A 113,506-nucleotide genomic window follows, 5' to 3' on the forward strand; every position below is an offset into this window, starting at 1 on the left:
AGACCTTGCTGATCAGATTGGCTTCCTTGACCATCCCAAGCCCTGACCGGCTCACGGCCTGCGAGAAATAGGTCCAGGGCACGATCGCCGCGAACGCCATCAGCGAATAGGGGACGCCTCCGGTTGGAATTCGCGCGATCCGGCCGAATATGAATATGAACACGATCATTGTCAGTACGGGCTGGATGACGGCCCAGGCTATGCCGAGAACGGTTTGCTTGTACCGCGCGGAAACATCCCGCCAGACCATGAAGAACACGAGCTCACGGAAATCCCACAGATCCCCCCAGGCCATGCTGAACAAACCGCGATCAGCGTCGATAATCGTCTTTTGGGATTCGCTAAGCGGGGCAGCGCTGATATCTTTGGGAAGTCTCTCGTCAGTCACTATTTTCATCCCGAACGGGTTTCAATATTGCGGCGCTGAGTCGGTCTTGAGGTGCGTCGGCACGGAGTGCGCCGCAGGGAATGCGTCGGTCCCACACATTCCTCTCAAGCAAGTCTCAGGCCAAATAGCAAGCCGCCTCACCTGTGCCGCCCACGTATCGCCCAGGGGGCATGGGCGGAGGGAGGCAAGTCCGCGCCGTGATGGTAATCGAACCTGTCAGAATGGAAGACTGTCGCGGTTCCGAAGACTTCCGACAGCTGGTATGGCCTTTGCAATCGTATCGGTGTTTACGTAAGTGTTCCAAGGTCGCACGCTGGTATTGTCGTTCGCACCTTTGGGAGAGGTGGCTCATAAAATGAAACTCGCAGTTCCTTTTGGATTCTATTGCGCCGGTAATGTCGGAGACGAATCCACTCTCCTCGGTTTCGGACGCCTGATCAGGCAGTTCGGTGATGGCGTTGAGGTTGATGTGGCAACCAGCTGTGTCAACCAGGCGCGCAAGGTCGAGCCGTTCTTCCGCTATTACCAATATACCGACGGGATCATGGGCTTTGAGCCCAAGTTGCGGGCGCACATGGCCAGCGGCTATGTCTTCGCTGGCGGCACGCCGATTTCCGACAGCCTCGGGGATTGGCCACTGCGTACGGTGGGCGGCATCCTGGAGCATGCGCACAATTGGGGGAAACCGACAGCCTTCGTGGGTATCGGCGTCGAACACCTGTTTGAAGAGATTTCTCAGCAGAGGATGAAGGAACAGATCATTCCGAACGCACTGGGCTGGAGCGTGCGAAGCGCGAAGGACCGTGACCGCCTGCTGGATCTCGGCGCTGCCGAAGACGACGTGGCTGTGGCCGCAGACATGGCGTGGCTGCTGGATCCGGTAGACCCGGCTTATGGCCGCGAAGTCTTCGAAAGCCTGGGGCTGGAGGATGGCCCGGTTGTGGGTGTGAACATCAATGCCGAGCCGCATCTTATTGCAAAGTCCCCGCAGCTGTTTCGTGAGACCGCTGCAGCATTGGACCACCTTGTCGAACACCATGGCGTCAAGGTCCTGTTCCTGTTTGCTGAAACTCGCGAAGGCGAGACCTTTGACAAGGCGGCTTCAGAAAAGGTTCGGGAGCTGATGGTTCACAAGGACGCAGCGATCATGGGGCCGGACGAGTACCTCATCCCACAACAGATGATGTCGATCATTTCGCAATGCACCACGACAATCAGCACGCGTTATCATTTCTGCCTTTTCTCGGTGCTGCAGAGCGTGCCGTTCGTTGCCATCTCCCGGTCAGACAAGGTCACGGATTTCTGCCAGGACATTGACTGGAAGGCGGACATCGACCCGGCGAAGGTGAGCCGCGAGTTGATCATTGCGCAAGTCGAGCGCCAGCTTGCCGGTATTCCAGAGGAAATGGCTCTGCTTCCGGCAAAGATCGAAGTCATGCGCCGCCGGGCGGAGCAAAACAGTTTTGTTCTCGACAAGCTCCGTGCAGCGGCAGGGGGTGTGGGAGCACAGACCTGGTTGCTCCACGCGGCAGGGCGCGTTGGCAAGAAGCTCGGGGCCTGAATCAGATGAAATCGAATAAGACGAGAGTCCTTGTCATCACGGGCGTGTTTCCACCCATGGCGATTGCTGAAGGCGACCATATTGCCCGTCTCAGCGAGGGGCTGGCTGAGCGCGGTTACGAGGTTGATGTACTGGCAGGCAAGGGCGCCAACGGTGCCAGCGTGAAGGGATGCCGTGTGCATCCCGTCATGGCGAACTGGAACTGGTCTTCGCAGGCGAAGATCCTGCGCTTCGCAGAAGACATGAAGCCGGACATCATCTTCTTCTGGTTTATCGGCATGGCTTTCGAATTCCATCCGATGATCTCGCACGTGGCGACGCGGTTGAAGGCGGTGCTGCCGCAGACCCGGATCGTTACGCAGATTACCGCACCGGTGGGCGTGCGCCCGAAGGAGCATCCATTCCTCACGCGCGCCGGCCTGAAACTTTCCGCGGTCAAGCTCGGCGGCGGAAACATCAGTTATGAATATGGTACACTGCTGCGCGACAGCGACCGTATAATCGCCATGGCTGAACCTCATCTCCAGCGCTTCGCCGAACAGATGCCAGGCCTTGAATCCAAGGCCGTCGTCATTCCGCCGCCGCCGCTCATTCCGATGAGCGCGCCGGGGGAAACCTCGCGCATGAAGGGGCGGGAGATGCTGGGTGTTCCAGCTGAAGCGCCGCTGTTTGCCTATTTTGGCCGCCTGTATGTGGGCAAGGGGCTGGAGTATCTGATTCAGGCTTTCAGCAAGGTACGCAAACAGGTGCCGGATGCGCGGCTCGCGATTATCGGTGGAGCCGCCCCCGACTATTTCAAATCAGGCTGGAGTGTCGACGCACTGCATGAACTCGCCCGCGAAGAAGGTGTGGCAGATGCGATCAGCTGGACTGGAGAATTTCCGTTCGAGACGGATGACGGCTCGCTGTATCTGCGCGCGGCCGACTATGCTGTCTTGCCGTTCACGGAAGGTGCAGCGTTGAACAACAGTTCCATTGCCGCCTGTGCGGCCCACGATTTGCCTGTCATCACGACTACGGGCGATCGCCGCGAGCCTGAATTCATGGATGGACAAAACGTACTGCTCTGCCAGCCGAAGGACGCAGACGCGCTTGCGGACGGCATGCTGCGCGTTCTGAGCGACAAGGATCTCACGAGCCGCCTCAAGGCAGGCTCCGCCGACCTTACGGGGCGTTACTTCAGCTGGAAGGCGACGCTGGACAGTACGGTCAAGGTGTTCGAGGACGCACTTCAGGGTGCCGCAGCGCGGGAAACGGCATGACCCGTGTAAAGCAAGCCCTGTTCCTGGTTGGTGGGAGGGGAACACGGCTCGGTGCCTTGTCGGCGAATACGCCGAAACCGATGCAGGAAATTGCACCCGGCGTGCGCTTCCTGGATATCCTGCTGGAAAACGCCGCGCGGATGGGCTTCTCGGACATTGTCCTGCTTGCCGGGCATCTGGGAGAACAGGTTGAGAGCGCGTACAATGGCCGGACCATTGGCGAAGCAACAATCCGGGTTGTTCGTGAAAGCGAACCCATGGGTACGGGTGGCGCGTTGGCCCAGGCTGCTCATGTGCTGGACGAGACGTTCGTGCTGCTGAATGGAGATTCATTCTTCGACATCAATCTGCGTGCGCTGACCGCCGCGCCGCTGCCAGCGGGCGGGGGGCGGCTTGCCCTTCGCATGGTGGACGACACATCCCGTTACGGTTCCGTGAAACTGGACGGCATGAACGTTGCCGCCTTTATCGAAAAGAACCCGGATGTTTCTGGTCCGGGCCTCATCAATGGCGGCATCTACTATCTGGGGCGCGATCTCGTGGACCGCATTGCGGCACCTTCCTCGATCGAAACCGACGTGTTTCCGGACCTGGTGCGCGAGGGGCGCCTGGAGGGGGTGCCTTTCGATGGCTACTTCCTGGATATCGGCCTGCCTGAAACGCTGGCGCAGGCGCAGCGTGAGACAGCGGCCCTCCGGATGCGTCCAGCGGCTTTTCTTGATCGGGATGGCGTGCTCAACGAGGACAGGGGCTATACGCACCGCGTCGCCGATCTTGCCTGGATGCCGGGCGCGAAATCAGCGATCCGCTTGTTGAACGACCGCGGTTACAGGGTGATTGTCGTGACCAACCAGGCTGGTGTCGCGCGCGGCTATTATGATGAACCTGCGGTGTTGGACTTTCATGCCGCCATGCAGGAACAACTGGCGCCCGATGGCGCCTACATCGATGCGTTCTATCATTGCCCGTATCATGCAGACGGTTGCGTGCCTGCGTTCACAGTTGATAATCACCCGGACAGGAAACCCAATCCGGGCATGCTTTTGCAGGCCATGACAGATTGGTCGGTCGACAAGGCCGGTAGTTTTCTGATCGGAGATAGTACCACCGACATCGAGGCGGCAACCCGGGCAGGGATTCCAGGACACCTTTTTGAATCGGGCGAGCTTGATGTAATCGTGTCAGGAATAATCGACCACCCTTCAGACAAGCCTGCGGATTGATTGCGGGAGGAAGCAAAATGCATCGGGCCATTCCGTTTGACGAAATTCACCGCTGGATGTTCGATACCGCTCTCCCGCTTTGGGCCGATGTCGGGTTCGACGGTCAAACCGGAACGTTTGCCGAGAAGCTCGCCTTCTCCGGCAAGCCGATCGACACGGGCTTCCACCGAACACGTGTGACCGGACGCCAGACGTACGTCTTCGCCCATGCTGCTTTGATGGGCTGGGAGCGTGGCCAGGACCTGGCCGCCGCGGGCGCCAGGAAACTGAACGCCATTTACCAGGGGCCGGAACACGGCTGGCCGCGTACGACAAATACAGCTGGCGACGTGATAGATGGTACACCCGATCTCTATGATCTCGCCTTCACACTGTTCGGATTTGCCTGGCACTATCGGGCGTCCCAAGATCCAGAGTCGTTGGCGTCAGCGCATCGTGCGCTGGATTTCATTGAATTGCACATGCGCGCACCGGTCGGCTTCTGGCATGAACTGCCGCCCAGCGGTTGGCGACTGCAAAACCCCCACATGCATCTGCTTGAGGCATCGCTCGTTGCGTTTGAAGCAAGTGGCGATGAACGGTTCCTCAAAACAGCGAAACAGATTGTAACCCTGTTTCGTGCCCATCTTTTCGACGGCCGCACGCTCGCCGAGTATTTTGACGCTGACTGGAATCGCGCACCCGGTGACGAAGGGCAGCTGGCGGAACCCGGGCACCAGCTGGAATGGGCCTGGATTCTCATTCAGTACGGACGTCTTGCGGGAGAGGACACCTTGGCGCTCGCCGAAGCGCTTGTCGGCTTTGCTGAGGCCCATGGCTTCGATGATCGCACGGGACGCGTCCTGCAAGTCGTGCGTTCCGACGGGACGATCGTCGATGGCGGGTCGCGAACCTGGCCGAACACCGAACGGATAAAGGGGCACCTCGCCCTGTTTGAAGCGACAGGCAGGGATCCGCGACAGGCGGTCGCGACGAGCGCGCGCGTTCTGCTGGATACATATCTTGCGACCGAGGTTCCCGGCCTGTGGATCGACAGGTTCAATGCTGACGGCTTGCCGGAAGCGAGTGATGCGCCAGCGTCGACGCTCTACCATGTTTTTCTGGCCTTCGCCGAAATCCTGAGGTTGCGCGACGCAATCGAGGCGATTGCTGACTAAGCCCGGCAGGGCGTGAAGCACGCCGGCTGAGCGTGGCAAGCCGTCTGTATTTCTGAAATAAATTCATACCCGCTGCCGCGGTGCCTGCCGTCGCAGTTCATTTCGCTTGCCCCGGGAGCGCCAGCACTCTGGCGCTCCCGGAATGGTGCGTGACCTGGTCAACAAAAGCCGACGCGTAAAGCGTTGCTATTGCTCAGGCGCAGGTTCGTCAGTGCCTTCGGGGGCATCAGAACTTGCGGAAAGCCCCATGTTGATGCGTCCGTTCAGGTCGAGCTCCTTCAAGCCCTTGCTGATGGCGTCTGCGATGAGCCTGTGGCCAGCCTCGTTCGGATGGGTGTCGAAGCGTGAGATGCGGTAATCATCCCGGTTGGGCAGGCCATCGAACAGGTTTGCCAGATTGATGGTTTCGAAACCCGCATCCCTGGCATATTGCTCCAGGACCGGCGGCGGCGCTTCGTGTTCGCGGATATCATCGTCCACGCTCGGGACGTAGATCCATACACCGCGAATACCGTCAGCCTCTAGGTCTTTACCGAGCATCTTGTAGACGTTCTGGACAAACTCGAGCCGATAGGGTGCCAGTCGGCGGGAGATTTCTGTATCAGTCATCGAGCTGTTGAGACCCGCCCGAGCATTGATGTCGTCAAGGAACGGCCAGGGCATCGGGACGCCTTGTCGAATCATGCGGGCATGGTGATCGAAGATGGAATCCCTGATTCCCGCGACAAAGAAGACAATGTCAGGACGGAACTTGCGGACCTTCGATTCATATTCCATCACACGTTGGGCCGCGACTTGGCCATCGAACGAGAAGTTCATCATCTCGTATTTTGCGTTAGGGCGAGCCGACTCGTTTTCGAAGTCCTGACGCAGCAGGGATGTAAAGCGCTTGTCACGTTCCACCCCGCGTCCACGGGTCCGGGATGCGCCGAGGATGGCGACGCGATAGGCGCCTTCTGGCTTCGTCAACGGATAGTCGTAGTCATCCATGCCCCACTGGTTGGTGGGCGTGGTGACTCCGGCAGCCGAATACGTAGCGTTCGGAACATATTCGCGTTCCATGTAGGAATCGACGAAGTGGACGCCTTCGTAATCTTCCTGCATCTTGTGCGCCTGACCGGGGTTCTGCATGAAGAATTCCCAGAGTTCGCCATTGAACCGTTGGCTGGAAATCAGGCCTTCATAATAGCCACGCTCCAGCATGATCTGGTCCTGCGCATTCAGCTTCGATGCACCGATATCTTCTGCCAGCTGCCGGGCACCGATGGTGTCGTGCACCTTGGGATTCTGTAGGGCGACAAGGCCGACGGCGATCGCGCCACAGAGAACGATTGCGCCATAGAAATCCTTTTTCTTCTTGGCGAGGTTGCGTTTGACGCGCGGAGCCGGCTTCGCCAGGCCGAAATGGATGCCCAACGTGATCACGCAGAGAAGGATGCCGATCGCAGCGGAGGCGAGCGTGACGCCCCAGTCGGCCGGGGTTGCGGCACTAATATCCGTGAATGCCGGGGCAAGACCCGCCCGGGCGACCATGTCCACCCAGTCATGCGCCGTCGGACTCGTCCAGAACGACCACAGGATACAGATGAACAGGAAGGTTGAGACCGTGCGGATCACCAGCGTCACCTTCGGTGGAATGAAGGCGATCGGCGATGGCTGCTTGCTCTTGGGACGGGCCTCAAGCCAGGTTTGCCCGATCAGCAACGCGCCAAGGATCAACCAGAACAGCACGTCCGGGAGGGTTAAGAGGACCGTACCGGTCAACCAGTACCATTGATAGGCATGCAGTGCCCATGTCGCTATGAACACCGTCGCGATCGCCAGCATGACGCCGGTCATGTGAGGCACGCCCATCTTCTTGAACACCATGTAGGATGGGTTGAAGACCATCTTCTGCATGAAGTCTTTCCAGTAGATGTTGATACGGCGCCAGAAGTCGATGAAGCTGGTCGAGAAGTAGAAGCGCGAGTGCGTTTCAGGCAGATTGTAGCCGAACAGAACGATCAGGCCGACGATCAGGTGGAAGAGGCCCGAAACCTTGAGGTAGAGGCCGAAATTCGAAACCACGTATTGCAGGAAACCAAGTGCGCTGGTGACCTCATTCATGCCGAGGACGTACTCGACGTGGATCAGTCGATAGAGCAGCAGGTGGACGAAGCCGCGCAGGATATAGGTGGCACCGTGACGGTAAATGCGGGTCGCTTCATCATTATAATAGGTGCGCCCATAGGTGGAGTAATCCACAGCGGGAAAGAACGGGAACACGATGTTCGGGAACAGGAAGAAATAGCTCAACCGGTCCCAGATGTTCTTCGGCCCTTTGCCGTTGGAAATGTCGTAAAGATAGATCGCCAGGCGGAACATGAATATCGCAGCGAGAACCGGCAAGATGGCCATCACCCAGCCGGTATAGACGAAGCCGGATCGGAACGCAGCAAGGCCTGCCGTGCAGGCGAGCAGCAGCGCGAGCCGAATCCAGATCGAGACGGGCAGGTGGCATATGCCGATCAGCACGAGGCTGGCGCCGATCAGGCCGACCGCAGCGGGGATGCTGACAACACCGAATACGCCGATGATGGCGACGAGGCCGAGGCCGAGGAAGAATGGGCGGCGCAGGCTGGTCGGCAGATAATGGTTGATGATGAAGCCGGACAAGGTGAGCGGCGCAATGAACTTGTAGAAGGCCGTGCTCTCGATCTCGTAGATACGGATCGCCCAGGTGGTGATGCCGACCAGAAGAACAACTGACCAGAAGCGCATGGTTTCGGCGAAGGTCCGTTGCCCGCTGGCGATTTCCCAAAGGATGCCAAGACCCATGACGCCGCCGAATCCGGCGACGATCAATTTCCCCTGCAGCGAGAAGTTCTCGGCCGCAGACAAGTGGTTTTCTGCGAACACCGCAAAGATCGCGATCGCGGCGATAATGATCAGGACGGAAGGGCCCCATTTGTTTGGAACCGAACGCTCGGCCGTTTCTACGGAATCCGAACTTGATTGTGTCGAGACTTCCATCTCTCTCCCCTTAGGCTACTGTACTGGGCTCCCGACCCCCGGAGCATGTGGCTGGCAACAAAGCAAGTTCCTTGCCGACCGCGGCCCAGCATATGCGACATCCGGTTGATGGAATGCAATGTTTGATCCCAAATATTAATGCTTCGCCTTAAGCGAAGACATCTGCAGGCGAATTTTCGAGTGCTTGGCTAATTTGAGATGAAGCAGGGCTTTCCGGGATGAAGCAATTTTGTGATTAAAAATGCGGCCTTCATCGGAAATTCCGTGAAGGCCGCATTTGTCGACTACGAATCGGACCTGAGCAGGCCCTTGTCGGTCAGTCAGCCACCCTTGGCGACGACCATCTGGGCGATCAGCTCGAGCGTGTCGAGGTGCTCAACGTCCACTTCATGCGCATCGACCGATATTCCGAAAGTCTCTTCCAGGAAGGCGACGAGCTTGAGGCTGCCCAGCGAGTCCAGCACACCATCTGTCACCAGAAGCGTGTCGTCCGTTAGGCTTTCAGGATCTTCTCCTGGCAGGAACTGCGCGACGATAAAGTCCCGAACCGCTTCCTTGATCTTATTCTTGTCCACTATTTTCTCCTATGATAGGCGCGCAATGTGCCGGATTGACCCGAACGTGTAACATGGTGACGTCCGCAGGCAACAACGGGGCCAATCTGCCCTGTGCGAACTTGCCGGGGTGGGAGTAGACCAGCAACGAGGCTTGCCTGTGGCGCCTCGGGAGTGCTGGTACGATTCATGCTTTAGGATAGGTTTCGAATATACGGTAGAGTGGGGACAATCATGCGTCTGGAAGAACTTGTGTCAAATTCGGCCCGCCGGACACCCGGGGCCGTCGCAGCAATATCTTCGGCGGGGCAAACCATTACCTATGCGGGATTGGACGATCACTCTGATCGTGTGAGCGCGGCGTTGCGGGCCTTGAATGTACAAGCCGGCGACCGGGTGGGCCTGTGCCTCCGTAAAACGATCAATGCGCTGGGCGCGGTGTTCGGAGTCCTGAAGGCAGGGGCTGCTTACGTTCCGGTGGACTACAGTGCGCCTGCCGAACGGAATGGCTATATTTTTTCCAATTGCGCGGCAATGGCGATCATTGTCGAACGCGCGGTCGCGGATGAATTGCAGGCGAAGCTTGAAGGTGGTCCCTGGGCCATGCATGAGTTTCCCATGGCGGGCGAAGAGCCGGTGGACTTTGTTGTCCTGGCCCGTGACCGGGCGCCTGAAGACCAATCCGGGCTTGTCGAAGGCCTTGCCTACATCCTCTACACATCCGGTTCGACAGGGCAGCCGAAAGGCGTGATGCATTCGCACAAAACCGCACTCGCTTTTGTGGATTGGGTCTCGGACGAGTTTCAGCCGGTCGCGAGCGATCGATTCAGCTCCCACGCTCCGTTCCATTTCGACCTGTCAATCCTGGACATCTATGTCCCGCTGAAGCATGGCGCCTCCGTCGTGCTCATCAACTCGGAAACCGGCAAGCAACCTGCGCGCCTGCCGGAGCTGATAGAAAAGCATCGGATCACGATCTGGTATTCGACGCCGTCAATACTTCGTCTGATCGTTGACTTTGGCAAACCCGAGACGCGGGATTGCTCATCGCTACGCATCGTGAATTTCGCAGGCGAGGTTTTTCCGACCAAACATCTGCGCGGATTGATGGGGATCTGGCCCAAGCCGGTCTATTACAACCTCTACGGCCCGACCGAGACAAACGTCTGCACCTTTTTCAAGGTCCCAAGCCAGATACCGGATGACGCCGATTACGTGTTGCCCATCGGCAAGGCTTGCTCAGGGGACACGCTCCTCGTTGCCGAGCCGGACAACACGCCTGTCTCGCCAGGGTCACAAGGTGAGTTGCTGGTAAGCGGCAGTTCGGTGATGTTGAACTACTGGAAACTGCCGGAGCACAATTCAGCGGCCTTCACGGACGTGGACGGCATTAAGTGGTATCGCACCGGCGACATCGTGATGGAACTGGCATCCGGCGACATCAAGTTCGTCGGGCGGCGCGACCGCATGGTGAAGCGCCGCGGGTTCCGGGTTGAACTCGGCGAAATTGAAGCAGCGCTACACAAGCATCCTTCCATTCCCGAAGCGGCCGTTCTGGCTGCCGACATGGGGGAAGCCGGGCTCGAGATCCGCGCTTACTATGTTTGGTCGGATGAAGCCCCGCCATCGCTCCTCAAACTGAAAAAGTTCTGTTCGCAGAACCTGCCTTACTACATGGCGCCAGACAAATTCGTCTGCCTGCCCGAACTACCCAAGACGTCGACCGACAAGGTCGACTATCAGCGTTTAAAGGAAATTGCATAATGGACTTCAGCTTCAATGCCGACCAGCGCGCATTGCGCGATCAGATCATCAAGTTTGCGCGAAAGGAATTGAATCATGACGTCGTGGAACGTGACGCGGCGAAGACGTTCCCACGTGATCTCTGGCTGAAGTGCGGGGATATGGGCCTGCAAGGCCTCACTGTACCTGAAGAATTCGGCGGCGCGAATCTCGACTCCCTGACGACGGCAATTGCGATTGAGGCGTTGGGCTACGGATGCGAAGACTCCGGTCTCGTATTCGCAGTCTGTGCGCACCTGCTGGCATGTGTGACTCCCATCTGGAAGTACGGGACGCAGGAGCAGAAGGAGCGTTACCTGCCGGATCTTTGCAGCGGTCGCCGTATCGCGGTGAACGCGATGACCGAACCGGAAAGCGGCTCGGACGCTTTCAATATGCGCACCCGTGCCCGGCGAGACGGCGATGATTACATCATCAACGGCGTCAAGACTTTCAGCTCGAATGGTCCGATCGCAGATGTCGCCGTCGTCTATGCCCGTACCGACGACACAAAGGGATATCTCGGCGGCATCACAGGTTTCCTCGTCGACAAAGGCACGCCGGGTTTCATGCCGGGACAGGCCTTCGACAAGTCTGCCCTTCGCACTTGCCCAATCGGAGAGCTGGTGTTCGAGGACGTCAGAGTGCCGGAGAGCGCCATAATCGGGAAGGTGGGCGCGGGTGGACCCATCTTCAATCAATCGATGGAATGGGAGCGGACATGCCTCGTCGCGGCGCATCTTGGCAAGATGGAGCGCCTTCTTGAGAAGTCGATCGACTATGCCAAGACGCGCTCTTCCTTCGGTAAACTGATCGGCCAGAACCAGGCAGTGTCACACAGGATCGTGGACATGAAGGTGCGCCTGGAAGCGGCTCGCCTGTTGACCTACCGGGCCGCCATGCGCCTTGAGACATCGAAGGCTGTGGGCCTCGATGCATCCATGGCCAAGCTCTTCACGAGCGAAGCCCTGTTGGAAACGGCCATTGATACTGTGCGGGTTCTGGGCGGCTACGGCCTGATGACCGAGTATGGTGCTGAACGGGCGCTACGGGATGCAATGGCTGGTACCATCTATTCCGGCACCAACGACATGCAGCGCAACATCATTGCCGGCTGGCTCGGCCTGTCCAGCATGTAGCGCGCGCCCCCTCGTTACCGGTTCCGGCCAGACGGTCGTGAACCGGTGCGATCGGGATGGCTCATGCGAGCCTAGACTTTACGACTGTCCCAATTGGCCGTCTGGGCGGCCTGCTGGTTGCCCAGACGCGTTCCCATCGCCTTGATCGCGGGAAGCAATGCAATAGTGGCCAGGCTCTGGACCTTGTGGCTGTGCCCGATCAGCGGCAGCTTTCGAACCAGAGGGCGCACGACCCCGTCGCGGTAACGCCAGGTCATCAGCTTCTCATATTTCTTGAAGTATGGATCGGACTCCAGCCCCCATTTCGTCCGGAAATGGTCGAGGCTTTTGCGCTGCCACGCTGGCGACCAGCGAAGAATGAACAGCTTGCGATCCATGGGCTCCACAGGGTGTGTGCGATCTGGATGGCAGAATGTGACAATGGACGAAGGCTCGAGCATGATGCGGCCGCCGTTTGCCCAGACCGTGACGCTGAAATCCACATGGTCCTTGGAGCACGGCATGTTCTCGTCGAAGTCGCCGAAGCGTTCGAATACGTCACGCCGAACGAGAATGCAGTGGACCTCGCAGACCTGGGTTTCGGTGCGCGACAATTCCACTTCGTCGACTCGTTTACCCTGATGGTTCAGGTGCTTGTCGGTGAGGCGGTGAGCTTCGGCCGGACCATTGAAGAAAGCATCGAGGTCGTCCGTAAAGTTCCCGCCAGCCTGGTGAATTTCGGTGTGGAGTGGAACGCCCTGGCAAAGCAGTGGCTGGACGACCTCAGCACCCGTCTCATCCGCACATTTAATGAGGGCTTCCAGCCAGCCTTCCGACGCCATCACGTCATTTTCAATGAAAGCGACATACTTAGTCTGCGCGAGATGGTGTCCCCGGTTGCGTGATTGGCAAGGGCTGAGGAAGTGCTCGAACCGCTCGTAACGAAAGCTGTTTTCCGCGCAGATGCGTTCCAATTCGGATGCGACTCTGGTCGGGCTGCCCGCGTCGATATAGATCAGTTCGAAAGGCGGCTTCGTGACAGCGACAAGATTTTCCAGCGCCCGCACCGCCAGGCTGAAACGGTCGCGGGCAGTCACGATGATGGTGACATTGGGCTGGCTCGGTGTTGAATCGGTCATGTTGCGATCATCCTCAAGGCGTTGTTGTTAACAGGTTCGGCGTTGTCGTTGGCGCGCGCCAGGCATTTCTCATAGTGGCTGACAAGCTTGTCGGTACACTTGTCGAGGCCGTACATGTCTTCGACCTTGCGCCGGGCACGCTTGACGATTGCCGGCCAGGCTGACGGGGCAGCGGTCAGGCGCTCGATTGCGGCACACAGGCTTGAGACGTCGGCCTCATCGGCCATCGCCCCGGTCTCTCCCTCGATGACGAGTTCCGGGATGCCACCATGGTACGTCGCGATGACGGGGCGTCCAATTGCCATGGCTTCCTTGAGCGTATTGACGGGTGCGTCCTGGCCGCCTGTTGCGCTCGTCATGGAGGGTGCAAGGAAGACGTCTGTGCGCCGGATGAAATCTGCGATTTCGGAGTGTGTGCGGGCGCCGTGAAACCTGACGGATTGGCCAAGCCCGAGCGCGTGTGCGAGGGCTTCCAGTTCCGCACGCATGGCGCCGTCCCCTACGATGTCGACGTGTATGCGCGCCGACGACTGCGCCGAGAAGCTGGCGAGTGCGCGCAGGGCTACATGAAAGCCTTTCCGTTCAATCAGACGTCCGACCATGAGAAATCGCAATGCGTTCCCGGCAGGTGGCGACGCAGGCTCAAACGGGAAATTCTCCAACCGGATTCCGGAACCGATCACTTCGATACGGTCACTCGGGCATCCGATCGCCACAGCACGGTCTTTGAAATAGTCACAGTTGGCGATGAAGCTCGCCGCTTCGTCCCAGACGTGGTCATAGACCTGCGGGCCTACTGCATCGACGGTTTCCGTAATGTCATAGCCCCGGAAATTGACGACGATGTTTCCCGACAGGAATCCCGCCTTTCGATGCTTGATTACGTCTTCCGCCAATGTCGCAAACTGGCAATGGAGGATGTCATAAGCACCCGGCCCCTCGATCGCGCTTGCCTGATAGACTGCAGAAAGGTCGGCGAATGTCCGCCGGTAAATGGCCGGGCGAAGGCGCCGAAGTGAGGAAAGTCCCCCATTCTTTGATATTTTGCTTAGCGCCGAAGGGAGTTCGGCGAGCCGTCCGGCACGCGAGCGCGGCCAGCGGGCATTAAAGGTGTGGGCGTCCATTTCATCAATTGCTGCCGCTTCGACGGAGCAGCCCGTCGGCTGAACGTTTCCAAGCCCGAATATGTCGACAGAATGTCCTGCGTCCATCAACGCAGCGGCACTGTTGGCGATGAACGCCTCGGACATCATCGGAAAGGCATTGACGAAGAACGCGATTTTCATTTTCGACCGGCGCTGTGTTTAATGAGAGGTTTATATCGTTGCATAATGTTCTGGATCCCGACTTGGCGCGCTAATTGCTTCTGTCAGACAGAGCAATTCTGGTGCCATGCTCCGGCGCGGCGATCTGGCCGAATCGGCACTGACAGACTGAAACATCAGGGGGACGCATGCCAAATAACGACGTGACTGTCCTGATTCCGACCTTTAACCGATCGGCATTGCTCGTCGAGAGCCTTGAGTCCGTGCTCGCACAGACCCGGCCAGCACATGAAATCATCGTTATAAATGACGGCTCCACCGACGACACGCTTGACGTTTTGAAGCCCTATCAGGGGAAGATCCGCGTTATTTCTAAGTCAAATGGTGGCAAGGCATCGGCCTTGAACCTTGGCATGCGACACGTGAGCGGTGGCCTGGTCTGGATATTCGATGATGATGATATTGCTTCGCCGAACGCCCTTGAGGTTCTAGTTGGCATGCTTGAGGCGAAACCAGGCGCGGATTTGGCCTATGGAAGACATGATCGCTTCAGAATAGACGGTTTCGGAAGGACTCGCAGTTTCGGGACCGGCTACTGGCGGACCTGCGGATCCGACGAATTCCTGGCAGAAACACTGGACGACATGTTTGCGCACCAACAGGGCATGATCGCCCGCAAGGAACTCTATGACCGGGTCGGAGCGTTCAACGAGGAGCTCATCAGGTCGCAGGACTATGACATGTTGATCCGTCTTGCCCGGGTGGCCACAACGGTGGCGACCAACGAGGTCGTGTTCCACCAGCGGCTTCACGATGGTATCCGAGGAACAGATTCAAAACCCGTTCCAGCCTCCAGCCGGGATTCGGCCTGGTCCAGTTTTGACAAGATCATTTTTCAGAAATGCTACCCGCAACTAAGGCTGCACGAGTACCTCAAGAAGGGGCGTTCGGACATGAATCCCGTCATGCACCGGCAGGCTCTGCTTCGCCGAGCGTCGGTCATGGCACGCAAGAAGCTTTGGAATCTGACACTGGCAGATCTGCGTTCGGCCGTCGCAACCAGTCAGGAACCATTGACGAAGGCAGAAATTGCCATACTCCGCGGCGCTTTCTCCTCAAAATACGGGTGCGAAGAAATCCTTCGGGATCCGAAGCTCATTGATGAACTCTGCAAGTTGGCGGCGACGTCGCCCGCAGCGGCGGAAGTCGTCGCCCCGTTGGCACGCGGCCTGAGATGGAAAGTGCGATCCGAGCTATTTGGAATGAAAATTTGGCGATCCGTCAGCTATTTCCTGATAATGAACAAATTGCGGAAGGCCGCCTCGAAGGCTTCCCGTGATTTCAACCCTGAGCCTGCCTCACTGGGGCGGTCCATTCGACGATTTGGGTCCTTGTAATGTCACAATCCTTGCTTCGACGCGCTGGCAAAGCCGTCATCCTCAACGCTCTGGGTAACTGGATCGGATTGATCGGTGGCATGCTGTCGCTCGTATTCATTGCTCGAATCCTGTCGCCGATGGATTTTGGCATCTACGGCATGACGCTGGTCGTATTTGCGATTCCGGAGATTTTCGCCTCGGACAGCCTGAATGACTCGCTCATCCAGCGCCCGGACCTGCGAGACGGGCACGTCAACTCGATTTTCATCCAATCCCTGGTTCTCGCCTTCATTTTCTGGGGCGGTGTCAATCTGCTTGCGCCACTCATTGCCCAAGGGTTCGATGAGCCGGCGCTGGCGCCGATGATCCGGATGTTTTCCATTGTCCTCTTCCTCGGTGCGCTGACTTCGGTTCCCTCCGCACTTCTGCAGCGAGATCTCCGCTATCGAGAGATCACCATCGTGGACGTTATCGGCACGATATCTGCGGCCGTGATCGGTGTGACCCTCGCAATATTGTTGAAAAGCGCCTGGGCACTGGTCTTCATGGAAATATCGCGCCGGGTCATTCGCCTGGTCGCTTTTGCGATACTCGCCAGGTGGCGGCCTTCGTTTCAATCGACCTGGGTCGAGACACGCGAATTGACCCAGTTCAATTCCAGGAACGTTCTTTCCAAACTCGTACTTGCGGTGGACCAGGCACTGCCGCGGGTATTCATCGGTGGTGCATTGGGGCCGGCTGCTTTGGGTATGTACAACATGTCGGTGCGGATGCTGGACCAGGCACGCGCCGCGCTTGTCACGCCGTTCGCCGCCGTCTCGCTGCCGGTTGCATCGCAAGCCCAGAACGACTTGCCAACGCTGCATCGTGCGATGGAGGGCGCAATGCGCCTCGCCGCACTCGTTGTCTATCCGGCATTCATTGGCGCTGCAGTGATCGCGCCGATCGCTGTGCCTTTCGTGTTTGGCGGGCAGTGGGTACCTGCCGTAACCGTGATCCAGATTTCCCTGCTCAGCGGCATCCGCGCGCCTACGTCAGCCTTCAATACAGGCGTGCTGAACGGTGTGGGCAGGGTCGACTGGACGCTCAAGATGTTCACCACAGGTCTCGCCCTTTCGGTCGTGTTTGTCCTGGCGACGATCCAGTTCGGCCTTGAGGCTGTTGCTCTGGCGCTGCTGGTGAAGACATTCCTGATCTGGGCGCTCGGTGCATACGCCGTCAAATCGGTGATCGGATTCCCGATGCACCGCCAAGTCGTTGCAGGTTGGCAGGCATTGGTCGCATCCTTCGCCATGGGGGCAATTGTATGGCTCTGCATGCATCAGCTGCCAGTGGCGATGGAGCCGCTGGTCAAGTTGGCGATTCTGGTTCCCCTCGGGGCGCTGGCCTATATCGGCATTCTGGCAATCCTGATGCCGAGGTTGGCCCTGCGTGCCGTTCAGGCATCGACGATGATCGTGCAGGGGCGCAGGCAGGAAGCCATCAGTCTGGTGAAGAGTGCGGTCTATGCAGGCTCGCAACCGCCTGTTGCTGCAAGCAACGCGGCTACGCCCTGATCCAGGGCGTGTTCTCCGCCGGCTGAACTCGGCACCGGTTCCAGGCCAGCCAGGTGACGGGCCGTGCGCAGTATGAGCGCGCCCATGACTTGCGGAGGCACGGCAATAACAGCGAGTGCGCCAGTGAGGTTACGGTCCCGCTTCATTTCGATCAGGTGCATCCAGGCCCATTGCTTGTGGGCAAGCGTTTTGTGTTCGGCAACGGCCTTGCGTGCATCCGGACTTAGGTCGGGATGGCGCAACAGCTCGATGTCCCGATCCAGGATTTTCCTGAGGTCACTGGCCGCATATTCTTTCGACAGGGAATTGGGGTAGTCCACGGAGAAATATCCGCAGGGATCCACGACGCCGAACCTGGCCCCGGCCACAAGGGCGCGGGCATACAGGTCGTAATCTTCCGACAGGCGCATGCTCTCATTGTAGGAAATGGAGTTCGAACGGAGGAAGCCTGTCCGCATGATCGGCTTCAGATATCCAAGTTCCCGGCGGCTTCCGGTGTATTTGTCGATGTTCTCGCGTGCGAACCGCGCGAGATCGAGCTCTACGAGACCGATCGGCTGATCTGACCAGAGGCGTGAACCTCGTTTCGGGTCGGGGCCTGGATCGACCCGTATCAGGTCATCTGCCAGGAAGTCGAAATGCTTGTCTTCGGCAATCTCCAGCAAGCGTCGCAGCCGATCCTCATGCATGAAATCATCGCCATCAAGGATTGCGATCCACTCCGTCTCGACCATTGATATCGCCCGATTGCGGGCGGCTGACGGTCCGCGGTTCTGAGGTTGGATCAGCAGGGCAAGATTGGGCTCGCTGGCCGCCAGGACCTGCACCTTTGGTACGGTTTCATCGGACGAGCCGTCATCGACGACGATGACCTGTGTCGGCACGGTCTGGCGCAGCGCACTGAGAATTGCTGCCTCAATGGTCGCCGCATTGTTGTAGCAGGGTATGACGACTGTGATTTCAATCATGACTTGCCCACTACATGCCGTTTGCCAACCGTGGCCGTGGAGATTGCAAAATTCGCGCCCGTTACGCCATCATCGCCCCATCCACGACGTGTTCCTGCCCGGTAATGTAGCTTGAGGCATCACTCGCCAGGAACACGATCAGATTCGCAACTTCGTCAGGTCGTCCTGCGCGCCCCATCGGTGTCGATGCCAGTGCAATCGCTTCAGCGCTGATGGCATTGGCTCCCGCCTGCAATTGCATCGCTTCCACTTGTTCTGCCGGCAAGCCGTCCATCATGCCGGTGATGGACTTCTGCCAGATCGGCGTATCGATGATGCCGGGATGGACAGAGTTTACCCGGATCGGAAGGCCCAAACGGGCACATTCGACAGCCGCGGCCTTCGTGAACAGCCGGACGCCGCCCTTGCTCGCGCAATATGCGCCGAGGTTCGCCGAGCCGCGTAGCCCCGCGACCGACGAAATGTTGATGATGGACCCGCCGGTCTTCTGCATTTCGCGCATGGCTGCACGCGTACCAAGGAATACGCTGTCCAGATTGACCGACATCTGCTTTTTCCAGTCAGCGAGGCTGAATTCCATGATCGCGCCGCCGATCGCGATGCCGGCATTGTTCACAAGGATTGACGCAGCTCCCAATTCAGTCCGGCAGAGGCCCATTATGGCGTCCCAGCGCGCTTCGTCGGTAACGTCCTGAACGGCCGCGTGGGCGGTGCCGCCTGAGCCGGTGATCAGCGTTGCAGTGTCCTTGGCGCCAGCTTCGTCCAAATCAGTCGCAAGGACTGACGCGCCTTCTGCCGCCAGGCTGACCGCGGCCGCCCGGCCAATGCCGCTCGCAGCGCCGGTAACGATCGCGACGCGCCCCTCAAGTGATGCCATGTTGTGCTCCCGTGAATATTATCTGCAGCCTCGCTGCTGCTGCAACAGGGGCACGGCTTGACGCTGCCGTCAATTTGGTGTTTTACCCGCCCCTTATCTACGGGGTGGTGCGGAGCCGCCGTTGAAATCGTGGGCGTGATCGAACATCGCCCACCGGCCCGCGCTGAAAACGAGGTACTACCATGTCACGTCGCCACAGCGCGAAGTACAAGATCGACCGTCGGGTCGGCGAAAATATCTGGGGCCGTCCGAAGTCTCCCGTCAACAAGCGTAACTACAAGCCTGGACAGCACGGCCAGAACCGCCGCAGCAAAGTGTCCGACTTTGGTATGCAGCTCATGGCGAAGCAGAAGCTGAAGGGCTATTACGGCGATATCACCGAGAAGCAGTTCTCACGTGTGTACGTCGAAGCCAGCCGGATGAAGGGCAACGCAGCCGAGAACCTGATCGGCCTGCTCGAATCACGCCTTGAAGCGTTCGTGTATCGCGCGAAGTTTGTTCCGACGATCTTTGCCGCCCGCCAGTTCGTCAACCATGGCCATGTCACGGTCAATGGTCGTCGTTGCAATATTGGATCGGCTCGCCTGAAACCGGGTGATGTGGTCCAGATTCGCGAAAAGTCGCGCAACATTGCCCTCGTACTCGAAGCGCTCGGCAGCCCGGAACGCGACCTCCCGGAATACGTGGACGTTGACCCCAAGGCGATGTCGGCGACGTTCGTCCGCGTGCCGGAACTGGCCGACGTGCCCTATCCGGTCCAGATGGAACCGGCGCAGGTGGTCGAATTCTACTCGTCCTGATGCACTTGTTTTTCTTGTAGTTTTAGAAAGGCCGCGCCAGACTGGAGCGGCCTTTTTGTATTTGGAGCCTCCCACATGCCGATACCCAGCATCAGCCAGGTGCGCCGCACACTTATCGTCCCGCATGGGAAGCCGTTCGACCTGGCCGCGCGGGACACAGGTGACCGGTCCCTGTTCGAAGACAAGGAAAATGCGAAAACCAGCCTGAAAAAGGACGCGGCGGTCATCAATGAATTGAAGGACAGGCTGTACGCCGGGAAGAAGCGGTCGGTCCTCGTGGTGCTGCAGGGAATGGACACTGCCGGCAAGTCCGGGACGATCAAGGGCGTGTTCGCCGACACGACGCCCCTCGGCATGGAAGTCAAGGCGTTCAAGGCGCCAAGTACGAACGAACTCGCCCGCGATTATCTCTGGCGCGTCCATGATGCAGTGCCGCGGAAAGGCCATATCGGCATTTTTGACCGGTCCCACTACGAGGACGTCCTGGTCGTCAAGGTGCGGGGGTTCGCTCCACCTGAAGCGATTGCCGAGCGCTACGCCCAAATCAATGCCTTCGAAAAGCACCTCACCGAAAATGGTGTTGTCATCGTCAAATGCATGCTGAACGTTGGCTATGCAGAGCAGGGCATCCGGCTCCAGGAGCGCCTGATCGAACCGCACAAGCGGTGGAAATTCAATCCGGCCGATCTGGAAGATCGTGCTTTGTGGTCAGACTTCATGGCTGCCTATGAGACGGCCTTGTCACGGTGTTCCACACGCCATGCCCCCTGGTACGTGATTCCGTCCGACAGCCGTTCCCGGCGAAACGCCATGATCGCGCGGCTGGTACGCGGCGCGCTGGAAGACATGGACCTTGAATGGCCGGACCCGGGTCACGATGCCGGCGACTTCACGATCGTCTAGTGGAAATTCGTCGAGCCGCCTGAAACCGGGTTGTTGGCTTCCCGGTCAGCCGGATTGCCATAGATGTCGACCGAACCGCCGCTGGATGTATGGCTGTGGGCTGCTTCACTGGCATAGGCGCTGGCTGACCCACCGCTGCTCGCATTCGCGGCAACTTTCCGGCATTCGACCTTTCGAGCCTGTGCATTGCCGCCGGAATTGGCAACAATCTTCATCGACCCGCATTCGCCATCTGCAATGATCGAGGCGCCACTGGATGCATCAATGGTCAACAGCTCCGCCGCCAGTCCGCTTGCCTTGATGCTGGATCCGGAGCTCGCTTCGATTTCCCGAAGCGTCGGCGCCGAGATGCGGACTTTGGCTTTAACGTCATGGCGCCAGTTTCTCATCGTCTTCTGGGATACGAAAAGGCGCTTGCCGTCCTGGCGGAGCTTCATGTCGTCCGGACCGCCTTGTTCGAACTCGATCTCGACCGAATATTCAGGCGCGGCAACGAACGTGACGTCGACCCCTGCCGAGATGTCGAGCTCGTCAAAACCGGAATAGTTGTAGGTTTCCGTTGTGCCCGCGAGGGCATGCAGGGGGGCGAGGAGGGCGAGGGTGAGGGCCGCTAGGAGTGGCTTGCGCATGCTGGACGTCCTTGTCTTGGGTTAGCCGTTGAAGTCGATATCGCCGCCGCTGGATTCCTGGACATCGCGAGAGGCCGGGTTGCCGTGCACGGAAATATCCGCGCCACTTGATGCGCGGGCCTTGACGGAACCTGAAAGCGACGTGGAGATATCGGCGCCGCTGCTGGCCTGGATGTCACCCGAGACGCAGTCGAGATCATCCGCTTCGACGTCGGCGCTCGAGGACGCCGAGATATTGATGTCCTTGCACGTGCCGCTGATGATGACGTCAGCGCTGGACGATGCATCGATCACGACTTGCGCGGTGTTCGCGGCGGTCACCTCGACATCCGTGCTGGATGAGGCCTCAAGGTCCAGTGATCCACCGCCGACGGCGGCCCTTATGTCCGAGCTGGACGACGCATCCAGCGTCAGGGACTCCGCAAGAAAGGCGCTGGCGTCGAGGTCGCCGCTGGACGATCCGCGCAGGTCTGCCGACGCGGCAGTTCCCGAAAGCGAGAGGTCGGCACTGGATGAGACAGACCCCGAAAAAGCGTTGCTGGCGATCCCCGTCGCGTCGAGGCGGGCGGACTGGGACGCAGCCGCGCCGTCCAGCGCCGGCGCGGTGACGCGCACGGTGTAGGTCGGGACCCGCTTGCCGTTGATCTTGATGATTTTCCGGCCGTTCTTGACGTTGACCGAGACGTTTCGTGCCCAGCCTTTCTTGTCGCGGAGGCTGTTGCGGCCGAGGTTTAGCTCGGAGCCCTCCTGCTCGATGTAGATATCGCTGAAGTCGCCGTCGTCCTGTTCGACGATAATCGAGGGCACCGGGCCGGTCTGGAATTCGACATCAATCGGACCACGGGCATTGATGGATGAAAAATCACCCGCAGGGAATGACTTGGTTTCGGCGAGGGCCAGCGGTGCCAGGAGGGCGGTCGTGGCCAGCAGGGTCAGGACAGGTTTCATCATGATGAGGCTCCAGTTCGATCTGGCGCCACTAAATATATCGAATTACGATATGTCAACATATTGTTTTTCAATATGTCAAAAATCGAAATGAAACAGGGCCCTGAAATCAGGCGGGCGCGCCGTAGAGGTCGTAGGCGTCGGAATCCGTGATTCTGACTGAAACGATATCGCCGGCTTTGAAGTTGGCGGCGCCGGTCAGGTGAACAATGCCATCAACTTCCGGGGCGTCTGCCTTGGTGCGGCCGATCATTTCGCCCGGTTCGTCACCGGGGCCGTCCAGGATGACGTCCTGGAGGGTGCCGACCTGGCGCTTTGCGCGGTCGGCGGAGACCTCGGCCTGCGTTTCCATGAAGCGCTCCCAGCGGGATTGCTTGACCTCGTCCGGAACGTGCCCAGGCAGGGCGCGACTGTCGGCGTGGGCGACGTTTTCATAACGGAAACAACCGGCGCGGTCGATTTTGGCCTCGCGGACAAAGTCGAGCAAAATTTCGAAATCCTCTTCGGTTTCGCCCGGGAACCCGACAATGAAGGTCGACCTGATGGCAAGATCCGGCACATCCCGACGCCATTGCTGGATGCGTTCAAGGACGCGGTCCTGTTTGGCGGGGCGCTTCATGGCCTTGAGGACATTTGCCGAGGCGTGCTGAAACGGGATGTCGAGATAGGGGGTGATCAGGCCTTCGGCCATCAGGGGGATGACCTGATCGACGTGGGGGTAGGGGTAGACGTAGTGCAGGCGTGTCCACACGCCGAGGCTGCCGAGGCCCTTCGCAAGATCAAGGAAGCGAGTCTCATAGGCGCTGCCTCGCCATGTTTCAGGCTTGTAGCGCACATCGAGGCCGTAGGCCGACGTATCCTGGCTGATCACCAGGAGTTCCTTTACACCGGCGCGGACGAGTTGCTCTGCTTCGGTGAGAACATGGTGGATGGGGCGGGAAACCAGGTCGCCGCGGAGTTTCGGGATGATGCAGAAACTGCAGCGATTGTTACAGCCTTCGGATATTTTGAGGTAGGCATAGTGGCGCGGCGTGAGGCGCAGGCCAGCTTCCGGAACGAGGTCCATGTGGGGGTTGTGTGGGGGTGTCAGGTGCGTGTGGACCGCCGCCATGACGTCTTCGTACTGATGCGGCCCGGTAATGGCGAGCACCTTGGGATGGGCCTGCTCGATCACATCGGGTTCAGCGCCGAGGCAGCCGGTGACAATCACCTTGCCATTCGCCTCGATGGCTTCACCGATCGCTTCCAGGCTTTCGGTGCGCGCACTGTCGAGGAACCCGCACGTGTTGACCAGAACCAGGTCTGCCCCGGCATAGTCGGGCGCAATCTGGTACCCTTCGGCGCGCAGGCGGGTAATGATCCGCTCGGAATCCACAAGCGCCTTCGGGCAACCTAGCGAGACGATGCCGACTTTCGGCGCGGAAGTGCGAGTTGTGGTGATGGTCATGGCGCGCGCTTTAGCACATCGGAACGGGTTTGCGAGCGGCTTGTATCAGCCGCCATGCCTGTTCGAACGGCTAACCGGACGTAAACAGGCGCGCTGAAATTCTGTCGACCTGCTTTTTCTAACCAAAACCCAAGCCGTGTAGGGTGATGGCTGGAGGCGGCAGGAGGAATTCATGGCTTGGTTCGGCACAGGCATTCTGTATTGGCTGGCTTCGGCCGTGGGCCTGTATCTGGTGGTCTACGTGCTGCGCCAGTGGCGCAAGTCGGCGCGGGCCTGCTATCCCATGCCGTTCCGCCGGCGCAAAGGATACCTGATGGGCCTGTTGTTCAGTGTCAGCGTGATGATGGTGCCGCTCGGCCTGAGGCCGGACTCTTGCGCTGGATGCATCGACAGTGCATACGCAGTCCCGGACGGGATATCCCGGAACTGAAGCGCGTGGCCCGCCGGCTGCGAAACCCCGTCGAATCTGGTAAGGTGTGCGCCTGACTGCGGGGGGACACGCCAATGACGGACAAACCTGATTTCAGGAAATTGAGGCGCCTGCAGTTGATCGCCCTGTTGGCGGGCCTGGTTGTTTTCGGCGTGTCACTTTGGCTGATGGGGCAATTGCACCGGCCGGAATTGGCACCATTCGTCATGTGCTTTGCGTTCGCGAGCATCACATTCAGCGGCCTGTTCTATTTCGGCGCGCTGCTGACAGAGGGCTCGCTGCAGAAATACATCCTGTCCGACGATACGGTCATCAAGGGCGAGTCCGTGGAAATGGTCACGCGAACCGAGACGACCGGCGATCCGCGGATCGACAAGTGGATCGGTACCTACGCCTTCGCGCGCAACCTGTTTGGTATGTCGATTATCCCGCTTGTCCTGCTCGCGGGCCTGTTTCTGTTCGGGTGAAGTCAGGCGGCTTCGATTGCGACGCCCTGTTCGGTAAAGAAATCGCGGAGTTCGCCGCTTTCGAACATTTCCTTGACGATGTCACACCCGCCGACAAATTCACCCTTCACATACAGCTGGGGAATGGTCGGCCATTGCGAGTAGACCTTGATGCCTTCACGCACGGCGGCGTCTTCCAGCACATTGGTCGATACGTATTCGACGCCGAGATAATCGAGCATCTGAACGACGACCGACGAGAATCCGCATTGCGGGAAGGTGGGCGTGCCCTTCATGAAAAGCACGACATCGTTTGATTTGACGGCTGTTTCGATAGCATCGAGCGTGGTCTGGTCAGTCATGTTGAGGTCCTGGATAGCGCATTAGCCAGACATGTGTGGTGCGGAGCGGCCCGCGTCAAGCAGGCCGCCCCGCTGTGCGACTATTCGACTGCAGGTGCATCCCACCCGCAGGTCTGGTCCTTGGTCTCTTCCTTCAGGTAGGTCATCAGCGGATCGAAATACTCGACAATTGCGCTGCCATCCATCTCGCGTGTGCCCGTGAACGATTCCAGAGCATCAGGCCAAGGCTTCGATGCGCCCATTTCCATCATCGCGTTGAAGCGCTGGCCGACTTCCTTGTTGTTGTAGATCGAACAGCGGTGAAGCGGGCCTTCCCAGCCAGCCTGCTCGCAGGCTGCTTTGTGGAACTGGAACTGCATCACGTATGACAGGAAGTAGCGCAGGTAAGGCGTGTTGCCTGGAATGTGGTACTTCGCGCCCGGGTCGAATGCGCCGGCGGGGCGTTCGCCTGGGGGCACGATGCCCTGCAGTTCGAGGCGTTTCGCCCACCATGCGTCATTGTAGTCTTCCGGTGCGGTCTTGCCCGACAGTACATCCCAGCGCCAGCCGTCGACTGTGAGCGCAAATGGCAGGAAGGCGACCTTCTTGAGGGCGACGTTGAGAAGGAGCGCCGTGTCAGCGTCTGCTGGCGGCATTTCGCTCTCATCGATCAAGCCGATCTGCTTAAGGTATTCAGGGGTGATCGACAGCCCGATGAAATCGCCAATGGCTTCGTGGAAGCCGTCATGGGCTCCGTCCTTATAGAGGAAGTCCTGATCCTTGTAGGCGCGCTGGTAGAAATTGTGTCCGAGTTCATGATGGACCGTGTCGAAGTCTTCCTCATTGACCTCGGTGCACATCTTGATCCGCACGTCGTCCATGTTGTCGACATCCCAGGCCGAGGCGTGGCAGACCACTTCGCGATCCTCGGGCCGGGTGATCATCGAACGCTCCCAGAAGGTTTCTGGCAGCGGCGCAAAGCCGAGTGACGTGAAAAACGCCTCGCCGGTTTTCACCATCCGGATCGCGTCATAGCCCTTTTCGCCGAGACGCGTGGTGAGATTGTAGCTTGGACCGGGTGTGTCCGTCTTCACGACGTCATAGATCGCGGCCCAGTCCTGGGCCCACATGTTTCCGAGCAGGTCGGCCCGGATCGGCCCTGTAGCAGGCTGGACATCGTCGCCGTATTTTTCATTGAGCTTCATGCGCGTGTAGCAGTGCAGCTCTTCATAGAGTGGTTCGACCTGGCTCCAGAGCCGGTCAACTTCCTGTTCCATCTGTTCCGGTGCCATGTCGTAGTTCGACAGCCACATCTGGTCGAGGCTTGGATAGCCGAGTTCCTGCGCCCCTTCATTGGCAATCTCGACCATGCGGGCATAAGGCGCCTTCATCGGCGGCGAAACCGTTCGCCAGCCTTCCCAGACGGCCTTGAGCTCTTCCGGATCGCGCGACGTTTCAATGATCGTCGACAATTCATCAAGCGTCAGGTCCTTGCCCTTGTAGTTGAACTTGCCGGTGCCATACGTGGCGTCCAGGTCGGTGGTGATCTTTGACAATTCGTCGGCCGCTCCGGGTGTCGAGGGCGCGGGGATCGTGATGCCGCTGCGCAAGCGCTGCATCTTGCGCGCGAGTTCCGGCGGCAGCGTGTCGATGTCGAACTGCTTGGACTCGTTGGCCAGGGAAACGGCCAGTTTCGTCGCTTTGGCGCCGGCTTCGGCTGCCGCAGCGTTGGTCTCATCCGTGATGTTCGTGGCCTGGGCCCAGAAGACCAGGCTCGCTTCGTCAGACATGTCCGACAGTTCCTGCTCCGCGCGCGCCATGAAGGCGGTGGCGTCAGCAACCTGATCCGCTTCAGGCGGTGCTTCCGTAAGTGTGGTCGTTGTGACGTCGACTGCTTCCTTGGGGGCGGCGCAACTGGCGAGCGCGATGGTCAGCGCAATGGCGCTCGTGGCGAGTGAAAGACGCAACATGGGTTCCTGTCTCCTTGAATTTGCTTTGTCCTTTCGTGGCAGTTTCCGGCGGCAGGCGTCAATCTCTGAACGGAGAAAAGAATGATTGGTTCTTTCAGGGTTCAGGCTCTATGTATGCGCCATCGAATGGAGTCTCCCGACATGAACGATACGCTGTCCTACGTCCTGAAAACATCGACGAACCAGATGCTTGGCGCAATGCGCGCCAATCTCAAGAAAGCGGAAGCGCATGCCCGCGCCACGGATGTCGAAGACGCTGTGTTCCTCGCCGCCAGGCTCTATCCCGACATGCTGCCGATGGGCCGTCAGGTTCAGATTGCCTGTGACAATGCCGCGCGCGGGGCAGCGCGCCTGTCTGGTGTGGACCTTCCGGAGTTTCCCGACACGGAAACGACCTTTGCAGAGCTGATGGCGCGGTGCGATGCGGCGCTTGCATTCGTCAACTCGACGGATGACGCGAAGATCAATGCAAGCGAAAGAGAGACTCTCCAGATCCCGCTTGGCCCGCAAACCGTGCCGATGGAGGGGCGCCAGTACCTCACATCGTTCGTCCTTGCGAACATGTTCTTCCATGTATCAATGGCGTACGGCCTGTTGCGTCATCAAGGCGTTGTACTTGGCAAACGGGACTTCCTCGTCGCCAGTTAAGGCGCAGACGGCGCCCTCGTCTTCAGGGCGAGGGCGTGCAGTTCGCCGCCCATCGTGCCCTTGAGCGCGGCATAGACCAGCTGGTGTTGTTTCACCCGCGTCAGGCCGGAGAACTTCTGGCTGACGATTTCGGCCTGCCAGTGATTGTCGTCGCCGGCGAGATCAGTCAGCGTGATCTCGGCATCCGGAAAGGCGTCAGTCAGGTATCCGAGCAGATTGTCGCGGGTCATCGCCATGGCAGCGTCTCCTCAATTGAGCTAGGCAAATGGGCGCAGGCTCGTTCAGGGTCAAGCTCGGAGAACGGACACCGCGGCAATGAACAGCAGGAAATCGTGGATCGTTACAGCATTCCTCGGTCTTGCCGCCGTGCTTATCGGCGGGGTCCTGTTGTCGCTCGACCACGAGAGCGAAGCGCCAAGCCTCGTCCAGTACCAGGCGCATTATATCGACGCCGGGGCCATGCTGCGCCTGACCGAGACGCTGTCCAGCGACGCGCTGGAGGGCCGGGCAACGGGCACGCGCGGCAATGAAGCGGCGCGCGATTTCATTCAGAAGCGCTTCGAGACCCTGGGCCTGAATCGGTACGGCACCAGTTTCATTCACCCGTTCACGGCAATGCCCGACGCAGATGACGCAATGCCTGTGAATGGTGCCAATGTCGTCGGATGGATCGAGGGCGACAGTGATGGCCCGGCGCTGCTCATCACGGCGCACTATGATCATCTCGGAATCATCGATGGCGAAATCTACAATGGTGCAGACGACAACGCGTCCGGGACGGCAGCGCTTGTCGCCCTGGCGCACTATTTCTCGCACCACAAACCGGTGCACGACATTGTCTTCGTAGCACTCGACGGAGAGGAGGTCGGGCTGCTCGGAGCCCATGCTCTCGTGGCAGATTCAAGCGTGCCGATGGGGCGCGTCGCGCTGAATCTGAACTTCGACATGGTCAGCCGGTCGGACGCTGGCGAGCTTTATGTCGCAGGGCCGTTCCATTATCCGTTCCTGTTGCCCCTGGTCGAGCGTGTCGCGGCAGAGGCACCAGTGATGGTGATTCCCGGCCATGACGACCCTGCGCTTGGCGTGCAGGACGACTGGACGACGCAATCAGACCAGTCGGTCTTCCGTGACATCGGGATTCCATTCCTGTTCTTCAGCGTGGAAAACCACGCCGGCTACCATCAGCCGAGCGATGACTACGTGAACATCACGCCAGATTTTTTTGCGCGGGTGGGCGATACGCTTGTGATGGCGGCGCTGGCAGCAGATGCCGAACTTGATGTGATTGCCGGTGAGACGGCCGGCGACTAGTCGACCTTGTTCATGTAGCCCGGAAGCCAGCCTTCGTGCGCGCTGCGTAGTTGTGCGAGCGAAACGCGGATTGCCTCTCCGGCACGCACGTTGGTCGAGAACGTGATCTGGCCGTTGGCGCCATCGGTCTCGACGCTGCCGATCATCAGGACGGGCACGTCGGCCCGTTCATCCGCCATTTCGTGAAACCGGTTCTCCTGACCCGCTTTCACGGCGAGCAGGTAGCGGCCCTGGTCCTCTCCGAACAGGAACGGGATCAGGTTGCCCCCGGTGCGGCCGAGACGCTCCATGCCGACATCGAGAGTCAGGCCATGACCCGAACCAAGCGCAAGCTCGGCGGCGGCGCATGCAAGCCCCCCATCGCTGAGATCGTGAACGGCGCTCACGACACCACTCTGGATCAGCGAGCGCACGAACGCGCTGTGACGAATCTCGGCTGCCAGGTCAACCGGCGGCGGTGCGCCGAGTGCCTCGCCGGTGAGGCCGAGTTGCTCGCGCGCGTAGAGGCTCGCGCCCATATGCCCCTCGGTGCTGCCCACGAGCACGAGAATGTCGCCGGGCTGTGCGCCGCGCAAAGTTGCAACATGGTCAAGATCTTCGATGAGGCCGACACCGCCGACGACGGGCGTTGGTGGAATGGCGACGCCATCAGTCTCGTTGTAGAGTGAGACGTTGCCGGACACGACAGGGAAGTCGAGCACGCGGCAGGCTTCCGCCATGCCTTCGATCGCTTTCACGATATAGCCCATTGTCGCGGGCTTTTCGGGATTGCCGAAATTCAGGTTGTCGGTGATCGCAATGGGCGTTGCGCCAACTGACGAGAGATTGCGATAGGCTTCCGCCACCACCTGCTTGCCGCCTTCATACGGATCGGCCGCAACGTAATGCGGGTTGCAGTCGGAACAGATGGCGAGCGCCTTGTTCGTGCCGTGAATGCGGACGATGGCCGCATTTCCCATGCTCTGGCTGCTGTCGATCGTGTCGGCCATCACGTGGCGGTCATACTGTTCCCAGATCCAGCGTTTGGAGGCCATGTCAGGGCAGGACATGAGTTTCTCAAGGATGGCGCCAGGGTCTTCCGGTGCCAGGTATTTCGAGATGTCGAGCGCCGCACGCCTGGGTGGCTCAACCCATGGCCGGTCGTAATTGGGCGCATCTTCGGCGAGCGGCGCGACCGGGATATCGCAGACGACCTGGCCAAATTGCGTGAGCACGAGGTGGCCGGTATCGGTGGTTTCGCCGATGACTTCGGCCGAAAGATCGTACTTGTCGAAGATGGCCTTCGCCATGTCGATCTTGTCCGGGAAAAGCACCATGAGCATGCGCTCCTGGCTTTCCGACAGCATGATTTCGTAGGCGGTCATGCCCTCTTCACGTTGAGGTACCTTGTCGAGGTCCATGACCACGCCAATGCCTTCGCCGTTGACGCCGCCGCTGGCTGCCATTTCGACGGACGATGATGTGAGGCCAGCCGCACCCATGTCCTGAATGGCCTGGATGGCATCGGTTGCCATCAGCTCGAGGCAGGCTTCGATCAGAAGCTTCTCCGTAAACGGATCGCCGACCTGCACGGTCGGGCGCTTCTCTTCGTCACCCTCGGAGAATTCGGCAGACGCCATGGTCGCACCGTGGATTCCATCCCGACCGGTCTTGGAGCCGACATAGAAGATGGGGTTCCCGGCGGTGGCACCGCGCGCATAGAAAATCTTGTCCTGGTCGGCGATGCCAACGGCCATCGCGTTGACCAGGATGTTGCCATTGTAGCCCGCATCGAACTGGGTTTCGCCCGCGACCGTAGGTACGCCGACGCAATTGCCATAGCCACCAATGCCCGCGACAACGCCCGCAACGAGGCTGCGGGTCTTGGGGTGGCTCGGGTCGCCGAAACGCAGGGCGTTGACCAGCGCAATCGGCCGTGCGCCCATCGTGAACACGTCGCGCAGGATGCCGCCGACACCGGTCGCTGCGCCCTGGTAGGGCTCGATGTAGGACGGGTGGTTGTGACTCTCCATCTTGAAGATGGCGGCCTGACCATCGCCGATGTCGATCACGCCGGCATTTTCGCCGGGCCCCTGGATGACGCGGGCGTTTTTGGTCGGGAATTTCGACAGGTGCCGCCGGGACGACTTGTACGAGCAATGTTCCGACCACATGACGGAATAAATGCCGAGTTCAACGAGGTTCGGCTTGCGCTCAAGGCGCGTGACGAGGCGTTCCCACTCGTCGGCCTTGATGCCGTGTTCGAGGCCCTGAGGCTCGTCCTGGGTCGCTGTCAGGTGGGCGAGTATCGTGGATTTATCTGGCATTCGGGCGCTTTAGCCGCAAAGCGCCCGAGTCGCCAGCCCGATTGTGCTTACTCGGCCGTTTGGGCGGCCTGCCACGCGGCACCTTCAGATTTGGCCAGGTCGACGAGATTTCCCATCGCCAGGTTCATGTCGACGAGATGGAGGCCCCAGTCAGCGACAACTTTGCCATCGAACACGAGATCGCCGGGAATGTCGTCGGCGCGCGGGTCAGCGGGGTCGGCATTGATCGATACCGCCAGCCAATCATGTGTGTCGTTGGATTGGCATTCGGCCGTGAGGAGGCCGGGCAGCGTAACAAAGGGCGTATCGACGGCGACGCCATAATCGTTGGGCATCATACGTCCGAAGCTTTGGCGGGGCATGAAGGCCCTCAAACTACCCTTACCGGCACCGAGGCCGGCTGGATTGGTACAAACGGCGCGTTTGCCGTCCTGGGCCTTGCCAAAAAAGGAATCAACCGACGGCGGCGTGGGTTCGCGGAAACTGGCAAAGCTGACGAGGCAGCCAGTTTGCGCCTCAGACGTGCAGACCGGCAAGCCGGATGCCAGGCCGGTGGCGGGATCGACGACTGTTTCGTAGCCGATGGCGTGGACCGCGACGAGCTTGTCCATGGCGGGAGACCCGACAATATCCTTTTCCAGCATTTGGTAGATCATGCTGGCACCCTGGGAGTGGCCGACCAGCAAGACACCGCGCCCCTTGTTCTCGTTGGCGAGATAGGTGTTCCAGCTGGTGATGACGTCTGAATAGCGCATCTCGTCATTCGCAGCTGTCTGGCCGGTCATCATCTGCTTCTGCAATTCGAGCAGCGTGGTTTGCCGGTACATCGGCGCGAATAGACGGCACGCTTCACCGTAGCGGGCGAACTGGTTGGCCACGACGTTGAGCTCTTCCGGCCCGGCATTCGTGTCACTGTTGGGTGTCGTATCGAATGAGACGGTAGGATAGATGTAAAAGCAGTCAAATGCGGGTTCGACGGCTGGTGTGAACGCAATGGGTGTGGTCGTACCATCGGCCGCAACGGCCGTCGCGGAGAGATCTATCGCACAGGCGTCATTTGCCTTGTCCGGGTGGCACAGCCAGTTTGCCATGTCGGCATAATCAGTGTGTTCGAAATCCGGAGCTTCAGCGGCTGCCGGTTCAGGCGCGGGCGCGTCTTCAACCGTCACCGCATCTCTGGAACAGGATGACAGGACGAGTACGGCAGCGCCGAACATCAGCGTTCTCAACATGGGCAGTTCCTTGAGTTTTCTGTTTGGCGAGGAGTGCTGTCAGATTCCGAGTGCCTTGTCGATTTCTGAAAGGTGGCGGGCCTTGTCTGCGTCGTTGAGGAAGGCGCCGGTGAAGCTGTTGCGGGCCAGTTGCACCAATTGATCGTCAGACAGGTCAAGGGCGTCCGCTATGGCCTGGTAATTCTGGTTCACGTAGCCGCCGAAATAGGCCGGATCGTCGGAATTGACGGTCACCAGCAAGCCGGCCTCAAGCTGGGCCTTGAGGGGGCTCTCCTTCAGGTCGCCAATGACGCAAAGCGAGAGATTGGAAAGGGGGCAATTCGTGAGGGGGATCTGCGTGTCACGCAGCGCGGCAACAAGGGCAGGGTCTTCCATCGAGCGGTTGCCATGATCGAGACGGTCGATGCCGATGTCCAGCAGAGCCTCACGCACGTAATCTGGCGGGCCCTCCTCTCCAGCATGCATGCACAACTTGAAGCCCAGTCGGCGGCATTCGGCGAAGAGGCGCTCGAATTTCAACGGCGGATGGCCGACTTCGGAACTGTCGAGGCCGACACCGACAAACCTGTTGTGCCACGGCCTGGATTCTTCCAGCAAGGCGAAACCGTCCTCTTCGGAGAGGTGGCGCAGGAAGCTCATGATCAGTTTCGACGTGATACCGAGTTCCTTTTCGCCGCGCTCCAATGCGCTGAGGATGCCGTCGGTGACGGTTCCGAAGGCAACGCCGCGTTCCGTGTGGGCCTGCGGGTCGTAGAACATCTCGACATGGCGCACATTGTCGGCTTTGGCGCGGTTGAGGTAGGCCCAGGTGAGGTCGTGGAAGTCCTGCTCGACGCGCAACACGTTCATGCCCTGATAGTAAAGGTCCAGAAATTCCTGCAAGTTCGCAAAATTGTAGGCCGCCTTTGCCTGTGCCAGCGTCTTGAAGGGAATGTCGACCCGGTTGCGCTCGGCGATTGCCAGCATCATTTCCGGCTCGAAACTCCCCTCGATGTGCAGGTGAAGCTCGGCTTTGGGCAGCTTGGCGATAAGTGCGGCACGATCAGTCATTCAGGGCCTCCAGGAGCGGTCCGATGTGGGGTTGGTAGTTTCTCCAGCGACCGGAAGACCGGGTGTAGAGCGGCTCCCGGACTTGCCAGACACTTGCGGTCTTAACGGGAGCGCGACTGTTTTGGAAATCGAGACAGGCCGGGTCATAGGGCAGGCCAAGAAAATCGAGGACCTTGCGCACTTCGGACTCGGGTGCCGCCACCAGGGCGTCATAGTCGACATCGTGGATATTGTCCGGCGCGATGCGTTTCCAATGGCGCATGAGGCGCTGGTATGCGCGGTATTGATGCCCGAGATGTGCAAGGTCCGTCGCGTGGGCCTGGTCATGGCTGAGATGAAGGAAATAGTTCGACAGGCACGTGTCGCGCGCGTCGCGCACCGTGTGCAGGATGCGGGCGTCCGGAAACAGGCGGAGTATCAGTCCGATATGGACGTAATTGTCAGGGCGCTTGTCGGTGACGAGGCCGCTGGCCGCTGGCAGGCGCTGCCGCAGGCCGTCCAGGTATCTGGATCGCAGCGTCGTCGCTTGCGGCTCCGTGAGATCAGCAAGGCGGGCCGGGTAGGGCGCAAGATCGTGCCGCGCCATGCTGGACAGGAGTGGCAATTCCCCGGCGGTCGTAACGTCCGGATGGGCCGAGAGCACTTGTTCCAGCAAGGTAGAGCCTGACCGGAACTGGCCGAGAATGAAGACCGGCCTGATCGTATCAACCGGCCCGGTTCGACGACGCTCCGGTGGCGGCTGTTCGATAAGTTCGGCGACGTAGTCGTCGTGTTGTGATGGGATGTAGGCCGGGATGCCGTCAGGCCGCCCGGCGCTGCTGAGTCGGTTGGCACTGGCGTAGACTTCGAACGCCCGATCGTATTCGGCGGCCTGGTCAAGCAGGCGGCCGAGGGCGAACCCGACCGTGGCGCGCGTTTGGGGTGGCAGGTCCTGCCGCGAAAACGCCCTTTGCAGGCGGGCAATCAGCGGGTCATCGGCTGTTGCCATGCGAGTCGCGTTGGCGAGACGGGCGAGCGTTTCCGGTTCGTCAGGGTATTGCGCCAGGATTCCGGAATATTGCGCGATCGCTGCGTCGCGTTGCCCGAGGTCTTCCAGAGTATTGGCGAGGTTGAAGCGAGCCTGCACGTAACGCGGATTGGCAGCGAGCGCCGCGGCATAGCTGGCCTGCGCGCGTTCGGGATCCAGCAGGTCATCGGCATGGATGACACCCATGTTGAGGTGCACTTCCTCGGGCTGCCGGATGCCCCGCTTCAGTGCGCGGTCATAGGCCTCCAGTGCGCCCAGCGGATCACCGACACGGCGCAGCAACCAACCGAGGTTGTACCAGCTGTCGGGCAGGTCCGGCGCCCTCTTCAGCACCCAGCGATAGCCAGCGATGGCATCGTCGAACCGGCCCGCCTGCCTGGCCGCCGACGCGTCCGCGAGGCGCTTGGCGATTTTCGGGGGAAGGGAAGGGGCTGTCATTATTGACGCTGTCTTAGCGCCCGCTGCGGCTGCTGGCCAGTAAGGTCAGGCGGCGCTCATCAGGCTCTCGAACACACCCAGGCCGTCGTTACCACCCTCATGGCCACCCACTGCCCGTTCCGGGTGGGGCATCATGCCCAGCACGCGGCCATTTTCGCTGAGAATTCCGGCGATATCGCGGGCGGCACCGTTCGGGTTCTCGCCGGAGGCATAGCGGAAGGCGATGCGGCCTTCGCTCTCGATCTCGTCCAGCGTCTCATCAGAGGCAAAATAGTTGCCCTCATGGTGCGCGATCGGGAACGACACGGTGGGTGTTCCTGCATATGCGCTGGTGAAGGCCGTATTCGTACTTTCGATGGTCAGTGTCTGTGGGCGGCAGACGAAGTGGAGCGATGCATTCCGCATCAGCGCGCCCGGCAGCAGGCCCGTCTCGCAGAGGATCTGGAAGCCATTGCAGATGCCCAGAACGTAGCCGCCACGCTGCGCGTGCGCGACCAGCTGTTCGACCACAGGGGAGTTCGCTGCCATGGCACCGCACCGAAGATAATCGCCGTACGAAAAGCCGCCGGGAACCATCACGAGATCGGTTCCGGGCGGGATCGTTCCGTCCTTGTGCCAGACCATTGCGGGAGCCTGCCCGGTGACCCGCGCAAGCGCATCATGTGCGTCCCGGTCGCAGTTCGAACCCGGAAAGACGATAACAGCTGATTTCATGGCGCTCCTTTAGCAGGGAGTCGGTAAAAAAGGGAATAGTTAGTATGTGCGGCAGGTGAAAATCAGCCCGAATCCGACCGATCCGGATTGTCGCCCCTGATGAACGCCATATCGATGCGCCGTTTCAGGGCCCAAAACCCGGGGAGCTTGAGGGCCAGTCCCCACTTTTCCGCAATGGCGGCACGCCGCCCGAGACTGACAAGTTTGAGATAGTCTTTCTGGGGGACATAAGTCGCCAGGTCGCTGCCTTCAGCCAGCCGGCGAACCTGCTCTGCCAGGACCTTGCCCTGGCGAACGGCGAAGACACCAGCTTTTGGCAGGGCTGCGTGCGCGAGGTGGGCCGTGTCTCCACAGGCAAACACGACCGGGTGACTGACGGAGCGAAGCGTCGCGTCGACTTCCACAAAACCATGCTGCAGCGCGAGCCCGGACCCGGCGATCCAGGCGTGGGCGGTTGCGCCGGTGGCCAGCGCGACAAAATCCGCATCGACGACCTGCCTTGATGTCAGGGTCAGTTTCCCCTGTTCCGCCTTGACGACGCCTTGTGACACACACGTCCGGATACCGGCGCGTTTCAGTTCAGTCCGGAGGGCCGACCGAAGGGAAAGGTTCGCTCCTGGCAGGATGTCTTCTGCCTGGTCGATTATCGTTACTTGCGGGGCGATATCGGCAGGAATGCTACCGAGCCTATGGTGCATCGACAATGCGAGTTCTACACCGGCAAGGCCGGACCCGATCACGGCGCAGGTCGGAGCGCGCCGCCCTGACTCGACTTCGGCGACAAATTCGAGCCAGGCGTCGGCAAACGCGCCCAGCGGTTTGGCCGGCACTCCCAGGCGGCGCAGGCTCTCGGGCGACTGGACAGCGGCAATTGCGCCGACGTCCAGTGATGCAAAATCGAAATCGAGCACAGCGCCCGTGTTGGTGACCGCCTGTTGCCGAATGGGGTCGAGCTGGGTGACCGCCGCCTCCAGGAGCGTGGCGCCGGCTGCGCGGCAGAGGGGCGACAGGGGCACCGAGAGGGCGTCGCGGGCCCAATGGCCTGCCACCATGCCCGGCAACATGCCGCTATAGGCCGATGTGTCGTCCGGATTGACCAGGCACAGTTCAACGCCTTCGGCGGGGTGTCTTGCGAGGTGCCTGAGCGCGACAACGTGGGCGTGTCCTCCACCGATCAGGAGGATGCGGATCATGTCGCGCGATTGCCGAAGGCTGCGGGCCACCAGGATTGCAGGCTCGCAGCGATGGCGTGGCACGTGTCGGCGGCGGCGGGCGGTGCACGGAACGCGACGATGGCGGAGCCTTCGAGCGCGCTTTCGTCTTCGGGGTCGATGGGCCAGCGGGCGCCGGCGATGATGCACTCTTCGAGACCGCCGAGGTATTCCCCGAATTCCGCCTCCCGGCCGTCGCGGAAAAGCGGCAGCCAGAGAATGAGGATGCCTTGGGGCCAACGCTTGAGCGCGCGCGGGGTCCACAGGGCCAGCGCGTCAATATCGCGGGTTGTCTCGTAGCTCGGGTCGACGAAGCAGACCATCTGTTCGCCGGCACGGGGAGAAAGCTTCAATGCCCCCGAATACCCGTCGGCCTGCTTGACCTGGACGCGCTCGTCCGCGCCAACGGATTTCGCCAGAGCGGCAAATTCCGCTGGATGCTTTTCGAAGAACACCATCCTGGCAGACGGCGGCAGCAATGCCTGGGCGAGGGCGGGTGAGCCGGGATAATCGGTCTTGCCGCGCCGGTCGACTTCCGCGAGCCAGGGTCTCATGGCCTTGGGAGCCTTGGCCGCCTGCAGCAGCTGGACACCCGTAACGGCTTCTCCGCCCTTGCGGGCCTGTTCGCCGGTCAGGTCGTAGCGTCCGCGGCCGGAATGGGTCTCGACATAGAGAACCGGCTTTGGGCCGGCGCCGATCTCGGTGAGCAGCGCGTGCAGTACGGCATGCTTCAGGACGTCGGCCCGGTTTCCCGCGTGATACCCGTGTTGATAGGAGAGCATGTCCTCGGCTTTCGGTGCTGGATATGACTAGTCCCGAACGGCGCATGGCGCCATCCGGGACCAGTTCAGGCGTTCGGTTTGCTAGTTGGACGCGAGGGAGTCCTTGCGCACTGCTTCAAACTCGTTTCCGGGGTACCAAGTCGGCCAATCGGTGGAGTCGGCAATGCCTTCTCCGACAGCGAACAGGGACTGGATGTCCTGCGTGAAGCCGGCGAGGTCCCAGCTGTCGGAATATTCATCCATCGGCTTGTGGTAGCGCTCTGCGGTATAGGCCGCCGCTGCGGCCTTGCCGGCTGCGATGCCACCCTCGACCTTGTCTTCGCCGCCATCAGCATAAAGCATTGGCACCCCGCGCTTGGCGAGAGAGACGTGATCTGAGCGGTAGAAGTATCCCGCTTCCGGCTTGCCGTCCGGCTTGATGACGCGGCCCTGTGCATCAAGCACGGCTTTCAGACGGTCCTCAAGTTCCGATGCGCCGTAGCCGATGACCACCATGTCCTTGGTCAGGCCGATCGGCAGGGCGCCGTCCATGTTGATACCGGCGACGATCTTGTTGAGCGGAACGGTCGGGTGCTCAGCGAAGTATTCCGAGCCCAGCAGCCCGGATTCCTCGAGCGTGACAGACACGAACAGCAAGGACCGGTCATGGGGTTGTGCCTTGAAGGCTTCTGCCATTTCCAGCAATGCGGACACGCCGGTCGCATTGTCGACGGCACCATTGTAGATCTGGTCCTGATAGAAGTCTTCGCCAGGGGCCCCCGTCTTCTTGCCGGTTTTCTTGCCGAGGTGATCCCAGTGAGCAGTATAGAGAACGTATTCATCCGGCGCAGTCGTGCCGGGCAGAACGCCGATCACGTTCCGGCTGTCCAGGTTCTCGATCGTCTGTTCGATTTCTCCGGTGGCTTTCAGGCCAGTCATCGGCACTGCCTGGAAGCCGCGTGTCTTCGCGGCAGTCTTCATGTCGTCGAAGTTCAGGCCAGCCGAGGCAAACAGCTTCTGAGCCATGTCACGGGTAACCCAACCTTCCATCAGCGCCCGATCGGCACCGCCGTCCGCGCGAACGAGATCGGACTGCGCGCCTGACCAGGAATTCTTCACGACATCCCAGCCATACGCAGCCGGCTCTGTCTCATGCACGATGATGGCGGCGGCAGCACCGCGGCGTGCCGCTTCTTCGAACTTGTAGGTCCAGCGGCCGTAATAGGTCATCGCGTTCCCTTTGAAGAGATCGGGATCGCCGGTGGCAAAGCCGGGGTCATTCACGAGGATGATCACAGTCTTGCCGGTGTAGTCCTGGTCACCGTAATCGTTCCACTGGTATTCCGGTGCGTCGATGCCGTAGCCGACAAAGACAACGTCAGATGGGGCGAAATTGATGGTGTCGGAATCCTGGTGCTTGGTCCAGATGACCACATCTTCTTTCAGGACGGTCGGCATCTCGGTGCCGTCCGGAGCGGTGAATGTCAGAAACGACTGGTCCGGGTCGATGGTCTGGTTGACCATGGCGACCTTCTGGAAATAGGTGCCGTCGTCGCCGCCGGGCTGCAGCCCGACCCGCGCCATTTCTGCGCCAACCCAGGCGGCGGCCGCCTCGCCGACAGGGGTGCCCGGCCCGCGTCCTTCGAATGTGTCGTCCGCGAGTGTCTTGATCCGCACTGCGAGGTCTGAAGCGGTGATGTCTGCAGTCGTGTCAGTGGGCAGGGGCAGGAGCAGGGCTTCCGACGTCGCGGGCGGCGTGGCGGCCTCGGGCGGTGTATCGGCTGGGGCGTCCGCTTTCGGGCCACCACAGGCGGCCAGTGCCAGGATTGAAACGGCAAGAGCGATTTGTTTCATGGATCAGCCCCTCCAACGGGCAAGTCGTTTGGTTTGTGTCAGGGTCTGGCACGGCAGGCGATGGGCTTCAAGACTGTGACATCCCGCTACTCAAGCAATAAAGGCGGACCCTGCTTCCAGGGCCCGCCTTCATGTCGTGTATTGAAATGCGCGTTATTCGCTGGCTTCGGCGGCCTCTACAGCAGCTTCTGTCGCGTCTTCAGCAGCTTCCTGAGCGGCTTCAGCCGCGTCCTCTGCAGCGTCGGCAGCCGCTTCGGCGGCGTCTTCAGCCGCGGCGACAGCATCTTCGGCAACGTCAGCAGCAGCCTCGGCGGTTACGACGACCTCTTCCGCTTCAGCGACGTCAGCTTCGGCCGCATCGTCTGCAGCTTCGGCAACGTCAGCCGCAGCTTCAGCCTCGGCAGCGGTGTCGGCAGCAGCCTCAGCCTCTACAGCAGCAACGGCAGCCTCTTCTGCGGCCGGCGCGGCTTCGGCAGATTCGTCAGCCGCAGCTTCAGCGACCTCGGCGGATGCCTCAGCAGCGGTAGCGTCAAGGCTGGCAGCCGTCGCAGATTCGTCTGCAGTCGGCGTCTGGCAAGCGGCGAGAATAGCAACCGAAGCAGCAGCCCCGGCGAGTAGTTTGAAGTTCATGGATACACCCTCTCTTTGACATTATCGTCATGTGTGCGGCGAGCCCCCATCCCGGAATTCGCCTATCCGGGGGGTGTCTTTCAAATGTGGCAATTTCAGGGCAGCGGGATCCACTCGGCGTCATCTCCGGGCACGGTCGGAAACAGTTCGGTCCCACCCGCCTGCGTGGCGCGCGTCCATTCCTGTTTGGCGGCCTCGATGCGCGCCTTGTCGGAAGAGACGAAGTTCCAGTCGATGTTCCGTGGGCCATCCATAGGCGCTCCGCCGCAGACGACGGCCTTGGTGCCCTCGCGGAGCGAAACCGGCACGTCTGCGCCGGGTTCGAGCACAAACATGAAGCCTTCACTGACCTCCTCGCCGTCGACCATGGCGGCCCCGGATACCAGGTAGAAGGCCCGCTCGGTTGCGAGGCTCGCGGGCAGGACGATGTCCGCGCCCGTTTGCGTTTCGACGGCGACGTACAGAATTCCCCAGGGAAATTCGACAGGCGACGAATGGCCCCAGGCCTCACCGGCCAGGACCCGGATGTCCGCACCATCCAACTCGAACTGCGGCAACGAGTCGGCAGCATGGTGGACGAAGGCCGGCGCAGTTTCTTCATGGCTGTGGGGCAGGGCGACCCAGGTTTGCAGGCCATGCATGCGCTGGCCAGCGGCCCGTTCCGCCGTGGGCGTGCGTTCGGAGTGGACGATGCCGCGGCCAGCGGTCATCCAGTTCACAGCGCGGGGGCGGATGACTGTGTCACTGCCGAGGCTATCCTGGTGGCGGATCGCGCCTTCGAACAGGTAGGTCACCGTGGCCAGGCCGATATGCGGATGGGGCCGCACGTCGAACCCTTCGCCGGGCGCATAGTCCACCGGACCGAAATGGTCGAAGAAGATGAATGGTCCAACCATCTTGTGGGCATGATGGGGAAGCACCCGGCGCACGCGAAACCCACCACCAAGATCGTGGGCGCGCGGTTCGATCTTGCGAAGTATTGACTGGCTCATGTGATTTGGGTCCTTTCCTGTGCGGTATCCAGCACCAGATATGACATCATGGCCAGCGATCTCCAGTCTCATCTTGCCCGAATACGGGCCTGCACGCTTTGCGCGGCAGAAATGACACGGGCACCGAATCCGATCGTGCAGGCCAGTGCGACAGCGCGGGTGCTGGTCGCAGGTCAGGCACCGGGAAACCTGGCGGACGTGACAAGAAAACCGTTCAATGATCCGTCCGGCGTCAGGCTGCGGGACTGGATGGGCGTCACGGAGACGGAGTTTTATGATCCAGCCCGCGTCGCGCTGGTGCCGATGGGCTTCTGCTTTCCCGGCTATGACGCCAAAGGCGGTGACCGCCCGCCGATGAAACGCTGCGCCGAAACCTGGCGGGCGGGCCTGCTGGAGCGCCTGTCAGGGGTTCAGGTGATGATCCTCGTCGGCAGCCATGCGCAGAAGTGGCATCTCGGCCGCCGGGCAGGGAAGTCCCTGACTGAAACGGTCAGCAACTGGCAGGCATTTACAAGTGAGCGAATATTCACTACACCACATCCAAGCTGGAGAAACACTTCATGGTTGAAGCGCAATCCCTGGTTCGAAGCCGACGTTATCCCGGCCCTGCGGCACGCCGTTCGGGACGCCTTGGACTCCTGACGCTTTTTCTTGCGGCGCTCTTGCTGGCAAGCTGTGCTCACCCCGTGACCCAGGGACCGCAAATGACGATCGAACCCGTGAACCCGCATTTTGATACCGATCAGAATGTGTTCATCGCTGCGGATGGTGCGCGGCTGGGCCTCACTGTCTGGCCCGCCGAGGGTGTTGATGCGCCGGATCATGTGGTGGTCGGCGTCCACGGCATGAACGATTATGCAAACGCGTTCCACATGGCGGCACCTTATTGGGCAGCGCACGGGGTGACCACTTACGCTTACGACCAGCGCGGATTCGGGCGTTCGCCGGGCCGGGGCATCTGGCCGGACGAAGAACTGATGCGCGAGGACCTGCGCACGGCCGTCAGCGTTGCACGCGCGCGCCATCCGGACGCGGTGATCACGGTGGTGGGAATTTCGATGGGTGGGGCCGTCGCAATCAGCGCCTTCGGGTCTGACGAGCCACCGGCGGCCGACCGGCTGATTGCGTCCGGGCCGGGGCTGCGTGGCTGGGGGGCGATGAATCCGGTCTACCGGGCAAGCCTCTGGGCTTCGACACACACGCGACCGGGATGGGTGGTTCGTCCGCCCCGCAAACTCGTCAGGATCGAGCCGTCAGACAATGACGAGATGCTGCGACGCACCTGGTCTGACCCATTGATGATGCCGCATAACCGGATCGATCAGGTCTATGGCGTGGTCAGCCTGATGGAGACGGCCCATGCCAGCGCTGCCCGGTTGCCTGCCAGCGTGCCGACCCTGCTGTCCTATGGCGCGAACGACTATGTCATTCCGCCAGCCGGCGTGAAGCGGACAGCAAGGGTGCTGCCGCCTAGCGTGCGCACGGTGTACTATGCCAACGGCTACCACATGTTGCTGCGAGACCTTCAGGCAGAGACCGTGCAAGCGGACTATCTCGCCTTCATGCGCGATCCGTCCCAGCCGCCACCCAGCGGCGCCCCGAAATGGCCATGGCGCTGAAGCGCGCATTCCACAGCCCAAAGCCTCTTGCGGACAGTCGTGCGTGGACAAATATAGGGCGTTCTGCCAGTTCTTTCAGAACAGAGAATCCCGATACTGACCCCCGAGGCCTGATTTCATGACGAATTCGTACCAGACTGCCCTGAACCTTGTTCCCATGGTGGTGGAACAGACTAGCCGGGGAGAGCGGGCGTTCGACATTTTCTCGCGCCTCCTGAAGGAGCGAATCATCTTCGTTACGGGTGGAATTGACGACAGCATGGCCGCGCTGATCACGTCACAACTGCTTTTCCTTGAGTCGGAGAACCCGAAAAAAGACATCGCGATGTATATTAACAGCCCGGGCGGATACGTCTCTTCGGGGCTCGCGATTTACGACACGATGCAATATATCCGGTGTCCCATTTCGACCGTTTGCTTCGGCCAGGCCGCCAGCATGGGGTCCCTGCTGCTCGCTGCGGGCGAACACGGCATGCGGACCTGCCTGCCGAATGCGCGCGTGATGCTGCACCAGCCATCGGGCGGATACTCAGGCGTTGCTACAGATATCGAGCGTCACGCCGAAGAAATCATCGATCTCAAGCGGCGTCTCAACAATATCTACGTCAAGCATACCGGCCAGGACTATGACGTGATTGAGCGCAAGCTCGACCGGGACACGTTCCTGACCGCGGAAGAGGCCGTCGAATTCGGCATCGTCGACAAGGTATTCGAACGGCGCGCCAATGAGGATGAAAAGTAGGCCTGCAGGCCCCCATCAATTGCGGTCTGCCTCTTGCAGGGTGGGCCATGGCCCTTATTGTCATATTAAGAAACCGGGTGAGGGCGCTTAAAGGCCACGTTAAGCCTTACCCGGCATTGAGGACAGCATGACCAAACAAACCGGCTCAGGCGATTCAAAGAACACCCTCTACTGCTCTTTCTGTGGAAAGAGCCAGCATGAAGTGAAAAAGCTGATTGCGGGACCGACGGTATTCATCTGTGACGAGTGCGTCGAACTCTGCATGGACATCATTCGCGAAGAGAACAAGACCGCCATGGTCCGTTCACGCGAAGGCGTGCCGACCCCGCAGGAAATCTGTGACGTGCTGGACGATTATGTCATCGGCCAGCGCCACGCGAAGCGCATTCTCTCGGTCGCCGTGCACAATCACTACAAGCGTCTGTCGCACGCCGGCAAGACGGATGGCGTCGAACTGTCGAAGTCCAACATCATGCTGGTCGGCCCCACGGGCTGCGGCAAGACACTGTTGGCGCAGACACTGGCGCGCATCCTGGATGTGCCATTCACCATGGCCGATGCGACGACACTCACCGAAGCCGGCTATGTCGGCGAGGATGTCGAGAATATCGTCCTCAAGCTGCTGCAATCGGCTGACTACAATGTCGAGCGCGCCCAGCGCGGTATCGTTTACATCGATGAAATCGACAAGATTTCGCGCAAATCGGATAATCCTTCGATCACCCGCGACGTGTCGGGCGAGGGTGTCCAGCAGGCGCTGCTCAAGATCATGGAGGGTACGGTTGCGGCCGTGCCACCACAGGGCGGCCGCAAGCATCCGCAGCAGGAGTTCCTGCAGGTCGACACGACGAACATCCTGTTCATCGTTGGGGGTGCCTTTGCGGGCCTCGACAAGATCATCACCTCGCGCGGCGAAAATGCCTCGATCGGCTTCGGCGCCGCACTGAAGGATCCGGAAGCGCGTGGCGTCGGCGAGATCCTGCGCAACACCGAGCCGGAAGATCTTCAGCGTTTCGGCCTGATCCCGGAATTCATCGGGCGCCTGCCCGTGATTGCAACCCTGGAAGACCTCGATGAGAAAGCCCTGATCGAGATCCTGACCCAGCCGAAAAATGCCCTGCTCAAACAGTACCAGAAACTGTTCGACATGGAGAATGTGCAGCTGACCTTCACGCCCGAGGCGCTGACCGGCGTTGCGCGCAAGGCCATCGGTCGCAAGACCGGCGCACGCGGCCTTCGCTCGATCATGGAGTCGATCCTGCTCGATACGATGTTCGAACTTCCGAACCTTCGCGGTGTGGAAGAAGTCGTCATCAATGGCGAAGTCGTTGAAGGCAATGCCGAGCCCCTCTACGTCCACGCGAAGAAGAGCCAGCCCGAAGCCGGCTGAGCCGAGCATTCCAATTCAGACTGATGAAGCCCCGGACCCGCCGTCCGGGGCTTTTCATTTTTGAGCGAACCGTCTTCAGAAAAAGAAGAGGCCGGCACCCGTGATGGTGCCGGCCTCCTGATCACGTGTCCAAAAGGTGAGACAGCTCAGACCTTGTAGTACATTTCGAATTCCACCGGGTGAGGGTGCAGTTCGTAGCGCATGTTCTCTTCCATCTTGAGCTCGATGTAAGCGTCGATCTGGTCGTCATCGAAGACGCCGCCCTTGGTCAGGAACTTGCGATCTGCGTCGAGCGCGGCAAGCGCTTCACGCAGCGAGCCGCACACCTGGGGAATCGATTTGGCTTCTGCAGGCGGCAGGTCGTAGAGATCCTTGTCCATGGCATCGCCGGGATGGATCTTGTTCTCGATCCCGTCGAGGCCCGCCATCAGCAGGGCTGCGAAGGCAAGGTAGGGGTTTGCCGCCGGGTCCGGGAAGCGCGTTTCGATCCGCTTGGCTTTTGGATTCGAGCCGAACGGAATGCGGATCGACGCCGACCGGTTACGCGACGAATAGGCCAGCATGACTGGCGCTTCGTATCCGGGGACCAGGCGCTTGTAGCTATTGGTCGACGGGTTGGTGATCGCGTTCAGCGCCTTGGCGTGCTTGATGATGCCGCCGATGTAGTAAAGGCACATGTCGGAGAGGCCGGCGTATTTTTCGCCGGCAAACAGCGGCTTGCCACCGCCCCAGATCGACTGGTGAACGTGCATGCCGGATCCGTTGTCCTTGAACATCGGTTTCGGCATGAAGGTCGCCGTCTTGCCATACGATGCCGCCACATTGTGGATGACATATTTGTAGAGCTGCAGGCGGTCGGCCATCACGGTCAGGGTCGAGAATTTCAAGCCAAGCTCATGCTGGGCCGGCGCCACTTCGTGGTGGTGCTTTTCGGGGTCGAGGCCGATGTCGAACATGACCGACAGCATTTCGCTGCGCATGTCCTGTTCGGAATCGACCGGCGGAACCGGGAAGTAGCCGCCCTTGGGGCCTGGCCGATGGCCCATGTTGCCCATCGGGTATTCTTTGCTTGTGTTGATCGGCAGTTCTGTCGAATCGAAACTGTAGCCGGTGCTGTGCGGTTCAACGGACCAGCGGACGTCATCGAAGACAAAGAACTCGGCTTCGGGACCAAAGAACACGGTGTCGCCGACGCCGGCTGCCTTGACGTAGGCCTCGGCCTTCTTGGCGGTCGTGCGCGGGTCGCGGTTATAGGCCTGGCCGGAGACCGGATCGAGCACGTCGCACATGACTGCCAGCGTGGTCTGCTGGAAGAACGGGTCGATCATGGCCGAGTCCTGGTCAGGCATCAGCAGCATGTCGGACTCATTGATGGCTTTCCAGCCAGCGACCGACGAACCGTCAAACATCTGGCCTTCGGAGAAGAAGTCGTCGCCGACCATGTTCTTGTGAAACGTCACATGCTGCATCTTGCCGCGCGGGTCGGTGAAGCGAAGGTCGACGTATTGAACGTCCTCGTCCTTCATCAATTTGATAAGCTTGTCAGCCATTGGAATTTGCCCTTCAGGAATTGTGTAAGCAGTTTCGCGAACTGGAGTGATACAGGATTAAAGTGCTGCGTCACCTGTCTCGCCGGTACGAATGCGGACGGCCTCGAGAATCGCCGACACGAAGATCTTGCCGTCGCCGATCTTGTCGGTGTGTGCGGCCTTCTTGATTGCTTCGACGGCTCCATCAACGGCGCTGTCTGCAAGCACAATCTCGATTTTCAGTTTGGGAAGGAAATCCACCACATACTCTGCTCCCCGGTAGAGTTCCGTATGGCCCCGCTGGCGGCCGAAGCCCTTGGCTTCAAGTACGGTCATGCCCTGCAGACCGATCTCCTGGAGGGCCTCTTTGACATCGTCGAGCTTGAACGGTTTGATGATTGCTTCGATTTTCTTCATGGTTCATGTCTCCAGCCGCTGAATGGGTATTGGCTTTCGGTAAGCGCACTCACGGCCCTAGGCGAGTGCAACCTGTGTAATGTGGCATGCGATCAGAACCGGTGGTCAATTTTTGGACACCTCTGCCTGTTTTATGAGCGGTGCGCGCAACGCTTGCGCTGGAAATAAATGACGCTTGCGTCACTTTTCTGGTGAGCGGCGATGTGGTATTGATCGGTAAACAGCAGAAAGAGTGTGGCCACTCATGATTGAACCATTTGTCCATCCGGCTCGCAAACCGGCAAAATTCCGGCCGATCAGGGCATGGAAGCACATGCAGAACCTGATCGCCGACAAGGAAGACACCGAACAGGTCTTTCACATTATCGAAGCGCTGAACGGGAAGTCCCTGCAGAAGAATTTCAGGGAATTCGCGGAAAGCAAGGAAGGCCAGGCGCTTCTGGCTGAAAAGATTCACCTGCCGCCACGCCTCGACGACCACGCCTGGATTCGGGAACTGCCCGCCGGCACGGTCGGGCGCGCCTACGTGGATTTCATGGAACGCGAAGGCCTGACTGCGCAGGGACTTGTCGACGAGAGCGAAAAGTTCTCCAGCGCGCTGCGGGATTTCGACGATGACCTCAACTGGTTTGGCAACCGCCTTCGGGACACGCACGACCTGTTCCATGTCCTGTCCGGCTATGGCCGGGACGCGCTTGGCGAAGCGAGCCTCCTGGCCTTCTCCCACAGCCAGCAGCCCGGCCTGGGCATCATTTTCATTTCCTTCATGGGCACGCGCCAATTGCTCAAGCACCTGCCCAAGGAAGCGCGCGTGATGGATTGCTTCTGGGAAGGCAAGCGCAATGGCGCGGCGGCGTCGAAGATCATCCGCGAGGACATCATCGCTCTCCTGCACGAACCGCTGGACAGCGCCCGTGAACGGCTCGGCATCGCCAGGCCCGACGCGTACTACCGGGCCCTCGACATCTGCGCTGACATGGGAATCGCGGCCAGCGAAATTCAGGTCGCCGCGTGATCTTTCTGGTCAGGCACGGAGAAGCCGCCGCGGGCTGGGGAGACCATCCGGACCCCGGTCTGAGTGATTTGGGACAAAAGCAGGCGTCTGCTGTTGCCGGTGAACTGGCACGGCTGGGCGCCACGCAGGCCGTCACGAGCCCCATGCAGCGCTGTCGCGAGACGGCGAGGCCGTTCGAGCAGGCGCAACAGGTCGTCGCGACCGTGTCGCCTGCTGTCTCTGAGATCGTTACGCCAGAAGGTGTTGGAGATCGTGTCACGTGGCTGAGAAACCTGATGGCCGGAACCTGGGATGCCGGGGCTGACGATTTCACGGCATGGCGCAGCACCATGGTGGATTTCATCGGAGGGCTGCCGGACAACACGGTCGTGTTCAGCCACTTCGTTGCAATCAACGCGATTGCCGGCATGGTCGCCCAGGATCCGCGCGTGGTGATCTTCCGTCCGGGGCATTGTTCGGTCACTCGGCTTGAGCGCCGGAACAATGTGCTTTCCGTCGCTGAATATGGGAGCGAATCCGCAACCCGCGTGTTATGAGATCGCCCCATGGGCAGACCAATCATTACGCCAGCGGAGATGACGGCGGCTGAACAGGCCGTATTCGACGCCGGCACCGACAGTTTCGATATCATGACCCGCGCGGGAATTGCCGCAGCGGAGTTCCTTCATGCGAGATGGCCTGAGGGAACAATCCAGGTGCTGTGCGGCCCGGGCGGCAATGGCGGTGACGGTTTCATCGCCGCTGCGCGGCTCGCCAAGCTCTGGCGGACGGTCGAGGTTTTCTGCCTGGTGGATCCATCCGCGCTGACGGGCGACGCTGCGAAAGCGGCGGCGCAATGGCAGGGGGGTGTTCGCCCGCTGGAGGCGGCGCTTTCGGCACCCCACGACCTTGTGCTCGATGCCCTGTTTGGTGGTGGCTTGTCCCGTCCGCTGGACGGTGTCCCGGCGGCGCTTGCGACCCGGGGCGGGCGTGTCATCTCGATCGACGTGCCATCCGGGATTGACGGCCTGACCGCGAAACCGCTCGGTGCCTGCTTCCGGGCAGATGGAACGATCACGTTTTCGGGCCTGCGTCCGGCGCATGTCCTGCAGCCCGGCGCGGCCCTTTGTGGCGTGGTGTTCGCTGCGGACATCGGCGTTCCGGCCCAGACCCAGGCCGTAGAAAACAGCCCGCTGATCTGGGGCCCGGCCATGCCGCGGCCAGGCCCGGAAGGTTACAAGCACAAGCGCGGACACCTCAAAGTTGTCAGTGGCCCAGCCGCGTCGACCGGAGCGGCCCGCATGGCTGCACGGGCGGGCCTGCGTGTTGGCGCCGGGCTGGTGACGGTCGTGTCCGGTCATGGGGCCATGTCGGTGAACGCCGGGCACCTGACCGCCGTGATGCTGGAGGAAGCCAACAGTGCGGACGACCTCGCCGCGGCAATCCAGAACGCCCAGGTCGTGATCGCCGGCCCGGCCGCCGGAATCACGCCCTCTACCCGTGCGAATGTCGAAGTCCTTCTCAAGGGTGCCGCGCGGGCCGTGCTCGACGCTGACGCCCTGACCGTTTTCGACAGCCACCCGGCAGAATTGTTCAAGCGCCTGCGCCCCGACGACGTCCTCACGCCGCACGTGGGTGAGTTCCGGCGGCTGTTCGGCGACCTTCTCGACACCGAGGCCAACAAGATCGAAGCTACCCGCAAGGCTGCCGCAAAGGCGGGCTGTGTGGTGCTGCTCAAGGGGGCCGACACCGTTATCGCGGCCCCTGACGGGCAAGCAGTCGTCAATACGCACGCCACGCCATGGCTTGCCACGGCCGGGTCTGGCGATGTGCTGGCGGGTTTCATTGCCGGCCTGATGGCACAGGGCATGGCGACGCTTCCGGCCGCCGCAATGGGCGCGTGGCTGCACGGGGAGGCCGGGCTGCGCGTCGGCGCCGGCCTGATTTCCGAGGATCTTGAAGCGCAGGTGCCGAATATTCTGAGTGCGCTGCATGGCGAACGCCGGTGAATCGCAGGGGCCTGGTGCTTTCCGGTTGATGCGGCCGGGCCGCTCGCGTAGGAACCTGCCAGCGCGGATGTGGCGGAACTGGTAGACGCACTGGATTTAGGTTCCAGCGCCGCAAGGCGTGGAGGTTCGAGTCCTCTCATCCGCACCATGGTCAATTGGACGCTGCATCTGTCGCATAGTCTGCGTGGACAGGCGCTTTGTGCTATGACATAAGCCGCGCCTTCAGACAGGTATCAATAGCCTACCGCGTGCGTTTTTGCCTCGCGACCCCAGAAAAACGGATGACACACCCATGGAAGTTACCCAGACCAAGGCAGAAGGTCTTAGCCGCACGTTCGAAGTGAAGGTCTCGGCAACCGAGCTGAAGGCGAAGCTGGACGCCCGGATTGAGGAAATCCGGCCGCAAATGAAGCTCAAGGGGTTCCGTCCGGGCAAGGTGCCGGCCGCCCATGTGCGCAAGATGTTCGGCCGCGACCTGATGGGCGAACTGGTCAACAAGCTGGTCGATGAGACCAACCAGAAAGCCCTTGAAGAAAACGAACTTCGGCCCGCTGGCCAGCCCAATGTCCACCTCGAAACGGACATTGAATCGATCGTGAAGGGCGAGGCAGACCTCTCCTACCACATGCATGTCGACGTGATGCCGGAATTCACCCCGGTGAACATTGAAGAGATTGAAGTCACCCGGCCGGTCGCTGAGATCGAAGATGCGCAGGTGGAAGACGCTCTTGCCCGCATCGCCGAGCAGAACCTGAAATACGAGCCACGTGGCAAGACGGCGAAAGCCAAGGATGGCGACGCGGTTGTCGTCGATTTCGTCGGCAAGGTCGACGGCGTGCCATTTGAAGGCGGCGCAGCCGAACAGCAGTCCATCGTACTCGGGTCGAACCGGTTCATCCCGGGCTTCGAAGAACAGCTCGTTGGCGTGAAGACAGGCGAAGAGAAAGAACTCGTCGTGACCTTCCCGGAAGATTACCCGTCCGCTGACCTGGCCGGCAAGGAAGCCGTGTTCGACGTCACGGTCCACGAAGTGCGCGCCCCGAAGACGCCCGAGATCGACGATGAATTCGCCAAGGGGCTCGGCCTTGACGACCTCGAACAGCTGAACGGCCTCGTGCGCGACCAGTTGAAAGCCGAATTCGCCAGTGCCTCACGTGCCAAGGCCAAGCGCGACCTGCTGGACAAGCTGGACGATGCGCATGACTTTGACCTGCCACCCAACATGGTGGAGCAGGAGTTCGGCCAGATCTGGCAGCAGCTGCAGACCGAAATGGATGCCGGCCGTGTGTCCGATGAAGACAAGGCGAAGTCGGAAGACGAGCTGAAGGACGAGTACCGCAAGATCTCCGAGCGCCGTGTGCGTCTGGGACTGGTTCTCGCGGAAATCGGCCGCACAGCCGATGTCCGGATCACCGAGCAGGAAGTGAACCAGGCGCTGATCGCAGAGGCCCGCCAGTATCCGGGCCAGGAGCGGCAGGTTGTTGAATTCTTCCAGAAGAATCCCGAAGCCCTGGCGCAGCTGCGTGCGCCGATCTACGAGGAAAAGGTCGTCGACTACATCCTCGGGATCGCAAAAGTGACCGACAAGACCGTCTCCCGGGAAGAACTTCTCAAGGAAGACGACGAATAGGGCCTGACAGCCCATTCCAAACGGTTTCGCGCCGGGCCTCAAACCGAGGTCCGGCGCCTTTCGTTTCAGCTGGCCGCTGCCCTTCTGGTAAACGCTGTGTTAACCGGGCTCGGCGAAGTTGATCAAAACGAATCTCCAAGGAACCGATTCAATGAGCGTGCAGAGCATCCGTCCGCAATTGACCGAACAGGACATCGAGCGCCTGATGCGGGGCGACACGCCGGAGCAGCGCGCGTCCGTTGCGCACCGGGTGTGCCGGCGCATAGCGCTCGATGTGCTGAGCGACCGCGAGAAAGCGTTTGCTGATGAAATCATGGCGATCCTCGCCGAAGACTCGGCAGACCTGGTTCGGCGCACCCTTGCGGTCACGCTGCGCAATTCCCCTGTGTTGCCCCGCGAAATTGCCCTCAAGCTTGCCCAGGACATCGAAGCAGTCGCAATCCCGGTGCTCCAGGATTCACCTGTCTTCACGGACGAGGACCTGATTGAACTGGTTCTCGCTGTCACGGCCGCCAAGCAGGCTGCCATCGCCAATCGCGAGTCTCTTTCGATCACGCTGACCGAGGTGATTTCGGAGCATGGCGCGATCGAGGCTGTCCAGGTGCTGTCGGCCAATGAGGGCGCAGAATTCAGCGACAAGGCCTTCGACGACACGCTGCGGCGCTTCGGCAGCGACGAAGTGGTCCAGTCGGGCCTCATCAAGCGGGAATATATACCGACCCATATCGCCGAGAAGATGGTCTCGCTGGTATCCGGGCAATTGTTCGACCTCCTGGTCAACCGCCATGAGCTGCCCGCCCAGATGGCGATCGACCTGGCAGGCAGTGCGCGAGAGCGGGCGACCATCGACCTGGTGGAACAATCCGGGCGCACGCACGACCTGCCGCGCTTTGTCTCTCAGTTGAACCTCAACGGCCGGCTCAGCCATTCGCTTATCATGCGGGCCCTGTGCTGCGGGCAGATGCCGTTCGTGGAACATGCGCTGGCGGAACTGTCAGGTGTCGGGCACCAACGGGTCTGGCTGATGATTCACGATGCCGGCCCACTGGGGCTGCAAGCCGTGTTCGACCGGGCCGGCCTGCCGCGCAAAATGCTGCCGGCGTTCCGTGCCGCCGTGAATGTATTCCACGAAACCAGCCACGATGGTGGCCCGAACGACCGCGCCCGCTTCCGGGCGCGCATGATCGAGCGTGTGTTGACGCAGTTCCAGGCTATCCCGAAAGAAGACCTCGAGTACTTGCTCGACAAGCTCGACTATTATTCCGAGATCGCGAGCAAGGAAGACCGCGACGAGGCGTTCGACGCCGCTTAGGCGTCTGCCTTGGGCCGACTCGCTGCATGGATGCCGAGGTCTGCGAGGTATTCGCCGTCGCGCCAGTGCGCATGTTCCGCGACGATCAGGATGCCCGAAGCATCAGCGACTTCCACAATTTCCACCAGGTCCGGATTGGTGTCGATCGCACGCGCGTCGATCCGAATCGTGTCGACCAGCAGGCGCAGGGCGTCATTCATCGGTGTTTGCCAAGACCGGCGCATGTCGATCGCGATCCGGAAACCGTGGCGGCGCAGCAAACCGACGCGGCTGACATAGTCGGTCACGCCGCCGGCAAAGGCTGCGTCAGCGAATTCAAGACAGATTTCCTGCTGGCAGAGCGAAGTGCGCCGGATGGCAGCATCACACGCGACCGCCGTGTTGGAGTGCGCCAGGGCTGCCAGTGGCGCCGGTACGAGGATCGGACGATGGCCAATCGACTGGCCGTGAGTGGCCGAGGCCACGCGGACCAGCTGGTCGGACAGCCATTTGGCAGGGTTCGAATCCGGCAGGTTGCCTGTGACAGGGCCGAATGCCGCGCGTTCCTCGAACTGGACAGGCGATTCGCAGATCTGGCCGAGCGGATCGCCGCTGAGCAGGTGCACGACCTGGTGGAAGCGGAAAGCCGGGGCAGGGGACAGGCGGCTTTGATGGTCGAGCGGTGAGTGAACCTGGCGCATACGGGTCCGGTGTCCTTTCAGCAGTGATATGTCTTGCCTTCCCTAACGGCCACAGTTGAAGATCACGCGCAGACAGTCAGACCTATTTTTCTGAAATTTGATCAATCGAGGTTACCAAGATGACCAATGCCCCCTCCGAACCGCGCCTGTCGGCGACCGTTCTGATCATCCGGGATGGTCAGGCGGCGCCCCAGGTCCTGATGGTCAAGCGGCATTACGAGATCGATTTTGCGGCCGGGGCGCTCGTCTTTCCGGGTGGCAAGGCCAGCGAGGAAGATTCAGAGTCGGGCTGGGATGCTTTCACAGACGGGGATTTCGGCCCGGTCCAGCAGGATGCGCGCATCGCAGCCGTCAGGGAAGCCTTTGAGGAATCGGGTTTGTTGCTGGCCCGCCATGTTGCCAATCGCGGCCCCGGTGCACCGCTGGTCGGCCCGGACATTTCCTCCCGGTTGGCACCTCACCGGGGCCCTGTTGATCGCCGCGAAGAGAGTTTCCTGGAACTGATCCGGCAGCACGAACTCGTCCTTGCGCTCGACAGCCTCGTCCATTTTGGCCACTGGATCACGCCGGAAATGATGCCGAAGCGTTTCGATACACACTTCTATCTCGCGCCAGCGCCGCCTGAGCAGATCGCTGCGCACGACGGACGCGAGACAACCGATGCCGTGTGGCTCGGTGCGGACGAGGCGCTGGATTTGGAACTGGAAGGCAAGGCCACGATCATCTTCCCGACGCGCATGAACTTGCGAAAGCTGGCACGGGCGACGTCAGTCGCCGATGCGGCAAGCCGCTATGCCAGAGAGCCCGTCGTCAGCGTCCTGCCCAGGGTGGGCAAGGACGAGACGGGGCAGGCCTGCCTCATCATCCCTGAGGAAGCCGGGTACGGGCAGACGATCGAGCTCCTGTCGCGCGTGAACGTCTAGGTCAGTTGCCTGCGGCGTTTGCGGCAACCGCGACCCGGCGCTCGAGCGCGTCGCACACCGCGTCGGCAACCGATTGCGCAGACTCACCGCGCCCGACGGACCCGAATGCGGCCCGGCAGGCCTCGATATGCAGGTTTATCAGCGCGGAATTCTCGCCCGGGCGTGTGTCTTCAAGCAGGGTGCAAAGCGATCCGCAGAGCCGGGATATTGCCGGATAGCCGTAGGACGGCGCCGCGCCCCGAATATTGTGGGCGGCCGTGAAAAGCGCGCGATAGCATTCCGGATCGCTTTCGGATTCCTGCGCTGCCTGCCAGGCCGCGATCAGGCGCCCAAGGTCCATGGACATCCAGGTCTCGAACTGTCCGGCGAGCGAATCCATCGCTGCTTCCGCCTTTGAGGCAAGCGCATCGGCGTCGAGCACCGTTTCTGCCTCGTCTTCAACAGGGGCGACAGGCTTGTGGATCTTGATCACCCGCGAGATATCGGGCGTCTGGGCCTGGTTGGCATTGCTGTCGACCGAACGGCCGTCGGGCAGGATCTTGCCAAGGAGTTTCCTGAACATCGGTCGTCCCTTTGTTTACAGGGACTTCCTAAATCGTAAGCCTTAAAATTCTGCTGACAAACGGCTTTGGCCCTCAGAAAGCGAACTGTTCCCGCAGGATGCGTTCATCGAGCGCATGGCCCGGATCGAACAGCATCGTCAGGCGCTGCGCGCTGTCTTCCTGTACTCGCACGCTGACGATGTCGCGGACCTCTTGGTTGTCGGCGGCCGCCGCGACAGGCCGTCGGTCGGGCGCAATGACGTCAATGTCCACGACGGCATCGTGGCGCAGCAGCGCCCCCTTCCAGCGCCGTGGACGAAACGCGCTGACGGGAGTCAGGGCCAGCAGGTTGGCCCCGATCGGCAGGATTGGCCCGTGCGCCGACAGGTTATACGCCGTCGAACCGGCAGGCGTCGCCACCATCACGCCGTCGCAGGTCAGCTCCTCCATCCGGACGCGGCCGTCCACCGTGATCTTCAGGCGTGCCGACTGGGCAGTCTGCCGGATCAGGGATACTTCATTGATGGCCAGGCCCTTGTGCACCTTGCCCTTGATGTCCCTGGCTTCCATGCTGAGCGGCACGAGCGTGGCCTTCGTCGCGGTATCGATGCGTTCGATCAGGTCATCTTCGCTGTAGTCATTCATCAGGAAGCCGACCGTGCCGCGGTGCATGCCGTAGACCGGCTTGTTGTCGTCGAACCGCCGGCGCAGCGTGTCGAGCATGGCGCCGTCGCCGCCGATTGCGACGATCACGTCAGCATCCTGTTCGGGCACCTGGCCATAGCGACGCCGCAGGTCCGGAAGCGCGGCCTGGGCTTCCGGGCGCTTCGAGGCATAGAATGAAAGGCGGGGCAGTGTCATCACGCCCACATGTCGACGGCGTTGGACGCGCCGTCAAGGATTTCCCCTCCGTTACACCGCGGGCTGTCGCGTGAATCAGCGGTTTGGTGACGCGGGTGTCAAGTTTGACTGGCATCGCGGGCCGTAATCCGTTAGTTTTGGTGAACCAATGGAGGATAGACAGATGGCAGACGGCGCACAGGACATTCAGGTTCGCAATTCGGTTTCCGCGGAAGAGTGGCAGGCGCGCGTTGATCTGGCAGCGATGTACCGGCTCGTCGCGCTGTACGGGTGGGACGACATGATCTTCACCCATATTTCCCATCGTGTGCCCGGCCCGGAACATCACTTCCTGATCAATCCCTATGGCATGCTGTTCGAGGAGATTACCGCGTCGTCCCTCGTCAAGGTCGATCTTGAAGGTAACGTGATCCAGGAAACCGAGTATTTCATCAATCCGGCCGGCTTCACGATCCACTCGGCCGTGCACGCGGCGCGCGACGATGCACATGTGGTGATGCATCTCCACACCGATGATGGCGTCGCTGTCTCGTGCCAGAAGGAAGGCCTGATGCCGCTCAGCCAGACGTCCATGCTGGTGCGCCATGACCTCGCCTACCACGACTATGAAGGCGTCGCGCTGGACCTCGGCGAACGCGAACGCCTTGTGGCGGATCTCGGCAAGAAGAGCACGATGCTGCTCTACAATCACGGCACCATGTCCGTCGGTGGCACGGCAGCCGAAACCTTCCTGCGGATGTTCTTCCTCGAGCGGGCGTGCACGATGCAGGTCCGGGCGCTTTCGGCCGGACGGGATGGCGTGATTGTCGCGCCACAGGACGTTCAGGATGTCGTCAAGGGCCAAAGCAACCCGGAAGGCACGAAAGTGCTGGCCAACCGCCTGGCCTGGCCTGCGCTGCTGCGCCGGCTGGATCGCCAGTCGCCCGGTTATGATTCCTAGGGTGTCTGTCAGGATGCGACAAAATCATCCTGTGGGCGGGTTGGAGGTTACCTTTTTGCGCCCGCGGGCTTAACTAGACGCCAGATATTGTAAAGGCAGTCGTCAGTCATGAAACATCTTAAGGCATTTGAAGACGCGCTCGGCGAGATTCACGGCGAAGGTCGCTATCGCGTCTTCATCGACCTTCACCGGCACCGCGGACGTTTCCCGAAAGCGACTGCGCGCTTTGAAGACGGCGAACGCGAGGTCACGATCTGGTGTTCCAACGATTATCTGGGCATGGGGCAGGACGATGACGTCGCCAACGCCATGCACGAAGCCATCGACAGTTTTGGGGCCGGGTCCGGCGGCACGCGCAACATCTCGGGCACGACGCGGTATCATGTCGAGCTGGAAAAGGAATTGGCGGACCTGCACGGTAAAGAGGGCGCCCTGTTGTTCACATCGGGCTACGTCTCCAATGAAGCGACGCTTTCGACGCTTGGACGTATCCTGCCTGACGTGATCATCTATTCCGACTCCCTCAATCATGCGTCGATGATTGAAGGCATCCGGCGCTCCGGCGCTGAGCGGCGGATATTCAAGCACAATGACATCGATCACCTGCGAGCGCTCCTCGAGCTGGATGACCCGGCGCGTCCAAAGTTGATCGCATTCGAAAGCGTCTATTCAATGGATGGCGATTTCGGACGCATGGAAGAGATTTGCGATCTGGCCGATGAATTCAACGCGCTGACCTATCTCGACGAAGTCCACGCCGTGGGCCTCTATGGCAAGAACGGGGCGGGCGTGGCGGAAATGCTCGGCCTGGCAGACCGGATCGACATTATCGAAGGCACGCTCGGCAAGGCATACGGCGTGATGGGCGGCTACATCGCCAGCCATACGACAGTCATTGATTCCATCCGGTCGATGGCGTCCGGTTTCATATTCACGACGTCGACATGTCCGGTCATGGCCGCCGGTGCGCTGGCCAGCGTGGCCAAGTTGCGCACCGACGAGGGCAGGCGCCTTCGCGCAGACCATCAGTCGAAAGCGGCGCTCCTGAAGCAGAAATTCATGGACGCGGGCCTGCCGGTCATGCCTTCGCCATCCCATATTGTTCCGCTTCTCGTGGGCGACCCGGAGCGCTGCAAGGCGTTGTCCGATACCCTGCTTTTCGATTTCGGTATCTATGTCCAGCCGATCAACTATCCGACCGTCCCGCGCGGCACGGAGCGTCTGCGGTTCACGCCGAGCCCGGTACATGACGAAGTGATGATGGATGAGCTCGTCGCCGCCATTCTCGCGGTCTGGAAACAACTCGGGCTGGAGCAGGCGGCCTGAGTCGGGTCTGTTTCACCGGACTGCTTTGAATACTTTACCGGTTTCTACTTTTTCTTGCCGAGTCCAATGTCCTTGGCGTGCTGGGACCGCAGTTTTGCGTAGTTGGGCGCGACCATGGGATATTCCGCCGGCAAGCCCCAGCGCGTGCGATATTCTTCCGGTGTCAGGTCGTAGCGTGACCTGAGATAGCGCTTGAGCATCTTCAGCTTGCGACCGTCTTCCAGGCAGATCAGGTATTCAGGCGTGACAGATTTTGCAATGGATACAGCGGGTTCCGGCTTTTCAACTGCCGCGGGCGCGCCGCCTGACAGTTCTGCAATTGTGAGATGAACCGACTTGATGAGGTCCGCCAGCCCGTCAGCTGCAACTGTATTGTTTGCAACGAAAGACGACACGATCTCCGCAGTCATTTGCAATACGTCCGTGTCGTCTATCTCGCTCATTTCATACCGCGCATGTTTGCTGTAACCGAAGTGTCTCTACCAAGAAAACAGAACTCGACAAATCGAGTTACCATATAAATCCAAGTAATTCCCCGCAATATTTGATACAGGACTGCAAGATTGAGGCAAGTGATTCATTGGAAGAAGAACCGATGGTCGTGGTTGCGGGCCGACCGTGGGCGGCGTAAAGACCTAATTACCCTGACATTAGGAGATTCTCATGGCGGATACGGCAATTCCGGCGCAGTTCGATACGGGCGGCTTTTTCACGCAGTCATTGGCCGATCGGGATCCGGAACTGTTCGCAGCCATTGAAAAGGAAGGCTCGCGCCAGCAGCAACAGATCGAGCTGATTGCCTCCGAGAATATCGTCTCACGCGCAGTGCTGGAAGCGCAGGGATCGATCCTGACGAACAAGTATGCAGAAGGCTATCCGGGCCGGCGTTACTACGGTGGCTGCGAGTTCGTTGATATTGCGGAAAACCTGGCAATCGAGCGTGCGAAGGCGCTGTTCAATTGTGGTTTTGCCAACGTGCAGCCGAATTCGGGCAGCCAGGCCAACCAGGGCGTGTTCCAGGCAATGATCAAGCCGGGCGACACGATCCTCGGCATGAGCCTCGATGCAGGTGGTCACCTCACACATGGCGCCAAGCCCAACCAGTCCGGAAAATGGTTCAATGCGGTTCAGTATGGCGTGCGCCGCGAAGACGACCGGATTGATTTCGTCGAAGTCGAACGACTCGCCAAGGCGCATCGTCCGCAGATGATCATTGCAGGGGGATCGGCTTACCCGCGCCAGATCGACTTCAAGAAGTTTCGCGATATCGCTGACGAAGTCGGCGCGATCTTCCTCGTCGACATGGCTCACTTCGCAGGTCTCGTCGCAGGCGGCGCCCACCCGAACCCGCTGGACCATGCGCACATCGCCACGACCACGACGCACAAGACCCTGCGCGGGCCACGCGGTGGCATGATCCTGACCAATGACGAAGCGATCGCCAAGAAGATCAACTCGGCCATCTTCCCGGGCATCCAGGGCGGCCCGCTGATGCATGTGATCGCCGCCAAGGCTGTTGCATTCGGTGAAGCCCTGACGCCTGAGTTCAAGACCTACGCCGCACGGGTCATTGCCAACGCGCAAGCCCTCGCAGCGGCCTGCAAGGCGGGCGGGCTCGATGTCGTCTCCGGCGGCACGGATACGCACCTGGCCCTGATCGACCTGCGGCCGAAGAACGTCACGGGGCGCGATGCAGAGCAGGCGCTGGAACGCGCCTACATCACCTGCAACAAGAATGGCGTGCCGTTCGATCCGCAAAAGCCGACCATCACCAGCGGCATCCGTGTCGGCTCGCCGGCGGCCACGACACGCGGCTTTGGCGAAGCGGAATTCACCCAGGTCGGCCAGTGGATCTGCGAGATCATGGACGCGGTGGCCGGCGGCGAAAGTTCATCCACCGAGGACAAGGTCCGCGCGGAAGTGAAGGCGCTGACGGCGCAGTTCCCAATCTATAACGGTCTTGGAGCCTGATCCATCTTGCGTTGTCCATTCTGCGGCTCCGAAAACACAGCAGTCAAAGACAGCCGGTCCGCCGAGGACGATACGGTCGTCCGGCGCCGCCGCGTGTGCGAAAGTTGCGGTGCCCGCTTCACAACCTTCGAGCGCGTGCAGTTGCGCGAGATCGTCGTAATCAAGCGCGACGGCAAGCGGTCCGTGTTCGAGCGTGACAAGCTGTCCCGCTCGATATCCATCGCCGTCAGGAAGCGGCCGGTTGATCGTGACCGGATCGACCAGATGGTTTCGGGAATCGTGCGCAAGCTGGAAAGCGGTGGCGAACCGGAAGTGCAATCGTCGGAAGTCGGCGAACTCGTGATGGAGGCGCTCAAGCGTGTCGATCCGGTCGGGTACGTCCGCTACGCAAGCGTCTACCGTGACTTCAAGGACCCGAGTGACTTCGCGCAGTTCATCGAGAAGACGGCCCTCGAAGAAGAAGATTTCGAGGACACATGAGTGGCGTGAGGATTACCCTCAAGATCGCTACGTCGCTTGATGCGCGCATCGCCCTGTCGGATGGCACCAGCCAATGGATCACCTCCAGCGGTTCGCGTGCACGCGCCCACGAATTGCGGGCGGCCCACGACGCTGTCCTTGTCGGCATAGGGACAGTCCTGGCTGACGACCCGCTGCTGACCGCCCGCACCGTGCCGATGCCCAAGACCCAACCCATCCGAATCGTGGCCGATTCCTCTGGCCGCACACCGAAGAATTCGCGGCTGGTCCAGTCCCTGTCGGCGGGCCCGGTCGTCGTGGTCACGGCAGGCCAGCCGCAGGACATCCTTGCAGCGAGCGGTGTCGCCATCTGGAAATGCGGCAACGGTATCCGGGTCGACGCCAATGCGTTCGTGCAACGGGCCGAGGTGGAGGGCATAAGCACCATTCTCCTTGAAGGCGGTGGTACGCTCGCGGCGTCGTTTGTCCGGGCGGGTCTCGTCGATGAAATTGCCTGGTTCCGCGCCCCGATCCTGATCGGGGGAGACGGCCTGCCAGCCCTCGGGAGCCTCGGCCTGTCCGATCTTGCCGGTGCGTCACGCTGGCGCCCTGTCGCAACGGAACGGATTGGAGATGACGTTCTGGATACTTATGTTCGAAATTAGCATAAGTCCCAGCAGGAAAGCCTAGCCGGATGTTCACAGGTCTCGTCACGGATGTCGGAACGGTCCGCCGCGCGGAAGTCCGCAATGGTCTGACACGGTTCGAAGTCGAAAGCGGCTACCCGCTGGACGCCATCGCGATGGGGGCGTCAATCCTCCACGCAGGCGTCTGCCTGACGGTTGTCGACAGGGGGCCAGGGGATCGCGGCGCATGGTTCGCCGTCGAGGCCGTTCCGGAAACCCTGTCGAAGACCGTCCTCGGTGAATGGACCGTCGGCTCGCGCGTCAACCTCGAACAAAGCCTGAAGCTGGGCGACGAGCTGGGTGGCCACTTCGTGTTTGGCCATGTCGACGGTGTGGGCGAGGTGGTCTCGATCGAGCCGGAGGGCCAGAGCTGGCGTCTCACCATTCGTCCGCCCGCTGCCATCGCACGCTATTTCGCAACCAAGGGCTCGGCCGCGATCAACGGCGTTTCGCTGACCGTCGCTGCCGCTCTTCCGAATGGTGATTTCCAGCTGGCGATCATTCCCCACACGTGGAACGTCACGACCCTTTCGGAATTGTCAGCCGGTTCCCGCGTCAACCTTGAGATCGACATGCTGGCACGCTATGTGGCGCGCATGATGGGCGCCGACGCGCCGGAAGGGCCCTCCCACAATGTCTGACGAATTCCAGCACGCGATTTCTTCTATCGACGAAATCATCGAAGAGGCCCGCAACGGCCGCATGTTCATACTTGTCGACGCCGACGACCGCGAGAACGAGGGAGACCTGATCATCCCGGCAAATTTTGCGACGCCGGAGCATGTCAATTTCATGGCCCGTCATGGGCGCGGCCTGATCTGCCTCGCAATGACCCCGGAGCGTGCCCGTACGCTCAACCTGGATCCGATGACCCGCAACAACCGGGAGAGCATGCAGACTGCCTTCACCGTCTCGATCGAGGCAAAAGAGGGTGTCACCACCGGTATTTCCGCGCATGATCGCGCCCGCACTATCGCAGTCGCCATCGATCCCACTGCTGACCACGATGACATTGTCTCTCCGGGGCACGTCTTCCCGCTGATCGCGAAGGAAGGCGGCACGCTCGTGCGCGCCGGGCACACTGAAGCGGCGGTCGATATCTCGCGCATGGCGGGCCTCTACCCGGCCGGCGTGATCTGCGAGGTCATGAAAGATGACGGTTCCATGGCCCGCTTGCCGGACCTCGTTGCATTCTCGCAGTTCCACAACCTGAAGATCGGCACGATTGCGGACCTGATCCATTGGCGCCGCGAGAACGACCGCTTCCTTGAGCGCCGCGTCGAGTCTGTCCTGAATTCGACCTATGGGGACGGCTTCAAGACGGTCTGCTTCCGAAATGCGCTCGACAATTCCGAGTACCTCGCGGTCGTTCACGGTGAAATCAAACCGGATTCGACGACGATCGTGCGGGTGCATCAACCCGATGTGCTGTCGGATATCCTTGGAGAGACCGGTCCACGCCAGGGACTCGTTGAAAAGGCGATGCGCATCATTGCCGAGGCCGAAGCGCCAGGTGTCATCGTCTTCGTCAATACCATGCACCCCAACGCGCTGGCCCAACGCCTCGGGCTGAAGTCCGAAACCCCCCGCGATCCCTCGGCGCCCCTGCGCGAATACGGTATCGGTGCTCAGATTTTGCGCGAACTCGGCGTCCGCAAGATGATCTTCCTGTCCGATACGCAGCCCACCCGCGTTGCAGGGCTTGACGGATACGGCCTGACCATAGAGGGCTGGCGCCGTTTGAACGAGGAGACCAACTGATGGCGGACCGCGTACTCATCGCTATTTCGCGATACTACAAGCATATCAGCGACGAGTTGGAGCTTGGCGCAATGGAAGCGCTGAAAGCCGCCGGCGCCAAGGTAACGGTCATGGAAGTGCCCGGCGCTTTCGAATTGCCCGGCCTCATCGCCATGGCGGCCGATAGTGGCCGATTTGACGGCGCTGTGGCACTCGGCTGCGTCATCCGCGGTGAGACATCCCACTATGACTATGTCTGCGGCGAAAGCGCTCGCGGCCTGATGGACCTCATCGTGCAGCGTCGCCAGGCGATCGGTTACGGTATCCTGACGGTCGAGAACGAGGACCAGGCCTGGGTGCGCGCCGACCGCAAGCAGAAGAACAAGGGCAAGGATGCGGCAGAAGCCTGCCTTGCCATGATCAAGTTCCGCAAGGAACTCATCGGTTGAGCCAGCAGAAAATACCTTTCGAAGTCATCCGTGCCCGCAGGGCAGGCGCACGGCTGGCCGCTGTGCAGGCTCTCTATGAAATGGAACAGACGGAAAAGTCTGCCAAGGCGACGATCCGCGCCTTCATGGAAGATCGCCTCGGCATCGGCCCGGACGAACAGCCAGTCGAAGAAGCCGATCCCGACCTGTTCAAGGCCATCCTGAATGCCGTCATCGAACATCAGGCCGCCATTGATACCGCGATCCTCGCCCGGCTGGCTGACGGGTGGAAACTCACCCGCCTCGACGCGACAACGCGCGCCATTCTTCGCGCCGGCGCGGCCGAATTCATTGCGCATCAGGAATTGTCGAACGCGGTCATTCTCGATGAATATGTCTCACTGGCATACGATTTCTTTGACGAGACCGAGGCCAAGTTCGTCAATGCCGTGCTGCAGAATGTCGGCAACGACCTGCGCGCCGGCTCAACTGCCTAACCGGCTTCTCGGGCCCAGGCCCGCACGTCTTCCACAAACAGGTCCGGCGCTTCCATCGCAGCGAAATGACCGCCGCGCGGCATGTCTGTCCACCGGGTGATATTATAGGCGCGGTCGCACCATGTGCGCGGCGGCGCCGCATAAATCTCCTCGCCCGGAAAGTTGGCAAATGCCGTCGGCGTCTCGCAACGGACACCCTCCGGCAATTCGAGTCCGCCCTCCTGCAGGAAGGCATTGTAGTACCAGACGCTAGTCGCGATCGCGTCATTGACCAGATAGATCATCACGTTCGTCAACAGTTGGTCCTTGCTGTAGACACTGAACAGGTCGCCGTCCTTGAGGTCTGACCAGCCATGGAATTTCTCGATGATCCAGGCGGCTGTTCCCATCGGCGAATCCATCAGGGCCATGGCCAGCGTCTGCGGCTTTGTCGCCTGTTCCATGAAGTAGGCACCACCGGTTTGCATCGCGGCCTGCCGCTCTGTCAGCCAGTTGACCTCTTCCTTGTTTGGTGGAGTCGCGGCCGATGGCCGGAAGCCGATCATGTTCAGGTGGATGGCCTTGCAGCCTCCCTTGCCGTCGACCGTGCCATGATCGAGTCCAATCCAGGACGTGACCAGCCCGCCCCAATCGCCGCCCTGGGCCAGGTAGGTCTCATAGCCGAGCACGTCCTGCATCAGCGTGTTCCACAGCTTCGCTGTCGCCCGCTGGCCGAGGGGAGATGCCGGCTTTTCGGAAAAACCGTAACCGGGAAGTGAGGGGATAACGAGATCGAACGCATCTTCCGCCTTGCCGCCATGCTTGCTCGGAAAGGCGAGGGGGCCGACCGCTTCCCAGAATTCGTAGAACGATCCGGGCCAGCCATGAGTCAGCAACAGGGGCCGCGACCCGCCGGCCTCTCCCACGACGTGGATGAAATGGATTTCCAGGCCGTCGACGTCGGCCTTGTAGCTGGGATAGCGGTTCAGGTCGGTCTCGGCAGTGCGCCAGTCATAGCCGCTAAGCCAGTAGCGCTGCAGGTCCTTCATCACCGGCGTGGACATGCCATAGGCAAAGCCCTGCTCATTGGCGGGCGCCGGAAACCACGTGTAGTTTTCGACGCGTTCCCGGATCGCCTCGATCTTGGCGTCAGGAACCTCGATCCGGAACGGTTTCGCTTTAGGCATGGGGCGTCCTCCTCGGAAGACACCCTAAGCCCGAGCCGGGAAACATGCGAGATCGACGTTACGTCAGGTCAGACCGAAAAGCTGGTTCCGCAACCGCACCCGGCCGTTGCGTTCGGGTTGTTGATCCTGAAGGCCGCTCCGATCAGTTCGGTCGAGAAATCGATCTCCGCGCCGTGCAGGAATTCGAGGCTCATTTCGTCAATCAGGACGTTTGCGCCATCGCGTTCGATCACCACGTCGTCAGGGTTGGCGGCGTCGGCAAAGTCGAACTTGTAGGAAAAGCCGGAACATCCGCCGCCCTCAACCGCCACGCGCAGGAAGGCTGCGCCGCCTTCTTTCGCCAGAATCGCGTTAATCCGCTTGGCAGCGGAGGCCGACAGGGTCACATCAGGGGCTGTAAGGGTACTCATACCACACAAGATAGGGACTAATTGGCCAATGGAAAAGAGAGCAGTGTTTGCGACGCGCTTCGAAGACAGTCGGGGCCGTTTCTTTTCCGAGGCGCCATCGGCCACGCGCACGCCGTTTCAGCGTGACCGCGACAGGATCGTTCACTCCACCGCTTTCCGCAGGCTGAAGCAGAAAACACAGGTGTTTGTGGCCCACGAGGGCGATCATTACCGCACAAGGCTGACCCATTCTCTGGAAGTGGCGCAGATTGCCCGCAGCGTCGCACGCACCCTGCACCTGGACGAAGACCTAGCCGAAGCGCTGGCGCTTGCCCACGACCTCGGCCATCCCCCGTTCGGCCATGCCGGCGAAGACCAGCTCGACGCCTGCATGAAGGGCTATGACGGCTTCGACCATAACGCCCAGACGCTGCGAATCGTCACCAAGCTGGAAGTGCGCTACCCGAACTTCGAAGGGCTCAATCTCAGCTGGGAAATGCTCGAGGGCCTCGTGAAGCACAATGGCCCCGTGACCGGCCCGGACACGCCCATATCCAGCCTTCCTGCCGCTTTCCGCGACTTTCCCTACCTGGCGGACCTCGAGCCGGACCAGTTCGCCGGACCCGAGGCCCAGGTCGCCGCGCTGGCTGACGACATTGCGTACAACAACCATGACATCGATGACGGAATCGCGTCCGGCTTGTTCGTCATCGAGGACCTGATGGGCATCCCGGTGGTCGGCGACGCATTTCGCGGCGTGCAGCTTGAATACCCTCACCTCACCGACCGGATGGTGACCTACGAGGCCGTCCGGCGCCTGATCGGCATCTGGATCAATGACCTGATTGGCGAGACAACGCGCCGGATCCAGCTGCAACGGCCTGCCAGTGCCGCAGAGGTGCGCGCATTGACCGAGCCGCTGGTGGCCTTCTCGCCGGAACTTGAGGCCCGCCAGCGCCCGCTCAGGGCATTCCTGCACGAGCGCATGTACAAGCATTACAAGGTCAACCGGATGCGCAGCCAGGCCAAGCGGATCCTCGCGGACCTGTTCGACATCTTCCTGGCTGAGCCGGAAACCCTGCCGGATCCCTGGCGCCAGGACGCGACACAGGTGATCGGTGCCCGCAGGGCCCGCATCGTGTGCGATTACATCGCGGGAATGACCGATTCGTTCGCCATCGAAGAACATCGCCGCCTGTTCGACCCGTCAGGACTCCATTGAAACCCGCCCGATGCTTGGCAGTTGTTAAGCAACGGCGCCTGCTGCGCACTGCAAAACGGCTGTAATCTTCAAGCGTCATTAACGAAACGCCCTCTAATATTAACCTCACGACATAATTCTGAGGGAAATATTCCATGGGCAAATCTCGCACAGGAAGCGGCAACTACGCTCCATTTGACGATGATTACCGGGGATTCGAGATCCGCGACGATGAAACGGCGCGCGGACCGCTCATCCTGGCCCTGGCGATTGGCGTCCTGCTGGTGTTCGGCGCAGTCGTCTGGAACACCTATCGCCAGGGTGTCCGGAGCAGTAGCGCAGGCATCCCCAGCGTGATCGCCGACGCCCAGCCCTACAAGCGGACACCCGAAGACCGGGGCGGCGTCGCGGTTCCTGATACCGACAAGCGGTTCTACGACCAGATGGACGCATCGAACCGGCCTGCCAGCGACACCTCCGATATTGCAGGCGGACCGAGCGATATGCTGCAGGGTGGGCCGCCAATAGAGCTGCGCCCGGGCCTGGATTCGTCCGCGGCTGCCGGCACCGACCCCGATAACGGCATGCCGCTTGATGTGGCCGACCAGGTGCGTGAACTGGCTGATCTCGACCGCCGGCCCGCCGAATCGGATGAGGACATTGCAATTGCGGCGGCATCGACCGTGCCGACGCCAACGCGCACCTTGAACATGACGCCCACGATCACTGACCAGCAGTTTGCGTTTAGCGCAGACGGGGCGTTCCTCGTGCAGATCGCGGCGTTCCGCTCCGAAGAGGCCGCCGAATCGGCCTGGCGCAAGGCTGCCAGCGAACGACCGGACCTGTATCGCGGGTCCGGAAAACATATCCAGCGTGCTGATCTTGGTGCGAAGGGTGTCTTTTACCGCTTGCGCGTCGGCTCATTTGCCGAGAGATCAGAGGCAACAGCCTTCTGCGATGCCCTGAAGGCTTCCGGCGAAAATTGCATTGTGGTGACCGGATAGTGATCAAAGCCTGTATCCTCAGCGTCTCCGGACCGGAGCTCACACCCGACGAGCGGGCGCTATTGTCAGCGCACACGCCCTGGGGCGTGATCCTCATGGGCCGGTCTTGCGTGTCCAGGGTGCAGGTCCGCCAGCTCGTTGATTCGATCTGGGACGCCGTCGGTCGACCCTGTCTCGTCTTCATCGATCAGGAAGGTGGCCGTGTGGCCCGCCTCAAGGCGCCGGAATGGCCACTGTTTCCTCGCGGCGAAGACTATTCCATCCTCTACCGGCAGGATCGCGAACGCGGTCTGGAAGCGGCTTGGCTGGGGCATCGCCTGATCGCTGCCGAACTCAGTGCCATGGCGATCCATGCCGATTGTGCGCCTGTCGTCGACCTGCCGGTCCCGGGCGCGCACGACATCATTGGCGACCGGGCATTCGGCAACGATCCCGAGACCGTTGCCGCGCTCGCGGGCGCGGCCCTGAACGGCCTCGCCGACGGCGGTGTTGCGGGCGTAATCAAGCACATACCCGGGCATGGCCGGTCCATGGCGGACAGCCACCTCGAATTGCCGCGGGTCACCGCAGGCGAGGCCGAACTGGCGAAGGATTTCGACGCCTTTGCCCGGCTCGCTGACGCGCCGATGGCGATGACGGCCCATATTTCCTATGACGCAATTGACGCCGGTGTGGCGGCAACACTGTCGCCAAAGCTGATTCAGGGGGTCATTCGCGAGCGAATCGGATTTGATGGCCTGCTGATGACGGATGACCTGGGGATGAAAGCACTCGGCGGAAGCCTGACCGACCGCGCGCATGGCGCGATTGCGGCCGGCTGTGACGTGCTGCTGCATTGCTCGGGCTTCCTGAAAGCGCCGGACGACATCCTCTCCGAAATGCGCGAAGTCGCTGAGGCGGCGCCGGTCCTGGCCGGAAAGCCGCTGGCACGCGCTGAGCGCGCAGAAGCAATGGCGGCCAGCGAGAAGCCCTTCGATGTCGCGGCCGGGTGGGCCCGTTTCGACGAGCTGTTTCCAAACTTCCGGGCGGTCGCATGACGCCCGAGGTCATCTCCATCGACGCGCTGTCGGCTGACGCGCAGGACGCCGAAGCGGAAGACATCTTCCGCGTCGACGTCGACGGCTATGAAGGGCCGTTGCACCTGCTGCTTGAACTGGCCCGGCGCCAGAAAGTGGACTTGCTCCATCTCTCGATCCTCGATCTGGCGGTCCAGTACCTGGGGTTTATCGAGGACGCCAAGTCAAAGCGGATCGATCTCGCGGCCGACTACCTGCTGATGGCGTCCTGGCTGGCTTTCATGAAATCCCGCCTGTTGCTGCCCAAACCTGAAAAGGCGGGTGATGACGAGCCAAGCGGCGAAAAAATGGCAGAGCGGCTGGCGTTCCGCCTCAAACGCCTCGAGGCGATGCGAGTCGCGGTGAAAGAGCTTGAGGCCGGACCCATTCTGAACAATGTCATTTTTCTCCGCGGCCGGCCCGAACAGCCGCGGATTGTCAAACATACCGAATTCAAGGCCTCGCTATACGATCTGACGCAGGCGTTCGGCGGGATCCGTGACCGCAAGGAAAAGGCAGCGCCGCACCGGATCGAGCAGCAGTTCGTTCTGCCGCTGGAGCTTGCCCGTACCAACCTGCGTGCGTTACGCGCGCAGTTGAACCAATGGTCCAGCCTTGACGACATCCGCACCTGCATGACGGATATCGATGCCGATTTGCCGCCGCGGTCAGTCACTGCCAGCGTGTTTTCTGCTGTGCTGGAGCTGACACGCGACGGAGAGATGGATGTCCGCCAGGACGCCCACTTTGCGCCACTTTACCTGCGTAACGCAGGAACCACCTCGGGGGAGGTCACAGATGCAACCGCTTGAGAAGTACCAGATGACGGATGAACCACTTGAAGAGACGCGGGACCCGATTGCCCAGCTGTCCTTCGCCTACAAGCGTTCGGAAGCGGCCCTTGCGGGCAGCGCGGACGAAGCCTTGTCGGAAGGTATCCGGCGCGCCGAAGCTGTCCTGTTTGCGGCAGGCGAGCCCCTCTCTGCGGAACAGATTTCCGAAATTCTGCCACACGGCGTTGAGTCAGGTGAAGTATTGATGGCCCTGCGCGCCAGTTATGCGCAACGAGGCGTCAATCTGATCGAGGTCGCCGGGAAATGGCGGTTCCAGACAGCGCAGGACCTTTCCTATCTCTTCGTCGAGGAACGCCAGGTGCAAAAGCGCCTCGGCCAGGCCGCGCTCGAAACACTCGCCATCATCGCCTACGGCCAGCCCGTGACACGCGCCGAGATCGAAGCTGTTCGTGGTGTCGCTGTCGCCAAGACGACCATCGACACGCTGATGGAAGCCGGCTGGGTCAAGATCAAGGGGCGGCGCAAGACCCCGGGCCAGCCAATGACCTATGGCACGACTGACGCATTCCTCGAGCATTTCGGACTCGAAAGCCTCGACACGCTGCCCGGCAAGGCAGACCTTGAAGCCGAAGGGCTCCTGTCGGACGTCATTCCATCCGGTTTCCAGATGCCGGACGAGGAGGCGCTGAACGAAGAGCACACCTTGATCGAGGATTCTGCTGACGTCGAATCCGTCGACTCCTTTGTCACCGACTACATGGACGAGGCTGACGAGACCGTTGCCGAGCCGGAAGCTGAAGAAAACGCGATCACAGAGGGCGAAGCAGGGCAGGTGCCTGAACCCGAAGTGGCTTCCGAAGCGCTCGACGAGGCTGACGATCAGGACGATGAGGGAACCGTCAGCGCATTCACTTACCTGCGTGCGCCTGAAAGAGCCGCTGAAGAGGAAGACGACTTCGACCGTGCATCGGTCAAGGCGGCGGTGATCCGGCTCGCAGCCCAGCCGCGGACGCCTGATCGCCCAATGGACGACTGGGACGACGAGGACTAGGCCCCAGCACCCGGCGGCTTCAGGCGGAAACACCGTTCATTGTCATACAGCCCCAGCACGTCATCTTCGGACGTGCCGCGTCCGATATTGTGGATGATGTAAGGGTGGCCCATCGGGGTCAGCAGGTCTGACACGATGCCGATATGGGGCAGGTTCCCGCCCAGGCGCATCGTGTACAGGTCTCCTGCGCGCCAGTCGGCCAGCCGGGCAGGGACGGGCAACTCGGTTCCATGCCGGCGGAAATAGGTTTCAAGATTGGGAACCCGCCGGTGATCGATGTTCCGGTCCGGCCGACTGAGCCCCCACGTCTTCGGATAAACAGCAAACGCAGCGGCCATGTCCCTGTGCACCAGGCTCTGCAGGTCGAGGTCGAAGGCATCCCGATAGGCACGGACGATGACATCCGTGCACACGCCTCGCTCGCGGGGGACGTCCCCGTCCGGATAGGCAAGGCTCACATAGGCGGGGTCGTAATAGCGCGTCACGCCGATCTGGCTGCGCGCTGCCCGGATCAGCCGTGTCTGCCATGGCAGGACAGTCTGATCGAACCCGCTCGGGACGAGCGGAAGCGCGAGAAGGCCGGAAAGAGCAGCGCGGCGCGTGATCATGAAACCAGCAGACCATCGCGATGCGGCAGCAATTGGACGAAAATACAGCAGGCCCGGCCCGAAGGCGCCCACGGCACGCCCTTGCCACGCCCACGGGCGCTGGCGAGTTGGCCCGGGCGCACACGCCCCCCACCCTTGACGCCCCCTCAGAACCCCCGCAGGTCCGCGATTTCGTCCACGCTCGCACGCTCCGCCCGAAGCGTGTTGACCGGATGCGACCGGTCTGGATGGCCGACAGCCATTCCGCACCACACCATTTCTGTTTCGCCGAGCTCGAAATGGGCCTTCAGCATGGGCCTCAGCACACCCCAGCACTCCTGCATGCAGGTGCCCCAGCCGCGTTCTTCCGCCAGCAGGGCCAACGTTTGCAGGTACATGCCCGCGTGGCCCCACTGGCCGTGTCCCATCCGCTCGTCGATCACCAGGAACAGGCCGACAGGCGCACCGAAGAACTTGAAATTATTGGAAAACCAGGCAATCCGGGCCGGACGGTCGCTCTTCGGGATGCCCAGGGCTTCATACATCATTTCGCCCACGCGCCGCCGGCGCGCCTCATGCGGTTCCCACAGGTCTTTCGGGTAAATCGGGCGGTCCGTTGGCTGGCCTGCATGGTTCTCCCGCAGGATCGGCGCGGCCTTGGCGATCACCTCGTCACGCGCGTCTCCGGTCACCACGATCACCCGCCAGGGCTGAGTGTTTCCTCCGGATGGCGCGCGCTGGGCCTTGGCTAGCCAGTCGCGGACCTCCGCCTCGTCCAATGCATCAGGCGTGAAGGCCCGGGTCGATATCCGTTGTTCTACGGCCTTGGAAACATCCATGAAAAAACCTCCCGTCTGGGTTCGACGGGAGGTCTATCAGGCTTTGCGCTAGGACAGCAAAGGCGCATTACTTCGGATGGCAGATCACCGGCATCCATGTGTAGCCCTTCACGAATGCACCCGAGGTGAGCGAAGGTTCGTCCAGCACTTCGATATGGCTGAAGCGCTCCATGATCTCCTGCCACAGGATCTGCAGCTGCAACTCGGCGAGGCGATTGCCGACACAGCGGTGGATGCCGAAGCCGAACGAAATGTGGCGGCGGGCATCCTTGCGATCGATGATATAGTCGTTCGGACGGTCCCAGAAGCGCTCGTCGCGGTTGCCGGAGACATACCACATGGCGATCTGGTCGCCTTTCTTGATCGTCTTGCCGTGCATTTCCACGTCTTCGGTCGCCGTACGGCGCATGAAGGCCAGCGGTGTCTGCCAGCGGATCGTTTCGGACACCATGTTGGGGATCAGGGACGGATCAGCCTTCAGCTTCTCATACTCGCTCGGGAACTTGTTCAGGGCATAGACCGACCCGGTCATGGAATTCCGCGTCGTGTCGTTACCGCCGACAATCAGCAGGATCACGTTTCCGAGCAGTTCCATCGGTGTCATGTTGCGGGTCTTCTCACCATGCGCGAGCAGGCTGATAAGATCGTTCTTTTCCGGCATCGCGCCGCGTTCCTGGAACAGGCCCATGAACGTGGTGAGACATTCCATCATTTCCCTTTTCCACTGTTCCTCACCACCGGGACAGATGTCGGGATTGTTCATGTTGGTTGCGACGTCCGACCAGCGGGTAAGGTCGCGCCGGCGCTCGAACGGATAATCGAACAGGGTCGCCAGCATCATCGTGGTCAGCTCGATCGAGACACGGTCGACCCAATCAAAGGGCTCACCGACAGGGATCGAGTCGAGCAGGCCCTGCGTGCGCGACCGGATCAGGGATTCGTATTCCTTGAGCATGTTCGGCGCGACAGCAGGCTGGACAGTCCGGCGCTGCTCGGCGTGACGCGGTTCATCCATGGCGATGAACATTGGCATTTCGAAGTCTTCGAGAGGTTGGCCAAGCGTGATGCCGCCGTGTTCCCAGCTCGACGAGAAGCGGGCATGGTCAATATCGATCGCCATGATGTCTTCATAGCGGGTCACCGACCAGTAAGGTCCGGCGAAGCTGTCAGGCGTGAAGTGAAGCGGGTCTTCATTGCGCAACCGCTCAAGGCGATCCCAATACTTGCCCTGGCGCCAGATCTCCGGATCGATGAAGTCAAAAGTCTCGATATCCAGCGACGACGCAGGCGGGACGGGATCCCCGACCCGGAGGTAGCCCGGGTGGAGCGGCTCGCGGTCCGACACCTTCGGACGTTTGAGTGCGGGATGTTCGATGGACTGTGCTGTATCGGCAGCCATGGTTTTTCCTCCGATACTGCCCACTGCGGGGCAGCCAAGTTGAATTGCAAACTACAATTACCATAGCCGGATTTAAAAAACCATGACGCCTGCGTCATTATTTATCAGTTAGGATGGATAGCGTTCCGATCTGGCGTTGATGAGGGCGGCTCTCAGCGCCTGAGCAAGCGATTTCCGCTCCGGAAGCGTGAGAAATCGGCCGATGACATAGGCGGTGCGTCCATGTTCGATGCGAAGCCAGCTGGACGGGAGCAGGGGCTCATCAAGCGCCACCCGCGCGAATGCAGAGGGAATCTCGGCGCGCTTGGTCGTGCCGTCCGCCTTGTGGTGCTCGAGTGTCAGGGTGCGTGCCGACACGGTGACGCGTGTTTCTTCCCGCTGGCGGCGGAATGACCAGCGAAAAGCGACATAGATCGCCAGTGCGTCCAGTCCGTAGAAGCCGACGACAGGCAACGCGCCCATCGACGCGAAGAGCATTCCGTTGATGAAACTGACGCAACCCACAACCAGCATCACGATCGTGAAGGCCCTTTGGCTCATCGACCGGTTGGGTGTCAGAACGGCATCAAAATAGATGATATCGCCTTGTTCGGCCATCGTGGAAATCCTGGTACAGTCTTGCGTTGTGCACAGTCGGACTTAGACAGTCCGGGCATGGTCTCAACAACACCTCCCGTCCGCAAGAAGAAACGCGCGAATCGCACCTTTGGACGGCAAAAGGCCGCGGAACTGTACGAGGCGCTGGCGCAAGACCGCCCCGACCCGAAGACGGAACTGAGGTTCAGCAACCCGTTTACGCTGGTTGTCGCGGTCGCGCTGTCAGCTCAGGCAACCGACGTCGGTGTAAACCGGGCAACCGAAAAACTGTTCGCGGTCGCCGACACGCCTGACAAGATGATCGCACTCGGCGAAGAGGGCGTAGCGCAATACATCAAGACGATCGGCCTGTGGCGCAACAAGGCAAAAAACGTCATAGCCCTCAGCCGGATGCTGAACGAGACATTCGGTGGCGAGGTGCCGCGATCGCGCGAAGCGCTGATGCAGCTACCGGGCGTCGGTCGCAAGACGGCAAATGTTGTTCTCAACGAGGCATTTGGTGAACCGACGATCGCCGTCGATACGCATATTTTCAGGGTGGCTAACCGGACAGGACTTGCGCCCGGAAAAACCCCGGACGAAGTCGAACAGGGCCTGGAGCGGACAACTCCGGACGCCTACAGGAAAGGTGCCCACCACTGGCTGATCCTGCACGGGCGCTATGTCTGCAAGGCGCGCAAACCGGAATGCTGGCGGTGTGTGATTTCGCCCCTCTGCAAATTTACTCCCAAGACGCCCGATCCTGCATCCGTCTCCGGGCTGGGCCCGAAGGCGCCGAACTGACGCTGCCCGGCGCAGGGCGAAACCCCTGAGCAAACGCCGCAAAAAGCAGCGGCAGGGTTGTCTGCTGGCTGCGACGCCTATTGTGTCCCCCATCAATTTACCGAGGGAGAATCAGACCATGGGACAGTTCACACGATGGTTGCCATCAATCGCTCTGGCCGCGGCGTGTGCGGCCATGCCATTTTCGGCGGCAGCGGAGGAAGTTGACGGCTGGAGCGGCGAGGCGTCGCTTTCAGCAGGCTACACAAGCGGAAACAGTGAAGCCACCGACGTCGGCGCAAGCATGGACCTTGCGAACAAGAACGGGCTCTGGACGTACAATATCGAAGCGAACTTCGACTATGGCGAACAGGACAGCATTGAAAGCCGCAATCGGGTATTCGTGGCCGGCAGCGTCGACAGGCAGGTGAGTGACAAGGCGTTTGCGTTCACACGCGCGTCTTACGAAGTGGACCAGTTCACGGGTTTCGACAGCCGCTCGTTCCTCGGCCTCGGACTCGGCTACCACGTCTTTGATTCCGAAAGGCTTACCTGGACTGTCCGCGGTGGGCCCGGCGTGAAAATTGACGAAGTAAAGCGTGTGATTACCACGGATGCGGTCGGCGCCGCCCTCATCATTCCTGCAGAGACTGAAACATCCTTCGGTGCAGTCGGACGTTCGGAGTTCAGCTATGCATTCAATGACAACGTCAAACTGAGCGATGCGACCGACATCATCTACAGCGGAGAGTCGACGCAGATGAGAAACATCATCGCGCTAACGGCCGCCCTGTCGGAGAAGATATCGGCCCGGATGTCGTTTGACGTCCGCTACGATACCAACCCGCCGGACGGCTTCGAGAGCACCGACACGGCGACAAAGATCGCGCTGGTCTACGGATTCTAGGACACAGCCGGAGGCGAACGGACTCGGCGCTATCTCAAGCGCCGGGCCATCGCCTCGGCCAGCCGGTCGCCGAGCTCAGGACCTTCGACCGGGTAGAGGTAGGGCTCGATCAGTTCAAGCTCCATCAGAAGCAACGCGCCGTCATTGCCGCGCAGCATGTCGACCCGGGCGTAGAGGGGCGGTGATTCCAGCTTTCCGAGTACGTCGCGGGCCGCGCCGAGGTCTGCTTCGGTTGGCGTGATCGCCGTTTCGATTCCGCCATAGGCCGACTGGATCCGATAGTCCCCGGATGCCGCACGCTTGACCAGCGCGTGACTGAACACGCCATCAACAAAGATGAAGCTGAGTTCGCCTTCATCCTGGATCGTGCTGAGGAATGGCTGCACCATCATCGGGTGCGGCATGTCCGGCACCGGCGCGCCGCGCGCCAGGCGGTGCTGGTCCTTTGCGCCTGCGCCAATCTGGCGCTTGAATACCAGATCGTCGCTGCCGAACGTGTCGAAAGCCCCAGCTGCGACATCGGGTGACATCCGGTCGACCCACAAAGTCGGGATCAGTCGTACGCCGCGCGCTTCGAGTTCGCGAAGATAGGTCTTACGGCTGTTCCAGCGGACCAGCGAAGGCGAGTTGAGCAGTCGGGTCAGGCCTTCGATCCGTTCCAGCGTGTCGAGGAATTCCGCTGAGCGATCCCAGTAGTCCCACGTCGTTCCGATGATGGCGGCAGCATAATCTTCCCACCGTGCGCCTGGATCATCCCACGATACGTCCGTCACCGTCATGCCGAGACGGGCGAAAGCCGGCACAAGCGCCGTCATCATGTGGTCGTGCTCGAATGCATCGGTGCGCCGGGTCGGAGAGCCGGGCAACGTGTCTGAGCAGGCCAGATAAGCAATCTTCATGGCGGCTCCTTTAGCATGCGCGCCTGTTGCGTCCAGAGCGTCAGTCTGGCAATCGACGGCCTTCGCAAATCTAGGGGCCAGAAGAATGAACCCAACTCGCTTTGACGTCGTCGGGCTTGGCAATGCAATTGTCGACGTACTGTCCAGTACAGATGACGCATTTCTTGCCAAATGGGGCATTCAGAAGAATGCAATGAACCTCATCGACGAGCCGAGGGCCGAGGCCCTGACGGCCGCAGCGGTCGACCCTATCCTCACATCAGGTGGAAGTGGTGCCAATACGATCGCAGGCGTAGCGAGCTTTGGCGGTGCGGCTGCCTATATCGGCAAGACGGCGGACGACGAGCTTGGCCGTCAGTTTCGCGCGGAAATGACAGGCGCAGGTGTCCCGTTCGCAACCCACCCCCTCGTCGGCGGCCCGGCCACGGCTCGCAGCATCATTTTCGTGAATGATGACGGTGCGCGCAGCATGAATACATTCCTCGGCGCCTCGGTTCTGTTTTCCAAGACAGACGTGGACGAGGATATCGTTCGGGCCGGACGGATTCTTTATCTGGAAGGCTACCTCTTCGACAAGGACGACGCCAAGACCGCCTTTGTCTACGCGTCCGAAATCGCGAAGGCGGCGGATCGCCTGGTGTCGCTGACTCTGTCGGACAGTTTTTGCGTAGACCGCCACCGCGAAAGCTTTCTCCATCTCGTGCAGGGACACGTCGACATCCTGTTCGCGAATGAAGAAGAGTTGCTGTCGCTTTACGAGACCCGCGATTTCGACGAGGCAATCGCGCGCTTGCGCGCCGATACGTCCATTGCTGCGGTCACGCGCAGCGAGAAGGGGTCCGTCGTCATCGGAGACGGCGAACCTATCGCCATTCCGGCCGAGCCAGTGTCGAAAGTGGTCGATACGACCGGCGCCGGTGACCAGTACGCTGCAGGGTTTCTTTTCGGTTATGCCAGGGGGTTGCCGCTCGCGACATGTGCCCGCCTCGGGCATATCGCGGCAGCTGAAGTCATCAGCCATTTCGGTCCGCGCCCCGAAGTTTCGCTGGCAGACCTGGCGCTCGCGGCAGGTATTGAAGCCTGATCGAAACGGTGCGCCAGGGCAATTGCGCATGCCGCTTTGGAACTTCCAGAAAATCAGTCTATCGTCTGCCGCATGAAATGGTCTGATCTATCGAGCAATTGGTGTCCCGTCGCCCGCACGCTGTCGGTGCTGGGGGACCGCTGGACATTGTTGATCCTGCGCGACTGCTTTCTGGGCATGTCGCGTTTCGAGCAGTTCGTTGAATCGAGCGGAATGACCCGGCACATTCTGGCAGACAGGCTGAAGCGCCTTGTGGAGGCAGGAATCCTCGAACGGAAAGCTTATTCCGACAGCCCGCGCCGGTATGACTATGTCCTTACCGAAAAAGGCCAGGAAATAGGGCCGGCCCTGATGACATTGCGCGACTGGGGCAAGAAGCACATGCCGGTGCGACGCGCCACATCATCCTGAAAGCGCCTGAACGCTCAGAGAATGAATTTTGACAGGTCAGCGTTCCCGGCAAGGCTGGCAACCCGCTCGTTGACATAATCGGCGGTGATCCTGACCGTCTCGCCGGCACGGTCCGGCGCGTCAAAGCTGATCTCGTCCAGCAGCCTTTCCAGCACCGTCTGCAGCCGCCGTGCGCCGATGTTTTCGACGGAATTGTTCACTGCTTCAGCAAGGTCCGCCAGCCGGTCGATCGCGTCCTCGTCAAACTCCAGCTTGACGTTCTCGGCGTGCATGAGGGCTTCGTATTGCCGGATCAGGCTAGCCTCCGGCTCGACCAGAATCCGGCGCAGGTCATCGCGTGACAGCGGTTCAAGTTCGACGCGAATCGGCAACCGGCCCTGAAGCTCCGGCAGCAGGTCCGATGGCTTCGAGACGTGAAAGGCGCCGGATGCAATGAAGAGGATATGGTCTGTCTTCACGGCGCCTCGTTTTGTCGACACTGTCGTGCCTTCGATCAATGGCAGCAGGTCGCGCTGAACGCCTTCACGGCTGACATCGGCGCCGCCTCGGTCCTTCCGCGCTGCCACCTTGTCGATCTCGTCGAGGAACACAATACCGTCCTCTTCAACCGCCGATACGGCCTCACGCACGATGGTATCCTCGTCGAGCAAACGGTCGGCTTCTTCCTCCAGCAGGGGACGATAGGCGTCCTGAACCGTCGTGCGGACACGCTTTGTGCGCCCCCCCATCGCCTTGCCGAGGATTTCCGACAGGTTGATCATCCCCATCGACCCGCCTTGTCCGGGGATGTCCATCATCTGCATAGGATTGGATGATTCGGAGAAATCGATATCGATCGGCTTGTCGTCCAGTTCGCCGGTGCGGAGCTTCTTGCGGAAGCTCTCTCGTGTCGAAGGCTGGGCGCTTTCGCCCACCAATGCGTCCAGCAGCCGTTCTTCGGCCGCATCGCGCGCCTGGTCTTCGACCCCGGCCCGCTTCTGCTCTCTGACCATCCCGACTGCGGCTTCGACGAGGTCCCGAATGATCTGTTCCACGTCCCGCCCGACATAGCCGACTTCCGTGAATTTCGTCGCCTCGACCTTCAGGAACGGCGCGTTGGCAAGCTTGGCGAGGCGGCGGGACACTTCCGTCTTGCCGACCCCGGTTGGTCCGATCATCAGGATATTCTTGGGTGTGATCTCGCCGCGGATGCCTTCAGGCGCCTGCTTGCGGCGCCAACGATTGCGCAGGGCGATTGCCACGGCACGCTTCGCGCCGACCTGCCCGACAATATGGCGGTCCAGTTCGGCGACGATTTCTCGGGGTGTGAGGTTCTTCATAAGCTACTTCCAGGCGGGCGCAGTCCGCAGGGCCGAAACCGCGCGGACCCGGCGCGGTCAGGTGTCGAGGGTTTCAATCGTGAAATTCGCGTTGGTGTAGACGCAAATGTCGGCCGCAATCTGCATGGCCTTCCGGCCGATCACTTCGGCGGCGTCTTCATAGTCGTACAATGCCCGTGCGGCGGCGAGCGCATAGTTTCCGCCCGACCCCACCGCGACAACTTCGTGTTCCGGTTCAAGCACGTCTCCGGCCCCCGTAATGACCAGCGTCATGTCCTTGTCGGCCACGATCAGGAGGGCCTCCAGTTTCTGGAGGTATTTTTCGGTACGCCAGTCCTTTGCAAGTTCAACAGCGGCACGCTGCAACTGTCCCGGGTGGCGCTCAAGTTTGGCCTCGAGCCGCTCGAACAGAGTAAAGGCATCTGCCGTTGCCCCCGCAAACCCGGCCAATATATCGCCACCGGCGATCCTGCGGACCTTGCGTGCATTACCCTTCATGATGGTTTGGCCCATCGAGACCTGGCCGTCGCTCAACATGGCCAGCTTGCCTGCTTTGCGTACCGCGAGAATGGTCGTCCCGTGCCAGATTGCTTCTGAATTCGTGGATATTGTCATGGTGTCAGATGTGGCCGATCCGCATCGCTGGCGCAAGGTTTCGCAGGCCATATGTCTTGCTTTGGAAAACTGTCACAGAAGTGTCGCGCACCATCATTAAGGGGAGGACACGAACAAGGGGTATGAGACGAGATGGTGCAACAGCTTGGCCACTTGCCCATGGGCTGGTTGATGCTGGCCCTGCTGGCGATGATGGCATCGGGCGCCTTCTTCGTCGGCCGGGTCCAGGCAGAGCGTTTCAGCGCGGCGGGATCCGGGCGTTTCCACTCCCGTCCGAACTATCATGGCTATTATGTCGCAATGTGGACCGTCGTGCCTGCGTTGGTCATGGCGATGGCCTATGGCCTTCTTGGAGACGACATCGTCCGGGCACTCCTGCGCCGTGAACTGCCCGCCAGTTTTTCGGCCATGCCGCCGATCGAACTCAGCGTATATCTCGACTCGATTTCCCGCGCGGCCTCACAGGGCGGTTTCTCGGGCTCAGATCGGATTTTCTCCGCGATCACCAACCGTTTCCTTGAACTGCAGGGCGTGATCAAGACTGTCACCATCGGACTGACGACGCTGTGCGCCGGGTCGGGATTCCTACTCGCCCGTCGCCGGGTCGCGCCGGGCTTTCGTGCCCGCAACAAGGTCGAAGGCGGCATGGAAGCCTTCCTGTTCCTGTGCGCCGCGGTTGCGATTGCGACCACGGTCGGGATCGTGGCGTCGCTCCTCTATGAAAGCCTGAGGTTCTTCGCCCAGGTGCCGATCTGGGATTTCCTTCTCGGCACGCGCTGGAATGCACAGACCAGTGCAGAGTTCGGCGCACTACCCTTGTTCTTCGGCACGTTCATGATTGCGCTGATTGCTATGCTGATTGCCGCACCAGTAGGCCTCTTCGCCGCGATCTATCTTTCCGAATATGCGGGCCCGCGCGTGCGCGGATCAGTCAAGCCTATCCTGGAGGTCCTGGCGGGTATTCCGACTGTTGTGTACGGATTCTTTGCACTCCTGGTCGTTGCCCCGACGATCCGCACCATCGCGGTCTGGATCAATATGACACTCATCAATGCTGGCGTGACGTCGGAACCTTTCCTCGCCGCTCAACCGACGAGTGCCCTGGCCGCCGGGCTGGTCATGGGAATCATGGTCATCCCATTCGTGTCATCCCTGTCGGATGACGTGATCAATGCTGTGCCGCAGACGCTGCGGGACGCGGCCTACGCCATGGGCGCGACGAAATCGGAAACGGTCAAGCATGTTGTCCTGCCTGCCGCGCTGCCGGGCATCATCGCTTCGCTGTTGCTGGCAGTTTCACGCGCCATCGGTGAAACCATGATCGTGGTGATGGCTGCAGGGCAACGGGCCCGGATATCGGCCGACCCGACAGCTGACCTTACCACCATAACGGTCCAGATCGTGGCATTGTTGACCGGCGAGACCGAGTTCGACAGCCCGAAGACCCTTTCGGCCTTTGCATTGGGCCTGGTGCTGTTCGTGATCACACTGATCTTCAACCTCATCGCGTTGCGTGTCGTGCAAAAGTATCGGGAAAAGTATGACTAATCTCAGCGCCGGCCCCTTTCGCAATGAAAAAGCGCTGGCACGCCTGCGCAAGCGGCGCGCCGCAGATACGCGATTCCGCCTGTACGGGCTGTCGGCGATCGGCTTTGCCCTGGCGGCTCTTTCGCTGCTGGTGTTTTCGATCGGCGCCCAGGCCCTTTCAGCCGCGACATACCATGTCGTGAAGTACGATGTGGTGCTTGACGCGGCAGTCATCGCACCGAAAGGCAAGGACACGCCTGACCAGATATCCCGGAATGTCGATGGGTTCTATTCGCTGGTGCGGGAAAACCTGAAGGATACGTTTCCTGACGCGCGTGACGATCGCCGATCATCCAGGGAACTCGGTGAACTCATGACACGCTTGGCCGTGCTGCCCACCGCTCGGAAAGTTGCAGACAATCCGACGCTCATGGGCCAGAAAATCACGATCACGGCGCCGCTCAATGATGACCTGGACCTGTATCTCAAGGGCGCCGCTTCGCCGCAGAAGAAAGTGAAGCTGGGGAAGGTCGTATCCGTCGAGGCCGAAACGGGGAGGACCTATCGGCTGGCCGGCCCCGCCGCTTTCAAGGTGATCGAATCGCTGGTTTCCGCAGAACGGTTTGAAGTCGGCGACGCGGTAGACCGGCAGTCCATCCTGCTTACGACAGGGGCCACGACCGGCAAGATCAGCGACGTGACAACCGACAGCGCAGTCATAGACCTCCTGACCGGCAATGCAGACGACTTCAAGGGCGCGACGCCGGTTGCCCGGTTGATCGGCATCCCGCAATCGGAACGCAACGTGACCGACCAGCAGATTGCCTGGACACTTGCGTTGAAGGACATGGGCCGCATTTCGCGCGTCCCGCACCTGAGCCTGCTGACGCATACAGACAGCACCTATCCTGAACTGGCAGGCGCGCTGGCTGCAATTGTCGGCTCGCTTTTGACGATGTTCGTCACCGCGTTCATCGCCGTTCCGATTGGCATTTTCGCGTCCGTGTACCTTGAGGAGTTCGCGCCTCGTAATCGGGTGACCGAAATCATCGAAGTGAATATCAACAACCTTGCCGCGGTGCCTTCCATTGTCTTCGGCCTGTTGGGCGCCGCCGTCTTCCTGGGCTTTTTCGGGTTGCCGAGATCGGCCCCTCTCGTTGGCGGCCTGGTGCTGGCCCTGCTGACGCTGCCGACGATCATCATCGCATCGCGCGCCGCCCTGAAATCCGTGCCTCCCTCGATTCGGGCTGCGGCACTGGGCGTCGGCGCATCGAAGATGCAGTCGGTCTTCCATCATGTTCTGCCTTTGGCAGGCCCCGGGATATTCACGGGAGCAATTCTCGGAATGGCGCGCGCGCTTGGCGAAACGGCCCCCCTGTTGCTGATCGGGATGGTCGCGTTCGTGGCTGACGTGCCTTCGGGCCCAACCGACGAGGCTACGGCCCTGCCGGTCCTTATCTACAGCTGGTCAACGAACGCCGAGCGGGCGTGGGAGCCGATGACAGCGGCCGTGATCGTGATCCTCCTGATGTTCCTGATTGTCATGAATGGTATAGTCGTGCTGTTGCGACGCCGATTTGAGCGGAGATGGTAATGGAAAGTACAGTGACGAGCGCACCGCCTGCGACGAGTCCAGGCACACAAGCCAACGAGCCTGAACGCCTGACCTTTCCGCGGATCGAATGCCGGGACATCAATGTGTTCTATGGTGACAAGCAGGCGATCTTCGACATCTCCCTTCCGATCCCGGACAGATCGGTCACGGCGCTGATCGGTCCGTCAGGATGCGGAAAATCCACCTTCCTCCGCTGCCTCAACCGGATGAACGACACGATTGAATCGTGCCGTGTCGAAGGCCAGATCATCATGGACGGCGAGAACATAAACGACGCAGCCATCGACCCGGTCCTGCTGCGCTCACGGGTCGGCATGGTCTTCCAGAAGCCGAACCCTTTCCCGAAATCGATTTACGACAACATCTCTTACGGTCCGCGCATTCACGGATTGGCGGCCAGCCGGGAAGATCTTGATGGAATGGTCGAAAAGAGCCTGCGCAGGGCGGGGCTGTGGGAGGAGGTCAAGGACCGTCTCACGGCACCAGCCAACAGCCTGTCCGGTGGCCAGCAGCAGCGCCTTTGCATCGCCCGGGCGATCGCGGTCCAGCCCGAAGTCATCCTGATGGACGAACCCTGCTCGGCACTCGACCCGGTTGCAACGGCGCGGATCGAGGAACTCATAGATGAACTTCGAAAGCGCTATTGCATCGTCATCGTGACCCACTCGATGCAGCAGGCCGCCCGCGTATCGCAACGCACGGCATTCTTCCATCTCGGAATTCTCGTTGAAATGGGCGAGACCGACCAGATTTTCACCAATCCCCGCGAGCGCCGGACGGAGGATTACATCACAGGTAGATTCGGCTAAGGGTTTTCCATGTCAGATCACATCGTATCCGCCTTCACCGACGAGCTGGACAAGCTCGCTGCCGACATCCTTCGGATGGGCGGCATCGTTGAAACAATGATCCTGGACGCCTCTGCTGCGGTCGACGGGAATGACCTGGATCTCGCACGCGAAGTGGTCGCGCGTGATCCGGAAGTCGACCAACTTGAAGCCGAGATCGAGCGCCAGATCGTCAGCCTGATTGCACGGCGGCAACCCATGGCGCACGACCTGCGCGCGGTATTCGCGGCCCTCAAGGTGGTCGGGGAACTCGAACGGATCGGAGACCTCTCGAAGAACATCGCCAAGCGCACGCAGCGTCTCGACAAGATCGTCGGCCCGGCCATGCGCCGCGGTATCGTCCGGATGGCGAGCCCGGTATCGCGCCAGCTGAACATGGTGCTCGACGCCTATGCGACAGGCAACGCCGCCGCAGCGAAAGCCGTGTGGGAAGGCGACGATGACATCGACCAGCACTACAATTCGCTCTTCCGCGAAATGCTGACCTACATGATTGAAGATCCGCGCACGATCGGGGCAGGGGCCCACATGTTGTTCATCGCCAAGAACCTGGAACGGATCGGCGATCACTGCACGAACATTGCCGAATTCGTTTACTTTCAGGCCACCGGCGACAACCTGCTGTCTACCGAGCGGCCCAAGACCCCCCAGATTGACGGCTGAATGCCGCTCGTGAGGAAGACAACATGAAACCATTTGTGCTCATCGCGGAAGACGAAAGTGCCGTCTCCGAGCTGCTCCTCTACAACCTCCAGAAGGAGGATTATGAAGTTGCCATTGCCGCTGACGGCGAAGAGGCGCTGATGATGATCGACGAGCGCGCGCCCGATCTCATCCTGCTGGACTGGATGCTGCCCAAGGTCAGCGGCATCGAAGTGTGCCGGCGCATTCGCAATGGCGGCGCCAATCCCAACGTGCCGATCATCATGCTTACCGCACGTGGTGAGGAAAGCGACCGCATCCGCGGTCTCGATACCGGCGCGGACGATTATGTCACCAAGCCGTTTTCGACCACTGAGTTGATGGCGCGGGTCCGCGCCGTGCTGCGGCGCATCAGGCCCGGCCTGAAGGAAGACAAGATCACGGTCGGGGACATTGTCATCGACCGGGTTGCCCACCGCGTGATGCGCAACGAAGGCGAAATCCATCTCGGTCCTACAGAGTTCCGCCTGCTCGACTATTTCATGCAGCATCCGGGGCGCGTGTTCTCGCGTGAACAACTCCTCGATACGGTCTGGGGCTCTGACGTCTATGTCGAGGCCCGCACCGTCGACGTGCATGTCGGGCGTCTGCGCAAGGCGCTCCGCCAGGGCGGCGGCGAGGATCCCATCCGCACCGTCCGCTCTGCGGGCTATGCCCTGCGCGGCGCCTAGAAGAGTTCCTTCAGGAAAGTCCTGAGCGAAGCAAAGCTGCGGCGGTCTGCATCAGCATTGTAGACTACGCCCATATTGGCATCGTTTGCACCCAGCGTGGTGAATGCATGCATGGATTGTCCGTGGGCGTGCAACTGCCAGTCTGCACCTGCCGCGTCCATTTCCTTCGCGATTGCCAGCACGTCCTGCGGCGTCGCCATCGGGTCCTGCCAACCGTGCTCCATCAGGACCTTGGCGGTGATCTTCGGTGATGGCAGGTTATCTGCTGGCATGAACAAGCCGTGGAACGAGCAAACGCCCAGGATATCCATCCCCGCGCGCGCCATGTCGAGGACACTCAGCCCACCAAAGCAGTATCCGACGGCGGCCGCCTTGCCAGCGTCAATGCCCGGCTGCGCCTTGGCAGCCGCCAGGCCGCCCGCCAGGCGCTTCTGGAGTTCAGCGCGATCGCCAACGAGGGGGTTCATCAGCGCCTGGTTTTCTTCAATTGTCGTGCCGCGCTTGCCCTTGCCGTACACATCCATGGCGAACGCGGCATAGCCGAGTTCATCCGCAATCAGGTGGGCCTTCTGGCGTTCATTCTCGTCGAGACCGGCCCAGGCGTGCGCGATCACGACCACAGGTACGTTCGTCTTGTTCTTCGGCATGACAAGGAAACCCTCATAGGGCTTGCCGTCCACACTGTAATCAACTGTGCTCATCGCGATTTCCTCTCTCTTGCTGGTTTCGATACACGACATTCGACGGCCGGATTCAAGCCTGGCACCGATTAGTATGCGCTTTCTAGACTTTCTCCCTATTCCTGTCCCCATAGAGGCAATCAAACAGGAGAATTCCGATGGCCAAGAACAAGGCGAAAGCCAAAACCAAGACCCGTGCCAAGGCCGAAAAAGTCGGCAAGGCGATCGAAACAAATTCCGCCGACATGGCGCACAAGATCTGGCTTGCTGGCGTTGGCGCCTATGGCCGGGCCTATGACAGCGCGCTCGCCGGTGCGAACGTCCTGAACCACCAGTCTGCCGAAGTCTTCGAAGACCTCGTCAAGCGCGGTGCAGAAATCGAGACCGATGTTCGCGCCCGCCTCAGCGGTGATGACCGCGTCCTCAAGGCTGGCCAGCAAATGGCCAAAGCTGCGGCGACGGCCCGTGGCTTCCAGACTCAGGCCCGCGATCAGTTCGAGGCCCGTATGGAACGCATGCGCGACCTGCTCGGCGTCAAAGGCCTCGGCACCAAGGGCGAGAAGCTCTACAAGAAGCTCGACAAGCTTGAAGACGAAGTGTCCGACCTTACGGCGAAGGCCAAGTCGTTTGCAGGTGACGTGAACCTGAAGGCGCGCCTGGCTCGTCTGACGGCTGAAATCGAAGCTGTCGCCGGGGAGACTGGTACAGAAGTCGCCAAGACAGCCAAGAAAGCTGCGAAAAAGACATCTGCGGCTGTCAAACAGGCCGTCGCTGCCAAGACCGAACCCAAGGCAAAGGCGAAGACTGCCGCCGCTGACGATCTGTCCAAGATCACGGGCGTTGGTCCGGCCATGGTGAAAAAGCTCGCAGCTGAAGGCATCACCACCTACGCGCAAATCGCTGCGCTGAAGAAGGCAGAGATCGCTGCTCTCGATGACAAGATCGTCGCGCGTGGTCGCATCACCCGGAACAACTGGGTGAAGCAGGCGAAAGCCCTGATGAAGTAAGGCTGCCGGAACGTGACGGGTGGCTTCAGAAAGAAGCCGCCCGTTTCCTCAGGCCCCGGTCGACTCGTAGTGAGCGATCATCCGGGTCAGGGCCCCGAACCCGGCCTCACCCATATAGGGAACAATGAGGCACATCACCTGGAACACGGTTTTGTGGATCAGGGCAGGGCCATCGTGAACCGCGTTGCCTATGCTGTCATTGGCGAGCCAGAAAGTGATTGTCATCATGATCTGGTCTGTCAGCGCGGATTGCAGGCGAGGGTCCATGCGCAGGATTTCGTCTCGTGCCAGGTCCCCGAGGACGCGCTCCAGCGTGTTTCGCTTCTCGGACATCAATGCGCGAAAGCGGACAGCAAGGTCGGGATAGCGATCAAGCAGAATCCCGAGGTCGCGATAGAAGAACCGGAAGTCGTAGATTTCCTCAAGGATGATGTAGAGATAGATCCAGTTGTCCTCGATCGACGTGACGCCGCCCTTGGACCCTCTGAGGATCACACGCATTTCGTCCTCGAACTGGTCGTACAAGGCTCGGATGATCGCGTCCTTGCCCTTGAAGTGATAGTAAAGGTTGCCGGGACTGATTTCGAGCGCGTTTGAAATATCGACAGCCGTTTGCTGTGCTTCGCCTTCATCATTGAAGAGAAGCAAGCTGACTTGAAGGATACGATCACGTGTTTTCATGTTCCGACTTGCAGTTTGACACGCAATTATCACTATGGAACGAATTTTGTTTCAAAGTTTGAACGTCTGTCTTTCCGGAATGGAAAGAGAATATAGTTAAGCCGGCACCGTGGATCCTTCTGTTTGCGGAAGACCGGCACACAAAGGGATGATCGAAATGCCTACACCCCAAGAAGAGATTGCGCAGAACGCCGCTCAGAATACGACCGCCCTGAATCCCTTGCTCGGGGGGATCAATCGGCAGGAACTGGTAGGCGCCGTGGCGATGATGCTCCGGTCGACGATGACCAATCCCGTCACGACCGCCAAGACGGCCGGCAAGATCACTGCCGAGAATGCGAAAATCCTGCTCGGCAAGAGCGATCGGGAGGCTGACCGCAAGGATCGGCGTTTCAAGGATCCCGCCTGGCAGCACAATCCCTTCTACAAGCGCGGCATGCAGGCCTATCTGGCGACGCAGGACCACCTCAATGACTGGGTCAGCGAGCTCAAGATGACCGAGTTGGAGCACGCCCGGGCAAAATTCGTGATGGGCATGATTACCGACGCGCTCGCGCCCACCAACACTTTGCTCGGCAATCCCGCCGCGACGAAACGGCTTGTCGACTCCGGTGGCATGTCCCTCCTCAAGGGGCTGCAAAATCTCTACACAGACATCACCAAGAATGGTGGCATGCCATCCCAGGTCGACAAGCGCCCGTTCAAGGTCGGCGAAAACCTCGCGACATCCAAGGGGGCGGTCGTCTGGAAGAACGAGCTGCTGGAACTCATCCAGTACGCACCGATCACAGAAAAGGTGCACAAGACACCGATCCTGATCATTCCGCCGCAAATCAACAAGTTCTACGCAAACGACCTGACGCCGATGACCTCGATCATCCAGTTCCTCCTGGCGATGGAACTGCAGCCCTTCATCGTTTCCTGGCGCAATCCGACGCGAGAGAACGCGGAATGGGGCCTGTCTGATTATGTCGACAGCCTTGTCCAGGCGAGCGAGGTGATCCGGAAGATCACCAAGTCGTCGAAAATCAACGTCGGTGGCGCCTGCTCCGGCGGCATCACGACCGCGACGTTCGCCAGCCTCCTCGCCGCCGCCGATGACAAGCGCATCAATTCCCTGACATTCATGGTTTGCGTTCTCAATCCAGAGCGTGACGACAGCGACCTTGGCCAGATTGTCTCGGACGGCAGCCTCGAAATTGCCCGCAAGTATTCGCGCCGGAAAGGCATCCTGAAAGGCGACGATCTCGCCCGGATGTTTGCCTGGATGCGCCCGAACGACCTGATCTGGAACTATGTCGTCAACAACTATCTGATGGGCGAAGATCCGCCTCCCTACGACGTCTTGTTCTGGAATAATGACACGACCAACCTGCCGGCCCAGCTGCACTCCGACTATCTTGACCTCGGAATGACACAGCCATTTGCCAATCCCGGCACAGTCGAGGTTGCCGGCCACATGGCAGACCTGACAAAGGTCACGTGTGACGCGTTTGTCGTGGCCGGGCTGACCGACCACATCACGCCGTGGAAGGCCTGCTACCGCACGCCGGCACTGCTGGGATCCAAGAATGTCGAGTTTGTCCTGTCGTCCAGTGGCCATCTCCAGTCGCTGATCAATCCGCCCGGAAACCCCAAGGCCAAGTATTTCCGCAGCTCCGACATCAAGCCGACTGCAGATGAATGGGCCGCGACAGCCGAAGAACAAGCCGGATCCTGGTGGCCGCGCTGGGGCGAATGGCTCAAAGAGCGTTCCGGTGCACTGAAGGCTGCGCCGAAAGCTTGCGGCACCGAGGCATTCCCCCCACTTTATCCGGCACCAGGCCGATATGTGTTCGACGAATAGGGCAGTCCCGTCCTCCCTGAATCGCAAGGAAATGTTCAATGGCTGCAACTGAGCCGCGCCCAAGGATCACCATGCAGGACGTCGAAGGCGTTCAGCTGCGCACCGCGTTCTGGCCGGCAAAGGTCGACGCGGGCAATCGCGCGCTGCTGTTCTTCAACGGCATCGGCGCAAATCTCGAGCTGACGAACGCGCTCGGCGACATGTTTCCTGACCGCGACATCATCACGTTCGATGTGCCCGGTGTCGGCAAGAGCCCGGTGACGCAATGGCCTTATCGGCCATGGATGCTCGCCCGCTGGGCCCGCAAGCTGCTCGACCAGTTCCACATCGACGAGGTTGATGTGATGGGTGTTTCGTGGGGCGGGGCCCTGGCCCAGCAATTCGCCTTCCAGTACCGCAACCGCGTCGGAAAGCTGATCCTGTGTGCCACCACGGCCGGCATGACGATGATCCCGGGCAAGCCGGCATCTCTGTCGAAAATGGTCGATGCCCGCCGGTACACTGATCCGAACTACATGCGCGACAATTTCGCGACGCTCTATGGCGACGAGGCGGACGCCCAGGCTGGCAACCATATCGACAACCTGATGGCGCCGGACCCGAAAGGCTATGTCTACCAGCTGCTGGCCTTCCTGGGCTGGTCGAGCCTGCCGTTCATCCGCTTTCTCAAGATGCCGACCCTGGTCATGATGGGTGACAAGGATTCCATCGTCCCGCTCGCCAACGGGCGCATCCTCAAGGTCGCATTGCCGAATTCACGCCTGCATGTCGTCGAGGGCGGCGGGCACCTCTTCCTGGTCACCCGCGCTGCAGAGACGGCCGCTGTCATCAAGGCCTTCCTCAACGAACCGGTTGAAGCCGAAGCTCGCGCGGCCGCCTAGATCGCCATCAGGTCTTCGGCCTGCTTCTGGACGGCGGCATAGTCGATCTTGCCAGTGCCGAGCACGGCGATGGCGGCGACATGGAACACACGCCGCGGCACGGCCAGCTCCGGCACACCGTGATTCTGCGCCCAGGCGAGAATGTCCTCACGGTTGCAGGCATCGGTATCGCTTAACAGGATGACCTGTTCACCCTTGCGCGGGTCCGGCAGCGTCACCGCCGCGTGCAGGTTGTCCGGCCATACCGCGCTCGCACAATTCTCCACCACCGCCAGCGAAACCATCTCGCCGCCAATCTTGGCGAACCGCTTCACCCGGCCCATGATCCGAATGAATCCCTCATCATCGATCGCAACGATGTCGCCGGTATCGTGCCATCCGCCCTCGGGCCGCTCGAGCACGCCGGGCCGGGAAGGCCGCAGGTATCCCAGCATGATGTTCGGCCCGCGAATTTGCAGCTTTCCGCCTTCGGGAATGCCGTCAACCGGGATCAGCTTTGACTCCATGTCCGACATCAGCAGGCCGACCGTTCCTGGCTTGTTGCGCTCCCACTGGTTTGCCGCGACCACGGGCGACGCTTCAGTCGCGCCATAGCCTTCAAGGATTTCAATCTCGAACTTGCGGCGCACCAGCGCCCGTGTCTCGTCCTTCACGCGCTCTGCGCCACACACGGCAAGCCGTACGGAGTCCATATCGCCTTCCGCGCCGGTCCGCGCGTACTGGGAAATGAACGTATCCGTCGCGAGCAATATGGTCGATCCGGTACTGCGTATACGTTTCACGATCTCGCGCGGCTGCAGCGGCGTCGGATGGAACATCACCTGGATGCCCGCGACCAGAGGCAGAATCGCCCCGACCGTCAGCCCGAAACAATGGAAGGTCGGCAGCGGATTGAACAATCTGTCCGTATCCGGGCTCAGGCCGATATGCGCCCGCACCTGCTCGACATTCGCCATCACGTTTTCATGGCTGAGAACGACACCCTTGGGCTCGCCTTCGGTGCCGGACGTGAAAAGGACCACCGCGGGCGATTTGTAGCGCGCCTGTTTCCGGAACAGCCCCGGCATGACGGGGCCGAGCGCGGCCGCGATCTTGTTGCCGACAGTCAGGCTTTCGCGGACGTCCTCAAGGTAGACGATTTCGACAACCCGCCCGAGTTCCTCGATCAGGGTCTCCAGGCCGCCCAGTTCCACGAACTTCCGGGCGGTGACGATCCGCTTTACTTCAGCCGCTTCCATCGCGGCCTTGAGGTTCCGCGAGCCTGCGGTGAAGTTCAGCATCGCCGGAACACGCCCAAAAGCGCTGATGGCATAAAACGCGATCACGGCGCCGGCGCCGGTTGGCAGCATCACACCGACCGCTTCGCCGGCTTTCGTGCCCTTCTTGAGGGCAGACCCCAGGCCGAAGGATGCCCGGATGATTTCCTTGTAAGTCAGCTCCCGCTCATCGCCATCGACGACAATCACCTTGTTCGCACCAAATTCCCGTTTGGCGCGCATGAGGGCCGCAAAAAGGTCTGTTCGGGTGCGTGATGGGCGGTAGGGGATAGGGGATGGTATTGCGACGTTAATCATCAAGGGCCCTTGTGACGGCGAAGCCTCCGCTTCAAATCTTGTAACATTTTGTCACGTACGGGCCCCGGCGCAACACTTATTGCAAGTTTGCATATGCACTCTGCACTGCATTCTCCTTGATGAATCAGCAGCGGACGTCCATCTTCCCGGAATGACAACGATCATCGACCTCAGCCCATCGGGCCGCAAGCATCGCCACCCGGAAAAGCAGGCGCGTCCGGATACTCCCCTCATGCGCAAGCCGGACTGGATCCGCGTGAAGGCGCCGACATCGGCTGGTTATGCCGAAACGCGGGAAATCGTGAAATCGAAAGGCCTGATCACCGTGTGTGAGGAGGCCGGATGCCCGAATATCGGCGAATGCTGGGAGAAGAAGCACGCGACCATGATGATTCTGGGCGACGTGTGCACACGGGCCTGCTCCTTCTGCAACGTGTCCACCGGCAAGCCGATGGCAGGAGTCGACGCCGACGAACCCCGGCGCGTCGGTGACGCTGTCGCCGAAATGGGGCTTGAGCACGTCGTCATCACCTCCGTTGACCGCGACGACCTGGAAGACGGCGGCGCAATGCATTTTGTTCAGGTCATCGCCGCAATCCGGGCCGCATCGCCCGGCACCACGGTCGAGATCCTGACTCCCGACTTCCTGCGCAAGGACGGCTGGGAAAACCACGTGATCGACGCCCGCCCGGACGTGTTCAACCACAATCTCGAAACCGTGCCGCGCCTCTACCACAGCATTCGTCCCGGTGCCCGCTACTTCCACTCCCTGCGCCTGCTGCAAAAGGTCAAGGATCGTGACCCCTCGCAGTTCACCAAATCCGGCCTGATGGTTGGTCTCGGCGAAACCAAGGAAGAGGTTTTGCAGGTGATGGACGACATGCGCTCGGCCGACGTCGATTTCCTGACCATCGGCCAATACCTGCAGCCCACGCGAAAGCATGCGGCGATCGACCGTTTCGTCACGCCTGAAGAGTTCAAGGCGCTGGAAGAAATCGCGCGCGCCAAGGGGTTCCTCATGGTGTCCGCCACGCCTTTGACGCGCTCCAGTTACCATGCCGGCGAAGACTTCGCCCAGATGCGTGCAGCGCGCGAAGCCAAGCTAGCGGCCCTCTCGGCTTAGCATGCCTCGCTTTTCGAAATCGATGCGCGTGCCTTACTCGCCCGCGCAGGCATTCGATCTTGTCTCCGACATTGCCAGTTATCCGGACTTCATAAAATGGATAACGGCGATGCGGGTGTCGGGGGAGCAAGTTGACGAATCCGGCGTCCGCCACATGCGCGGCGATGCAGTTGTCGGTTTCAAGGGATTTGTAGAGCGTTTTTCGACCGCCGTGTCAGCCGACAGGGAGCAGGGTACGGTTGTCGCGTCGCTGATACAGGGGCCGTTCCGGAGGCTGAAGGCACAATGGCGCATCGAACCCCGCGCCCAGGGCGGCGCGGATATCGCGCTGGAAATAGACTATGAATTCAAGAATGTACTGATTGCCGTGCTTGCCGCGGCCAACCATGACACGGCCGTCAATCGCATCATGTCTGCTTTCCTTGATGAGGCGAAACGGCGTTACGCGGTCACGCCTAGCGCATCTGCACCTGAATGAGGCCGAGCGCAGATTCCACTGCTGCCATCCGCACTTCAGACCGGCCGATCTCGCCCACCTGGATCATTTCGTGAACCACCGCCCGGTTCTCTCTGGCACACGCGACATGAACCGTACCGACCGGCTTCATCCGCGTCCCCCCACCCGGCCCGGCAACGCCCGTGATAGCCACGGCAATGTTGGCGCGGCTGGCTTCCAGCGCCCCCTCAGCCATCATCCGCGCCACGGGCTCTGACACGGCACCATAATCGGCGAGAACGTCGCCGGCGATGCCAAGGATCTCTTCCTTCGAGCGATTGGAATAAGTCACGAACCCGCGCTCGAAGACCGTCGATGAGCCGGGAATGTCGGTGAACAGGGCGGCGAGCAGGCCGCCGGTACAACTTTCGGCCGTGCATATCCTGAGACGCGCGCGTTCGGCATCGTCAAGGATCAGCATTGCGAGATTTCGGATACGATCTGGAAACATCATTGCAGCCTAGCGCGGCCCGGGTTTCGGCACCAGCACCGCAATTGCTTCTGCGGCAATACCTTCACGTCGGCCAGTAAATCCCAGGCCTTCCGTTGTCGTGGCCTTCACGCTTACGGCCGTCAGCGGCAGGCTCAGCAGGGCGGCAGTCCGCGCTCGCATGGCCTCTCGGTGAGGCTTCACCTTGGGACTCTCGCAGATGATCGTGATGTCGCAACTCGTCAGCACATACCCTTCGGCTTCTGCCAGCCTCACGGCCTCGGCAAGGAATACGGCGCTGTCAGCGTCCTTCCATCGCCCGTCCGATGGCGGGAAATGGTCGCCGATATCTCCCAGGGCAACCGCACCGAAGATCGCGTCCGTCAGGGCATGCCATCCCGCATCCGCATCCGAATGCCCTTTCAGCTGCGCAGTGTGCGCAATCTGGACACCGCAGAGGGTGACATGGTCGCCAGGCTCGAACGCATGAACGTCGAAACCCTTGCCGACACGTGGCACGGATGCCGCCGGGGTCATCAGCCGTGCAACCATTTCGAAATCCTCCGGATAGGTGATCTTGTGGAGCAGGGGGTCACCGGGAATCAGCTTGATACGGCCACCTGCCGCCTCCATCGCGGCAAGATCGTCGACCAGGTCGTCGCCCGCAGCCGCCAGCGCATCCCGGATTGCACCCAGCCTGAACGCCTGCGGGGTCTGGACCCGGAACAGGCCATCCCGGGCCACGGTGACAGTGGTTTCGCCCTTCACCATCTTGAGCGCGTCGGGCACCGGCAGGGCTGGTGCGACACCGTCCGCGTCCGCCAGGGCTTCGAGCAGGGCCGTGATCATTGCCTGGCTGATGCCGGGCCGGGCTGCGTCGTGGATCAGGACCGGGCTAAGCGCGCCTGAATCGATGCCGGCCAGGCCGTTCCGCACCGACTGGGTCCGGCTGTCCCCGCCATCCACCCGCTTCACACCCATGCCGCCCCCATGGGGCATCACCGCTTCGTCCCCCACAACCACCACCTGACCAATGCCGGGGTGTGTCAAAAGAGCCTCAATTGACCAGTCGATGATGCGGCGACCCAACAGGGTTTCCAGCTGCTTCGGGCTGGCGCGGCCGCTGCGTTTCCCACGCCCGCCCGCAACAATGACTGCAGTTGCCAATTCCATGTCCAGCCTTGTAAGCGGGGCCGCGAAGTCTGGCCATAGGCTTTCGGAGCCATGCCTTTTTGTGCAAGTGCGCGTCTTTTGTGCACTTGCGAAGCGATCAAAAGTCAGAACAATAGAGATATGACTGTTTTTGAGGCACCCAAAGTCTGGCTCGCGCCCATGTCCGGCGCGACCGACGCCCCCATGAGACGCCAGGCCGTACGCTTCGGCGCGCCAGCTGTCGTGTCCGAGATGGTCGCCTCGGAGTCCCTTGCTGCTGAGCGCCCGGATGTCGTGCGGCGCACCTGCCGGCACGATGGGGCAGGATACTGGATCGTCCAGCTGGCTGCCCGGCGCCCAACCGACATGCTCGCCGGAGCGCACCTGATGCGGGACGCCGGCGTCGACGTGATTGACATCAACATGGGCTGTCCATCGAAGCAGGTGACCGGCGGTCAGTCAGGCTCGGCGCTGATGCAGGATATTCCGTTGGCCACACAGATCATCGAAGCAGCGCTTGAGGGCGCTGGAGCGACGCCTGTGACCCTCAAGATGCGGCTCGGCTGGGATGAGCAGAGCCACAACGCACCGGAGCTCGCACGCGTCGCTGAATCACTGGGCGTCAAGATGATAACGGTGCACGGTCGCACCCGCTGCCAATTCTACAAGGGCGCAGCCGACTGGGCGGCCGTGCGGGCCACCGTTGATGCCGTCTCGGTTCCGGTCATCGTCAATGGCGACATCACCAGTTCCGAAGACGCGCACGCAGCACTTGCTGCGTCAGGCGCGCATGGCGTGATGGTCGGTCGCGCCGCGATGGGGCGCCCATGGATCGCCGGAGAGGTCGCCGCGAGCCTGGCAGGCCAGGCATACGAGCAACCTGATCTCGCCACCCAGGCCGACAGCCTCGAAGCGCAGGTCCGGGATTCAGTCGCTCTTTATGGTTCGTCATTGGGCGTCCGGATCGTTCGCAAGCACGTGTCAGCGGCCATCGACACAGCTGCCCTGCCTCTCGACGATTCCCACCGCCGCCAGTTGCGCGCCCAGCTGTGCCGGATCACGGATCCAGACGAATTGATACGGGCGCTCAACACGACATTCCTCAAACCCCAATTGTTCGAGGCGGCATGACGATGACTTCCTTGACCGCCTTGAGACCTTCCATGCTAGGTGATCTGTCCCCTGTGGCGCTTGTGCTGATTGATGCGCGCCGGCGCATTCTCGAAGCGAACCCGGCTGCCGAATCCCTGCTGAAAATGTCGCGCCGGGCGCTTGCAGGGCGGCCGATGAGCGAAGTCATCTACCATGACTCACCTATCTTCGAACTGATCGACCGGGCAGATCGACAATCGGGGGACATCATGGCGCCGGGTACGCCGATTGCCGGCCCGGGCATGCATAATGGCATCATTTGCGACATCCGGATCAGGAGCGCCGACGATGGCACGTTCGTATTGGCGCTTGCCGAGACGCCGTCCCGCGAATCCAGCGATTCTGTCGCTGGTGCCGCCGGCTTTGGCCGGATCCTGGGGCACGAGGTCAAGAACCCGCTGGCGGGAATCATCGGGGCGGCACAACTCCTCGAACGTCAGGGCCAGGCGGACCAGAGTGAGTTGCTCGACATCATTAAGGACGAGGCCCGCCGCATTGAGCGCCTGGTGAACCGGTTGTCCGCGTTCGAACTGTTCTCCGCACCGCGCATGCAGGCCTTCAATATCCACGCCCTGCTGGACAAGATCATTGCTGCGGAGCGCGCGGCGATCGGCGCCAATGTCTCCTTCAACCGTGAATTCGACCCGTCACTGCCAGATGTTATCGGCGACGCCGATCACCTCCAGCAGGCCTTCCAGAATATCGTGCGCAATGCGGCTGAAGCGGCGATCGACAACGGGTCACATGGCTCGGTCACCATCAGGACGTCCTATGCGGCCGGTCTCTCCATGAAGCAGGCGCGCCGCGGCGCCGGCCTGCGCAAAGCGATGATGGTGTCGATCGAGGACGATGGTCAGGGCATTTCGAGAGAGCGCCAGGCGACGATCTTCGACGTATTCCAGAGTTCCAAATCAGGAGCACGAGGGCTGGGTTTGTCCATCGTTAGCGAAGTTGTCGCCGCTCATGGCGGGCAAATCAGAGTGGACAGCGAGCCGGGCGCGACCCGGTTCACAGTATTACTGCCCTTGGGCGATGGAGTAGATCATGGCTGAAAAAACCGTCTTGTTGGCGGAGGATGATGCGAGCATCAGGCTCATCGTGAACCAAACGCTGGTTGCGGCAGGCTATGACGTTCGCGCCACGAGTTCGACCGACGCGCTGGAGCGATGGGTACGCAATGGCGAAGGCGACGTCGTCGTGACGGATGTCTATCTTGGTGACGTCTCGATTTTCGACCTCTTGCCGTCCATGAAGCTTGCCCGCCCGGACCTGCCCTTCATTGTCATGAGCGGCCAGAATACGATCCTGACCGCCGCGTCAGCGGCGGAGCATGGCGCGTTTGATTACCTGCCCAAGCCGTTCGACATAGACGTGCTCTCCAGCCTGGTGCAGCGGGCTCTCAAGACGTCGCCAAAGACATCGAGCCGCTCGATCAATCCCGAGGCCCAGAAGGCCATCAGCGACGCAGGCCTGCCCCTGATCGGCCGGTCGGATGCCATGCAGGAAGTCTACCGCATCATCGCCAAGGTCATGAATACCGAACTGACGGTCCTGATCGAGGGCGAGAGCGGCACCGGCAAGGAACTGGCGGCTCGCGCGGTCCATCAACTGGGGGCCGCGAAAGCGGGGAAATTCGTGGCGCTGGATCTCGCAGCTCTGCCGGCAAGCGAAATCAACCGCGAACTGTTCGGGCTCGATGGCGAGGGCGGCGCGGTTCACCTCCAGGGCGGCACGCTCTATCTCGACGAGATCGGTGACCTTCCGGCGGAAGCGCAAACGCAGCTGGTCAAATTGTTGCGGGATTCAAGCGGTGCGCGCCTGATCGCATCCACGCGGCGCAACCTTGGTCGGCTTGTGGAAGAGGGGAAGTTCCGCGAAGACCTGTACTATCGGCTGAACGTCGTGCGCCTGACGATGCCACCCTTGCGCCTGCGGAAGGAAGACATTCCGGAATTGGCGCGCGCCTTCCTGATCCGGGCGCAGCGCCAGGGCCTGTCCGCCAAGACGCTCGACAAGTCCGCACTTGATCTTCTCACGGCCTATGACTGGCCCGGCAACGTGCGGGAGCTTGAGAACCTGATCTTGCGCCTCGCGGTGCTCAGCCCGGACGAAGCCATAACGCTGCGTGACGTGGAACGGGAACTGCGCGCGGGCGCCCGTGAACAGAAGGGGGCGAGCGCCGGGTTCGAAAAAGACGTCGAAACGCTCTTGCACCGCTATGTCATGGGCGACCTGATCGCCGGCAGCGATTCAGAGGATTCTGCAGTGTATTCCCGGGTAATTGACCAGGTCGAACGCCCCCTCATCCGACTGGCCTTGTCGGTGACGTCCGGCAACAAAGTGAAGGCTGCCCAGCTTCTCGGGATGAATCGCAACACACTGCGCGCCAAGATCAATGCCCTTGGAATCGCAGAAGACTGATTGACGGCAGGCGAAACTGTGCTTTTAGTGCACCACTGTTGCTGTACCGACACGAAAGCGTGTCGTAAATGCAACGGGCCGGGGTGGCCGTTACAGAGCGTGGTTGATTGTCGAATACCTTAAGTCAGCAAGCGACAAAGGCGAGTTGGGCTCTGTTCGAGGGGCTCTTCATCATCGCGGCCCTGGTAGCCGTGTTTGCGACCTTTATTGCCATTTCAGGTGTTGACCCGAACAATCCGGGCGCCGGCGCCACGCCTTGGCTGTTGGGCCTGAACTTCATTGTGATCGTCGTGCTCGCGATGATCGTCGTGCGGGAATACATGTCGATCCAGGTCGGCGGCCGCGGTGAGGGCAAGGGGCGCCTCGCTCGCCGATTCGTTCTCCTGTTCGGCTTTTCCGCCCTGATCCCGGCCATGATCGTCGCGCTGTTCATCGGTGCATTCATTACGCGCGGACTCGACAATTGGCTCGGTGAGCGGGTCGACACGATCATGGAAAAGAACGCGCAGATATTCCAGGACTATGTCGACAATTTCGAATCCACGCTGGATGTCGATGTGAGGCTCGCTGCCCTCGATGTCGAGAATTTCGCGAAGGACGTCAAAAAATCGCTCGCCGCCAGCGGACAGAACGATGAGATCACCGCCGAAAACCTGGAAAAGGATGCGTCAAAAGCCTTTACCGAGGGGCTTCGGTCAGAGCTTGGTTTTCGGGAATTCCTGACCATCGCGGTGCTCGGATCCGACGGGGTTGAGTTGATCGCGGAGCAAAGCGTCCAGCAACCCATCCTCGTGCCGCCCCCGCAATCGGCATTCGAAGAGGCCAATACCGGCAACATCGCAACAACGCTGTATGAGAACCGCGGTATCGCCACAGCCCTGATTCGTATCGAAGAGCCCCTCGATGGGTACATCTACGCAGTCAAGAACTTCGACAAGAATGCTCTGGTGCAACTGAGGGAAGCGGAAGCGGCCCTGGCTCAATACAATAACGCCAAACGCCGAAGCGGGCGGCTTCAGTCGTTCTTTGCCATCGGCTATACGCAGATTGCTGCATTGATCCTCCTGCTCGCAGGCCGGCTCGGCCTGGAGGCGGCTGGCAGGATCACCGGTCCTATCGGGCGTCTGGCCACCGCTGCCCATACGGTGCGAGACGGGGACCTGACGGTAAGGTTGCCAGCGTCTGGCCCAAAGGATGAAGTCTACGCCCTGACCAATTCCTTCAATGCGATGACTGAACAATTGTCGGAACAGCGCAATGCGCTCATTCGCGCCCGTGAGGATTCCGAAGATCGCCGGAAATTCGTCGAGACTCTCCTTGCCGAAGTCAGCGCTGGAGTCATCCGCATGGACGGTGACATGATCATCACGCTGGCAAATCGGTCGGCGGCGAGCGTGCTCGGAGTGGCCGAAATTGAGCCTGGTACGTTACTGGCAGACGTTGCGCCCCATTTTGAAAGCTATGCCCGCGACACACTCGAACGGGTATCGCAGGTCGATGCATCGCTCGACCTCAGCATCAATGGCGAGATTCGGCATATCCGTTTGAAAACAGCGCCGGATCCAGCGGGCGGTTGTGTGTTGACGTTTGATGACACGACCCGCCTGGTCAACGCACAGCGCCAGCTTGCCTGGCGCGACGTTGCGCGAAGAATCGCCCACGAAATCCGGAACCCACTGACGCCGATCATGCTTTCCACGGAACGAATCCGGCGCCGTTACGCCGACAAGATTGACGACAGTGACGGCGTGTTTGACCGCTGCATCGAGACGATCCTCCGCCAGGTCGGCGACATCGGACGGATGGTTGAAGAGTTTTCTTCCTTCGCACGAATGCCCAAGCCCAATGTCGCGCCATTCAACATGCGGACACTGCTCCAGAGCGCCGCATTCTCCCAGAGCGTGGTGTCGCCAGATGTCGAATTCGACTTCGAGTCCACCCCCGAAGCCATGGCCTTTCGCGGAGACGAGCGCTTGCTCGGCCAGGCCTTCGGAAATCTTCTGCAAAATGCCGCCGAAGCAATCGAGGGACTGCCCGAGGAATCCGAAACCAAGGGGCACATCCGGATCACACTGACCGATGATGCCCGTGGCGTTGAGGTGGCGATTGAGGACAACGGTCCGGGCTTTCCCTCCGATGTTCGCGACCGCCTTCTGGAGCCTTATGTTACCACCCGAGAAAAGGGCACCGGTCTGGGACTTGCCATCGTCAATCGGATCATCGCTGATCATGGCGGGTCGATTTCACTGCAAAACCGCCTTGATGGCATGCGGGGCGCGCGTGTGCGCGTGTGGCTGCCACGGTCGGCCCCTGTTGCATTGTCGGCACACGACGACGCGGTAACCGACGACGAAGACTCCCACCAAACCGTCCGAACATCCGAAGAAGTAGAGGAACCGGCACCATGGCGTTAGACATTCTGGTCGTAGACGACGAACCTGATATTCGCGAGCTTGTCGCCGGCGTGCTAAGCGACGAGGGATACTCCGTGCGAACCGCAGAGACAGCCGAACGCGCGATCGAAGAGGTCCGTACACGGATGCCCCGGCTGGTCGTTCTGGATGTCTGGCTGCAAGGCAGCCAGATGGACGGCCTCTCGGTCCTGAAATACCTTAAATCGATTGACCCGCTTTTGCCTGTGATCGTCATCAGCGGTCACGGCAATATCGAAACGGCCATCGCGGCGATACGGCGGGGCGCCTATGACTTCATTGAAAAGCCGTTCAAGACGGACAGGCTGCTGCATCTGATCGAGCGAGCGATCGAATCCGCCGCGCTGAAATACGAGAATGCGGCACTGCGCAACCGGGCCGGTGAAGACGAGCACTGGATCGGCAACAGCCAGGCTGCCGCAAACCTGCGCGCCTCGATCGAAAAAGTCGCACCGACAAACTCGCGCGTCATGATCAATGGACCGGCTGGGGTCGGCAAGGAATTGGCGGCCCGCCTGATTCATCGCAGCTCGTTGCGGGCAGGTGGACCTTTTGTTGTCGTGAACGCAGCAAGCATCGCTCCCGACCAGATGGAAACAGCGCTGTTCGGCGAAGAAGACCAGCAAGGGCGGACGATCCGCGTGGGCCTGTTTGAAAAGGCTCACAATGGCACGCTCCTGCTCGACGAAGTGGCGGACATGCCGCTCGGAACACAGAACAAGATTCTGCGTGTACTGACTGAGCAGCGATTCCAGCGGGTAGGCGGTCGCTCGGACGTTAGCGTCGATGTTCGCGTGATGTCGGCAACGACGAAGGATCTGAAACAGGAAATTCTGGACGGAAACTTCCGTGAAGACCTGTTCTATCGCCTCAGCGTCGTGCCGTTGCGGGTTCCATCCCTGGCAGAGCGCCGCGACGACATCGTCGACCTGGTCAATTACTTTACCGACCGCATCTCGGACTCTTCCGGCCTCGTGCCTCGCGCGTTCTCCGCAGAGGCAATGGCCGTACTCCAATCGATGGACTGGCCGGGCAATATCCGGCAATTGCGGAATATCGTCGAGCGTATCCTCATCCTGTCTCCTTCTGATTCCGACCGGGCGGTCAGCGTGGACGAGTTGCCACGGGACTCCGGATCAGGCGTGACACAGACCTCGAAATCCGGGTCCGCAGAACTCGTCGGGCTCTCACTTCGTGATGCACGCGAACAGTTCGAACGGGAATACCTCGCGCTCCAGATCACCCGATTCAACGGAAATATCTCGCGAACCGCAGAATTCATTGGTATGGAACGCTCTGCATTGCACAGAAAATTAAAGGCTTTGGGCGTAGCTTCCGGCCTTTCTCGTCAAGACGGCTGAGTATCCGTCGAAAGGCAGTAACAAATGCGCGTTCTGATATGCGGCGCAGGCCGTGTCGGACATGGAATTGCCCGCCGCCTGGCGCGTGAGAAGCACGATATCACGATCATCGATGAAAACGCGGATCTCGTGGATCAGGTATCGACTGATCTCGATGTCCGGGGCCTTACAGGCCATGCCGCGCATCCGGATGTCCTCAAGCGGGCAGGGGCTTCAGACTGCGAAATGATCATCGCGGTCACCCATTTCGACGAAATCAACATGGTGATCTGCCAGATCGCCCACACCCTGTTCTCCGTTCCCTACAAGATTGCGCGGGTGAGGGAGCAATCCTATATCGACCCGGCCTGGAAGAATATCTTCTCCCGAGAAGGCCTGCCCATCGACATGGTCATATCCCCCGAGATCGAAGTCGGCGAAGCAATTCTCCAGCGGTTCCGGACACCTGGTGCCGTGATGAGCGCGACTTTCGGCAAGGGGCAGGTCAAGTTGCTCGGGCTCGAAATCGACGATCAAAGCCCGCTTCTTGATACGCCGGTCGATCAGATGCGCGGCTTGTTCCCCGACCTGTCGGCGCGCATCGTTGGCATCGGGCGGGGCGATTCCGTCCGCGCGCCACGGTCAACCGACGTCCTGAAGCCTGACGACCGAGCCTACATCGCGGTCCTCGACGAGCATGCCGACCGCCTGACCTCGATCTTCAATCGCCACAATGAGCGGCTCGACCATATTGTCATTGTCGGCGGCGGAAATGTCGGATTGTACGTTGCCAAGACTCTCGAACGCGAAAGCAACATCCGAATACGCTTGATCGAAAACAGCGCGCTCCGGGCCGACGCGGCCGTCGCGGAGTTGAAACGGACGATTGTCATTCAGGGAGACGGTCTCAACCCGGATATCCTGGCTGAAGCCGGCGCCCCGAAAGCGGACTTTGTCATCGCGATCACCAATGATGACAAGACGAACCTCCTGATCTGCAATCTGGCCAAACGTGCTGGCGCGAAGCGGGCGATGGCGCTCGTGAATGCGACCGAACTGGCCGGACTGGCACGCGACATGCGCGTTGATGCCGTACTGGACCCTCGCGCGCTGACCGTGTCCCAGATCCTTCTGCGCATGCGGCGCGGCCGCATCCTGGGGCTGCAATCGATCGAGGACGGACTTGCTGAAGTCGCTGAAGGGGTAACGCTTGAATCGTCGTCACTGATCGGCAAGACGCTCGGTTATCAGGACCTGCCAGACGGCGTGACGGCAGCAGCGATCGTGCGGGACGGCGTTGTCCACATGGCCGGTCCGGACGTCACCGTGCGCGCCGAGGACCGCCTCATCGTGTTCTACGAAGAGAGTATGGTGCGAAAGGTCGAAAAGTACTTCCGCGTCAGTCCAGACTTCTTCTGATTCCATGAATTACGCTTCGGTTGTCCGCGTTCTCTCTTTCATGATGCTGTTCCTTGCGGGCGGGACCCTTCTCCCGGTTGTCGTCGCCGTTTATGCAGGCGAACCACGGCAGGTATTTTCACTCCTTGCGACGGGATTGGGCATTGCCGTACTGGCCAGCAGTATCCTCCTCCTGACGCCAAAGCCGAGGCGCAAGTCCCGTCCTTCCGATGCGCTGGGGGTGGTGATCCTGTGGTGGTTCACGGCGCCGGTCGCTGCCGCGCTTCCATTCGTTCTGGGCGTGGCTGATAACTCGGTGCTTCACGCCATCCATGAGGCGACAGCGTGTCTGACCACAACAGGCCAGTCCGTCATTGAATTGGGAGACGATCCCTGGCCGGCCAGCCTGGTTGTCTGGCGCGGTGTCCTGCACATCCTGGGTGGGCTTGCCACCATCGTGACGGCCGCGAGTGTCCTCGCTGCGCTCAACCTTGGTGGGCCGGGAATTCACCGCACGATCCTGTTCACGCTGCCGGAAACCAGCTTCTTCGATGCGGTGCCCCGGGTTACCCGGTGGGTCGCTATCATGATGGCGGTGTGCATCCTCGGCTTGATTGCAGCACTGATCCTTGCGGGCGTGCCGTTTCCGCGCGCCGTCGAGGATGCCATCAGCGCCATCACGACGGGTCTCGTCGCGCCAGATAGCGCAACCCGGCCCGCCCTGCCGATCGTTGGCTCCATCGTGCTCGCCATCGGTCTCATCGTTGGCGCGCTGGGCCTCGCCGTCTGGCTGCCCTTGCGGGACCGTAGGATCAAGGCAGCGCTGACAGACCCTGAAACCGTCATGTTCATGCTGCTGATCCTGGTCTTCGCTGCAGTGATCCTGCCTTTGGGCCTGGGCATGCGTGACAGTATTTCCTGGTCGCTGACGGCGTTGGCCACTTCCGGCATAGCGCTGACGGATACGCCGGTGCGCGACATAATTCCGCTGCCCATCTTCGTGTTGCCTTCCCTGATTGGCGGATCCGCCTTGTCGGCCGCCGGGGGCGTCAAAATAGCCCGTCTCATCGTTCTCGCGCGTCGCGCGGGACAGGAATTCCGTCAACTGGGCTACCGGCGCTCGGTCCTTGGGTTCCAGTTCAGGGACCGGGAACTCGATGAGCGCAGCGTCATTGGTGTTTGGGTCTACCTTATCGCTTATATTGTCGCCGTCTTCGCGGTCATGATCGGGTTTTCGTTCCTGAATCTGCCGTTTGAATCGACCATCCGGCTGGCAATCGGCGGACTCACCAATTCGGGCGCGCTCCTCATCGGGCACACTGACCAACTGGGCGATGGCCCAACCAGTCTCCTGATTTTCAGCATGTTATTGGGCAGATTGGAAATTTTGGCCCTATTTCCTGCGCTGGCCCCAAGTTTTTGGCGGGGTTGAGCAGTGTTCGCACTTGCACAATCGACACAATCCATTTAGCTCGCGACACATAACAAGAACAATAGCAGCAACGGCCCGATCCCATGTCTTCAGAAAAAAAACAAAACCTGCAGGACACGTTCCTCAATGCTGTCAGGAAATCCAGAACACCTTTGACAGTGTTTCTCGTCAACGGTGTGAAGCTTCAGGGGGTCGTTACCTGGTTTGACAATTTCTGTGTTCTTCTCCGCGGCGATGGCCGCCCACCGCAGCTTGTATACAAGCACGCGATTTCGACGATCGCGCCAAGCGCGCCTGTCCAGCTATTCGACGAAGAACTTGAAGGGGAATAGGTCCATTTGAGTGACAAGCTCATAGACCGCCTGCCGACACCGGAGATTGCCGGTGCCGTCATCCCTTGGTTCACACCTTCCAACCGTCCCACAGAAGATCGCCTGATCGAGACTGCGGGCCTGATCGAAGCGCTCGGGTGCGAACTCGCGTTCCTGCGGGCAGACCACGTGCGCAACGTGAATTCTGCCATCCTGTTTTCGGGCGGATTGCTCGACCGTTTTGCCGAAGACCTGGAAGCGCACGATTGCACGATCGCGATTGTGGACGGAGCCCTCACGCCCGTTCAACAGCGCAACCTCGAGCAGCGCCTCGGCGTCAAGGTGATCGATCGGACCGGCCTGATACTGGAGATCTTCGGCCTCAGGGCCCGCACGCGGGAAGGCCGCCTTCAGGTCGAACTCGCCCGGCTCCTCTATGAGCGCTCCCGTCTCGTGCGCACGTGGACACACCTTGAGCGTCAGCGCGGCGGCGGCGGCTTCCTGTCAGGCCCAGGTGAGAGCCAGCTCGAAGCCGACCGGCGGATGCTGGACGACAAGATCGTGCGATTGCGCCGTGATCTTGAAGACGTCCGTCGCACCCGCGCCGTGCAACGCGCCGGCCGCACCCGCTCCGGCAAGCCGGTCATCGCGCTCGTCGGTTACACCAACTCAGGCAAGTCGACTCTGTTCAACCGCCTGTCTGGCGCAGACGTGTTCGCGAAGGACATGCCGTTCGCCACGCTGGACCCGACAATCCGACGGATCGACCTGCCGACGATTGGGGAAGCTGCCTTGATTGATACTGTGGGGTTCATAACGGACCTGCCAACCCACTTGATCGACAGTTTCAAGGCAACGCTGGAAGAGGCGATGCAGGCCGACTTGCTCGTCCATGTGCGCGACAGGTCCAGCACATCGGATGCGGAACAATCCGGCGACGTCGCAATCGTGCTTGAGCGCCTCGAAGCAGAGACCGGCCTGCCGCTGCCACCCATGATCGAGGCCTGGAACAAATCGGACCTGCTATCTCCTGACAGGGCGGCCGCCCTGGCGCTGGCCGCATCGACGGCGACCAATCCACCCGCCGTGCTCGTGTCCGCAAGGACCGGGGCTGGCATGGAAGATCTGTCGCGGCAGATCGAACGCGCCTTGTTACGCAGCGCGCGGGAATGCGGTGTCACTCTCGGAACGCAGGACGGGCGGGCCCGCGCCTGGCTCCACCAATACGGGGAAGTCAGGACAGAGTCCGTCCTTGGCGACGGCCGCGTGGCGATCAGCGTGCGCCTGCCAATCGAACGCGTCGGCCAGTTCCATACCGAGTTCCCGGATATCGAAATCGACAGCTAGGCCTTTTCCGCGCGTTTTACGCGTTGCCAGTAGGATTCCTGCTCATCCAGCGTCAGCCCGGCAAAATCCTCACCATTGTCCGACGCAGTCTGCTCCATGGCCTTGAACCTGCGTTCGAATTTTGCGTTGGCACGGCGCAAAGCGACCTCCGGATCAATCCCGAGGCGCCTGCCGAGATTGGCTGCCACGAACAGCAAGTCTCCAACCTCGTCCTCGATGTCGTCACGATTGCCTGACGCGATGGCATCTTTCACTTCCTGGGTTTCTTCGATCAGTTTGTCGAAGATCGGCTCTGCTTCAGTCCAGTCAAACCCGACCCTCGCGGCGCGTTTCTGCAATTTCTCGGCCCTCAGCAGGGCGGGGAGGGCAAGCGCCACGCCATCAAGCGCGCTTGGTGTGTCGGGATTGCTCTGCTTGGCGGCGCGTTCGCGTGCCTTCATGACTTCCCAGGCCGTTGTCTGTTCGTCCGCCGATCGACCGTCTACACTTTCGAAAACATGCGGGTGGCGGCGCACCATCTTGGCGATGATCGCGTCCGCCACATCGGCAAAATCGAACAAGCCTTGTTCGCTCGCCATCTGGCTGTGAAACACGACCTGGAACAGGAGATCACCCAGTTCGTCTCTCAACTCGGCCATGTCACCACGATCGATGGCATCAGACACTTCGTAGGCTTCTTCAATCGTATAAGGCGCAATGCTCGCGAAATCCTGCTCAAGGTCCCACGGGCAACCGCCGTCGGGGTCGCGCAACCTGGCCATGATCTCCAGCAGTTCACCCAGCGCTTCCGCTGGCCGTGAATTCGGTTTGGTCTTCGATTCGTCAGGCATCAGGCCTCCACATTTGGCCAACCGCATCAGCGCAGGGTCAGGCCACCATCAACGATGATTGTCTGGCCCGTCACATAGGCTGCGAGCGGCGATGCGAGGAAAATGGCCACACCCGCCATGTCGCCGGGCGTCCCCATTCTTCCCTGCGGGATCGAACGCAAACTGGCTTCGAGCCGTTTCGGGTTCGCCGTCGTCACCTTCGTGAGCTTGGTATCGACAAGGCCGGGGGCAATGCCGTTGACACGGATGCCGTCCGTCGCCCACGCAGCACCGAGGGTCTTCGTCAGACCGACAGCTGCGTGCTTCGAAGCGGCATAGGCCGGGTTGCCGACGGTCGACCCGAACCCGGCAACCGAACTCACGATGATCATCGCACCGTTCGCGCGTTTCAGCTGAGGATGGAACTTCATGGCGGTTGCCATGACCGAGTTGATATTGACGTCCATCACCGCATCCCAACCGGGGCGTGCGAACTCTTCCCGCTTGTAGCGGACGGTGCCCTGACACTGAACAAGGATGTCGAGCGACTCAAAATCGGGAGAAAGCGATTCGACAGAATCAATGTCGGCGACATTCACCTGCCGGTAATGCAGGCCGGAAAGATCTGAGCCATCGGCGGCATCATAATCTTCTGCGCGTGCGCGCGTGCCCCAGACATGAACGTCTGCACCGCGCGCCAGGAACGCATGCGCGATGCCGTTTCCGATGCCGCTCGAGCCGCCAACGACAAGAACGCGTTTCCCACTGAAATCCAGATCCGGCATGCCCGTTTCTCCAATGTCCGCTCCACACTGGCGGTTGCTGCTGGCGGCTTCAACCGCCTTCGCCCGAATTGATTGACTTTCTTGTCACGGCGGGAGACCTGAGCCCACGCAGAATCATTTCCCAGTGTAATCGACCAGCCCTCTGGCGGTACTACCAGCTTGGAACAGGAGTCATGAGCGATTGATGGAACGGGCGGTGCTCATTGGAGTGGATTCGCGGGACGGCGAGCTGCGGGCGTGGGCGTTCGATGCTGACGGGACCGTCATCTCACACGCGACAGCGCCGTTCGCACCGGCGCCCGACAGCGACAGCGCAACAGCGCTGGTCACCACATTCCTGCGTAACAACCTGCCGGGCGCAGACCGGATCCCCGTTGTCGCGTGTGGCAACCTGGACACCGGTCCGGGCCAGGGGACGGGGCATTTCGTCCAGGTCCCAATGCTGCTGAATGACCTTTGCGAATATCTTGATCTCCGGGACGGCATTCATGTTGTTCCGGGCTTGAAGCGTCTCTCTCCCCCCGACATCCTGAATGGCGAGGAAACCCAGCTTTTCGGTCTCGGAGACCTGAGTGGCGATGTGTGTATCCCCGGGATGCACACCCGGCACATTTCGCTTGAACAAGGCCGCGTCCTCGACTTTTCGAGCGAGATGACCGGCGAGATTCACAAACTGCTGCTGGGGACGGGCGCGTTGGCGCTGCGGCCCGGCATTGAGCAGAAGTTCGACATGGCAATCTTCCGGGATTGGGTCGAACGCTCGCTGGATACCGACGATGCGGCATCACCCTTTGCTGTCCGGGCTGCCCGTCTGATCGGCACGCTGCGGCCTGAACACCAATCCGCTGCCTTGTCGGGCCTGCTCATTGGGGCGTGCGTCGCGGCGCACTACGATCCCGGCGATGATGTGCTCCTTGTCGCTGACGGGCACCGCTTCGAAACCTATGGCATGGCCCTTGATACCCTGGGCGCGAGCGTGGAAGAGTATTCGGCGATCGAGACCCTGCAGGACGGGCTTTTTGAGATCGCAGACGAATCAGGGCTGCTAGACACATGAACCCACAATCAGGACAGGCCCCAACGCCTGGGGCAGACACATGCTGATGACGCCGGAATGTGTCGCTCCGACAGGCTGCGCACTGGGTGAGGGGCCCGTCTGGAGCCCGTCAGAGGGCTTTCTTTGGTGGGTCGACATCAAGCGGGCCAAATTGCACCGCTATAATCCAAGGACAGGCAATACCCGCCGCTATGACCTGCCCATACGGGCGTCGGCGCTGGCGCTCCATGACGGCTGCCTGTTGATGGCGGGCGATCAGGAAATCGGGCTCTACGACCCGGCAACCGAGGGCTATGAACGCTGGTGCACGCTTTCAGGTGAACCCGAAACGAACCGCACGAACGATGGTGGTGTCGCGCCTGACGGCTCGTTCTGGTTCGGGACAATGGACGACAAGGAGCGCGAGGCAACCGGTAGCTATTTCCGGCTCGGCGCAGATCGCCAGGTCAGCCCGGTTCGGCTGCCATCCGTCATGGTGACCAACACGATGCAGTTCTCGCCGGATGGGCGCACATTCTACACGTGCGACAGCGCCGAGCAGGAGATCCTGGCGTTTGACCACGATAGCGAGACAGGCACGCTGACAGGCCGCCGCGTGTTCGCGACGACGTACGAATTCGGTGGATTTCCGGACGGGTCAACGATTGATTCGGAAGGCTGCCTGTGGACCTGTTTGTGGGACGCATCACGTGTTGTCCGGTTCCTGCCCGACGGAACGGTCGATCAGGTTGTCACACTCGCCGCACCGCGCCCGACAAGCTGTACATTCGGAGGTCCGGACATGCGAACTCTGTTCATCACGACGGCCCGTGCGGGTTTGAGTTTTCCGGTATTGGATTCCCGCCCGCTTTCCGGCAGCCTGTTTGCTGTGACGGTTGACGTTCCAGGCCTGCCACCACGCGAATTCGGGAAGGGGTGAGCAACCAGCGGGGCTTGCGCGTGGCGGAGGCAGGCCTTGCAACCCGCATTTTTCAGCCTCACATGCCTTCACAAGAGCAAGTATGCACTTTAACCGTGGACGAGGCGGGTCAAAACCGCTAACTCCCCGCCTTTCAAGAAAGTGTCGAAATGGCCGACAAGGACAAAAAGAAACGTATCGGACCGATAACCTTCTCGCGCCAGGTGCGTGCGGAAGGAAACAAGGTGACATGGACGACTCGCCCGGAAACCATTCAGGCGTCGATATTCGTGATCATCATGTCGGTTCTGATTGCACTGTTCCTGTTCCTGGCCGACACGCTGATCAGCATGGCCGTAAAATTGATTACCGGTCTGTAGATGCAGGTCGGCCAACTAGTATTCAAGGAGCGCGAAAGCCCTATGGCTGAAGCCAAATGGTATATTGTCCACGCTTATTCCAACTTCGAGAAGAAGGTTGCATCCTCTATTCTCGAGCAGGCAGAGCGGAAGGGACTTTCCGGCCTGATCGAGGACATTCAGGTTCCAACCGAGGAAGTTGTCGAAGTCGCACGGGGCAAGAAGAAAACCGTCGAGCGCCGCTACTTTCCAGGCTACGTGCTGATGAAGGCCCAGATGACCGACGATGTGTATCACCTCGTGAAGGACACACCGAAAGTTTCCGGATTCCTCGGGTCTGATGGCGGCAAGAAGCCGTTGCCGGTGCGCCAGCGCGAAGTTGATCGCATTCTCGGAACCGCAACTGATTCGGCGGAAGAGCGGCCACGTCCCAAGATTTCGTTCGAAATTGGCGAGCAGGTGCAGGTCAACGACGGCCCGTTCCAGGGTTTCGAAGGCGCTGTCGAGGAAATTGATGAAGCGAACGGGCGACTCAAGGTCACCGTTTCCATTTTTGGACGAGGTACACCGGTCGATCTGGAATTCGACCAAGTCGCAAAGATCTGATCCCCAGTATTCGCAGTTTCAGCCCCGGTGGCGCTTGAATCCACGGGAAATGGGCTGTATCTCCCAGCCTTAGGGCCGCCTTAGCTCAGTTGGTTAGAGCGCTGGTTTGTGGAACCAGAGGTCCTCCGTTCAAACCGGAGAGGCGGTACCATTTTCTTTAACATTTCAACGGGTGCGACGAATTACCGGGCAGGGTTTGACTGAAGCCAAGCAATCTGTTGCAATTGCGCCGCGGTGGTAGAAAAATACCATACGTTTGGGTGCTGCGACTTTTGAATTCGCTCGCGGTGGCTAAGAAAAAAGTTTAACAGGAACCATGCGCGTTGTAGCGCGTATGAACCTGCGGTCGAGGACAATCCCGTCCTTCGGCACAGAAAGGGGATCGAGTATGAAGAAAACTCTTATGTGCGCGACAGCCGCGGCCGCATTTGCGTCTGCTGGACTTGTCGCTCAGGCAGAGGAAGGCTGGTACGCCCGCGCCGATGCAGAATACACGTTTGACGGTCGTCTTGACCATGACCCACAGGTCCAGGACGTCGTTGGCTCCATGGGCGGCAGCTCAGACATTGATGAAATGTGGGGCGGCAATGTCGGGTTCGGTTACGGCCTCGACAATGGCATCCGCATCGAGGGTGTCCTTGGTTACAATAGCGGCGATCTTTCGGTGCCGTCCAACTTCAACGGCCTTCTGCCGCTGACTGGACCCAATCCGAACGGGTACCTGCAATCTGTCGATTTCATGGTAAACGGCATTTACGACTTCAATCGTGAAGGCGCATTCCAGCCCTACGTCGGCGTCGGTGTCGGCGCGATCCGGGCAAACGCCAAGGCAAGCAACCTGTCTTACGCCTCGGCCACTGAAGTTGCGTCCGCGAATGGTTTCAGCAGCAAAGAGACCGGCCTGGCCTATCAGGGCCTTCTGGGTTTCGGCTACAAGTTGTCCGAGCGCCTGACGATGGACGTCGGCTACAAGTATTTCGTTGCTGAAAAGCTTGAATTCGATGGCATCAACGGCGGTGTCGGTTACGACGCTGACATGAGCAGCCACTCGGCAACGGTCGGCCTACGTTATGCGTTCGGCGTTACGCCGCCGCCTCCGCCGCCACCACCTCCGCCACCACCGCCTCCGCCACCACCGCCACCTCCGCCGCCACCTCCTCCGCCGCCGCCACCACCGACGACTGAGACAGCTGCGCCGGAAATCGTGTGTTCCGGTCTCAACCAGAACTTCGTGGTGTACTTCGAGTGGGACAAGGCTGACCTGACGAGCCAGGCTGCTGCCGTTATCGATCAGGCTGTTGCCAACATCACCGGCGGTGCCGGTTGTGCTCCAAGCGCAGTGTCGATCGCAGGCCACACCGATACGTCGGGTGCAAGTGCATACAACGCCCGTCTGTCGCAGCGTCGCGCAGACGTCGTGTCTCAGGCACTTCAGTCCCGCGGTGTGAGCCCAACGATCATCACCGAAGAAGCCAAGGGTGAAACGGATCTGGCAAAAGCGACACGCGATGGCGTTCGCGAGCCTCTGAACCGTCGCTCGGTTGTGGCAATTACCGTCCAATAACCGAACGCAATTCCAATAATAGGACGGCCCGGCAAATTGCCGGGCCGTTTTTGTTTGTGCTGACCGTATCGACAGGCTTGCCCAGTTTCGCTTCCTATGAAACCAAGTGAGCATGAACGACTTGTCCAAACTGTCACCCGAAGACGAGGCGTCACGCGAACGCCTCCTGTCTGAAGCGCCCTCCATGCAGGCGCGAACCCGTGCCTGGTCCGACATGAACACAGGCAGCTGGAATGTTTCAGGGCTGAAGGCGTTTTCC

At 60.6% G+C, this 113,506-nt stretch carries 112 protein-coding genes and 2 tRNA genes (2 of these 114 only partly in view); 69 read left to right on the top strand and 45 right to left on the bottom strand.

The window, feature by feature from the left end:
- A protein-coding gene (locus tag HJO_RS04260) for an ABC transporter permease (protein WP_206741796.1) crosses the window boundary here: on the bottom strand, positions 1-388 show its beginning. The gene continues 482 nt to the left of window position 1, outside the view; 388 of the gene's 870 nt are visible here — the first part of the coding sequence; its start codon is at positions 386-388; its stop codon lies off the left edge, out of view.
- Between the two features lie 355 nt (positions 389-743).
- On the opposite strand from HJO_RS04260, the gene HJO_RS04265 reads away from it, so the two are divergent.
- From HJO_RS04265 to HJO_RS04280, 4 genes are read left to right on the top strand one after another with little or no spacing between them, the layout of a single operon-like run.
- Positions 744-1,949 carry a polysaccharide pyruvyl transferase family protein gene (locus HJO_RS04265; protein ID WP_035613806.1) on the top strand — a complete coding sequence of 402 codons (1,206 nt, stop codon included), beginning with the start codon at positions 744-746 and terminating at the stop codon, positions 1,947-1,949.
- A gap of 5 nt (positions 1,950-1,954) precedes the next feature.
- Positions 1,955-3,211, top strand: coding sequence for a glycosyltransferase family 4 protein (locus HJO_RS17535; protein WP_051618166.1), 1,257 nt, complete (start codon positions 1,955-1,957; stop codon positions 3,209-3,211).
- On the top strand, positions 3,208-4,434 hold the full coding sequence (locus tag HJO_RS04275; protein ID WP_035613808.1) for an HAD-IIIA family hydrolase: 1,227 nt from the start codon (positions 3,208-3,210) through the stop codon (positions 4,432-4,434). Before HJO_RS17535 ends, HJO_RS04275 begins: the two co-directional genes overlap by 4 nt.
- A 17-nt stretch (positions 4,435-4,451) precedes the next feature.
- Complete coding sequence (locus HJO_RS04280; RefSeq protein ID WP_035613809.1) at positions 4,452-5,591, top strand: AGE family epimerase/isomerase; 1,140 nt, start codon at positions 4,452-4,454, stop codon at positions 5,589-5,591.
- 186 nt (positions 5,592-5,777) lie between these two features.
- On the opposite strand, the gene HJO_RS04285 is transcribed toward HJO_RS04280, so the two are convergent.
- On the bottom strand, positions 5,778-8,603 hold the full coding sequence (locus tag HJO_RS04285; protein WP_035613811.1) for an SGNH/GDSL hydrolase family protein: 2,826 nt from the start codon (positions 8,601-8,603) through the stop codon (positions 5,778-5,780).
- Between the two features lie 320 nt (positions 8,604-8,923).
- A complete protein-coding gene (locus HJO_RS04290) occupies positions 8,924-9,178 on the bottom strand; it encodes an acyl carrier protein (protein WP_035613813.1) in 255 nt (84 codons plus the stop codon).
- Between the two features lie 213 nt (positions 9,179-9,391).
- On the opposite strand from HJO_RS04290, the gene HJO_RS04295 reads away from it, so the two are divergent.
- On the top strand, positions 9,392-10,921 hold the full coding sequence (locus HJO_RS04295) for an amino acid adenylation domain-containing protein (protein ID WP_035613815.1): 1,530 nt from the start codon (positions 9,392-9,394) through the stop codon (positions 10,919-10,921).
- Positions 10,921-12,078, top strand: coding sequence for an acyl-CoA dehydrogenase family protein (locus HJO_RS04300; protein WP_035613818.1), 1,158 nt, complete (start codon positions 10,921-10,923; stop codon positions 12,076-12,078). The genes HJO_RS04295 and HJO_RS04300 overlap by 1 nt, the downstream gene beginning before the upstream one ends.
- A gap of 71 nt (positions 12,079-12,149) precedes the next feature.
- On the opposite strand, the gene HJO_RS04305 is transcribed toward HJO_RS04300, so the two are convergent.
- The gene (locus HJO_RS04305) at positions 12,150-13,196 is read right to left on the bottom strand and encodes a glycosyltransferase family 2 protein (protein WP_051618168.1); all 1,047 of its coding nucleotides are present in this window, start codon (positions 13,194-13,196) and stop codon (positions 12,150-12,152) included.
- The gene (locus tag HJO_RS04310; protein ID WP_035613820.1) at positions 13,193-14,482 is read right to left on the bottom strand and encodes a glycosyltransferase; all 1,290 of its coding nucleotides are present in this window, start codon (positions 14,480-14,482) and stop codon (positions 13,193-13,195) included. Before HJO_RS04310 ends, HJO_RS04305 begins: the two co-directional genes overlap by 4 nt.
- Positions 14,483-14,649: 167 nt before the next feature.
- On the opposite strand from HJO_RS04310, the gene HJO_RS04315 reads away from it, so the two are divergent.
- Both HJO_RS04315 and HJO_RS04320 read left to right on the top strand, forming a co-directional pair.
- On the top strand, positions 14,650-15,858 hold the full coding sequence (locus HJO_RS04315) for a glycosyltransferase family 2 protein (RefSeq protein ID WP_051618170.1): 1,209 nt from the start codon (positions 14,650-14,652) through the stop codon (positions 15,856-15,858).
- Positions 15,858-17,396: a lipopolysaccharide biosynthesis protein gene (locus tag HJO_RS04320; protein WP_035613822.1), complete on the top strand. Its 1,539-nt coding sequence runs from the start codon at positions 15,858-15,860 to the stop codon at positions 17,394-17,396. The genes HJO_RS04315 and HJO_RS04320 overlap by 1 nt, the downstream gene beginning before the upstream one ends.
- Here the strand turns inward: HJO_RS04320 and HJO_RS04325 are convergent.
- Both HJO_RS04325 and HJO_RS04330 read right to left on the bottom strand, forming a co-directional pair.
- Positions 17,345-18,364, bottom strand: coding sequence for a glycosyltransferase family 2 protein (locus tag HJO_RS04325; RefSeq protein WP_051618172.1), 1,020 nt, complete (start codon positions 18,362-18,364; stop codon positions 17,345-17,347). The genes HJO_RS04320 and HJO_RS04325 overlap by 52 nt on opposite strands.
- Positions 18,365-18,425: 61 nt before the next feature.
- Positions 18,426-19,241 (bottom strand): SDR family NAD(P)-dependent oxidoreductase, encoded by an 816-nt coding sequence (locus HJO_RS04330; protein WP_035613824.1) that lies wholly within the window; start codon positions 19,239-19,241, stop codon positions 18,426-18,428.
- Between the two features lie 182 nt (positions 19,242-19,423).
- Here HJO_RS04330 and rpsD point away from each other — a divergent pair, with 182 nt between their 5' ends.
- A complete protein-coding gene (rpsD, locus tag HJO_RS04335) occupies positions 19,424-20,041 on the top strand; it encodes a 30S ribosomal protein S4 (RefSeq protein ID WP_035613825.1) in 618 nt (205 codons plus the stop codon).
- A 75-nt stretch (positions 20,042-20,116) separates the two neighbouring features.
- Entirely contained in the window at positions 20,117-20,944 is an 828-nt protein-coding gene (locus HJO_RS04340; protein WP_035613827.1) for a polyphosphate kinase 2 family protein, read from the top strand.
- Here HJO_RS04340 and HJO_RS04345 read toward each other — a convergent pair.
- The 3 genes from HJO_RS04345 to rimO all read right to left on the bottom strand — a co-directional run bounded on the left by HJO_RS04345 (position 20,941) and on the right by rimO (position 23,968).
- A complete protein-coding gene (locus HJO_RS04345) occupies positions 20,941-21,573 on the bottom strand; it encodes a GIN domain-containing protein (RefSeq protein ID WP_035613829.1) in 633 nt (210 codons plus the stop codon). The two genes, HJO_RS04340 and HJO_RS04345, sit on opposite strands and share 4 nt — an antisense overlap.
- A 21-nt stretch (positions 21,574-21,594) precedes the next feature.
- Positions 21,595-22,524, bottom strand: coding sequence for a GIN domain-containing protein (locus HJO_RS17540; protein WP_051618174.1), 930 nt, complete (start codon positions 22,522-22,524; stop codon positions 21,595-21,597).
- Between the two features lie 106 nt (positions 22,525-22,630).
- Positions 22,631-23,968: a 30S ribosomal protein S12 methylthiotransferase RimO gene (gene rimO / locus HJO_RS04355; protein ID WP_035613830.1), complete on the bottom strand. Its 1,338-nt coding sequence runs from the start codon at positions 23,966-23,968 to the stop codon at positions 22,631-22,633.
- A 172-nt stretch (positions 23,969-24,140) separates the two neighbouring features.
- Between rimO and HJO_RS04360 the strand changes: the two genes are divergently transcribed.
- Together HJO_RS04360 and HJO_RS04365 are read left to right on the top strand one after the other, a co-directional pair.
- Positions 24,141-24,398 (top strand): hypothetical protein, encoded by a 258-nt coding sequence (locus HJO_RS04360; RefSeq protein ID WP_035613832.1) that lies wholly within the window; start codon positions 24,141-24,143, stop codon positions 24,396-24,398.
- Between the two features lie 74 nt (positions 24,399-24,472).
- Positions 24,473-24,865, top strand: coding sequence for a hypothetical protein (locus HJO_RS04365; protein ID WP_156945412.1), 393 nt, complete (start codon positions 24,473-24,475; stop codon positions 24,863-24,865).
- A 2-nt stretch (positions 24,866-24,867) separates the two neighbouring features.
- On the opposite strand, the gene grxD is transcribed toward HJO_RS04365, so the two are convergent.
- Together grxD and HJO_RS04375 are read right to left on the bottom strand one after the other, a co-directional pair.
- Entirely contained in the window at positions 24,868-25,206 is a 339-nt protein-coding gene (grxD, locus tag HJO_RS04370) for a Grx4 family monothiol glutaredoxin (RefSeq protein ID WP_035613835.1), read from the bottom strand.
- A gap of 80 nt (positions 25,207-25,286) precedes the next feature.
- A complete protein-coding gene (locus HJO_RS04375; RefSeq protein WP_035613837.1) occupies positions 25,287-27,155 on the bottom strand; it encodes a M2 family metallopeptidase in 1,869 nt (622 codons plus the stop codon).
- Positions 27,156-27,296: 141 nt separating this feature from the next.
- On the opposite strand from HJO_RS04375, the gene HJO_RS04380 reads away from it, so the two are divergent.
- A complete protein-coding gene (locus HJO_RS04380) occupies positions 27,297-27,803 on the top strand; it encodes a DUF1993 domain-containing protein (RefSeq protein WP_051618260.1) in 507 nt (168 codons plus the stop codon).
- Here the strand turns inward: HJO_RS04380 and HJO_RS04385 are convergent.
- On the bottom strand, positions 27,800-28,039 hold the full coding sequence (locus HJO_RS04385) for a BolA/IbaG family iron-sulfur metabolism protein (protein WP_035613839.1): 240 nt from the start codon (positions 28,037-28,039) through the stop codon (positions 27,800-27,802). The two genes, HJO_RS04380 and HJO_RS04385, sit on opposite strands and share 4 nt — an antisense overlap.
- Positions 28,040-28,118: 79 nt before the next feature.
- Here HJO_RS04385 and HJO_RS04390 point away from each other — a divergent pair, with 79 nt between their 5' ends.
- Positions 28,119-29,114 carry a M28 family peptidase gene (locus HJO_RS04390; RefSeq protein ID WP_051618176.1) on the top strand — a complete coding sequence of 332 codons (996 nt, stop codon included), beginning with the start codon at positions 28,119-28,121 and terminating at the stop codon, positions 29,112-29,114.
- On the opposite strand, the gene purL is transcribed toward HJO_RS04390, so the two are convergent.
- The 10 genes from purL to HJO_RS04440 form a co-directional block, all read right to left on the bottom strand.
- Positions 29,111-31,420, bottom strand: coding sequence for a phosphoribosylformylglycinamidine synthase subunit PurL (gene purL / locus HJO_RS04395; protein ID WP_051618178.1), 2,310 nt, complete (start codon positions 31,418-31,420; stop codon positions 29,111-29,113). The genes HJO_RS04390 and purL overlap by 4 nt on opposite strands.
- A gap of 47 nt (positions 31,421-31,467) precedes the next feature.
- Entirely contained in the window at positions 31,468-32,652 is a 1,185-nt protein-coding gene (locus HJO_RS04400; protein ID WP_035613841.1) for a DUF3089 domain-containing protein, read from the bottom strand.
- A 39-nt stretch (positions 32,653-32,691) separates the two neighbouring features.
- Positions 32,692-33,702, bottom strand: a complete 1,011-nt coding sequence (locus tag HJO_RS04405; RefSeq protein ID WP_035613843.1) for an adenosine deaminase — start codon at positions 33,700-33,702, stop codon at positions 32,692-32,694.
- Positions 33,695-35,167, bottom strand: coding sequence for a tetratricopeptide repeat-containing sulfotransferase family protein (locus HJO_RS04410; RefSeq protein ID WP_051618182.1), 1,473 nt, complete (start codon positions 35,165-35,167; stop codon positions 33,695-33,697). The genes HJO_RS04405 and HJO_RS04410 overlap by 8 nt, the downstream gene beginning before the upstream one ends.
- A gap of 45 nt (positions 35,168-35,212) precedes the next feature.
- A complete protein-coding gene (gene purQ / locus HJO_RS04415) occupies positions 35,213-35,881 on the bottom strand; it encodes a phosphoribosylformylglycinamidine synthase subunit PurQ (protein ID WP_035613845.1) in 669 nt (222 codons plus the stop codon).
- A 62-nt stretch (positions 35,882-35,943) separates the two neighbouring features.
- A complete protein-coding gene (locus HJO_RS04420) occupies positions 35,944-37,074 on the bottom strand; it encodes an FAD-dependent oxidoreductase (RefSeq protein WP_035613847.1) in 1,131 nt (376 codons plus the stop codon).
- Entirely contained in the window at positions 37,071-37,874 is an 804-nt protein-coding gene (gene rlmJ / locus HJO_RS04425) for a 23S rRNA (adenine(2030)-N(6))-methyltransferase RlmJ (protein WP_051618184.1), read from the bottom strand. The genes HJO_RS04420 and rlmJ overlap by 4 nt, the downstream gene beginning before the upstream one ends.
- A gap of 81 nt (positions 37,875-37,955) precedes the next feature.
- Entirely contained in the window at positions 37,956-39,707 is a 1,752-nt protein-coding gene (locus HJO_RS04430) for a M28 family metallopeptidase (RefSeq protein WP_035613849.1), read from the bottom strand.
- A gap of 153 nt (positions 39,708-39,860) precedes the next feature.
- Positions 39,861-40,337, bottom strand: coding sequence for a hypothetical protein (locus tag HJO_RS04435; protein ID WP_035613851.1), 477 nt, complete (start codon positions 40,335-40,337; stop codon positions 39,861-39,863).
- A gap of 95 nt (positions 40,338-40,432) precedes the next feature.
- Positions 40,433-41,329, bottom strand: coding sequence for a pirin family protein (locus HJO_RS04440; RefSeq protein ID WP_035613853.1), 897 nt, complete (start codon positions 41,327-41,329; stop codon positions 40,433-40,435).
- Between the two features lie 48 nt (positions 41,330-41,377).
- Between HJO_RS04440 and HJO_RS04445 the strand changes: the two genes are divergently transcribed.
- The 4 genes from HJO_RS04445 (at position 41,378) to clpX (ending at position 45,080) form a co-directional block, all read left to right on the top strand.
- A complete protein-coding gene (locus tag HJO_RS04445; RefSeq protein WP_035613854.1) occupies positions 41,378-41,971 on the top strand; it encodes a uracil-DNA glycosylase family protein in 594 nt (197 codons plus the stop codon).
- Between the two features lie 62 nt (positions 41,972-42,033).
- Positions 42,034-42,948, top strand: coding sequence for an alpha/beta fold hydrolase (locus tag HJO_RS04450; RefSeq protein WP_164473933.1), 915 nt, complete (start codon positions 42,034-42,036; stop codon positions 42,946-42,948).
- 118 nt (positions 42,949-43,066) lie between these two features.
- Positions 43,067-43,690 carry an ATP-dependent Clp protease proteolytic subunit gene (locus HJO_RS04455; protein ID WP_035613857.1) on the top strand — a complete coding sequence of 208 codons (624 nt, stop codon included), beginning with the start codon at positions 43,067-43,069 and terminating at the stop codon, positions 43,688-43,690.
- Positions 43,691-43,817: 127 nt separating this feature from the next.
- Complete coding sequence (clpX, locus tag HJO_RS04460; RefSeq protein ID WP_035613859.1) at positions 43,818-45,080, top strand: ATP-dependent Clp protease ATP-binding subunit ClpX; 1,263 nt, start codon at positions 43,818-43,820, stop codon at positions 45,078-45,080.
- Between the two features lie 146 nt (positions 45,081-45,226).
- Here the strand turns inward: clpX and glnA are convergent, their stop codons facing one another.
- Positions 45,227-46,630: a type I glutamate--ammonia ligase gene (gene glnA, locus HJO_RS04465; protein WP_035613861.1), complete on the bottom strand. Its 1,404-nt coding sequence runs from the start codon at positions 46,628-46,630 to the stop codon at positions 45,227-45,229.
- Positions 46,631-46,687: 57 nt separating this feature from the next.
- Positions 46,688-47,026 carry a P-II family nitrogen regulator gene (locus HJO_RS04470; protein ID WP_035613864.1) on the bottom strand — a complete coding sequence of 113 codons (339 nt, stop codon included), beginning with the start codon at positions 47,024-47,026 and terminating at the stop codon, positions 46,688-46,690.
- Positions 47,027-47,270: 244 nt separating this feature from the next.
- Here HJO_RS04470 and HJO_RS04475 point away from each other — a divergent pair, with 244 nt between their 5' ends.
- From HJO_RS04475 to spbR, 6 genes are all read left to right on the top strand, one after another.
- Positions 47,271-48,041 carry a Coq4 family protein gene (locus HJO_RS04475; RefSeq protein WP_035613869.1) on the top strand — a complete coding sequence of 257 codons (771 nt, stop codon included), beginning with the start codon at positions 47,271-47,273 and terminating at the stop codon, positions 48,039-48,041.
- On the top strand, positions 48,038-48,577 hold the full coding sequence (locus HJO_RS04480) for a histidine phosphatase family protein (RefSeq protein WP_035613872.1): 540 nt from the start codon (positions 48,038-48,040) through the stop codon (positions 48,575-48,577). Before HJO_RS04475 ends, HJO_RS04480 begins: the two co-directional genes overlap by 4 nt.
- A 9-nt stretch (positions 48,578-48,586) precedes the next feature.
- Entirely contained in the window at positions 48,587-50,029 is a 1,443-nt protein-coding gene (locus HJO_RS04485) for a bifunctional ADP-dependent NAD(P)H-hydrate dehydratase/NAD(P)H-hydrate epimerase (protein ID WP_035613874.1), read from the top strand.
- A gap of 63 nt (positions 50,030-50,092) precedes the next feature.
- Positions 50,093-50,177, top strand: a tRNA-Leu gene (locus tag HJO_RS04490).
- Between the two features lie 144 nt (positions 50,178-50,321).
- The gene (tig, locus tag HJO_RS04495; RefSeq protein ID WP_035613876.1) at positions 50,322-51,659 is read left to right on the top strand and encodes a trigger factor; all 1,338 of its coding nucleotides are present in this window, start codon (positions 50,322-50,324) and stop codon (positions 51,657-51,659) included.
- 151 nt (positions 51,660-51,810) lie between these two features.
- The gene (gene spbR, locus HJO_RS04500; RefSeq protein ID WP_035613877.1) at positions 51,811-52,971 is read left to right on the top strand and encodes a SpbR family protein; all 1,161 of its coding nucleotides are present in this window, start codon (positions 51,811-51,813) and stop codon (positions 52,969-52,971) included.
- Here the strand turns inward: spbR and HJO_RS04505 are convergent.
- Complete coding sequence (locus HJO_RS04505) at positions 52,968-53,651, bottom strand: EAL domain-containing protein (RefSeq protein WP_035613880.1); 684 nt, start codon at positions 53,649-53,651, stop codon at positions 52,968-52,970. The genes spbR and HJO_RS04505 overlap by 4 nt on opposite strands.
- Before the next feature lie 119 nt (positions 53,652-53,770).
- Between HJO_RS04505 and HJO_RS04510 the strand changes: the two genes are divergently transcribed.
- Entirely contained in the window at positions 53,771-54,574 is an 804-nt protein-coding gene (locus tag HJO_RS04510) for an NUDIX hydrolase (RefSeq protein WP_035613882.1), read from the top strand.
- 1 nt (position 54,575) lies between these two features.
- Here HJO_RS04510 and HJO_RS04515 read toward each other — a convergent pair whose 3' ends face one another.
- On the bottom strand, positions 54,576-55,136 hold the full coding sequence (locus tag HJO_RS04515; protein WP_035613884.1) for an Hpt domain-containing protein: 561 nt from the start codon (positions 55,134-55,136) through the stop codon (positions 54,576-54,578).
- 73 nt (positions 55,137-55,209) lie between these two features.
- A complete protein-coding gene (locus HJO_RS04520; RefSeq protein WP_035614526.1) occupies positions 55,210-55,977 on the bottom strand; it encodes an NAD kinase in 768 nt (255 codons plus the stop codon).
- A 163-nt stretch (positions 55,978-56,140) separates the two neighbouring features.
- On the opposite strand from HJO_RS04520, the gene HJO_RS04525 reads away from it, so the two are divergent.
- Both HJO_RS04525 and hemA read left to right on the top strand, forming a co-directional pair.
- Positions 56,141-56,917 carry a class II aldolase/adducin family protein gene (locus HJO_RS04525; protein ID WP_035613886.1) on the top strand — a complete coding sequence of 259 codons (777 nt, stop codon included), beginning with the start codon at positions 56,141-56,143 and terminating at the stop codon, positions 56,915-56,917.
- Between the two features lie 108 nt (positions 56,918-57,025).
- Positions 57,026-58,243 carry a 5-aminolevulinate synthase gene (gene hemA / locus HJO_RS04530; protein WP_035613888.1) on the top strand — a complete coding sequence of 406 codons (1,218 nt, stop codon included), beginning with the start codon at positions 57,026-57,028 and terminating at the stop codon, positions 58,241-58,243.
- Between the two features lie 44 nt (positions 58,244-58,287).
- Here the strand turns inward: hemA and HJO_RS04535 are convergent, their stop codons facing one another.
- On the bottom strand, positions 58,288-58,686 hold the full coding sequence (locus tag HJO_RS04535) for a Ros/MucR family transcriptional regulator (RefSeq protein WP_035613890.1): 399 nt from the start codon (positions 58,684-58,686) through the stop codon (positions 58,288-58,290).
- Positions 58,687-58,906: 220 nt separating this feature from the next.
- Here HJO_RS04535 and glyA point away from each other — a divergent pair, with 220 nt between their 5' ends.
- Genes glyA through nusB form a run of 7 tightly spaced genes read left to right on the top strand, consistent with a single transcriptional unit; the run spans position 58,907 to position 64,024 of the window.
- Positions 58,907-60,214 (top strand): serine hydroxymethyltransferase, encoded by a 1,308-nt coding sequence (gene glyA, locus HJO_RS04540; RefSeq protein ID WP_051618186.1) that lies wholly within the window; start codon positions 58,907-58,909, stop codon positions 60,212-60,214.
- A 6-nt stretch (positions 60,215-60,220) separates the two neighbouring features.
- Entirely contained in the window at positions 60,221-60,694 is a 474-nt protein-coding gene (nrdR, locus tag HJO_RS04545; protein WP_035613892.1) for a transcriptional regulator NrdR, read from the top strand.
- Positions 60,691-61,338, top strand: a complete 648-nt coding sequence (locus tag HJO_RS04550; RefSeq protein WP_035613894.1) for a RibD family protein — start codon at positions 60,691-60,693, stop codon at positions 61,336-61,338. The genes nrdR and HJO_RS04550 overlap by 4 nt, the downstream gene beginning before the upstream one ends.
- A 29-nt stretch (positions 61,339-61,367) precedes the next feature.
- Entirely contained in the window at positions 61,368-62,000 is a 633-nt protein-coding gene (locus HJO_RS04555; protein ID WP_035613896.1) for a riboflavin synthase, read from the top strand.
- Entirely contained in the window at positions 61,993-63,120 is a 1,128-nt protein-coding gene (gene ribB, locus HJO_RS04560; protein ID WP_035613899.1) for a 3,4-dihydroxy-2-butanone-4-phosphate synthase, read from the top strand. The genes HJO_RS04555 and ribB overlap by 8 nt, the downstream gene beginning before the upstream one ends.
- Complete coding sequence (gene ribH, locus HJO_RS04565) at positions 63,120-63,548, top strand: 6,7-dimethyl-8-ribityllumazine synthase (RefSeq protein ID WP_035613901.1); 429 nt, start codon at positions 63,120-63,122, stop codon at positions 63,546-63,548. The genes ribB and ribH overlap by 1 nt, the downstream gene beginning before the upstream one ends.
- On the top strand, positions 63,545-64,024 hold the full coding sequence (gene nusB / locus HJO_RS04570; RefSeq protein ID WP_035613904.1) for a transcription antitermination factor NusB: 480 nt from the start codon (positions 63,545-63,547) through the stop codon (positions 64,022-64,024). Before ribH ends, nusB begins: the two co-directional genes overlap by 4 nt.
- Here the strand turns inward: nusB and HJO_RS04575 are convergent.
- A complete protein-coding gene (locus tag HJO_RS04575; protein ID WP_035613907.1) occupies positions 64,021-65,190 on the bottom strand; it encodes an epoxide hydrolase family protein in 1,170 nt (389 codons plus the stop codon). The two genes, nusB and HJO_RS04575, sit on opposite strands and share 4 nt — an antisense overlap.
- Positions 65,191-65,258: 68 nt before the next feature.
- Positions 65,259-65,600 (bottom strand): iron-sulfur cluster insertion protein ErpA, encoded by a 342-nt coding sequence (gene erpA / locus HJO_RS04580; RefSeq protein WP_035613910.1) that lies wholly within the window; start codon positions 65,598-65,600, stop codon positions 65,259-65,261.
- A 28-nt stretch (positions 65,601-65,628) separates the two neighbouring features.
- On the opposite strand from erpA, the gene HJO_RS04585 reads away from it, so the two are divergent.
- The 5 genes from HJO_RS04585 (at position 65,629) to scpB (ending at position 70,684) form a co-directional block, all read left to right on the top strand.
- Positions 65,629-66,801 (top strand): deoxyguanosinetriphosphate triphosphohydrolase, encoded by a 1,173-nt coding sequence (locus HJO_RS04585; RefSeq protein WP_035613913.1) that lies wholly within the window; start codon positions 65,629-65,631, stop codon positions 66,799-66,801.
- 134 nt (positions 66,802-66,935) lie between these two features.
- Positions 66,936-67,784 carry an SPOR domain-containing protein gene (locus HJO_RS04590; protein ID WP_035613915.1) on the top strand — a complete coding sequence of 283 codons (849 nt, stop codon included), beginning with the start codon at positions 66,936-66,938 and terminating at the stop codon, positions 67,782-67,784.
- Positions 67,781-68,821 carry a beta-N-acetylhexosaminidase gene (nagZ, locus tag HJO_RS04595; RefSeq protein WP_035614530.1) on the top strand — a complete coding sequence of 347 codons (1,041 nt, stop codon included), beginning with the start codon at positions 67,781-67,783 and terminating at the stop codon, positions 68,819-68,821. Before HJO_RS04590 ends, nagZ begins: the two co-directional genes overlap by 4 nt.
- A complete protein-coding gene (locus HJO_RS04600; RefSeq protein ID WP_051618188.1) occupies positions 68,818-69,651 on the top strand; it encodes a segregation and condensation protein A in 834 nt (277 codons plus the stop codon). The genes nagZ and HJO_RS04600 overlap by 4 nt, the downstream gene beginning before the upstream one ends.
- A 10-nt stretch (positions 69,652-69,661) precedes the next feature.
- The gene (gene scpB / locus HJO_RS04605; RefSeq protein ID WP_241764660.1) at positions 69,662-70,684 is read left to right on the top strand and encodes an SMC-Scp complex subunit ScpB; all 1,023 of its coding nucleotides are present in this window, start codon (positions 69,662-69,664) and stop codon (positions 70,682-70,684) included.
- Here scpB and HJO_RS04610 read toward each other — a convergent pair.
- The 4 genes from HJO_RS04610 to HJO_RS04625 form a co-directional block, all read right to left on the bottom strand.
- On the bottom strand, positions 70,681-71,292 hold the full coding sequence (locus HJO_RS04610; RefSeq protein WP_035613918.1) for a DUF1287 domain-containing protein: 612 nt from the start codon (positions 71,290-71,292) through the stop codon (positions 70,681-70,683). The genes scpB and HJO_RS04610 overlap by 4 nt on opposite strands.
- A gap of 146 nt (positions 71,293-71,438) precedes the next feature.
- Positions 71,439-72,110 (bottom strand): nitroreductase, encoded by a 672-nt coding sequence (locus HJO_RS04615; protein WP_035613921.1) that lies wholly within the window; start codon positions 72,108-72,110, stop codon positions 71,439-71,441.
- Between the two features lie 67 nt (positions 72,111-72,177).
- The gene (locus tag HJO_RS04620) at positions 72,178-73,509 is read right to left on the bottom strand and encodes a cytochrome P450 (RefSeq protein WP_164473934.1); all 1,332 of its coding nucleotides are present in this window, start codon (positions 73,507-73,509) and stop codon (positions 72,178-72,180) included.
- A gap of 108 nt (positions 73,510-73,617) precedes the next feature.
- Positions 73,618-74,106, bottom strand: a complete 489-nt coding sequence (locus HJO_RS04625) for a DUF2244 domain-containing protein (RefSeq protein ID WP_051618190.1) — start codon at positions 74,104-74,106, stop codon at positions 73,618-73,620.
- 57 nt (positions 74,107-74,163) lie between these two features.
- On the opposite strand from HJO_RS04625, the gene nth reads away from it, so the two are divergent.
- Both nth and HJO_RS04635 read left to right on the top strand, forming a co-directional pair.
- Complete coding sequence (gene nth / locus HJO_RS04630) at positions 74,164-74,889, top strand: endonuclease III (protein WP_035613924.1); 726 nt, start codon at positions 74,164-74,166, stop codon at positions 74,887-74,889.
- A 118-nt stretch (positions 74,890-75,007) separates the two neighbouring features.
- On the top strand, positions 75,008-75,775 hold the full coding sequence (locus tag HJO_RS04635) for a DUF481 domain-containing protein (RefSeq protein ID WP_035613926.1): 768 nt from the start codon (positions 75,008-75,010) through the stop codon (positions 75,773-75,775).
- Between the two features lie 29 nt (positions 75,776-75,804).
- On the opposite strand, the gene HJO_RS04640 is transcribed toward HJO_RS04635, so the two are convergent.
- Positions 75,805-76,674 (bottom strand): ATP-grasp domain-containing protein, encoded by an 870-nt coding sequence (locus HJO_RS04640; protein WP_035613929.1) that lies wholly within the window; start codon positions 76,672-76,674, stop codon positions 75,805-75,807.
- 85 nt (positions 76,675-76,759) lie between these two features.
- Between HJO_RS04640 and HJO_RS04645 the strand changes: the two genes are divergently transcribed.
- Positions 76,760-77,758 (top strand): adenosine kinase, encoded by a 999-nt coding sequence (locus tag HJO_RS04645; RefSeq protein ID WP_035613930.1) that lies wholly within the window; start codon positions 76,760-76,762, stop codon positions 77,756-77,758.
- A gap of 72 nt (positions 77,759-77,830) precedes the next feature.
- Entirely contained in the window at positions 77,831-78,169 is a 339-nt protein-coding gene (locus HJO_RS04650) for a winged helix-turn-helix transcriptional regulator (protein WP_035613933.1), read from the top strand.
- Positions 78,170-78,183: 14 nt separating this feature from the next.
- On the opposite strand, the gene hslU is transcribed toward HJO_RS04650, so the two are convergent.
- Both hslU and hslV read right to left on the bottom strand, forming a co-directional pair.
- The gene (hslU, locus tag HJO_RS04655; RefSeq protein WP_035613935.1) at positions 78,184-79,488 is read right to left on the bottom strand and encodes an ATP-dependent protease ATPase subunit HslU; all 1,305 of its coding nucleotides are present in this window, start codon (positions 79,486-79,488) and stop codon (positions 78,184-78,186) included.
- 57 nt (positions 79,489-79,545) lie between these two features.
- Positions 79,546-80,103, bottom strand: a complete 558-nt coding sequence (gene hslV, locus HJO_RS04660) for an ATP-dependent protease subunit HslV (protein ID WP_035614540.1) — start codon at positions 80,101-80,103, stop codon at positions 79,546-79,548.
- A gap of 132 nt (positions 80,104-80,235) precedes the next feature.
- On the opposite strand from hslV, the gene pstC reads away from it, so the two are divergent.
- From pstC to phoB, 5 genes are read left to right on the top strand one after another with little or no spacing between them, the layout of a single operon-like run.
- Positions 80,236-81,651, top strand: a complete 1,416-nt coding sequence (pstC, locus tag HJO_RS04665) for a phosphate ABC transporter permease subunit PstC (RefSeq protein WP_084141462.1) — start codon at positions 80,236-80,238, stop codon at positions 81,649-81,651.
- On the top strand, positions 81,644-83,224 hold the full coding sequence (gene pstA / locus HJO_RS04670; protein ID WP_035613943.1) for a phosphate ABC transporter permease PstA: 1,581 nt from the start codon (positions 81,644-81,646) through the stop codon (positions 83,222-83,224). Before pstC ends, pstA begins: the two co-directional genes overlap by 8 nt.
- Positions 83,224-84,054, top strand: a complete 831-nt coding sequence (pstB, locus tag HJO_RS04675; protein ID WP_035613946.1) for a phosphate ABC transporter ATP-binding protein PstB — start codon at positions 83,224-83,226, stop codon at positions 84,052-84,054. Before pstA ends, pstB begins: the two co-directional genes overlap by 1 nt.
- A 9-nt stretch (positions 84,055-84,063) precedes the next feature.
- On the top strand, positions 84,064-84,756 hold the full coding sequence (gene phoU, locus HJO_RS04680) for a phosphate signaling complex protein PhoU (protein ID WP_035613949.1): 693 nt from the start codon (positions 84,064-84,066) through the stop codon (positions 84,754-84,756).
- Between the two features lie 23 nt (positions 84,757-84,779).
- A complete protein-coding gene (gene phoB, locus HJO_RS04685; RefSeq protein WP_035613951.1) occupies positions 84,780-85,466 on the top strand; it encodes a phosphate regulon transcriptional regulator PhoB in 687 nt (228 codons plus the stop codon).
- Here phoB and HJO_RS04690 read toward each other — a convergent pair.
- The gene (locus HJO_RS04690) at positions 85,463-86,167 is read right to left on the bottom strand and encodes a dienelactone hydrolase family protein (protein WP_035614542.1); all 705 of its coding nucleotides are present in this window, start codon (positions 86,165-86,167) and stop codon (positions 85,463-85,465) included. The genes phoB and HJO_RS04690 overlap by 4 nt on opposite strands.
- Positions 86,168-86,304: 137 nt before the next feature.
- On the opposite strand from HJO_RS04690, the gene HJO_RS17545 reads away from it, so the two are divergent.
- Positions 86,305-87,153 (top strand): phasin family protein, encoded by an 849-nt coding sequence (locus HJO_RS17545; protein ID WP_051618195.1) that lies wholly within the window; start codon positions 86,305-86,307, stop codon positions 87,151-87,153.
- 48 nt (positions 87,154-87,201) lie between these two features.
- Here the strand turns inward: HJO_RS17545 and HJO_RS04700 are convergent, their stop codons facing one another.
- A complete protein-coding gene (locus tag HJO_RS04700; protein ID WP_051618197.1) occupies positions 87,202-87,834 on the bottom strand; it encodes a TetR/AcrR family transcriptional regulator in 633 nt (210 codons plus the stop codon).
- A gap of 157 nt (positions 87,835-87,991) precedes the next feature.
- Here HJO_RS04700 and HJO_RS04705 point away from each other — a divergent pair, with 157 nt between their 5' ends.
- Together HJO_RS04705 and HJO_RS04710 are read left to right on the top strand one after the other, a co-directional pair.
- On the top strand, positions 87,992-89,680 hold the full coding sequence (locus tag HJO_RS04705) for an alpha/beta fold hydrolase (RefSeq protein WP_035614548.1): 1,689 nt from the start codon (positions 87,992-87,994) through the stop codon (positions 89,678-89,680).
- Between the two features lie 38 nt (positions 89,681-89,718).
- On the top strand, positions 89,719-90,561 hold the full coding sequence (locus tag HJO_RS04710) for an alpha/beta fold hydrolase (protein WP_035613953.1): 843 nt from the start codon (positions 89,719-89,721) through the stop codon (positions 90,559-90,561).
- Here the strand turns inward: HJO_RS04710 and HJO_RS04715 are convergent.
- Positions 90,558-92,060, bottom strand: a complete 1,503-nt coding sequence (locus HJO_RS04715; RefSeq protein ID WP_051618199.1) for an AMP-binding protein — start codon at positions 92,058-92,060, stop codon at positions 90,558-90,560. The genes HJO_RS04710 and HJO_RS04715 overlap by 4 nt on opposite strands.
- 226 nt (positions 92,061-92,286) lie before the next feature.
- On the opposite strand from HJO_RS04715, the gene lipA reads away from it, so the two are divergent.
- Positions 92,287-93,258, top strand: a complete 972-nt coding sequence (gene lipA, locus HJO_RS04720) for a lipoyl synthase (RefSeq protein ID WP_035613956.1) — start codon at positions 92,287-92,289, stop codon at positions 93,256-93,258.
- A 1-nt stretch (position 93,259) separates the two neighbouring features.
- Positions 93,260-93,736 carry a type II toxin-antitoxin system RatA family toxin gene (locus HJO_RS04725; protein WP_035613959.1) on the top strand — a complete coding sequence of 159 codons (477 nt, stop codon included), beginning with the start codon at positions 93,260-93,262 and terminating at the stop codon, positions 93,734-93,736.
- Here HJO_RS04725 and HJO_RS04730 read toward each other — a convergent pair.
- On the bottom strand, positions 93,714-94,205 hold the full coding sequence (locus tag HJO_RS04730) for a CinA family protein (RefSeq protein ID WP_035614555.1): 492 nt from the start codon (positions 94,203-94,205) through the stop codon (positions 93,714-93,716). The genes HJO_RS04725 and HJO_RS04730 overlap by 23 nt on opposite strands.
- 9 nt (positions 94,206-94,214) lie before the next feature.
- Positions 94,215-95,357: a bifunctional 2-C-methyl-D-erythritol 4-phosphate cytidylyltransferase/2-C-methyl-D-erythritol 2,4-cyclodiphosphate synthase gene (locus tag HJO_RS04735; RefSeq protein ID WP_035613962.1), complete on the bottom strand. Its 1,143-nt coding sequence runs from the start codon at positions 95,355-95,357 to the stop codon at positions 94,215-94,217.
- 120 nt (positions 95,358-95,477) lie between these two features.
- Here HJO_RS04735 and HJO_RS04740 point away from each other — a divergent pair, with 120 nt between their 5' ends.
- The 9 genes from HJO_RS04740 (at position 95,478) to hflX (ending at position 107,169) form a co-directional block, all read left to right on the top strand.
- Positions 95,478-96,467, top strand: a complete 990-nt coding sequence (locus HJO_RS04740) for a tRNA dihydrouridine synthase (protein ID WP_035613965.1) — start codon at positions 95,478-95,480, stop codon at positions 96,465-96,467.
- A gap of 32 nt (positions 96,468-96,499) precedes the next feature.
- A complete protein-coding gene (locus HJO_RS04745; RefSeq protein ID WP_241764662.1) occupies positions 96,500-97,540 on the top strand; it encodes a two-component system sensor histidine kinase NtrB in 1,041 nt (346 codons plus the stop codon).
- Positions 97,533-98,909 carry a sigma-54-dependent Fis family transcriptional regulator gene (locus HJO_RS04750; protein WP_035613968.1) on the top strand — a complete coding sequence of 459 codons (1,377 nt, stop codon included), beginning with the start codon at positions 97,533-97,535 and terminating at the stop codon, positions 98,907-98,909. The genes HJO_RS04745 and HJO_RS04750 overlap by 8 nt, the downstream gene beginning before the upstream one ends.
- Positions 98,910-99,016: 107 nt before the next feature.
- A complete protein-coding gene (locus HJO_RS04755; RefSeq protein ID WP_156945414.1) occupies positions 99,017-101,323 on the top strand; it encodes a sensor histidine kinase in 2,307 nt (768 codons plus the stop codon).
- A complete protein-coding gene (gene ntrX / locus HJO_RS04760) occupies positions 101,314-102,702 on the top strand; it encodes a nitrogen assimilation response regulator NtrX (RefSeq protein ID WP_035613971.1) in 1,389 nt (462 codons plus the stop codon). Before HJO_RS04755 ends, ntrX begins: the two co-directional genes overlap by 10 nt.
- 24 nt (positions 102,703-102,726) lie before the next feature.
- The gene (gene trkA / locus HJO_RS04765) at positions 102,727-104,100 is read left to right on the top strand and encodes a Trk system potassium transporter TrkA (protein WP_035613974.1); all 1,374 of its coding nucleotides are present in this window, start codon (positions 102,727-102,729) and stop codon (positions 104,098-104,100) included.
- A 4-nt stretch (positions 104,101-104,104) separates the two neighbouring features.
- Entirely contained in the window at positions 104,105-105,511 is a 1,407-nt protein-coding gene (locus HJO_RS04770) for a TrkH family potassium uptake protein (RefSeq protein WP_035613976.1), read from the top strand.
- An 83-nt stretch (positions 105,512-105,594) separates the two neighbouring features.
- Positions 105,595-105,843, top strand: coding sequence for an RNA chaperone Hfq (hfq, locus tag HJO_RS04775; RefSeq protein WP_035613977.1), 249 nt, complete (start codon positions 105,595-105,597; stop codon positions 105,841-105,843).
- 6 nt (positions 105,844-105,849) lie between these two features.
- Positions 105,850-107,169: a GTPase HflX gene (gene hflX, locus HJO_RS04780; protein ID WP_051618206.1), complete on the top strand. Its 1,320-nt coding sequence runs from the start codon at positions 105,850-105,852 to the stop codon at positions 107,167-107,169.
- On the opposite strand, the gene mazG is transcribed toward hflX, so the two are convergent.
- Positions 107,166-107,999 (bottom strand): nucleoside triphosphate pyrophosphohydrolase, encoded by an 834-nt coding sequence (mazG, locus tag HJO_RS04785; RefSeq protein ID WP_051618262.1) that lies wholly within the window; start codon positions 107,997-107,999, stop codon positions 107,166-107,168. The two genes, hflX and mazG, sit on opposite strands and share 4 nt — an antisense overlap.
- Before the next feature lie 26 nt (positions 108,000-108,025).
- Positions 108,026-108,763 carry an SDR family NAD(P)-dependent oxidoreductase gene (locus tag HJO_RS04790; RefSeq protein ID WP_035613979.1) on the bottom strand — a complete coding sequence of 246 codons (738 nt, stop codon included), beginning with the start codon at positions 108,761-108,763 and terminating at the stop codon, positions 108,026-108,028.
- Positions 108,764-108,947: 184 nt separating this feature from the next.
- Between HJO_RS04790 and HJO_RS17550 the strand changes: the two genes are divergently transcribed.
- The 7 genes from HJO_RS17550 to HJO_RS04825 all read left to right on the top strand — a co-directional run.
- The gene (locus tag HJO_RS17550; RefSeq protein WP_051618208.1) at positions 108,948-109,820 is read left to right on the top strand and encodes a 2-dehydro-3-deoxygalactonokinase; all 873 of its coding nucleotides are present in this window, start codon (positions 108,948-108,950) and stop codon (positions 109,818-109,820) included.
- A gap of 40 nt (positions 109,821-109,860) precedes the next feature.
- Complete coding sequence (locus HJO_RS04800) at positions 109,861-110,739, top strand: SMP-30/gluconolactonase/LRE family protein (RefSeq protein ID WP_051618210.1); 879 nt, start codon at positions 109,861-109,863, stop codon at positions 110,737-110,739.
- 149 nt (positions 110,740-110,888) lie between these two features.
- Positions 110,889-111,098, top strand: a complete 210-nt coding sequence (gene secE, locus HJO_RS04805) for a preprotein translocase subunit SecE (RefSeq protein WP_035613981.1) — start codon at positions 110,889-110,891, stop codon at positions 111,096-111,098.
- Between the two features lie 42 nt (positions 111,099-111,140).
- Entirely contained in the window at positions 111,141-111,683 is a 543-nt protein-coding gene (gene nusG / locus HJO_RS04810) for a transcription termination/antitermination protein NusG (protein ID WP_035614571.1), read from the top strand.
- Between the two features lie 74 nt (positions 111,684-111,757).
- Positions 111,758-111,834, top strand: a tRNA-His gene (locus HJO_RS04815).
- Positions 111,835-112,071: 237 nt separating this feature from the next.
- Complete coding sequence (locus HJO_RS04820; protein ID WP_035613984.1) at positions 112,072-113,247, top strand: OmpA family protein; 1,176 nt, start codon at positions 112,072-112,074, stop codon at positions 113,245-113,247.
- A 112-nt stretch (positions 113,248-113,359) separates the two neighbouring features.
- Positions 113,360-113,506, top strand: partial view of a hydrolase gene (locus tag HJO_RS04825; RefSeq protein ID WP_035613987.1) — the start only. Its footprint extends 1,113 nt past the window's final position; only the first 147 of its 1,260 coding nucleotides appear in the window; it begins with the start codon at positions 113,360-113,362; the stop codon falls past the right edge of the window.

The sequence above is a fragment of the Hyphomonas johnsonii MHS-2 genome, assembly GCF_000685275.1.
In the GTDB taxonomy this organism is placed as follows: Bacteria; Pseudomonadota; Alphaproteobacteria; order Caulobacterales; family Hyphomonadaceae; genus Hyphomonas; species Hyphomonas johnsonii.

Coding starts and splice junctions, on each gene's coding strand:
- HJO_RS04320 (WP_035613822.1), top strand. CDS start 15,858: ATGTCACAATCCTTGCTTCGACGCGCTGGCAAAGCCGTCATCCTCAAC.
- HJO_RS04295 (WP_035613815.1), top strand. CDS start 9,392: ATGCGTCTGGAAGAACTTGTGTCAAATTCGGCCCGCCGGACACCCGGG.
- HJO_RS04515 (WP_035613884.1), bottom strand. CDS start 55,136: ATGTTCAGGAAACTCCTTGGCAAGATCCTGCCCGACGGCCGTTCGGTC.
- HJO_RS04455 (WP_035613857.1), top strand. CDS start 43,067: ATGACGAATTCGTACCAGACTGCCCTGAACCTTGTTCCCATGGTGGTG.
- HJO_RS04700 (WP_051618197.1), bottom strand. CDS start 87,834: ATGAAAACACGTGATCGTATCCTTCAAGTCAGCTTGCTTCTCTTCAAT.
- purL (WP_051618178.1), bottom strand. CDS start 31,420: ATGCCAGATAAATCCACGATACTCGCCCACCTGACAGCGACCCAGGAC.
- HJO_RS04315 (WP_051618170.1), top strand. CDS start 14,650: ATGCCAAATAACGACGTGACTGTCCTGATTCCGACCTTTAACCGATCG.
- phoB (WP_035613951.1), top strand. CDS start 84,780: ATGAAACCATTTGTGCTCATCGCGGAAGACGAAAGTGCCGTCTCCGAG.
- lipA (WP_035613956.1), top strand. CDS start 92,287: ATGACAACGATCATCGACCTCAGCCCATCGGGCCGCAAGCATCGCCAC.
- HJO_RS17545 (WP_051618195.1), top strand. CDS start 86,305: ATGGCCAAGAACAAGGCGAAAGCCAAAACCAAGACCCGTGCCAAGGCC.
- hemA (WP_035613888.1), top strand. CDS start 57,026: ATGAAACATCTTAAGGCATTTGAAGACGCGCTCGGCGAGATTCACGGC.
- HJO_RS04275 (WP_035613808.1), top strand. CDS start 3,208: ATGACCCGTGTAAAGCAAGCCCTGTTCCTGGTTGGTGGGAGGGGAACA.
- trkA (WP_035613974.1), top strand. CDS start 102,727: ATGCGCGTTCTGATATGCGGCGCAGGCCGTGTCGGACATGGAATTGCC.
- HJO_RS04790 (WP_035613979.1), bottom strand. CDS start 108,763: ATGCCGGATCTGGATTTCAGTGGGAAACGCGTTCTTGTCGTTGGCGGC.
- HJO_RS04310 (WP_035613820.1), bottom strand. CDS start 14,482: ATGAAAATCGCGTTCTTCGTCAATGCCTTTCCGATGATGTCCGAGGCG.
- HJO_RS04325 (WP_051618172.1), bottom strand. CDS start 18,364: ATGATTGAAATCACAGTCGTCATACCCTGCTACAACAATGCGGCGACC.
- glnA (WP_035613861.1), bottom strand. CDS start 46,630: ATGGCTGACAAGCTTATCAAATTGATGAAGGACGAGGACGTTCAATAC.
- HJO_RS04590 (WP_035613915.1), top strand. CDS start 66,936: ATGGGCAAATCTCGCACAGGAAGCGGCAACTACGCTCCATTTGACGAT.
- rimO (WP_035613830.1), bottom strand. CDS start 23,968: ATGACCATCACCACAACTCGCACTTCCGCGCCGAAAGTCGGCATCGTC.
- hfq (WP_035613977.1), top strand. CDS start 105,595: ATGTCTTCAGAAAAAAAACAAAACCTGCAGGACACGTTCCTCAATGCT.
- HJO_RS04745 (WP_241764662.1), top strand. CDS start 96,500: ATGCTAGGTGATCTGTCCCCTGTGGCGCTTGTGCTGATTGATGCGCGC.
- HJO_RS04650 (WP_035613933.1), top strand. CDS start 77,831: ATGAAATGGTCTGATCTATCGAGCAATTGGTGTCCCGTCGCCCGCACG.
- HJO_RS04535 (WP_035613890.1), bottom strand. CDS start 58,686: ATGAGCGAGATAGACGACACGGACGTATTGCAAATGACTGCGGAGATC.
- HJO_RS04585 (WP_035613913.1), top strand. CDS start 65,629: ATGGAAAAGAGAGCAGTGTTTGCGACGCGCTTCGAAGACAGTCGGGGC.
- scpB (WP_241764660.1), top strand. CDS start 69,662: ATGACGGATGAACCACTTGAAGAGACGCGGGACCCGATTGCCCAGCTG.
- HJO_RS04610 (WP_035613918.1), bottom strand. CDS start 71,292: ATGATCACGCGCCGCGCTGCTCTTTCCGGCCTTCTCGCGCTTCCGCTC.
- HJO_RS04505 (WP_035613880.1), bottom strand. CDS start 53,651: ATGCGCCAGGTTCACTCACCGCTCGACCATCAAAGCCGCCTGTCCCCT.
- HJO_RS04285 (WP_035613811.1), bottom strand. CDS start 8,603: ATGGAAGTCTCGACACAATCAAGTTCGGATTCCGTAGAAACGGCCGAG.
- HJO_RS04640 (WP_035613929.1), bottom strand. CDS start 76,674: ATGAAGATTGCTTATCTGGCCTGCTCAGACACGTTGCCCGGCTCTCCG.
- hslV (WP_035614540.1), bottom strand. CDS start 80,103: ATGACAATATCCACGAATTCAGAAGCAATCTGGCACGGGACGACCATT.
- phoU (WP_035613949.1), top strand. CDS start 84,064: ATGTCAGATCACATCGTATCCGCCTTCACCGACGAGCTGGACAAGCTC.
- nth (WP_035613924.1), top strand. CDS start 74,164: ATGGTCTCAACAACACCTCCCGTCCGCAAGAAGAAACGCGCGAATCGC.
- HJO_RS04710 (WP_035613953.1), top strand. CDS start 89,719: ATGGCTGCAACTGAGCCGCGCCCAAGGATCACCATGCAGGACGTCGAA.
- HJO_RS04265 (WP_035613806.1), top strand. CDS start 744: ATGAAACTCGCAGTTCCTTTTGGATTCTATTGCGCCGGTAATGTCGGA.
- pstB (WP_035613946.1), top strand. CDS start 83,224: ATGGAAAGTACAGTGACGAGCGCACCGCCTGCGACGAGTCCAGGCACA.
- HJO_RS04380 (WP_051618260.1), top strand. CDS start 27,297: ATGAACGATACGCTGTCCTACGTCCTGAAAACATCGACGAACCAGATG.
- HJO_RS17550 (WP_051618208.1), top strand. CDS start 108,948: ATGGAACGGGCGGTGCTCATTGGAGTGGATTCGCGGGACGGCGAGCTG.
- HJO_RS04575 (WP_035613907.1), bottom strand. CDS start 65,190: ATGCCTAAAGCGAAACCGTTCCGGATCGAGGTTCCTGACGCCAAGATC.
- HJO_RS04615 (WP_035613921.1), bottom strand. CDS start 72,110: ATGGATGTTTCCAAGGCCGTAGAACAACGGATATCGACCCGGGCCTTC.
- secE (WP_035613981.1), top strand. CDS start 110,889: ATGGCCGACAAGGACAAAAAGAAACGTATCGGACCGATAACCTTCTCG.
- HJO_RS04390 (WP_051618176.1), top strand. CDS start 28,119: ATGAACAGCAGGAAATCGTGGATCGTTACAGCATTCCTCGGTCTTGCC.
- HJO_RS04450 (WP_164473933.1), top strand. CDS start 42,034: ATGACGATCGAACCCGTGAACCCGCATTTTGATACCGATCAGAATGTG.
- glyA (WP_051618186.1), top strand. CDS start 58,907: ATGGCGGATACGGCAATTCCGGCGCAGTTCGATACGGGCGGCTTTTTC.
- HJO_RS04365 (WP_156945412.1), top strand. CDS start 24,473: ATGACGGACAAACCTGATTTCAGGAAATTGAGGCGCCTGCAGTTGATC.
- HJO_RS04470 (WP_035613864.1), bottom strand. CDS start 47,026: ATGAAGAAAATCGAAGCAATCATCAAACCGTTCAAGCTCGACGATGTC.
- HJO_RS04375 (WP_035613837.1), bottom strand. CDS start 27,155: ATGTTGCGTCTTTCACTCGCCACGAGCGCCATTGCGCTGACCATCGCG.
- HJO_RS04485 (WP_035613874.1), top strand. CDS start 48,587: ATGGGCAGACCAATCATTACGCCAGCGGAGATGACGGCGGCTGAACAG.
- HJO_RS04525 (WP_035613886.1), top strand. CDS start 56,141: ATGGCAGACGGCGCACAGGACATTCAGGTTCGCAATTCGGTTTCCGCG.
- HJO_RS04770 (WP_035613976.1), top strand. CDS start 104,105: ATGAATTACGCTTCGGTTGTCCGCGTTCTCTCTTTCATGATGCTGTTC.
- HJO_RS04300 (WP_035613818.1), top strand. CDS start 10,921: ATGGACTTCAGCTTCAATGCCGACCAGCGCGCATTGCGCGATCAGATC.
- HJO_RS04510 (WP_035613882.1), top strand. CDS start 53,771: ATGACCAATGCCCCCTCCGAACCGCGCCTGTCGGCGACCGTTCTGATC.
- HJO_RS04620 (WP_164473934.1), bottom strand. CDS start 73,509: ATGGCTGCCGATACAGCACAGTCCATCGAACATCCCGCACTCAAACGT.
- HJO_RS04555 (WP_035613896.1), top strand. CDS start 61,368: ATGTTCACAGGTCTCGTCACGGATGTCGGAACGGTCCGCCGCGCGGAA.
- rlmJ (WP_051618184.1), bottom strand. CDS start 37,874: ATGCTCTCCTATCAACACGGGTATCACGCGGGAAACCGGGCCGACGTC.
- HJO_RS04440 (WP_035613853.1), bottom strand. CDS start 41,329: ATGAGCCAGTCAATACTTCGCAAGATCGAACCGCGCGCCCACGATCTT.
- HJO_RS04800 (WP_051618210.1), top strand. CDS start 109,861: ATGCTGATGACGCCGGAATGTGTCGCTCCGACAGGCTGCGCACTGGGT.
- nusG (WP_035614571.1), top strand. CDS start 111,141: ATGGCTGAAGCCAAATGGTATATTGTCCACGCTTATTCCAACTTCGAG.
- HJO_RS04345 (WP_035613829.1), bottom strand. CDS start 21,573: ATGCGCAAGCCACTCCTAGCGGCCCTCACCCTCGCCCTCCTCGCCCCC.
- mazG (WP_051618262.1), bottom strand. CDS start 107,999: ATGCCTGACGAATCGAAGACCAAACCGAATTCACGGCCAGCGGAAGCG.
- HJO_RS04475 (WP_035613869.1), top strand. CDS start 47,271: ATGATTGAACCATTTGTCCATCCGGCTCGCAAACCGGCAAAATTCCGG.
- HJO_RS04280 (WP_035613809.1), top strand. CDS start 4,452: ATGCATCGGGCCATTCCGTTTGACGAAATTCACCGCTGGATGTTCGAT.
- HJO_RS04725 (WP_035613959.1), top strand. CDS start 93,260: ATGCCTCGCTTTTCGAAATCGATGCGCGTGCCTTACTCGCCCGCGCAG.
- ntrX (WP_035613971.1), top strand. CDS start 101,314: ATGGCGTTAGACATTCTGGTCGTAGACGACGAACCTGATATTCGCGAG.
- HJO_RS04730 (WP_035614555.1), bottom strand. CDS start 94,205: ATGTTTCCAGATCGTATCCGAAATCTCGCAATGCTGATCCTTGACGAT.
- HJO_RS04385 (WP_035613839.1), bottom strand. CDS start 28,039: ATGGCGATGACCCGCGACAATCTGCTCGGATACCTGACTGACGCCTTT.
- HJO_RS04445 (WP_035613854.1), top strand. CDS start 41,378: ATGGCCAGCGATCTCCAGTCTCATCTTGCCCGAATACGGGCCTGCACG.
- HJO_RS04400 (WP_035613841.1), bottom strand. CDS start 32,652: ATGTTGAGAACGCTGATGTTCGGCGCTGCCGTACTCGTCCTGTCATCC.
- HJO_RS04430 (WP_035613849.1), bottom strand. CDS start 39,707: ATGAAACAAATCGCTCTTGCCGTTTCAATCCTGGCACTGGCCGCCTGT.
- hslU (WP_035613935.1), bottom strand. CDS start 79,488: ATGAAGAACCTCACACCCCGAGAAATCGTCGCCGAACTGGACCGCCAT.
- HJO_RS04735 (WP_035613962.1), bottom strand. CDS start 95,357: ATGGAATTGGCAACTGCAGTCATTGTTGCGGGCGGGCGTGGGAAACGC.
- HJO_RS04820 (WP_035613984.1), top strand. CDS start 112,072: ATGAAGAAAACTCTTATGTGCGCGACAGCCGCGGCCGCATTTGCGTCT.
- HJO_RS04435 (WP_035613851.1), bottom strand. CDS start 40,337: ATGAACTTCAAACTACTCGCCGGGGCTGCTGCTTCGGTTGCTATTCTC.
- clpX (WP_035613859.1), top strand. CDS start 43,818: ATGACCAAACAAACCGGCTCAGGCGATTCAAAGAACACCCTCTACTGC.
- pstC (WP_084141462.1), top strand. CDS start 80,236: ATGGTGCAACAGCTTGGCCACTTGCCCATGGGCTGGTTGATGCTGGCC.
- purQ (WP_035613845.1), bottom strand. CDS start 35,881: ATGAAATCAGCTGTTATCGTCTTTCCGGGTTCGAACTGCGACCGGGAC.
- HJO_RS04405 (WP_035613843.1), bottom strand. CDS start 33,702: ATGACTGATCGTGCCGCACTTATCGCCAAGCTGCCCAAAGCCGAGCTT.
- HJO_RS04305 (WP_051618168.1), bottom strand. CDS start 13,196: ATGACCGATTCAACACCGAGCCAGCCCAATGTCACCATCATCGTGACT.
- HJO_RS04550 (WP_035613894.1), top strand. CDS start 60,691: ATGAGTGGCGTGAGGATTACCCTCAAGATCGCTACGTCGCTTGATGCG.
- HJO_RS04740 (WP_035613965.1), top strand. CDS start 95,478: ATGACTGTTTTTGAGGCACCCAAAGTCTGGCTCGCGCCCATGTCCGGC.
- HJO_RS17535 (WP_051618166.1), top strand. CDS start 1,955: ATGAAATCGAATAAGACGAGAGTCCTTGTCATCACGGGCGTGTTTCCA.
- HJO_RS04645 (WP_035613930.1), top strand. CDS start 76,760: ATGAACCCAACTCGCTTTGACGTCGTCGGGCTTGGCAATGCAATTGTC.
- grxD (WP_035613835.1), bottom strand. CDS start 25,206: ATGACTGACCAGACCACGCTCGATGCTATCGAAACAGCCGTCAAATCA.
- HJO_RS04410 (WP_051618182.1), bottom strand. CDS start 35,167: ATGACAGCCCCTTCCCTTCCCCCGAAAATCGCCAAGCGCCTCGCGGAC.
- HJO_RS04715 (WP_051618199.1), bottom strand. CDS start 92,060: ATGCGCGCCAAACGGGAATTTGGTGCGAACAAGGTGATTGTCGTCGAT.
- HJO_RS04360 (WP_035613832.1), top strand. CDS start 24,141: ATGGCTTGGTTCGGCACAGGCATTCTGTATTGGCTGGCTTCGGCCGTG.
- spbR (WP_035613877.1), top strand. CDS start 51,811: ATGAGCGTGCAGAGCATCCGTCCGCAATTGACCGAACAGGACATCGAG.
- ribB (WP_035613899.1), top strand. CDS start 61,993: ATGTCTGACGAATTCCAGCACGCGATTTCTTCTATCGACGAAATCATC.
- HJO_RS17540 (WP_051618174.1), bottom strand. CDS start 22,524: ATGATGAAACCTGTCCTGACCCTGCTGGCCACGACCGCCCTCCTGGCA.
- pstA (WP_035613943.1), top strand. CDS start 81,644: ATGACTAATCTCAGCGCCGGCCCCTTTCGCAATGAAAAAGCGCTGGCA.
- rpsD (WP_035613825.1), top strand. CDS start 19,424: ATGTCACGTCGCCACAGCGCGAAGTACAAGATCGACCGTCGGGTCGGC.
- HJO_RS04635 (WP_035613926.1), top strand. CDS start 75,008: ATGGGACAGTTCACACGATGGTTGCCATCAATCGCTCTGGCCGCGGCG.
- HJO_RS04625 (WP_051618190.1), bottom strand. CDS start 74,106: ATGGCCGAACAAGGCGATATCATCTATTTTGATGCCGTTCTGACACCC.
- HJO_RS04330 (WP_035613824.1), bottom strand. CDS start 19,241: ATGGCATCACTTGAGGGGCGCGTCGCGATCGTTACCGGCGCTGCGAGC.
- HJO_RS04705 (WP_035614548.1), top strand. CDS start 87,992: ATGCCTACACCCCAAGAAGAGATTGCGCAGAACGCCGCTCAGAATACG.
- HJO_RS04750 (WP_035613968.1), top strand. CDS start 97,533: ATGGCTGAAAAAACCGTCTTGTTGGCGGAGGATGATGCGAGCATCAGG.
- HJO_RS04340 (WP_035613827.1), top strand. CDS start 20,117: ATGCCGATACCCAGCATCAGCCAGGTGCGCCGCACACTTATCGTCCCG.
- HJO_RS04690 (WP_035614542.1), bottom strand. CDS start 86,167: ATGAGCACAGTTGATTACAGTGTGGACGGCAAGCCCTATGAGGGTTTC.
- erpA (WP_035613910.1), bottom strand. CDS start 65,600: ATGAGTACCCTTACAGCCCCTGATGTGACCCTGTCGGCCTCCGCTGCC.
- HJO_RS04600 (WP_051618188.1), top strand. CDS start 68,818: ATGACGCCCGAGGTCATCTCCATCGACGCGCTGTCGGCTGACGCGCAG.
- HJO_RS04520 (WP_035614526.1), bottom strand. CDS start 55,977: ATGACACTGCCCCGCCTTTCATTCTATGCCTCGAAGCGCCCGGAAGCC.
- HJO_RS04420 (WP_035613847.1), bottom strand. CDS start 37,074: ATGATCCGCATCCTCCTGATCGGTGGAGGACACGCCCACGTTGTCGCG.
- tig (WP_035613876.1), top strand. CDS start 50,322: ATGGAAGTTACCCAGACCAAGGCAGAAGGTCTTAGCCGCACGTTCGAA.
- ribH (WP_035613901.1), top strand. CDS start 63,120: ATGGCGGACCGCGTACTCATCGCTATTTCGCGATACTACAAGCATATC.